General features: G+C 69.8%; 103 protein-coding genes (2 of these 103 running past the window's edge). 54 read left to right on the forward strand and 49 right to left on the reverse strand.

Going from position 1 to position 111985, the window contains the following annotated elements; all coding sequences use genetic code 11:
* A protein-coding gene (locus AAHG09_RS11130) for a dimethylmenaquinone methyltransferase (protein ID WP_342107178.1) crosses the window boundary here: on the reverse strand, positions 1-174 show its start. The gene continues 978 nt to the left of window position 1, outside the view; the window shows 174 of its 1152 coding nt (coding positions 1-174); its start codon is at positions 172-174; its stop codon lies off the left edge, out of view.
* A gap of 179 nt (positions 175-353) precedes the next feature.
* Between AAHG09_RS11130 and AAHG09_RS11135 the strand changes: the two genes are divergently transcribed.
* The gene (locus AAHG09_RS11135) at positions 354-1667 is read left to right on the forward strand and encodes an MFS transporter (RefSeq protein ID WP_342107179.1); all 1314 of its coding nucleotides are present in this window, start codon (positions 354-356) and stop codon (positions 1665-1667) included.
* An 80-nt stretch (positions 1668-1747) separates the two neighbouring features.
* Here AAHG09_RS11135 and AAHG09_RS11140 read toward each other — a convergent pair whose 3' ends face one another.
* Together AAHG09_RS11140 and AAHG09_RS11145 are read right to left on the reverse strand one after the other, a co-directional pair.
* Entirely contained in the window at positions 1748-2476 is a 729-nt protein-coding gene (locus tag AAHG09_RS11140; RefSeq protein WP_342107180.1) for an HWE histidine kinase domain-containing protein, read from the reverse strand.
* Between the two features lie 278 nt (positions 2477-2754).
* Positions 2755-3402, reverse strand: a complete 648-nt coding sequence (locus tag AAHG09_RS11145) for a TetR/AcrR family transcriptional regulator (RefSeq protein WP_342107182.1) — start codon at positions 3400-3402, stop codon at positions 2755-2757.
* A 126-nt stretch (positions 3403-3528) separates the two neighbouring features.
* Here AAHG09_RS11145 and AAHG09_RS11150 point away from each other — a divergent pair, with 126 nt between their 5' ends.
* The 7 genes from AAHG09_RS11150 (at position 3529) to AAHG09_RS11180 (ending at position 11733) form a co-directional block, all read left to right on the forward strand.
* Entirely contained in the window at positions 3529-4992 is a 1464-nt protein-coding gene (locus AAHG09_RS11150; protein ID WP_342107184.1) for an efflux RND transporter periplasmic adaptor subunit, read from the forward strand.
* Positions 4989-6563: a DHA2 family efflux MFS transporter permease subunit gene (locus AAHG09_RS11155; RefSeq protein ID WP_342107185.1), complete on the forward strand. Its 1575-nt coding sequence runs from the start codon at positions 4989-4991 to the stop codon at positions 6561-6563. The genes AAHG09_RS11150 and AAHG09_RS11155 overlap by 4 nt, the downstream gene beginning before the upstream one ends.
* A gap of 1 nt (position 6564) precedes the next feature.
* On the forward strand, positions 6565-8175 hold the full coding sequence (locus tag AAHG09_RS11160; RefSeq protein ID WP_342107186.1) for an efflux transporter outer membrane subunit: 1611 nt from the start codon (positions 6565-6567) through the stop codon (positions 8173-8175).
* Between the two features lie 635 nt (positions 8176-8810).
* On the forward strand, positions 8811-9914 hold the full coding sequence (locus AAHG09_RS11165; protein WP_342107187.1) for a helix-turn-helix transcriptional regulator: 1104 nt from the start codon (positions 8811-8813) through the stop codon (positions 9912-9914).
* Positions 9915-10019: 105 nt separating this feature from the next.
* Complete coding sequence (locus tag AAHG09_RS11170; protein WP_342107188.1) at positions 10020-10220, forward strand: hypothetical protein; 201 nt, start codon at positions 10020-10022, stop codon at positions 10218-10220.
* 171 nt (positions 10221-10391) lie between these two features.
* Positions 10392-10928, forward strand: coding sequence for a GNAT family N-acetyltransferase (locus AAHG09_RS11175; protein ID WP_342107189.1), 537 nt, complete (start codon positions 10392-10394; stop codon positions 10926-10928).
* Between the two features lie 193 nt (positions 10929-11121).
* Complete coding sequence (locus AAHG09_RS11180) at positions 11122-11733, forward strand: DUF2147 domain-containing protein (RefSeq protein WP_342107190.1); 612 nt, start codon at positions 11122-11124, stop codon at positions 11731-11733.
* Positions 11734-11740: 7 nt separating this feature from the next.
* Here the strand turns inward: AAHG09_RS11180 and AAHG09_RS11185 are convergent, their stop codons facing one another.
* Complete coding sequence (locus AAHG09_RS11185) at positions 11741-12964, reverse strand: serine hydrolase domain-containing protein (protein WP_342107191.1); 1224 nt, start codon at positions 12962-12964, stop codon at positions 11741-11743.
* A gap of 52 nt (positions 12965-13016) precedes the next feature.
* Positions 13017-13526, reverse strand: coding sequence for a DUF427 domain-containing protein (locus AAHG09_RS11190; protein WP_342107192.1), 510 nt, complete (start codon positions 13524-13526; stop codon positions 13017-13019).
* 115 nt (positions 13527-13641) lie between these two features.
* Between AAHG09_RS11190 and otsB the strand changes: the two genes are divergently transcribed.
* From otsB to AAHG09_RS11205, 3 genes are all read left to right on the forward strand, one after another.
* Positions 13642-14385 (forward strand): trehalose-phosphatase, encoded by a 744-nt coding sequence (gene otsB, locus AAHG09_RS11195; RefSeq protein WP_342107193.1) that lies wholly within the window; start codon positions 13642-13644, stop codon positions 14383-14385.
* Positions 14386-14401: 16 nt separating this feature from the next.
* The gene (locus AAHG09_RS11200) at positions 14402-14806 is read left to right on the forward strand and encodes a DUF4260 domain-containing protein (protein WP_342107194.1); all 405 of its coding nucleotides are present in this window, start codon (positions 14402-14404) and stop codon (positions 14804-14806) included.
* Between the two features lie 89 nt (positions 14807-14895).
* Positions 14896-15900, forward strand: a complete 1005-nt coding sequence (locus AAHG09_RS11205; RefSeq protein ID WP_342107195.1) for a glucokinase — start codon at positions 14896-14898, stop codon at positions 15898-15900.
* 58 nt (positions 15901-15958) lie between these two features.
* On the opposite strand, the gene AAHG09_RS11210 is transcribed toward AAHG09_RS11205, so the two are convergent.
* Entirely contained in the window at positions 15959-17431 is a 1473-nt protein-coding gene (locus tag AAHG09_RS11210; protein WP_342107196.1) for an MFS transporter, read from the reverse strand.
* Positions 17432-17589: 158 nt separating this feature from the next.
* On the opposite strand from AAHG09_RS11210, the gene AAHG09_RS11215 reads away from it, so the two are divergent.
* The 4 genes from AAHG09_RS11215 (at position 17590) to AAHG09_RS11230 (ending at position 21840) form a co-directional block, all read left to right on the forward strand.
* Complete coding sequence (locus AAHG09_RS11215) at positions 17590-17877, forward strand: hypothetical protein (RefSeq protein ID WP_342107197.1); 288 nt, start codon at positions 17590-17592, stop codon at positions 17875-17877.
* A gap of 93 nt (positions 17878-17970) precedes the next feature.
* Positions 17971-18912 (forward strand): 2-hydroxyacid dehydrogenase, encoded by a 942-nt coding sequence (locus AAHG09_RS11220; RefSeq protein WP_342107198.1) that lies wholly within the window; start codon positions 17971-17973, stop codon positions 18910-18912.
* A gap of 105 nt (positions 18913-19017) precedes the next feature.
* On the forward strand, positions 19018-20979 hold the full coding sequence (locus tag AAHG09_RS11225) for a cytochrome C oxidase Cbb3 (protein WP_342107199.1): 1962 nt from the start codon (positions 19018-19020) through the stop codon (positions 20977-20979).
* A gap of 12 nt (positions 20980-20991) precedes the next feature.
* On the forward strand, positions 20992-21840 hold the full coding sequence (locus tag AAHG09_RS11230) for an oxidoreductase (protein ID WP_342107200.1): 849 nt from the start codon (positions 20992-20994) through the stop codon (positions 21838-21840).
* 3 nt (positions 21841-21843) lie between these two features.
* Here AAHG09_RS11230 and AAHG09_RS11235 read toward each other — a convergent pair whose 3' ends face one another.
* Entirely contained in the window at positions 21844-22413 is a 570-nt protein-coding gene (locus tag AAHG09_RS11235) for a peptidase S14 (RefSeq protein WP_342107203.1), read from the reverse strand.
* A 255-nt stretch (positions 22414-22668) separates the two neighbouring features.
* Between AAHG09_RS11235 and AAHG09_RS11240 the strand changes: the two genes are divergently transcribed.
* The gene (locus AAHG09_RS11240) at positions 22669-22872 is read left to right on the forward strand and encodes a hypothetical protein (RefSeq protein ID WP_412760018.1); all 204 of its coding nucleotides are present in this window, start codon (positions 22669-22671) and stop codon (positions 22870-22872) included.
* A 30-nt stretch (positions 22873-22902) separates the two neighbouring features.
* Positions 22903-23292 carry a DUF6894 family protein gene (locus AAHG09_RS11245; protein ID WP_342107205.1) on the forward strand — a complete coding sequence of 130 codons (390 nt, stop codon included), beginning with the start codon at positions 22903-22905 and terminating at the stop codon, positions 23290-23292.
* Between the two features lie 358 nt (positions 23293-23650).
* Here AAHG09_RS11245 and AAHG09_RS11250 read toward each other — a convergent pair whose 3' ends face one another.
* On the reverse strand, positions 23651-24088 hold the full coding sequence (locus AAHG09_RS11250) for a DUF488 domain-containing protein (protein WP_342107405.1): 438 nt from the start codon (positions 24086-24088) through the stop codon (positions 23651-23653).
* Positions 24089-24399: 311 nt separating this feature from the next.
* Here AAHG09_RS11250 and AAHG09_RS11255 point away from each other — a divergent pair, with 311 nt between their 5' ends.
* On the forward strand, positions 24400-25176 hold the full coding sequence (locus AAHG09_RS11255; protein ID WP_342107406.1) for a glycoside hydrolase family 25 protein: 777 nt from the start codon (positions 24400-24402) through the stop codon (positions 25174-25176).
* 133 nt (positions 25177-25309) lie between these two features.
* Positions 25310-26089 (forward strand): Crp/Fnr family transcriptional regulator, encoded by a 780-nt coding sequence (locus tag AAHG09_RS11260; RefSeq protein WP_342107207.1) that lies wholly within the window; start codon positions 25310-25312, stop codon positions 26087-26089.
* Between the two features lie 8 nt (positions 26090-26097).
* On the opposite strand, the gene AAHG09_RS11265 is transcribed toward AAHG09_RS11260, so the two are convergent.
* From AAHG09_RS11265 to AAHG09_RS11280, 4 genes are read right to left on the reverse strand one after another with little or no spacing between them, the layout of a single operon-like run.
* Positions 26098-26871, reverse strand: coding sequence for an ABC transporter ATP-binding protein (locus AAHG09_RS11265; RefSeq protein ID WP_342107208.1), 774 nt, complete (start codon positions 26869-26871; stop codon positions 26098-26100).
* A complete protein-coding gene (locus AAHG09_RS11270; RefSeq protein WP_342107209.1) occupies positions 26868-27923 on the reverse strand; it encodes a FecCD family ABC transporter permease in 1056 nt (351 codons plus the stop codon). Before AAHG09_RS11270 ends, AAHG09_RS11265 begins: the two co-directional genes overlap by 4 nt.
* The gene (locus tag AAHG09_RS11275; RefSeq protein ID WP_342107210.1) at positions 27920-28972 is read right to left on the reverse strand and encodes an iron ABC transporter substrate-binding protein; all 1053 of its coding nucleotides are present in this window, start codon (positions 28970-28972) and stop codon (positions 27920-27922) included. The genes AAHG09_RS11270 and AAHG09_RS11275 overlap by 4 nt, the downstream gene beginning before the upstream one ends.
* Complete coding sequence (locus AAHG09_RS11280) at positions 28972-29355, reverse strand: VOC family protein (protein ID WP_342107212.1); 384 nt, start codon at positions 29353-29355, stop codon at positions 28972-28974. Before AAHG09_RS11280 ends, AAHG09_RS11275 begins: the two co-directional genes overlap by 1 nt.
* Before the next feature lie 216 nt (positions 29356-29571).
* On the opposite strand from AAHG09_RS11280, the gene AAHG09_RS11285 reads away from it, so the two are divergent.
* Positions 29572-30501 carry a DnaJ C-terminal domain-containing protein gene (locus tag AAHG09_RS11285; protein ID WP_342107213.1) on the forward strand — a complete coding sequence of 310 codons (930 nt, stop codon included), beginning with the start codon at positions 29572-29574 and terminating at the stop codon, positions 30499-30501.
* 94 nt (positions 30502-30595) lie between these two features.
* Entirely contained in the window at positions 30596-31420 is an 825-nt protein-coding gene (fabI, locus tag AAHG09_RS11290; protein WP_342107214.1) for an enoyl-ACP reductase FabI, read from the forward strand.
* Positions 31421-31744: 324 nt separating this feature from the next.
* Here fabI and AAHG09_RS11295 read toward each other — a convergent pair whose 3' ends face one another.
* Together AAHG09_RS11295 and AAHG09_RS11300 are read right to left on the reverse strand one after the other, a co-directional pair.
* Positions 31745-32896 (reverse strand): AAA family ATPase, encoded by a 1152-nt coding sequence (locus AAHG09_RS11295; protein ID WP_342107216.1) that lies wholly within the window; start codon positions 32894-32896, stop codon positions 31745-31747.
* A 15-nt stretch (positions 32897-32911) separates the two neighbouring features.
* The gene (locus tag AAHG09_RS11300; protein WP_342107219.1) at positions 32912-33886 is read right to left on the reverse strand and encodes a polyphosphate kinase 2 family protein; all 975 of its coding nucleotides are present in this window, start codon (positions 33884-33886) and stop codon (positions 32912-32914) included.
* Positions 33887-33982: 96 nt separating this feature from the next.
* Here AAHG09_RS11300 and AAHG09_RS11305 point away from each other — a divergent pair, with 96 nt between their 5' ends.
* From AAHG09_RS11305 to AAHG09_RS11315, 3 genes are all read left to right on the forward strand, one after another.
* The gene (locus AAHG09_RS11305; RefSeq protein ID WP_342107222.1) at positions 33983-34570 is read left to right on the forward strand and encodes a histidine phosphatase family protein; all 588 of its coding nucleotides are present in this window, start codon (positions 33983-33985) and stop codon (positions 34568-34570) included.
* A 110-nt stretch (positions 34571-34680) separates the two neighbouring features.
* Positions 34681-38751: a Pls/PosA family non-ribosomal peptide synthetase gene (locus AAHG09_RS11310; RefSeq protein ID WP_342107224.1), complete on the forward strand. Its 4071-nt coding sequence runs from the start codon at positions 34681-34683 to the stop codon at positions 38749-38751.
* A gap of 359 nt (positions 38752-39110) precedes the next feature.
* Positions 39111-40265 carry a GGDEF domain-containing protein gene (locus AAHG09_RS11315; protein WP_342107226.1) on the forward strand — a complete coding sequence of 385 codons (1155 nt, stop codon included), beginning with the start codon at positions 39111-39113 and terminating at the stop codon, positions 40263-40265.
* A 23-nt stretch (positions 40266-40288) separates the two neighbouring features.
* On the opposite strand, the gene AAHG09_RS11320 is transcribed toward AAHG09_RS11315, so the two are convergent.
* On the reverse strand, positions 40289-41764 hold the full coding sequence (locus tag AAHG09_RS11320; protein WP_342107227.1) for a methyl-accepting chemotaxis protein: 1476 nt from the start codon (positions 41762-41764) through the stop codon (positions 40289-40291).
* Between the two features lie 496 nt (positions 41765-42260).
* Here AAHG09_RS11320 and AAHG09_RS11325 point away from each other — a divergent pair, with 496 nt between their 5' ends.
* Positions 42261-42467 (forward strand): SlyX family protein, encoded by a 207-nt coding sequence (locus AAHG09_RS11325; RefSeq protein WP_342107228.1) that lies wholly within the window; start codon positions 42261-42263, stop codon positions 42465-42467.
* 8 nt (positions 42468-42475) lie between these two features.
* Here AAHG09_RS11325 and AAHG09_RS11330 read toward each other — a convergent pair whose 3' ends face one another.
* Both AAHG09_RS11330 and AAHG09_RS11335 read right to left on the reverse strand, forming a co-directional pair.
* Positions 42476-43909 (reverse strand): NAD-dependent succinate-semialdehyde dehydrogenase, encoded by a 1434-nt coding sequence (locus AAHG09_RS11330; RefSeq protein WP_342107229.1) that lies wholly within the window; start codon positions 43907-43909, stop codon positions 42476-42478.
* A 101-nt stretch (positions 43910-44010) separates the two neighbouring features.
* Positions 44011-44796, reverse strand: coding sequence for a class II glutamine amidotransferase (locus tag AAHG09_RS11335; protein ID WP_342107231.1), 786 nt, complete (start codon positions 44794-44796; stop codon positions 44011-44013).
* A gap of 324 nt (positions 44797-45120) precedes the next feature.
* On the opposite strand from AAHG09_RS11335, the gene AAHG09_RS11340 reads away from it, so the two are divergent.
* Positions 45121-45513: a response regulator gene (locus tag AAHG09_RS11340; protein WP_342107232.1), complete on the forward strand. Its 393-nt coding sequence runs from the start codon at positions 45121-45123 to the stop codon at positions 45511-45513.
* Between the two features lie 277 nt (positions 45514-45790).
* Here AAHG09_RS11340 and rpsU read toward each other — a convergent pair whose 3' ends face one another.
* Positions 45791-46126 (reverse strand): 30S ribosomal protein S21, encoded by a 336-nt coding sequence (gene rpsU / locus AAHG09_RS11345; protein ID WP_342107234.1) that lies wholly within the window; start codon positions 46124-46126, stop codon positions 45791-45793.
* Between the two features lie 221 nt (positions 46127-46347).
* Between rpsU and AAHG09_RS11350 the strand changes: the two genes are divergently transcribed.
* Positions 46348-47394: a threonine aldolase family protein gene (locus AAHG09_RS11350; RefSeq protein ID WP_342107236.1), complete on the forward strand. Its 1047-nt coding sequence runs from the start codon at positions 46348-46350 to the stop codon at positions 47392-47394.
* Positions 47395-47404: 10 nt separating this feature from the next.
* Here AAHG09_RS11350 and AAHG09_RS11355 read toward each other — a convergent pair whose 3' ends face one another.
* The gene (locus AAHG09_RS11355; protein WP_342107237.1) at positions 47405-48592 is read right to left on the reverse strand and encodes a DUF1501 domain-containing protein; all 1188 of its coding nucleotides are present in this window, start codon (positions 48590-48592) and stop codon (positions 47405-47407) included.
* On the reverse strand, positions 48589-50133 hold the full coding sequence (locus tag AAHG09_RS11360; protein ID WP_342107238.1) for a DUF1800 domain-containing protein: 1545 nt from the start codon (positions 50131-50133) through the stop codon (positions 48589-48591). The genes AAHG09_RS11355 and AAHG09_RS11360 overlap by 4 nt, the downstream gene beginning before the upstream one ends.
* A gap of 179 nt (positions 50134-50312) precedes the next feature.
* On the opposite strand from AAHG09_RS11360, the gene AAHG09_RS11365 reads away from it, so the two are divergent.
* Entirely contained in the window at positions 50313-51926 is a 1614-nt protein-coding gene (locus AAHG09_RS11365) for a peptide chain release factor 3 (protein WP_342107239.1), read from the forward strand.
* A gap of 179 nt (positions 51927-52105) precedes the next feature.
* On the opposite strand, the gene AAHG09_RS11370 is transcribed toward AAHG09_RS11365, so the two are convergent.
* Together AAHG09_RS11370 and AAHG09_RS11375 are read right to left on the reverse strand one after the other, a co-directional pair.
* Positions 52106-52564 carry a response regulator gene (locus AAHG09_RS11370; RefSeq protein WP_342107241.1) on the reverse strand — a complete coding sequence of 153 codons (459 nt, stop codon included), beginning with the start codon at positions 52562-52564 and terminating at the stop codon, positions 52106-52108.
* 8 nt (positions 52565-52572) lie between these two features.
* The gene (locus AAHG09_RS11375; RefSeq protein ID WP_342107242.1) at positions 52573-53040 is read right to left on the reverse strand and encodes a BLUF domain-containing protein; all 468 of its coding nucleotides are present in this window, start codon (positions 53038-53040) and stop codon (positions 52573-52575) included.
* Between the two features lie 302 nt (positions 53041-53342).
* On the opposite strand from AAHG09_RS11375, the gene AAHG09_RS11380 reads away from it, so the two are divergent.
* From AAHG09_RS11380 to AAHG09_RS11400, 5 genes are all read left to right on the forward strand, one after another.
* The gene (locus tag AAHG09_RS11380; protein WP_342107243.1) at positions 53343-54683 is read left to right on the forward strand and encodes a flagellar hook protein FlgE; all 1341 of its coding nucleotides are present in this window, start codon (positions 53343-53345) and stop codon (positions 54681-54683) included.
* 32 nt (positions 54684-54715) lie between these two features.
* Complete coding sequence (gene flgK / locus AAHG09_RS11385; protein ID WP_342107244.1) at positions 54716-56548, forward strand: flagellar hook-associated protein FlgK; 1833 nt, start codon at positions 54716-54718, stop codon at positions 56546-56548.
* Positions 56549-56550: 2 nt separating this feature from the next.
* A complete protein-coding gene (locus tag AAHG09_RS11390) occupies positions 56551-58119 on the forward strand; it encodes a flagellin (RefSeq protein WP_342107245.1) in 1569 nt (522 codons plus the stop codon).
* 160 nt (positions 58120-58279) lie between these two features.
* A complete protein-coding gene (locus AAHG09_RS11395; RefSeq protein WP_342107247.1) occupies positions 58280-58540 on the forward strand; it encodes a hypothetical protein in 261 nt (86 codons plus the stop codon).
* Between the two features lies 1 nt (position 58541).
* The gene (locus AAHG09_RS11400; RefSeq protein ID WP_342107248.1) at positions 58542-58862 is read left to right on the forward strand and encodes a porin family protein; all 321 of its coding nucleotides are present in this window, start codon (positions 58542-58544) and stop codon (positions 58860-58862) included.
* Positions 58863-59112: 250 nt separating this feature from the next.
* Here AAHG09_RS11400 and AAHG09_RS11405 read toward each other — a convergent pair whose 3' ends face one another.
* From AAHG09_RS11405 to AAHG09_RS11415, 3 genes are read right to left on the reverse strand one after another with little or no spacing between them, the layout of a single operon-like run.
* Positions 59113-59586, reverse strand: coding sequence for a hypothetical protein (locus AAHG09_RS11405; protein WP_342107250.1), 474 nt, complete (start codon positions 59584-59586; stop codon positions 59113-59115).
* Positions 59573-59932: a rod-binding protein gene (locus tag AAHG09_RS11410; protein ID WP_342107251.1), complete on the reverse strand. Its 360-nt coding sequence runs from the start codon at positions 59930-59932 to the stop codon at positions 59573-59575. Before AAHG09_RS11410 ends, AAHG09_RS11405 begins: the two co-directional genes overlap by 14 nt.
* 26 nt (positions 59933-59958) lie before the next feature.
* Positions 59959-61095, reverse strand: coding sequence for a flagellar basal body P-ring protein FlgI (locus AAHG09_RS11415; protein WP_342107253.1), 1137 nt, complete (start codon positions 61093-61095; stop codon positions 59959-59961).
* Between the two features lie 243 nt (positions 61096-61338).
* On the opposite strand from AAHG09_RS11415, the gene AAHG09_RS11420 reads away from it, so the two are divergent.
* A complete protein-coding gene (locus AAHG09_RS11420) occupies positions 61339-61767 on the forward strand; it encodes a flagellar assembly protein FliX (RefSeq protein ID WP_342107254.1) in 429 nt (142 codons plus the stop codon).
* Here AAHG09_RS11420 and AAHG09_RS11425 read toward each other — a convergent pair whose 3' ends face one another.
* Entirely contained in the window at positions 61768-63264 is a 1497-nt protein-coding gene (locus tag AAHG09_RS11425; protein WP_342107255.1) for an ATP-binding protein, read from the reverse strand. It abuts the gene before it with no gap.
* 156 nt (positions 63265-63420) lie between these two features.
* On the opposite strand from AAHG09_RS11425, the gene AAHG09_RS11430 reads away from it, so the two are divergent.
* The 4 genes from AAHG09_RS11430 to dksA all read left to right on the forward strand — a co-directional run bounded on the left by AAHG09_RS11430 (position 63421) and on the right by dksA (position 67751).
* Positions 63421-64668: an Hsp70 family protein gene (locus AAHG09_RS11430; RefSeq protein ID WP_342107257.1), complete on the forward strand. Its 1248-nt coding sequence runs from the start codon at positions 63421-63423 to the stop codon at positions 64666-64668.
* A 97-nt stretch (positions 64669-64765) separates the two neighbouring features.
* Positions 64766-66139 (forward strand): MBOAT family O-acyltransferase, encoded by a 1374-nt coding sequence (locus tag AAHG09_RS11435; RefSeq protein WP_342107259.1) that lies wholly within the window; start codon positions 64766-64768, stop codon positions 66137-66139.
* A gap of 2 nt (positions 66140-66141) precedes the next feature.
* Positions 66142-67158: a hypothetical protein gene (locus AAHG09_RS11440; RefSeq protein ID WP_342107260.1), complete on the forward strand. Its 1017-nt coding sequence runs from the start codon at positions 66142-66144 to the stop codon at positions 67156-67158.
* Between the two features lie 173 nt (positions 67159-67331).
* Positions 67332-67751 carry an RNA polymerase-binding protein DksA gene (gene dksA / locus AAHG09_RS11445; RefSeq protein WP_010683819.1) on the forward strand — a complete coding sequence of 140 codons (420 nt, stop codon included), beginning with the start codon at positions 67332-67334 and terminating at the stop codon, positions 67749-67751.
* Positions 67752-67799: 48 nt separating this feature from the next.
* Here the strand turns inward: dksA and AAHG09_RS11450 are convergent, their stop codons facing one another.
* Genes AAHG09_RS11450 through AAHG09_RS11460 form a run of 3 tightly spaced genes read right to left on the reverse strand, consistent with a single transcriptional unit; the run spans position 67800 to position 70790 of the window.
* Positions 67800-69533, reverse strand: a complete 1734-nt coding sequence (locus tag AAHG09_RS11450; RefSeq protein WP_342107262.1) for a TadE/TadG family type IV pilus assembly protein — start codon at positions 69531-69533, stop codon at positions 67800-67802.
* Entirely contained in the window at positions 69517-70164 is a 648-nt protein-coding gene (locus AAHG09_RS11455; RefSeq protein ID WP_342107264.1) for a TadE/TadG family type IV pilus assembly protein, read from the reverse strand. The genes AAHG09_RS11450 and AAHG09_RS11455 overlap by 17 nt, the downstream gene beginning before the upstream one ends.
* Positions 70158-70790, reverse strand: a complete 633-nt coding sequence (locus AAHG09_RS11460; protein ID WP_342107265.1) for a TadE/TadG family type IV pilus assembly protein — start codon at positions 70788-70790, stop codon at positions 70158-70160. Before AAHG09_RS11460 ends, AAHG09_RS11455 begins: the two co-directional genes overlap by 7 nt.
* Before the next feature lie 201 nt (positions 70791-70991).
* On the opposite strand from AAHG09_RS11460, the gene AAHG09_RS11465 reads away from it, so the two are divergent.
* Positions 70992-71405, forward strand: a complete 414-nt coding sequence (locus AAHG09_RS11465) for a hypothetical protein (protein WP_342107267.1) — start codon at positions 70992-70994, stop codon at positions 71403-71405.
* Positions 71405-71875, forward strand: a complete 471-nt coding sequence (locus AAHG09_RS11470) for a hypothetical protein (protein WP_342107269.1) — start codon at positions 71405-71407, stop codon at positions 71873-71875. Before AAHG09_RS11465 ends, AAHG09_RS11470 begins: the two co-directional genes overlap by 1 nt.
* Before the next feature lie 3 nt (positions 71876-71878).
* Here AAHG09_RS11470 and AAHG09_RS11475 read toward each other — a convergent pair whose 3' ends face one another.
* Entirely contained in the window at positions 71879-73156 is a 1278-nt protein-coding gene (locus AAHG09_RS11475) for an NAD(P)/FAD-dependent oxidoreductase (RefSeq protein WP_342107270.1), read from the reverse strand.
* Between the two features lie 149 nt (positions 73157-73305).
* Between AAHG09_RS11475 and gltX the strand changes: the two genes are divergently transcribed.
* Positions 73306-74646, forward strand: coding sequence for a glutamate--tRNA ligase (gene gltX, locus AAHG09_RS11480; protein ID WP_342107271.1), 1341 nt, complete (start codon positions 73306-73308; stop codon positions 74644-74646).
* Complete coding sequence (locus AAHG09_RS11485) at positions 74646-74852, forward strand: hypothetical protein (protein ID WP_342107272.1); 207 nt, start codon at positions 74646-74648, stop codon at positions 74850-74852. The genes gltX and AAHG09_RS11485 overlap by 1 nt, the downstream gene beginning before the upstream one ends.
* On the opposite strand, the gene AAHG09_RS11490 is transcribed toward AAHG09_RS11485, so the two are convergent.
* From AAHG09_RS11490 to AAHG09_RS11525, 7 genes are all read right to left on the reverse strand, one after another.
* Positions 74849-76135, reverse strand: a complete 1287-nt coding sequence (locus AAHG09_RS11490; RefSeq protein WP_342107407.1) for a hemolysin family protein — start codon at positions 76133-76135, stop codon at positions 74849-74851. The two genes, AAHG09_RS11485 and AAHG09_RS11490, sit on opposite strands and share 4 nt — an antisense overlap.
* Before the next feature lie 106 nt (positions 76136-76241).
* Entirely contained in the window at positions 76242-77009 is a 768-nt protein-coding gene (locus AAHG09_RS11495) for a class I SAM-dependent methyltransferase (protein ID WP_342107273.1), read from the reverse strand.
* A gap of 111 nt (positions 77010-77120) precedes the next feature.
* Positions 77121-77411: a type II toxin-antitoxin system RelE/ParE family toxin gene (locus AAHG09_RS11500; protein ID WP_342107274.1), complete on the reverse strand. Its 291-nt coding sequence runs from the start codon at positions 77409-77411 to the stop codon at positions 77121-77123.
* Positions 77408-77659, reverse strand: a complete 252-nt coding sequence (locus AAHG09_RS11505; RefSeq protein ID WP_342107275.1) for a type II toxin-antitoxin system ParD family antitoxin — start codon at positions 77657-77659, stop codon at positions 77408-77410. The genes AAHG09_RS11500 and AAHG09_RS11505 overlap by 4 nt, the downstream gene beginning before the upstream one ends.
* Positions 77660-77739: 80 nt before the next feature.
* Positions 77740-78948, reverse strand: coding sequence for an MFS transporter (locus AAHG09_RS11510; RefSeq protein ID WP_342107277.1), 1209 nt, complete (start codon positions 78946-78948; stop codon positions 77740-77742).
* A gap of 91 nt (positions 78949-79039) precedes the next feature.
* A complete protein-coding gene (locus AAHG09_RS31930) occupies positions 79040-81172 on the reverse strand; it encodes an OmpA family protein (RefSeq protein WP_412760019.1) in 2133 nt (710 codons plus the stop codon).
* A gap of 68 nt (positions 81173-81240) precedes the next feature.
* A complete protein-coding gene (locus AAHG09_RS11525; protein ID WP_412760020.1) occupies positions 81241-82320 on the reverse strand; it encodes a DUF2865 domain-containing protein in 1080 nt (359 codons plus the stop codon).
* A gap of 149 nt (positions 82321-82469) precedes the next feature.
* On the opposite strand from AAHG09_RS11525, the gene AAHG09_RS11530 reads away from it, so the two are divergent.
* On the forward strand, positions 82470-82982 hold the full coding sequence (locus AAHG09_RS11530; RefSeq protein ID WP_342107283.1) for a CreA family protein: 513 nt from the start codon (positions 82470-82472) through the stop codon (positions 82980-82982).
* Between the two features lie 15 nt (positions 82983-82997).
* On the opposite strand, the gene AAHG09_RS11535 is transcribed toward AAHG09_RS11530, so the two are convergent.
* Positions 82998-83345 (reverse strand): hypothetical protein, encoded by a 348-nt coding sequence (locus AAHG09_RS11535; protein WP_342107285.1) that lies wholly within the window; start codon positions 83343-83345, stop codon positions 82998-83000.
* Positions 83346-83631: 286 nt separating this feature from the next.
* Here AAHG09_RS11535 and cysS point away from each other — a divergent pair, with 286 nt between their 5' ends.
* Together cysS and AAHG09_RS11545 are read left to right on the forward strand one after the other, a co-directional pair.
* Positions 83632-85026, forward strand: a complete 1395-nt coding sequence (gene cysS, locus AAHG09_RS11540) for a cysteine--tRNA ligase (protein WP_342107286.1) — start codon at positions 83632-83634, stop codon at positions 85024-85026.
* 89 nt (positions 85027-85115) lie between these two features.
* Positions 85116-85877 (forward strand): trypsin-like serine protease, encoded by a 762-nt coding sequence (locus AAHG09_RS11545; RefSeq protein ID WP_342107287.1) that lies wholly within the window; start codon positions 85116-85118, stop codon positions 85875-85877.
* A 345-nt stretch (positions 85878-86222) separates the two neighbouring features.
* Here AAHG09_RS11545 and ctrA read toward each other — a convergent pair whose 3' ends face one another.
* The gene (ctrA, locus tag AAHG09_RS11550; protein ID WP_161393306.1) at positions 86223-86924 is read right to left on the reverse strand and encodes a response regulator transcription factor CtrA; all 702 of its coding nucleotides are present in this window, start codon (positions 86922-86924) and stop codon (positions 86223-86225) included.
* A gap of 417 nt (positions 86925-87341) precedes the next feature.
* On the opposite strand from ctrA, the gene fliI reads away from it, so the two are divergent.
* The 3 genes from fliI to AAHG09_RS11565 all read left to right on the forward strand — a co-directional run bounded on the left by fliI (position 87342) and on the right by AAHG09_RS11565 (position 90374).
* Positions 87342-88694 carry a flagellar protein export ATPase FliI gene (gene fliI / locus AAHG09_RS11555; protein WP_342107292.1) on the forward strand — a complete coding sequence of 451 codons (1353 nt, stop codon included), beginning with the start codon at positions 87342-87344 and terminating at the stop codon, positions 88692-88694.
* A gap of 60 nt (positions 88695-88754) precedes the next feature.
* On the forward strand, positions 88755-89162 hold the full coding sequence (gene fliJ / locus AAHG09_RS11560) for a flagellar export protein FliJ (protein WP_161393308.1): 408 nt from the start codon (positions 88755-88757) through the stop codon (positions 89160-89162).
* A 144-nt stretch (positions 89163-89306) separates the two neighbouring features.
* Positions 89307-90374, forward strand: coding sequence for a lysylphosphatidylglycerol synthase domain-containing protein (locus AAHG09_RS11565; RefSeq protein WP_342107296.1), 1068 nt, complete (start codon positions 89307-89309; stop codon positions 90372-90374).
* A gap of 338 nt (positions 90375-90712) precedes the next feature.
* On the opposite strand, the gene flhA is transcribed toward AAHG09_RS11565, so the two are convergent.
* Positions 90713-92821 (reverse strand): flagellar biosynthesis protein FlhA, encoded by a 2109-nt coding sequence (gene flhA, locus AAHG09_RS11570; RefSeq protein ID WP_412760026.1) that lies wholly within the window; start codon positions 92819-92821, stop codon positions 90713-90715.
* A 264-nt stretch (positions 92822-93085) separates the two neighbouring features.
* Between flhA and AAHG09_RS11575 the strand changes: the two genes are divergently transcribed.
* Complete coding sequence (locus AAHG09_RS11575) at positions 93086-93688, forward strand: hypothetical protein (RefSeq protein WP_342107300.1); 603 nt, start codon at positions 93086-93088, stop codon at positions 93686-93688.
* A gap of 28 nt (positions 93689-93716) precedes the next feature.
* Here the strand turns inward: AAHG09_RS11575 and AAHG09_RS11580 are convergent, their stop codons facing one another.
* Together AAHG09_RS11580 and AAHG09_RS11585 are read right to left on the reverse strand one after the other, a co-directional pair.
* A complete protein-coding gene (locus AAHG09_RS11580; protein WP_342107302.1) occupies positions 93717-94958 on the reverse strand; it encodes a capsule biosynthesis protein in 1242 nt (413 codons plus the stop codon).
* A 136-nt stretch (positions 94959-95094) separates the two neighbouring features.
* On the reverse strand, positions 95095-95748 hold the full coding sequence (locus tag AAHG09_RS11585) for an ABC transporter ATP-binding protein (protein WP_342107304.1): 654 nt from the start codon (positions 95746-95748) through the stop codon (positions 95095-95097).
* Between the two features lie 299 nt (positions 95749-96047).
* Here AAHG09_RS11585 and AAHG09_RS11590 point away from each other — a divergent pair, with 299 nt between their 5' ends.
* The 3 genes from AAHG09_RS11590 to AAHG09_RS11600 all read left to right on the forward strand — a co-directional run bounded on the left by AAHG09_RS11590 (position 96048) and on the right by AAHG09_RS11600 (position 99089).
* Entirely contained in the window at positions 96048-96518 is a 471-nt protein-coding gene (locus AAHG09_RS11590) for a PAS domain-containing protein (protein ID WP_342107305.1), read from the forward strand.
* Between the two features lie 58 nt (positions 96519-96576).
* Complete coding sequence (frc, locus tag AAHG09_RS11595; protein ID WP_342107307.1) at positions 96577-97827, forward strand: formyl-CoA transferase; 1251 nt, start codon at positions 96577-96579, stop codon at positions 97825-97827.
* A gap of 83 nt (positions 97828-97910) precedes the next feature.
* Complete coding sequence (locus tag AAHG09_RS11600) at positions 97911-99089, forward strand: HPP family protein (RefSeq protein ID WP_342107308.1); 1179 nt, start codon at positions 97911-97913, stop codon at positions 99087-99089.
* Here the strand turns inward: AAHG09_RS11600 and AAHG09_RS11605 are convergent.
* The 7 genes from AAHG09_RS11605 to AAHG09_RS11635 form a co-directional block, all read right to left on the reverse strand.
* Complete coding sequence (locus tag AAHG09_RS11605) at positions 99071-99778, reverse strand: alpha/beta hydrolase (RefSeq protein WP_342107310.1); 708 nt, start codon at positions 99776-99778, stop codon at positions 99071-99073. The two genes, AAHG09_RS11600 and AAHG09_RS11605, sit on opposite strands and share 19 nt — an antisense overlap.
* A 339-nt stretch (positions 99779-100117) precedes the next feature.
* Positions 100118-101863, reverse strand: coding sequence for an oxalyl-CoA decarboxylase (oxc, locus tag AAHG09_RS11610; protein ID WP_342107312.1), 1746 nt, complete (start codon positions 101861-101863; stop codon positions 100118-100120).
* A 238-nt stretch (positions 101864-102101) separates the two neighbouring features.
* A complete protein-coding gene (oxlT, locus tag AAHG09_RS11615) occupies positions 102102-103388 on the reverse strand; it encodes an oxalate/formate MFS antiporter (RefSeq protein ID WP_342107313.1) in 1287 nt (428 codons plus the stop codon).
* A 128-nt stretch (positions 103389-103516) separates the two neighbouring features.
* Entirely contained in the window at positions 103517-105325 is a 1809-nt protein-coding gene (locus tag AAHG09_RS11620; protein WP_342107316.1) for a DEAD/DEAH box helicase family protein, read from the reverse strand.
* Positions 105326-105601: 276 nt separating this feature from the next.
* Complete coding sequence (locus AAHG09_RS11625; RefSeq protein ID WP_412760027.1) at positions 105602-106621, reverse strand: branched-chain amino acid aminotransferase; 1020 nt, start codon at positions 106619-106621, stop codon at positions 105602-105604.
* 160 nt (positions 106622-106781) lie between these two features.
* Entirely contained in the window at positions 106782-108542 is a 1761-nt protein-coding gene (locus tag AAHG09_RS11630) for an ABC transporter ATP-binding protein (RefSeq protein WP_342107318.1), read from the reverse strand.
* 93 nt (positions 108543-108635) lie between these two features.
* Positions 108636-109172, reverse strand: a complete 537-nt coding sequence (locus AAHG09_RS11635) for a Spy/CpxP family protein refolding chaperone (RefSeq protein ID WP_342107320.1) — start codon at positions 109170-109172, stop codon at positions 108636-108638.
* 163 nt (positions 109173-109335) lie between these two features.
* On the opposite strand from AAHG09_RS11635, the gene AAHG09_RS11640 reads away from it, so the two are divergent.
* A complete protein-coding gene (locus tag AAHG09_RS11640) occupies positions 109336-110277 on the forward strand; it encodes a metal ABC transporter solute-binding protein, Zn/Mn family (protein WP_342107321.1) in 942 nt (313 codons plus the stop codon).
* A gap of 149 nt (positions 110278-110426) precedes the next feature.
* Positions 110427-111985: the 5' portion of a heparinase II/III family protein gene (locus AAHG09_RS11645; protein ID WP_342107322.1), read on the forward strand. The gene runs 190 nt beyond the window's last position; only the first 1559 of its 1749 coding nucleotides appear in the window; its start codon is at positions 110427-110429; its stop codon lies beyond the right edge, outside the window.

The following is a 111985-nucleotide window of genomic DNA, read 5'->3' on the forward strand; positions in this document are numbered from 1 at the left end:
CAGGATCTCACCCTCGCTTGCCCTGCCGAGGCGCTTGATCTCGTCCTCGAGGACCGGACCGACATCGCTGTAGCGCGGCACGTGGACGACGCGCTCGACCGACGCGCAGGCAGCCGCCACCGTGGAGGCGCCGTAGCCGTCGAGGTCGTGATGGGTGATCTGGATCAGGCGCACGCGGAGCTGTCTCGAAGGGTGACGGAGGAGGGCGGTCTACGACGGCGAGGCCTCAGAGGCGAGGGGTGGCTCTTCCGTCCGGCGGGGTTCGGTGCAGAATGCCCGCGGGCCGCCATTGAGTCGCAAACGACCGGGTGGCCCCGGAGCCCCGAATGGGCCCGTCATCCCGGAGGAACGCCATGGCCCTGGCCGCTTCACCGCGCGTCAAGCGCATCCAGTCCGTCTCGCTCGCGCTGCTGGTGACGGCCGGGGTCGTCAACTACGTCGACCGTGCGACGCTGGCGGTGGCCAATCCGCTGATCCGGGAGGATCTCGGCCTCTCGATCCCCGATATGGGCCTGCTGCTCTCGGCCTTCCTGTGGGCCTACGCCTTCGCACAGCTGCCGGCCGGCGCCCTGGCGGACCGACTGGGCCCGCGCCTGACGCTCACCCTCGGCCTGACCTGCTGGTCCTTCGGACAGATGCTCGGCGGCGCCGTGAGCTCGTTCTGGCAGTTCATCAGCGCGCGCATCGTGCTCGGCATCGGCGAGGCGCCGCATTTCCCGACCTGCGCCCGCGTCTCCCGCGACTGGTTCAACATCCGCCAGCGCGGCACCGCCACCGGGATCTGGAACTGCGCCTCCTCGCTGGGCACCTTCATCGCCCTGCCGCTGCTGACCTTCCTGATGGTGAGCTTCGGCTGGCGGGCCATGTTCGTCATCATGGGGGCGGCGGGGCTGGTGCTCGCCGCGATCGTCTACGCGGTGTTCCGCAATCCCCGCGAGTCGAACCTGACGCCGGCCGAGCGTGCCTTCCTGGAGGAGGGCGATGCCCCGAACGCGAGCCGGCCGGTCACTTGGAGCGCGTGGCGGCGGCTGTTCGGCTTCCGCACCAGCTGGGGGATGATCGTCGGCTATTTCGGCTGCATCTACATGACATGGCTCTACACCGCGTGGCTGCCGAGCTACCTGGAGATCGAGCGGCATTTCACCCTGCAGAAGACCGGGCTCGTCGGCTCGATCCCCTTCGCGTTCGGCGTGATGGGCGGCATCCTGGGCGGCCGGGTGGTCGACATGCTCGTGCGCCGCGGGGTCGATCCGATCCGCAGCCGCAAGATCCCCATGGCGGCCTCCCTGGTGGCGACCGCCGCCTGCACGGTGGTGGCGGCGCTCACCCCGAGCGACACGCTGGCCATCGCCTGCATCTCGGCCTCGCTCTTCCTCGTCTACATGAGCTCCTCGGCCGCCTGGGCGATGGCCTCGGTGGCGGCGCCGGCGAGCTGCACCGCCTCGCTCGGCGCGATGCAGAATTTCGGCGGCTACATCGGCGGAGCGCTGGCGCCGATGGTGACGGGGTACATCGTCGGCGGGACGGGTCACTTCTCGATGGCGTTCATCACCGGCGCGGTGATCGCCCTGGTGGCCGCCCTCGGCTATTGGACCCTGATCCAGGACCCGATCGCCGACGAGGATCCGGTTGAGGGGTTTACGGGTAACCTGCGCCCCGTCGCGTAGGTTCGGATCGCACGCCGACCGGGCGCGTAGCCTGTGCCCCGACGCGCTGGCCGAGGATCCCGTAGAGCCGGTGAACGCCGTCAGGCCTCGGCGATCTCGGCAACGGGTGCGACGTCTGCCGCATCGTCGGCGACGACGCAGCCGATCGTTTGCACCAGCGGCAGGCGCATCCGGAAGTGCAATCCGTCGGCCTCGAAATCGAGCGCGGTCCGGGCCTCGAACTCATAGGGCAAGGTTTCGGACAGCACCTCCGTGCCGAATCCGCGCCGGCTCGGATCGCCCAGTGCGACGCCACCCCGCTCCTTCCACTGCAGCTGGAGCATCGTCCCGGCCTCACCCGACGATTGGACCGCCCATCGGACGTCGACACGACCCTGCGGCAGGGCGAGCGAGCCGTGCTCGACCGCGTTGCTCGTCAATTCGTGGAGCGCCAGCGCCAGGACCAGCGCCGCGTTCGGCCGGAGCCGCACCCGCGGGCCGGCGATCGTGGCCTGCTCGCCCTCCCGTACGAGGTGGAACATCAGCTCGTCCGAGATCAGGCTGTGCAGGTCCGCCTCGCCCACGACGCCCGTGGCGGCCTGCACGCGCATCACGGCGCCGAAGCGACCATCGAGATGCGCCACATAGTCCTCGACATCGCGGGCTTTCTCGGCGGAGCGGTGCATGATCGTGCGCATCATCGCCATGGTGTTGCGCAGGCCGTGACGCAGGCTGTCGGGCGCCCCCGCCGCATCCAGCAGCCGGCGCAGGCGCGCGTTGTCGGCTTCCAGGGCAGCGAGCCGATCCTCCAGATCACCTGGATCGGTCATGGCGGCACTCCGCAGATGTCCGTGTCTGCCCACTCTTACGGGTCGAGGAGTATCGTTCAAGTCTTCGGCACGGCCACGCCATCGGAACCGGCCGGTCAGGGCATCGAAGATGCGTTGTGAGCGATCGAGTGACACCAGCCCGCCATCTCGTAAGCGGTGACCGCGTCAGCGGGCTTCAGCGGGAGCGCATCGGCCACCGCCCGGGAGGGCCGTTTTCCGCGCCCGTTCGAATCCGACATCTCCGAGGTATGGGATGCGCTCGCCCTGCCGGTTTCGGATCAGATCGCGTAGCTCGCGGTGAAGACCCGGACAACCTCATCGACATGACCCTCGATCTGGCCCGCGTCGATGGCGAAGCGGTTCGGGGTAAACAGCATCACCGGTATGAATTTGCCCACGATGCTGCCCGTGAAGATTTCCGCCGCCCGGGCCGGATCGTCGCCCGTGAAGGTGCCGCGCGTCCGGGCCTCCGTCAGGTAGGCGGTGAGCTTCTGGAGCGTCCGGCCCGGCGCCATCGCGTAGAACGCCTCGCCGAGGGCCGGATGCCTGTGAGTCTCGTTCACGATCATGCGAGCGAGGGCGGCCACGGTCGGGCTGCACATGATTTCCAGCAACGCAATACCGACCGATCGTAGGACGTCCGGAAGACGTCCGTCGCTTTCAAGACTCGCGTCGAGGGCCTGTCGAACGTGGTTGTTGCGGTTGTTCACCACCTCGATGAACAGCTCTTCCTTGCTGCCGAAGTGGCGATAGAGCGTCTCTTTGGAACACTCGGCCGCCCAGGCAACGCTCTGCATCGTCGTCTCGGCGAAGCCATGCTGAAGGAATACCTGCTCGGCGGCCTGCGCGATCTCGGCGCGCCGCCGTGCCCCGCGTGGAATCGGTCCGCGCGCAGCCTTCCGGTCCATCCCCGCGGCGCTTGACATCGACCCTTCACCCCCGCACATCCGAACCGCCGGGTTCGGTTATGTCGATCGTCCATACGGCAAGCGGACCGCGCGATCGAGTGTTCCCACCGGCTGCGCGCCCGGCAGGGTGTGCGAATTCGAGTCATGACCGACGACGATGCGGGCGGCCGCCCGCGCTCCTCCGGACGGCCGCGCGACCGCCGCGACTACATCGAACTTGGATCCGACACCGACGAGCAGGGGCGTCGCGCGGCGCGCGCATCCGATGGCGCGGAACGCCGCCGCTCCGGCGATATCGGGGGGGCGTTCGACGACGAGCCCGAACGCGACCGGCGGGAGAGCCGCGAAGACGGTCGTCAGGACACGCGACAACGGAACCGCCGGGAGGCCGGTCGCGACGACGGGGGTCACCCGGAAGAGGACGGGCAGCGCAGGTCCCGACAGGACGAGGAGCCCCACCGGAAGGAGGGGTCGGGCAAGCCGAACGGCGACGGGGCTTCGGACAAGGAACAGGGAACCGGCAAGGATCAGGGCAAGGATCAGGGCAAGGATCAGGACGCCGAACGCCGCCGCAAGCGCCGGCCCATCGTGTACGGCATCGCCGCCGTCGTCGTCGTGCTGATGATCGGCGGTGGTCTGTACTTCTGGCTGACGACCCGTGGCAAAGCCTCGACCGACGACGCCTATACCGACGGCAACATCGTCAGCATCGCGCCGCAGGTGGCCGGGCAGGTCGTCACCCTCGACGTCACCGACAACCAGTTCGTCCACAGGGGCGATCCGCTGTTCCACATCGATCCCCGGCAGTACCTCTACCGGCAGGAGCAGGCGCAGGGTCAGCTCGATTCGAACAAGGCCCAGATCGCCAACCAGACGCTCGGCGTCCAGATCGCCCGGAAGAACTTTCCGGCCGCCCTGTCGCTCGCGCAGGCGAACCTCGCCTCCGCCAAGGCGAACCTCGCCCTGCAGCAGGCGAATTACGACCGCCAGAAGAGCCTGCCGAAGCTCGCCACCACCCAGCAGGATGTCGACACGACGGCGGCGAACTACCAGCAGGCGAAAGCGCAGGTCGAGCAGGCCGAGGCCCGGGTCATCCAGGCGACGCCGGTCCAGCAGAATATCGGCCAGTCCGAGCAGCAGCTCGACCAGCTCGAGGGGCAGGCCGAGCAGGCCAAGGGCCAGCTCGACCAGGCGGTTCTGAACGTCGAATGGAGCGTGGTGCGCGCGCCCCAGGACGGCTGGGTGACCAAGCGCAACGTCAATGCCGGCGACTACCTCACGGCGGGCCAGCAGGTGATGTCGCTGGTCACCACCGATGTCTGGGTCACCGCCAACTTCAAGGAGACCGAGCTCGACGGGATGCGACCCGGCCAGCAGGTCACCATGACGGTGGATGCCTACCCCAACCTCGACCTGCACGGGCACGTCGACTCGATCCAGCGCGGATCGGGCTCGAAATTCTCCGCCTTCCCGGCCGAGAACGCCACCGGCAACTTCATCAAGATCGTCCAGCGCGTGCCGGTGAAGATCGTGATCGATTCCGGGCTGCGGAAGGACGAGCCGCTGCCCCTCGGCATCAGTGTCGAGCCGACGGTGATGCTCAAATGAGCGGCGACCCGAACCAGGGCTGGAAACCGGCCTACAACCCGTGGCTGATCGCCATCACGGTGACGCTCGCCGCCTTCATGGAGATCCTCGACACCACGATCGTCAACGTGGCGCTGCCCTACATCGCCGGGTCGCTCGCGGCCTCCGGCGACGAGGCGACCTACACGCTCACCGCCTACCTCGTCGCCAACGCCATCGTGCTCACCATCGCGGGTTGGCTCTCCGACACGATCGGGCGCAAGCGCTACTTCCTGGTCTGCATCGCGATGTTCACGGTGTCGTCGTTCCTGTGCGGCATCTCGCAGAGCCTCGGGCAGATCATCGTGTTCCGCCTGATGCAGGGCTTCTTCGGCGGCGGCCTGCAGCCGAGCCAGCAGGCGATCATCCTCGACACCTTCCCGCCCGCCAAGCGCGGGGCGGCCTTCGGGGTGACCGCGGTCGCCACCATCGTGGCGCCCGTGCTCGGGCCGACGCTCGGCGGCTACCTGATCGAGCACCTCGATTGGCGCTGGATCTTCTTCGTCAACGTGCCGGTGGGCATCGTGGCGGTGATCGCCAACGCGTTCCTGGTGCAGGATCCGCCCTCCGAGCAGGAGAAGCGCAAGACCGGGCGCGGCATCGACTATATCGGGCTGGCGCTGATCGTGATCGGCATCGGCTGCCTGCAGATCGTGTTCGACCGCGGCGAGGACGATGCGTGGCTCGCCTCGCCGTTCATCCGGACCATGTCGGTCATCGGTTTCCTCGGCGTGTTCGGGGCGATCTGCTGGCTGCTGACGGCGAAGAAGCCGATCATCAACCTCGACGTATTCAAGGATAAGAACTTCGCCATGGGCTGCGTGCTCATCGGCGCCATGGGCTTCGCGCTCTACGCGAGCGCCGTGGTCATCCCGCAATTCGCGCAGAATGTGCTGGGCTACACGGCCCTGAAATCCGGCCTGATCCTGTCGCCGGGCGGGATCGTGGTGATCATCCTGATCCCGATCGTCGGCCAGCTCATGAAGGTCGTGCAGACGCGCTTCATCGTCATGTTCGGCTTCGCCCTGATGGCCGGGGCCCTGTTCTACTCGAGCCGGCTCGCCCCCGACATCGACTACAAGACGCTCGTGCTGATGCGCTCGCTCCAGACCGCCGCGCTCGGCTTCCTGTTCGTGCCGATCTCGACCATCGCCTACCTGACCCTGCCGCAGAAATACCGCAGCGACGGCGCCGCCCTGTTCTCGATGTTCCGCAACGTCTTCGGCTCGCTGGGGATCTCGCTCTCGACCGCGGCCATCACCGAGCGCACCCAGGCCGATCAGGCGCATCTGTCGGGGTTCATGACGCCGCTGCGCTATGGCTACAACACGCTCATCCAACAGAGCGAACACACACTCCGGTCGCTGGGCCGTGCGGCCTCCACGGTGCACCAGCAGGCCGTGGCGCACACCTATCAGACCTACATGAAGCAGGCGCAGGTCCTCGCCTACAGCAACGTCTTCCAATACACCGCCATCATCGCCCTGATGGTCGTGCCGCTGTGCTTGCTGATCTCGGCCAAGACCGCGCAGGGCGGCGGGGGTGGACACTGACATGACCTCCCGCAGCACCCCGTCGTTGCGCGGCGGCATGGTCCGCGCGCTGTCCTGCCTCGCCCTGTCGGCTGCGTCGGCCTGCACGGTGGGCCCGAACTTCCTGCCGCCGGCCGCGCCGCTCACGGAGTCGAGCGACTACCTCGACACCGGCCTGCCGGCCCGGACCCCGCTGCGGCTCCTCGCCCGCACCAGCCCGGAGGAGCCGGCGGTGGCGTGGTGGCTCGCCTTCCGCGATCCGGTCCTGGCATCCCTGGAGGAGCGCGTCGCCGCACAGAACCTCGACGTGCAGACCGCGACGGCCCGCCTGTTCCAGAGTCGCGCCCAGCTCGGCACCGCGGCGGCGGCCGGGCTGCCGACCCTCAACGGCCAGGGCAGCGCCTACCGAGAGCAGTTCAGCAAGAACGGGACGATCGGCCTCCTGTCCAACTCGCTCGGCGGCCTCACGGGGGGAGGCGATCCGACGGCGCCGCTCACCAACGGCTTCGAGAGCTACACGCTCGGCTTCGATGCCTCGTGGGAACTCGACCTCTGGGGCAAGGTCCGCCGCTCCGTCGAAGCCGCCCAGGCGCAGGCCGACGCCGCCGCGGAGCAGCGGCGTGACGCGCTGGTGTCGAGTCAGGCCGAGCTGGCGCGCGACTATGTGCAGTTGCGCGGCACGCAGGAGCAGATCCGGATCGACCTCGCCAACATCAAGGTGAACGAGCAGATCCTCGATGTGGTGCGGATCCGCCAGCAGCGGGGGCTCGTCACCGGCCTCGACACGTCGAACGCCGCCCAGCAGGTCGAGGCGATCAAGGCGCAGTTGCCGCAACTGCAGCAGCAGGCGGTCCAGCAGATCAACGCCATCGCGCTGCTCCTGGGCGAGCCGCCGCTTGCCCTCTCGCAGGATCTGGTGACCGGCCGGGCGATCCCGCCGGTGCCGCCCCGGATCCCGGTAGGCGTGCCGTCGAGCCTCGTGCTGCGCCGCCCGGACATTCGGCGCGCCGACGCCAACCTGCACGCTGCGGTCGCCGAGATCGGGGTTGCCGAGGCGCAGTTCTTCCCGAGTGTGACGCTGACGGCGAGCCCGGTCGTCAACGCCATCGATCCGGCCAAGATCTTCCGGGGCTCGTCCCTGCAATACATGAATATCGGGCCGTCGATCTCCATCCCGCTGTTCGAGGGCGGCCGGTTGAAGTCGAATCTGGTGCTCCAGCGCGCCCGTCAGCAGGAGGCGGCGATCGCCTACCAGAAGGCGGTGCTCCAGGGCTGGCACGACGTCGTCAATGCGCTGGCCGCCCTGAAGGGCGACGAGGGCCGACGGGCGCGGCTGGCGCGGCAGGTGGCGGATGCCCGGCAGGCGCTGGCGCTGTCCCGGGCGCGTTACACGCAGGGCGTCGAGATCTTCACGACGGTCCTCCAAGCCTCGCAGACCGTGCTGCAGGCCGAGACCAATCTCGTCCAGGCGACGGCCGCGATGTCGACCGACTTCGTGGCCCTGTCGAAGGCCCTCGGCGGCGGCTGGCAGGCGACCTTTCCGGCCGGCCGCACGCCGCCGCTCGACCTGTCGCGGGTTTCGATCCCGCCGTCCGATCTCACGCAGGCCGGGGGCGGCGCGCCGACCCCTTGAGCGCCGCTCCGGTCTGTCAGGGGCGGCGGCCCGGCCGACAAAGCCAACCGGACGCGAAGTCCGCGCACCCATGTCCCGCCCTTAGGCGCGGAGGCTGGACTTAGAGGCACGTGTCCTCGCCGACGTTGCTCTGTAGGGTGACGCTGGCGCTCCGACCCGTTCACCCTGCGATTGCCGACGTCGTGGAGCCCCGGGCGTGAGCCGCCGTGGCCCCCACAGGGCCCCGCGTTCGTCTGGTGTGACGCTCTACAGAACGTCGGAATGCCGAGACGCTACGGCGAGGACGCTCGCGCGTGGCGCCAACTGCATAAATTCTGGTGCCGCGCTTCGGCGCCAAATCTGCGCTGCCGAGCGGTCGACGTCGCGCAGCAGAACCAAAGCGTTCCGTTTTGATGTTTTGGCCCGTCGCGAAGGGGTGGGCGGTCAGCCCGATATGCGAAGCAATGGTCGGGTGTGATCACAGCTATCGCACCTTGCGCCCTCGAGCGAAACCAATTTCGAGTTGAATAGGATGTAAATATTATTACGTATATCCGTATACAAATAGAAATTTGAGTATATTTTGGTTTCAAAACATGCACATATGAGCCTCGGGCGATGTGCTCGGAGCAGAGGAATTTTTGGAGACCGGTCTGATGCCCGGCCTGAAACACGATGACGTCGCTGGCCTGCGCGACGATCTGGAGGCGGCATTTCAGGAGGATCTCGAGGACGCCGTGATCGACGCGGCGCGATGGCCCGACCTGATCGAGCGTGTATCGCGCAGCTCCGGCAGCGTCGGGGCCCTTCTCCTACGTACGGATCGGACCGGGCTCGATGCGCTGTGCACCGAGTCCCTGGCCGAACCCGCGCGCCGCTACTTCGACGAGGGCTGGTGCCGGGAGGATCATCGTCTGCGCGGACTCCCAACGCTGCGGGCGCGCGGCGTCACGGTCGATCTGGATTTCACCTCGCCCGACGAGATCGCCCGGCTGCCCTACTATCGGGACCTGCTCGGATCCTGCGGCCTGCGCTGGTTCGCCGGCGTCGGATTCGAGGTGAAGGGCCGGCTCTGGTGCCTCTCGCTGCAGCGAACGGTGGCGCAGGGGCCGTACGAGGCCGAGGAGCAGCGGCGGCTGGCGACCCTGTCGCCGCTGCTCCGACGGGCGGGCCTCCTCACCCTGATGATCGAGAAGGCACGGCTCGCCGGACTGACCCAGGCGTTCGACACGATCGAGCGCGCGGCGCTGATCCTCGACTCCGAGGGGAAGGCTCTGCGCTGGAACACGGCGTTCACGGAACTCCTCGGGCCTGATCTGAAGCTTGTGGGCGGACGCTTAGTCGCCGAGGATCCGGAAGCGGCGCGCCAGCTGGAAGCCCTGGTGCGCCCGTGCGGCCGCGCACCGCTCTCGGCCGTCGTGGTGGCGCGGCGGGACGCGGAGCCGGTCGTGATCCACGTCGTGCCCCTGGTCGGGCCGAGCCGGAGCCTGTTCGCCGGCGGTCGGACGCTGCTCCTGTGCCGGGTGCCGGGGGCGACACCGGTCCCGGCCGCGGCGATCCTGCAGGCCGCCTACCGGCTGACGCCCGCGGAAGCGCGGCTCGCCCAGGCCCTGTCCGGCGGCGAGGCCCTCGCGGAGGCCGCGTCGCGCTTCGCCATCACGGCGGCGACCGCTCGCTCGCAGCTGAAGGCGATCTTCGCCAAGACCGGTGCAACCCGTCAGGCGGACCTCGTCCGCTTGGTGGCCGGGCTCGCGCGCTGATCGCCTCTGCGGCGCAGCGCGCCGGGCCGCGCGGTCGGGGACGGAACGGCTTGGCCCGCGCAGCCGTTTGCATCCCGATTGATCGCTGATCTTCAGGAGAAACCTATGACCCATCGGATCGCACTGATCTCCGCCCTGACCGTTGGCGCGTTCCTGGTGGGCGCGCCGGCCGAGGCGAAGGGCTGCCTCAAGGGCGCGGTGGTCGGCGGCGTGGCCGGGCACATGGCCGGCCACGGCAAGATGGGCGCCGCCGCGGGCTGCGCTATCGGCCACCACAACGCCAACAAGAAGGCCAAGCAGGGCTGAAGCCCTGCCCTGAGGGGCGGGCGTCGCTGAGGCGCCTTCCCGACATCGCGAAGCCGGGTCCCCAGGCCGGGGATCCGGCTTCGCCGCGTTTGGCGACCCTTGACGGAGGCGTCGTCTGCCGTGAACGCAGGGGACCGCTCCGCCGGTGTTCCCGGCTCAGGCTCGATCCGCATGTCCGACGCGATACGCCCCGCCACCGAAGCCGATCTGCCGAGCATCACGGCGATCTACGGCGACGCCGTCCAGACCAGCACGGTGAGCTTCGAGACGGATCCGCCGAGCCTCGACGAGATGACCCGGCGCTTCCGCATCCTGCGCGACGGCGGCTTCCCCTATCTGGTGGCAGTCCGTGACGGCGCGGTGATCGGCTATGCCTATGCCGGTCCCTATCACCAGCGTGCGGCCTATCGCTCGACCGTCGAGGACTCGATCTACGTGGCGCGGGACGCCCGGGGCGGCGGGATCGGCGGCGCCCTGCTCGCGGCCCTGATCGCCGCCTGCGAGCGGATCGACTTCCGGGCGATGGTCGCGATCATCGCCGAGAGCGGCTCGCCCGCCTCCACGGCGCTGCACGCGCGGCTGGGATTCACGCCGGTCGGCACCCTGGCGGGCGTCGGCTACAAGCACGGGCGCTGGCTCGACGTCACCCTGATGCAGCGTCCCCTCGGCCCCGCCCGTGGAACACCGCCGACGCGCCTGGGCGGTTAGCATCGGGGCGGCAGCTTTCAGCCCTGGGCTGTCCTGTCATGATGCGGACAACTTCGCGCGGGACAGGGCGGGGCAGAGGCGCGTGCCACCCGGTGCTTTCGACCCGGTGCGGACGCGATGACGTGTGGGAGAGGCCTTCCCGCACGTGAGCGGTCCGGTCCCCCCAGGCCCGCGAGGCATAGGAGTTTCGGGTATGCGGTTTTCTTCGATCGGTCGCCGGATTGCGCCGCTCGCGATCCTGGCGCTCACGGCGCTGGCGGGCGCGGCGCATGCCGCGACCCCGGCCGATCCGAGCGGTACGTATCTCACCGAGGATGGGCGCGCCCGCGTTCGTCTCGAGAAGTGCGGCACCGCGGCCGACCGCCTGTGCGGTTACGTGGTCTGGCTGAAGGTCCCGCTCAACGACAAGGGCGAGCCGCGGATCGACTTCAAGAACCCCGATCCGAAGAAGCAGATGCGCCCGTCGCTCGGCCACCAGCTGATCATGGGCCTGAAGCCCAATGCCGACGCGCATTACGAGGGCAAGATCTACAACTCGGAGGACGGCAAGTCCTACGACGTCACGATCTGGACGGATGCGCCGGGCGAGCTGACGGTCCGCGGCTGCCTCATCGCGTTCCTGTGCAAGTCGCAGACCTGGACCAAGGTGACCGACCTCGCCCCCGGTCAGCTCCCCGGTCCGACCAACGGCCCGAACGGTCCGCACAGCGATCCGGAATACGCGACCGCCGGCGCAAAGCCGGCCGCCAAGGCCGCCGCGAAGCCCGCCCCGAAGCCCGCCACGGCGGCGCCCGCTCAGGAGTGAGCGGCGCTCACGCCGCCAGGGCGGCGTAGGCCAGGACGCGCAGCTCCCGCCGGATCGGCAGCGCCGAGGACGGCACGAGCTGCGTCATCAGCACGACCGAGAGATCCTCGGCGGGGTCGATCCAGAACGCCGTCGAGGCGAGGCCGCCCCAGGCGACTTCGCCGGGGGAGCCGAGGATCTGGGCGCGGGCCGGATCGAGCATCACCGAGAAGCCGAGCCCGAAGCCGATCCCGGTATAGGAGGTCTCGGCGAAGCGCGGCGTCCCCATCGCGGCGAGGTCGCCGGGCAGGTGGTTCGCCAGCATCAGATCGACGCTCTTGCGGCCGAGCAGCCGATGACCGTCGAGGGTGCCCCGATTGAGGATCATCCGGCAGAAGCGCTGGTAATCGGCGGCCGTCGAGACGAGGCCGCCCCCGCCCGACGCGATGGCGGGCGGCTGCGCGAAGGCCGTCTCGACGGAATCGTCGAACTGGCGAAGCCGGCGCTCGCGGTCATACGCGTAGGTGGCGCAGAAGCGCGGCATCCGCGCGGGCGGCACGTGGAAGTCGGTATCGACCATGCCGAGCGGCGCGATCACGTTCTCGCGAAGATAATCGGCGAAGGGCCGGCCGCTGACCGTCGCCACGTACTGGCCGAGCACGTCGGTGGCGACGCTGTAGTTCCAGGCGCTGCCCGGCTGGGCGAGGAGCGGCAACCGCGCCACCCGGGCGGTCATCTCGGCGAGCGTGCCCTCGCGCGCCAGGAAGTCGATCCCGTGCTCGCGATACTGTGCGTCGACGAGCGTCGCCTCCATGAAGCCGTAGGTCAGGCCGGCCGTGTGGGTGAGGAGATCCCGGACGGTGATCGGTCGGCGCGCCGGCTCGGTCTCGATCTTCGCCCGGTTGCCGCCGACCGCGACGCGCATCTCGGCGAAGTCCGGCAGCACGCGCGCGATCGGATCGTCGAGCTGGAACAGGCCCTGCTCGTAGAGCTGCATGACCGCCACCGAGGTGAGCGGCTTGGTCATGGAGTAGATCCGCGTCACCGTGTCGAGGGTGAAGGGCGTCCCCCGGGCGAGGTCGGCCTGGCCGCAGGCCCGCGCGAAGGCGATCTGCCCCCGCCGCGCCACCGTCACCGACAGGCCGGCGAGCCGCCCCTCCGCCACGAGGCGGTCCATCCAGGGTTCGATGCGGGCGAGCGCCGCCGGATCGAAGCCGGCGGCCTTGGGATCGGTGTCGGTCAGCGCGCTCATGCGGTCTCCACGTCGATACGATCCGAAAGCGTAAGGGGGCGGATCATGAAAATCACCAGCCCATCGTGCCCGGCGCGCCCTTGAACGGGCCGACGATGCCGGGCGTGATCCAGCCTCCGTAGAAGTTGCCGGGCTGCGGCGCGACCCGGTCCGGGCCGACGAAGCAGGCCTCCATCGGCCCCGCGTAGAAGGCCACGTAGCCGGCGATCCCGCGGAAATCTGGCGTCGGGTCCGGGTAGGTCCAGGCCGCGCCGGGAACGGTTCCGTCGCCGCCCTGGACGTCGAACAGGCGCGCCTGGCCCTTCCACTCGCAGATGCCGCCGCGCCGTGGGTTGACGAGCGTGCCCGGAGCGATGTCGCCGGGCGGCAGGTAGTAAGTCGGCGGGTGGGAGGTCTCCAGCACCCGGAAGCCGGCCTCCGTCTCGGCGATCACGGCGCCGCCCAGCACCACGCGCAGCCGCTGCCTCACGGGCTCGAGCCGTGGCGGACGCGGATAGTCCCAGACGCTCTCCTCGCCCGGCTTGACCGGATCCGGTGTGGGGCGTGTCGGCGGCCAGATCATGCGGGATCCCCGTTCAAAGCTTGTGTGACGCGATATAGGGCGCCCCCGACGCCGTTTGTCGGGAGCACTGCCCGTGCTAGCCCGGGGCCGAGACACGAGCCCGGGATCGTTCGCGATGGACATCGCCCTCTTCCTCGACTTCGACGGCACCCTCGCCGAGATCGCACCCCGGCCGGATGCGGTGGTGGTCGAGCCCGGCCTCGTGGAGACGCTGGAGCGGCTGCGCGAACGCCTCGGCGGTGCGCTGGCGATCGTGACCGGACGCCCGGTCTCGGTGATCGACGGCTTCCTCGCCCCCGCGCGCCTCGACGCCGCCGGGCTGCACGGCGTCGAGCGCCGGCTCGGCGGAACCCTCAGCGGGGGGCGGGCGGAGGACCATCCCGACCTGCGCCGGCAGGCCGCGCGGCTGGAAGCGGAGAGCGCCGCGCTGCCGAACGTCCTGATCGAGGACAAGGGCGCTTCCGTCGCGGTGCATTGGCGGCTCGCCAGCGCCGACGATGCGGCCCGCGCCGAGGCGCTGGTGAAGGCTGCCGCCGACGCGCTCGGCGCGGATTACCGCCTGCAGCTCGGCAAGGCGGTCGGTGAGATCGTGCCGGCGCAGGCCACCAAGGCGCACGCGATCCGCGCCTTCATGGAGGAGAGCCCGTATCGCGGGCGGGTCCCGGTCTTCCTCGGGGACGACCGGACGGATGAGATCGCCTTCGCGTCGGTGAAGGCGGACGGCGGCATCGCCGTGCGGGTCGGTGACGGCGAGACCGTCGCGACGCATCGCCTGCCCGACCCGGCCGCCGTCCGCGCCCTGCTGCGGGATTGGGCCGCCGGGGGCGCGATCGATCCGGCCTCCCTGCCGGCGGCTTGATCGAAGCGACGTCGCGATGTCGGACGGCTTCGTGGGCGGCGGCCCCCGGATCATCCTGCGGATCGAGGGGGCCTGCCTGCTCGCCTGCGCGATCGCGGCCTATGCCTGGCTCGGGCAGTCCTGGTGGACCTTCGCCGCCCTGCTGTTCGCCCCGGATCTCAGCATGGTGGGCTACGCGGCCGGCCCCCGCCCGGGCGCCATCGCGTACAACACGGTCCATACGGTGACGCTGCCGCTGATCGGCCTGTGCGCCGCGGCGGCCCTCGGTCAATCCCACCTCGTCGGGCTAACGCTGATCTGGCTTGCCCATATCGGGCTTGATCGGATGCTCGGATACGGACTGAAATACGCCAGCGGCTTCGGCGATACGCATCTCGGTGCGATCGGCCGGGCACGCGCAACGGCGAACACGCCGCGATAAGGCGTTTTGAGATCCGGCGGGGCTTGCCCCACCGGGGACACACGGCGAAGGACCCTCATCGGCGGTCCAGTGCGCGGAGGCACCCTGCGATGTTCGAGTTTCCGGTCCTGGTCGGCGACATCGGCGGCACGAATGCCCGCTTCGGTCTGATCGAGGCCCAGGGCGGGCAGCCCCGGCTGCTCTCGCACGAGGCGACGGCGGATCATCCCGATCCGTCGAGCGCCATCAAGGCGTCCCTCGCCAAGGGCGGTGACCTGCCGCCGCCGCGCTCGGCGATCCTGGCGATCGCCGGCCGGGTCGACGGGCCCGAGATCCAGCTCACCAACGCGCATTGGAAGATCGCCGGTCAGCGCATCGCCGAAGACTTCGGACTGTCCTCCGCGGTGGTGGTGAACGATTACGTGCCGGTGGCGGCCGGCGCCGCCGGCATCGAGCCGCACGATCTCACGCCGATCGGGCCGTGCCCGCTGGTCTCCGGCGGTGCGCGCGTCGTGCTGGGCCCGGGCACGGGGTTCGGCGCCGCGGCGCTGGTGCCGTACACCACGCATCTCGCCATCGTCTCCACCGAGGCCGGCCACACCGATTTCGGCCCGGCCGACGCCTTCGAGGAGAAGGTCTGGCACGCGCTGGAGCGCGTCGAGGACCGGATCACCGTGGAGGCCGTCCTGTCCGGCCCCGGGCTAGCGCGGCTGCACGCGGCGGTGGCGCATGTCCGCACGGGGCAGCCCCACGAGAAGATCGACCCCGCGGCGGTGACCGAGACCGGGCTCGATGCCTCAGACCCCCACGCGGCCGAGACCTTGGAGCTGTTCGGCCGGCTGCTCGGCCGCGTCTGCGGCGACCTCGCGCTGACCTTCCTCGCCACCAGCGGGGTCTATATCGGCGGCGGCATCGCGCCCCGGATCGTCAAGGTGCTGCAGGAGAGCGGTTTTCGGGACGCCTTCGAGCGGAAGGCGCCCTTCGTCGACATGATGCGCAAGATCCCGACCAGCGTCATCACCGTTCAGGACCCCGCCTTCCAGGGCCTCGCCGCTCTCGCCAACGAGGGCCGGACCTTCGTCTATCACGGGCAGGTGTGGCGGAAGGGGGCGTGACCGACACGCCGCCACTGCCTTCGCGCTACGTGCAGAGATCGGTGCCGCCGACCCGGGCTCAAGCCGCAGCCAGCGGCTTCGACACATCCTCCAGCGACTTGCCCTCGGCCGCCGTGCCCCAGATCCCGCCGACCACCGCGGCGACCAGCATCAGGACCGCGCCGAGCCCGTAGCCGAACAGCACCCAGTCCCGCGAACCGGTCTCGACCAGCGTGCCGAACAGCAGCGGGCCCGAGACACCGCCGATGCCGGTGCCCACCGCGTAGAAGGCCGCGATGGCGAGCGCCCGGATCTCCAGCGGGAAGGTCTCCGAGACGGTGAGGTAGGCCGAGCTCGCCGCCGCCGAGGCGAAGAAGAACACCACCATCCAGGCGCCGGTCTGGCCGACCGGCCCGAGCACGTCGAGGCGGAACAGCAGGCCGACGGCGGCGAGCAGCAGCGCCGAGATCCCGTAGGTGAACGCGATCATCTTGCGCCGGCCGATCGTGTCGAACAGCCGCCCCAGCAGCAGCGGGCCGAGGAACGAGCCCAGCGCAAAGGGCAGCAGGTACCAGCCGACATGGTTGCCCGGCACATTGTAGAACCGCTCCAGCACCAGTGCGTAGGTGAAGAACAGCGCGTTGTAGAAGAAGGCCTGCGCGATCATCAGCGCGAGGCCCACCATCGTCTCCTTGCGGCTCGTGACGAACAGCGCCCTGAACACCTCTGAGAGCGGGGTGTGGTCGCGGGTGCGGACCTTCATGCGCTTGCTCTCGTCCACCGGCGGCAGGGTTACGCCCTCGTCGGTGAAGCGCTTCTCGATACCGGTGACGACCCGGTCGGCTTCCGCCGCATAGCCGTGGGTCGCGAGCCAGCGCGGGCTCTCGGGGATCCAGGTGCGCAGGAGCAGGATCACGAGGCCGATGGCGCCGCCCGTGAAGAAGGCGACCCGCCAGCCCCAGGCCGGGTCGATCACCTCGGGCTTCAAGAGCACGATCGACATGAACGAGCCGAGCGCTGCGCCGATCCAGAACGAGCCGTTGATGACGAGGTTCGTCCAGCCGCGCACGCGGGCCGGGACCAGCTCCTGGATGGTCGAGTTGATTGCCGTGTACTCGCCGCCGATCCCGGCGCCGGTGAAGAAGCGGAAGAGGCAGAAGCTCCAGACGTTCCACGACAGGCCGGTCGCCGCCGTGGCGACGAGGTAGAGGGCCAGCGTGATGAAGAATAGCTTCTTGCGGCCGATCCGGTCGGTGAGCCAGCCGAAGCCGAGCGCGCCCGTCACCGCGCCCACGAGGTAGCAGGAGGCGGCGAGCCCGACGTCGAACTCGGAGAAGGACATCGGCGGCTGCCGCAGGGCGCCCACCAGCGAGCCGGCCAGCGTCACTTCGAGACCGTCGAGCACCCAGGTGATGCCGAGCGCCACGATGACGAGCACGTGGAACCGGCCCCAGGGCAATCGGTCGAGGCGCGCCGAGATGTCGGTATCGATCACGCGGCCGATCTCGGCCCGTTCCGGCGTTCCGGCGCTTCCCTCGACCTTGCTCGTCATCTGCGCATATCCTCCCGCACGGGCCGTTTACTGTGCCTGCACAGCCCGCGTTTACCGAAACCCCAGGCAGATGTTGGGAACGGGTTGGGAAACGATTCGGTTCGCGCACATCTTCATTTGCTGCGGGCAGACCGGAGCGGTCCACGCGGTGCCTCGCCATGCCCTCCCGATCTGCCTCCCCCCGTCGCCGCCTCGCCCGCGTCGCGATGCTCGGACTGATGACGCTCGCAGGCCTCGCGACCGTCCCCTCGCAGAGCGCCGACGGTCGTCTTGAGCGGCCCAAGCCCCGCATCGAGATGCCGGCTGCCGACCGCTGGCGCCTGCGGCCGACCGAACCGGCGATGCCGAGCACGACCGGCAGCATCCGGAGCCGCACGGACCACCCGGTCCCCGAGGAGAAACGCCGTGTCCGCCTGGTCTATCCGGCCCTGATCGAGGCACGCTGAGCCCGCGGCCGATTGGCGATCCGCCGCGCATCGGGCACAGCGCCTGCTTGGCGCGGTGCGGCCCGCGCGGCCGGGGTCGGTACGGAGTCGGGAATGGCAGAGGCGATCGTCCTCATCGGGTGCAAGGGGCAGACGCAGGAGGCGGAATACCTGGATGTCCTTGCGACCGCGATGCCCGAGGAGCGGATCGTCCCGTTCCGGCTGATGGAGCAGGCCGAGCGGGATGCCACCCAGGTCGCCATCGTGGCCAACCCGGATCCCGCCGAGGTCGCGGCGCTGCCGAACCTCGTCTGGGTGCAGAGCCTCTGGGCCGGCGTCGAGCGGCTGGTCAGCGCCTTCGACCGGCCCCTGCCGATCGTGCGGCTGGTGGACCGCGAGATGGCCCGCACCATGGCCGAGGCGGTTCTGGCCTGGACCTACTACCTCCAGCGCGACATGCCGGCCTATGCGCGTCAGCAGCGCGCCGGCCTCTGGCGGCCTCATCCTTACCGGAAGCCCGCCGACACGACAGTCGGCCTGCTCGGCCTCGGCGCCCTCGGGATCGCGGCGGCGGAACGCCTCCTTGGGGCGGGCTTTCGCGTCACCGGGTGGAGCCGCAGCCCGAAATCCGTTCCCGGCATCGAGGCGCTCCATGGCATGGAGGCGCTGCCGACCATGCTCGGCCGCTGCGACATCCTCGTCTGTCTCGTGCCGCTGACGCCGGACACGCGCGGCCTCGTCAACGCCGAGCGTCTGGCGGCGCTGAAACCCGGCGCTTCGCTGATCAATTTCGCCCGCGGCCCGATCGTGGCGACGGCGGACCTGATCGCCGCGCTGGACAGCGGCCACCTCGCGCACGCGGTGCTGGACGTGTTCGAAGTCGAGCCGCTGCCGGCCGAGTCCCCCCTCTGGTCCCATCCGGGCGTGACCGTCCTGCCGCACATCTCGGGGCCGACCGACATGCCCTCGGCCGCCGGCACGGTAGCGGACAACCTTCGGGTGTACCGGCGGACCGGGCAGCCACCGCAGGGCATCGACACCGCCCGGGGCTACTGACGCGACACCCCGTCCTGCCGGCGGGCGTGAACCCAGGCCGTATCGGCGTGTTTATGCCCGACCGCCGCGCTTGCGCCGGCGGATCCGGAAGGATTCTGACGCACCATGGGCTGGCCACGCCGCATTCTGATCGTCGCCGGTGTCGCCGCCGTCGCGGTCGGCGCCACCGCGACCCTCGGGCGCTTCAGCTATGCGCCGATGCCCGACCGGGCGGATCTGCTCAACGGCGACCGGTATCCGATCCAGACCGCCTTCGACATCCTCGGGCGCCGGGTCTCCCGGGCCGAGGCGGATCGCCTGAACGCGACGGAGAGCGGCCGAAAGGAACTGGCGCCGGGCGGGACCGCCGTAGCGATCGATCCGGCCATTGTCGAGCGCGGACGCCAAGCCTTCTACCAGGAGACGTTCGGCAACGAGGTCTTCCTCTCCGACGTGATGGGCATGCTCGATGGCGGCCTGACACCGACCGAAGTCGCCCTGGCGGTTGCCAAGCTCGGCGGGCAGGGGACCACCAACCTGCAGGTCGCCATGGCGCGCGACATGCGCGTGGGCGAGCGCGTCTACAAGAAGGGCGAGCTGGTCCCCACCGGGCTCGATGTGCCGAAGGGCGGCGCCTTCATCATCGGCATCAAGACCTTTTACGATCGCGGCCACCTGCGCATGGGCATCACCTGCGCGCTCTGCCACGCCGCGGTCGATCCCGGCACCGGCAAGGTCGTGGAGGGCGCGCCCAACATCGATCTGAACGCCGGGCTGCTGATGGCGCTCGCCAAGAATTCCTCGGCCTACTTCATGCACGCCAGCGTGCCGGAGGCCGATGCGCGGCCGAGTGCCGACCCGCAGCACACCGGCTCGACCACGACGGGTCCGGCGCTGCCGGATGCGGCGGCCGTGGAGGCGGCCACCAAGGTGCAGGTGGCGAGCTGGCCGCCCGGCAGCTTCGACTCCTCGGCCGACCGGGTCACCAACCCGACCTCGATCCCGTCGAGCTTCTCGGCCTACGGCGAGCCCTACAGCTGGAGCGGACGCGAGGCGATCGGCCCCTTCGCGGGCCTGTCGTCGCTCAACAACAACGTCCACGCGGCCAATTCCGATACCACCCAGTTGGCTGCGGCCGCCCCCTGGCTGTTCGGCATGGATGCGGAGACATATCTCGGTATCGTCCTGCGCGGCTCGGCCAACGACGCGTTCCGCTACAAGCCGGACGGCAGCCGCAGCCCGTCCGAGGTGCTCAAAAGCGTCGATCCGACGCCGGCCTCGCCGGGGCTGAACAGCTACGCGGTGCTGCCGACCTATCCGGCCACCAACTACGTCACCGACAACGGCCTGTTCGCCTCGGTTCCGGGCGAGCCCGCCAACCACGCCAACAACGCGATGTCGGCGTTCCAGAACCTGCTGCATCCGCCGGCCTCCGGCCAGGACGCCGAGACGGTGCGCGCCGGCCGCGCGGTGTTCGAGAAGGCCGGCTGCGGCGCCTGCCATTCCGGGCCGGCGCTCACCAACCACCGGGTCATTCCGGAGGCCGAGATCGGCACGGAGCCGACCCGCGCCCGGGCCGGCGCCAAGATGGAAGCCCGCCTGTCGCCGCCCGCGATGTTCGCGATCGGCACGCCGTTCCCGCTGCCCGAGAAGCCCACGGTCGTCCCGGTGCCGCTCGCGGGCGATCAGCAGGCCCAGGTCCAGCTCGCCTGGGGGCAGGGCGGGACGGAGGGCGGCTACAAGGTGCCGAACCTCGTCGGCCTCGCCTGGACGGCGCCCTACCTGCACGATGCCGGCGTGGCGGTCGGCCGCGACGCCGACACCCAGCTCGGCGTCCCCGGCACCCTCTACAAGGGGATCGCCCCGGATCCCGCCAACAGCCTGCGGGCCCTTGTCGACCGCGATCTGCGCGCCAAGGTGGTGGCCGCGAACGCGGCCTCGGATACCGCGCGGACCGCCCGCGTTACCGGGAAGGGGCACGCCTTCTGGGCGGATTCCGGCGCGGGCGTGTCGCCCGACGAGCAGACGGCGCTGATCGCCTACCTGCTCTCGGTCGATCGCCTGACGGAGCCGGCCGCAACGCCCTGAGCAGGATACGCCATGACGCAGAACACCGACCCGGTCTGGTTCATCACGGGGTGCTCGACCGGCTTCGGCCGGGAACTCGCCAAGCTCGTCATCGGGCGCGGCTGGCGCGCGGTGGTCACGGCCCGCGACAGCGCCACGGTCGCCGACCTCGCGGACGGGGCAGGGGACCGCGTCCTCGCGCTGTCCCTCGACGTCACAGAGGCCGGCCAGATCGCGGCCTCGGTCGCCGCCGCCCAGGACAGGTTCGGGCGGATCGACGTGCTCGTGAACAATGCGGGCTACGGCTACCAATCCTCGATCGAGGAGGGCGAGGAGGACAAGATCCGCGCCCAGTTCGACGCCAACGTGTTCGGCCTGTTCGCGCTCACCCGCGCCGTGCTTCCGGTGATGCGGGCGCAGAGATCCGGCCACATCCTCAACATCACCTCGGTGGCGGGCTTCGTGGGGTTCCCGGCCTCGGGCTACTACGCCGCCACCAAGCACGCCGTGGAGGGGTTTTCCGATTCCCTCGCCGCCGAGGTCTCGCCCCTCGGCATCCGCGTGACCTGCATCGAGCCGGGCCCGTTCCGCACGGACTGGGCCGGACGGTCCCTGATCCAGACGCCGAACGCGCTCGCCGACTATGCCGAGACGGCCGGCGCGCGCCTCAAGGCCACGGCGGAGAAGAGCGGCACCCAGTCCGGCGATCCGGTGCGGGCCGGCGAGGCGATGATCCGGGTGACCGAGATGGATGCCCCGCCGCGCCATCTCGTGCTCGGCGCCTGGGGCTATGACGCCGTCACGACCCGGTTGAAGCAGGCCCTGGCCGAGATCGAGGCATGGCGGGAGACGAGCCTCGGGGCCGATTACCCGAAGGCGTGAGCGTCAGATCACGCCCGCGATCAGGCCCCGCCGCTTGGCCTCCTCGGCCTCCAGATACCAGTTGGCCGGCGCCTTCTCGAGCACCTCATCCAGGCTCACGTCCGAGCCCTGGACGAGGTTCGCGAACCCCTCGTTCTGGATCTCGATCGAGCACAGGATCTCATTGAGCGTCGCCTTCACGGAGGCGATGCAGGTCGTGAGCGGCCCCTGGACGTGGAGCTGCTTGTCCATCTTGCGCTCGTGGATCATCAGCCGCGTGCCGCAGGCGAGATAGCGGTTCGGCGTCGCGAAGAAGCTCATGAAGGTCGTGCCGGCCGAGTAGATCGCGGCCTTGCCGAGGAAGACGAACCTTCGGTTCGGATCCATGGCGCTGTTGAAGCGGATATCCGCGCCCATCATCCGGGCGACCTCGGGATCGCCGCCGAGCGTCGTCAGCTCGATCACCACGATCTCCCGGTCCGCCGCCGCGTCGAGCTGACGGCGAAAATCCCGGTACATGTCGTAGTCGACCTGTCCTGAGAGCAGCACGGCGGGAGCCCGGAACGCTGTCGGGTCGAGGGGCGTCGTATCCATGACTGTCCTTGAAGCAGGTTCGGCCGCTGCCGCCGAACAGGATGCGTCGGTCGGGCGCCTGCGCGTCGGGCGCGCCGACGGATCATCGCCCGCAGGGCGTCACGGGTTCCCCGATCCACGCGGTGTGCCATCGCCAGGCCTGCGTTGCCGGCGCGATCCCCACCTTGTCCACAGGCGGCGTCGCCCAGGGAAACGCCTTGGTAAGCGCCGGTGCGCAACGGTCCCCGCTCAGATCGACCAGCCGAGCCGGATGCGATGATGACCTGCCAGCAACTCGCCGAGGAACTGAAGCGGATCGCCACCACGCAGGTCAGCGACATCACCCGCGCGGTGAAGGAAGGTCAGAAGTCGATCGCGCTGAACGAGGTGCGCGACATGGCCCGGCGCCTCGAACTCCTGGCCGACGCCTTCGATCCGAAGCCGGCGGCCGAGACCGTCGACGGCGTGCAGGCTGCCTGACGCGCCACATCGGCCCTTCCGGGGAGCCCCATGATCCACGCCCACTTCACCATCCGTTTCGGCGAAGCGTCCCTGCCGGCCTCGGCCGCCCAATGGGTCGCCGATGCCGAGGCTGCCCGAGCGGCCGCGCGCACCATCGTCCAGGGCCTGATGCGCCAGCACGGCGGCGATCCGCGGTTGCTCGCGGCCGCCATGGTGATCACCGACGAACACGGCGCGACGCTTCTGGAGATCCCGTTCTTCGACGCGCTCTACATGCCGGTCGAGCCGGTGGCCGAACCGGACCGGCGGACGCGGCGCATCGCCCCGCCGTCGCGTCTCGGCGCCGTCGTGGGCCCGTTGCGGAAGCTCGCCGGCACGCTCGGCGCACGGCTGCACCCCCTGCCGGGATCGGCGCGGGATCCGCGCTTCCCGGCCTGAGAGCGGGTACGATCGAAACGTGGCCGGTTCACCGCTTTGCGGGCTGAAGCGCCTGCACTTCAAAGAGAAAGTCCGCGACGCGACCCCTCTGCCCGCCCCTGGGCCTACGATACAGACAGTTCTCCGGTGAACACCGGCGTCGGTGGCGAAGCGCGACAGGCCCCCTCTCCCGCACGGGAGAGGGGACCAGCGCTCGGCTCTGATCCGATGTGGCCAGGACCCTAGGTGTGAATTTTTGAGACCCACGTGAGAGGGGTTTTCTGCAACGACAGTCAGCGCAGCTGGTGACGTGTGACACCGCGAGCCTCACGGCGCAGGGCGCGCGCAACTTGGAGCGCTATCTCCTCGAAAAGCCGCCTCACAGGTCCCTGACGGCAAAGCCCCACTCGGCCAGACGCTCCGCCAGGATGCGGCGATGGCAGACCGCGGGATCGCGCTCGAAGCAGAGCAGGCAGAGGGGCGCGGCCTCGGCCATGGCGGCGAGCGCGTCGAGCGCCGTCTGGCCGTCGGCGGTGTCGAGCACCTCCTCGCAGTAGATCCGCCGCAGCAGCGCCGCGTCCCCCGCCCGGGCCGCCTGCCGGCCGGATTTGGGCGTCCCGAGGCTGCGCAGATGGGTGTAGCCGAGCCCGGCCTCCTGAAGCGACGTGCTGAGCGCGCCCTTCGAGAAGCCGCGCTTGCGCGAATTCGCCACCGCCCGGACATCCGCCAGCACGTGGACGTTGGCCTCGCGCAGGAGGCCGCCGAGCTGCTCCGAATCCAGGCCTTCGTACCCTATGGTAAAGATTTGCTTGCCCACGGCGCGGCCACCGAACTCGCACGTCACGGCCGGCACTTAAGCCGAATCGCGCCCTGTGCAACACCGTTGGATCCCCTGCGTATGTCGCGGTGATGCAACGCATCTCGGAATTCCGCCGCAATGATCGCAAAGGTCCGTTAACCGCGCAGGGGCCATCGAATACGCCTGTCTGTGGCGCTTCTTCGGTGGCGGGCTAAACACTGATGTCGCGGATCGATCAGTCTTCGCGTTCTTCCTCCCTCGGCTTGTCCGGAGGTGTGGGCCATCGCATCAAGGCCGCCCGCCGGCTCGCCGGCCGGTTCGCCGCCGTCATGATGCTCGCCGGCTTGGCGGCCTGCGCCTCGAACACCACGTTCTACCCCACCAAGGGCGATGCCAAGCCGCATCCCGGCGTGGCCAAGGCCAAGCTTCACCCGATCCAGGGCATCGACATCTCGAAGTGGCAGGGCAACGTCGACTGGGCCTCGGTCCGGGCCGCCGGCACGCAGTTCGCCTTCATCAAGGCCACCGAGGGCGGCGACCACGTGGACGAGCGCTTCCGGACCAACTGGGACGGCGCGGCCAAGGCCGGCGTTCCCCGGGGCGCCTACCACTTCGTGTTCTGGTGCCGCTCCGCCAAGGAGCAGATGGACTGGTTCCGGAAGAACGTCCCGAACGACCCCACCGCCCTCCCGCCGGTGCTCGACGTCGAGTGGAACGGCCACTCGCAGACCTGCCCAAAGAAGCTGCCCAAGGCGCAGGCCCTGGCGATGGTGACCGAGATGCTGGAGGAGATGGAGCGCTACACCGGCAAGCGCCCGATCATCTACACCGACATCACCTTCCACAAGGACGTGCTGGAGGGCGAGCTACCCGATTACCCGCACTGGCTGCGGTCGACCGCGGCGGAGCCGGAGCAGCGGTTCGTCAACCGCAAGTGGATGCTGTGGCAGTTCACCTCCACGGGCCGCGTCCCGGGGGTGCAGGGGGACGTCGATCGCAATGCCTTCTACGGCACCCCCTCCGATTGGGCGTCGTTCCTGACGACCGATTGTGACCCGCGCGAGCACAAGCGGCTGTCGGAGCAGGGACTCTGCACCGATAAGTAGCCCCCTTCATTGAAAGCAAACCTAAGTTAGTACAGTATACTGCGGCGAGGCGTATGCATGGGAACTTGGCTTCGGCTGAATGCGCCCTGGGGATCCTCTGGGTAGCTGATTTTCCTGCATCGTACTGGGCCTGATGGCAATCGACAGCGCCGGCCCGACGGGCAACCTTCTCCTCGATGCGCTGTCGGACCACGATCGGGCGCTGATCGCACCGGATCTGGAGGCGGTGTCCTACGCTCGGGGGCAGACCGCCTTCGAGGCCAGCGATGCGGTCACGCACGTGACCTTCCCCTGCGACTATACCGTGCTGGCCTTGGTAATCACCACCCGGGATGGGCGGACCGCCGAGACGGCCACGATCGGCCACGATGGGGTCGCCGGCGGGCTGGTCGGCCAGGGCCGCGTGCCGGCCTTCGCCAAGGGCCTGGTGCAGATCGGCGGTCCGATGCTGCGTCTCGATGCCGACCGGCTTGAGGAAGCCGCCAGCCGATCCGCCTCGCTGCGCGCCCTGTTCACGCGCTACGCCGAATGCCTCGTGGCGCAGCTGCTGCAGACCGCCGCCTGCAACGCCCTGCACCCGATCGAGCAGCGCTGCCTGCGCTGGCTCCTGACGTTCCAGGACCGGATCGACGGCGATACCCTCGCGGTCACCCACGAGCTGATGGCCGCGATGCTCGGTGTCCAGCGCACCTATCTGACGCGCATCCTGCGGGTCCTGCAGGATCAGGGGCTGATCCGCGTCGCGCGCGGGCGCATCACCGTCGTCGACCGCGCAGCCGTCTCGGCGGCCGCCTGCGAGTGCCATGCGCGCGTGCGGATCCACTGCGCGGCTGTGCTGGGGCCGGTCTACGGCACCGGGCGCTACGCTCACGATCCGATCGTCAAGGCGACGGCCGGTCAGCGCCCCCATTAAGATACGGCTCAGCGGAGGATCGGTGCGCAGACCGGCGTCGCGATGCCGGGCACCGGGGCCATCACCACGTCGATCCCATAGAGCAGGCGCAGAAGCGCCGGCGTCACCGTCCCGGCGGCCGGCCCGTCGGCCGCCAGCCGCCCCGCGTTCAGGGCGATCACCCGGTCGGCGCACAGCAGGGCGTGGCCGGGATCGTGGGTGGAGAACAGCACCGCGATGCCGGCTCTCGACAGATGGCGAATCTGGCCGAGGACGCGGGCCTGATTGCCGAAATCGAGGCTGGCCGTGGGCTCGTCCATCACGAGGAGCTGCGGCTCCCCGCTGAGCGCCCGGGCGATCAGGGCGAGCTGCCGCTCGCCGCCGCTGATCTCGGTATAGACCGCCCCGGCCAGATGCCCGATCCCGAGGGTGGCGAGCGCCCGTTCGGCCGCCGCATGGTCGGATGCCCCGGGGGCTGCGAACGGCCCGAGACGGCTCGCCCGCCCCATCAGCACCATCTCGCGGACCGTGAACGGAAAATAGGCCGCGTGCGCCTGCGGCACGGCGGCCACGGTTTGAGCGATCCGGGTCCGCGACAGCCGGGAGAGATCCGAACCGTCGAGCCGGATGTTTCCGGCCCGGGCCGGGAGCAGGCCGAGCAGCGTCTTGAGCAGGGTCGTCTTGCCGCCGCCATTGGGCCCGAGCAGGCACAGCACCTCGCCGGCCGCGAGCCCGAACGAGATGCCCGATCCCACGATGCGCTGGCCGTACCCGAAGGCCAGATCCTGGACCTCCAGCATCATCCGATCCGGCCCCGCCCGGCCGCCAGAAGCCACAGGAAGAACGGGGCGCCGACCAGCGCCGTGAGGATGCCGAGCGGCACCTCGATCGTTCCGGCATTCCGCGCGATCAGATCGACAATCAGGAGGTAGCCGGCCCCGAGCGTCAGCGAGGCCGGGAGCAGCCTGCGATAGTCGGGCCCCACCAGCAGGCGGGCGATATGGGGCACGATCAGACCGATCCAGCCGATCACCCCGGTCATCGACACCGCGGCTGCCGTCACCAGGGTCGCGCCGGCGATCAGGACGGGCCGCAGGATCCGCGTCTCGACGCCGAGCGCCCGGGCCTCCTCGTCGCCGAGGCTCATCAGGTTCATGCGCCAGCGCAGCAGGATCAGGGGCGCGAGGCCGATGAGCATCATCGGCAGGATCGCGCCGACATCGCCGAGCGTGACGGAGGACAGGCTGCCGAGCAGCCAGAAGGTGATGGCCGGCAATTGGTTGTAGGGATCGGCGAGCACCTTCAGGAGCGAGATGCCGGCGCCCAGCACCGCGCCCACCGCGACGCCCGCCAGGACCAGGGTCAGGACCGGATCGTGGCGCCGCACCGCGAGCCCGACGCCGTAGACCGCCGCCACTGCGCCGAGGCCACCCAGGAAGGCGAGCGCCTGGATCGGCGCCACCGGCAGGCCGAGATAGATCCCCAGAACCGCACCGAGCCCAGCGCCCGCGGAGACGCCGAGGATATCGGGCGACACCAGGGGGTTGCGGAACAGGCCCTGATAGGTCGCCCCCGCCGCAGAGAGGGCGCCGCCGACCACCAGGGCGGCCACGACCCGGGGCAGGCGCACCTGCATCACCACCGTCTCGACCGTGGCGGTCGTCCGTGCGGGCAGGCCGAGCAGCCGGTGGCCGAGCACGTTCGCCAGATCCGCGAGGCTGACCGGATATTTCCCCACCGCGAGCGCCAGCACGGCCAGCATCAGGAGCGCGGGGGCGGCGAGCAGCGCCACCGGGACCCGGGCCAGTCGCTGGACCCGCGCCGTCCCGGCGGCGATGGCCGGCTCGCGGCTCATCGCGGTGCGCTCGGCAGCGGGCCCGCGAGCAGCGCGGCCGCCTGCGCGGCGTCGAGGTCGACGTGATAGAACCGGTGGTAGAAGTCCCGCACGATCTCCGACATCGGCTGCGGGAACAGATCCGGATGGAGCAGCCCGGCCAGCCAGCGCAGGCCGATCAGCCGGTTGACCCCCGGCGGCGCATCGAACCACGGGAAGGGCTGGAGCGGCGCCACGTAGATCCGGCCCGCCTGCACGGCCTTTACGTCCCGCCAGAGCGGATCCGTCCGCACGGCGGTCGCGAAGGCCGGATCGAGGGTGACGATCACCTCCGGGTTCCAGGCCAGGACCTGTTCCAGGGAGACCGCGCCGAGGCGCCCATCGCCACCCTGCGCGACGTTGCGGCCGCCGGCCGCCTCCAGCACCTCGGTGTTGATCGAGCCGGCAAAACCCGTCTCCAGCCCGCGCGGGCCCCGCGCGTAGTAGACGCGGGGCCGCTGGTTTTCCGGGATGGAGTCGACGGCCTTCGCCACCGTTCCCATCAGGTCGTCCGCATAGGCCGCGAGGGCATCGGCCTCCGCCTGCCGGCCGAGCGCCGCCCCGAGCTGCCGATAGGTCTCGGGCATCCGGGCGAAGCTGCCGTCGAGCAGGATATAGGGGATGCCGGTCTGCGCCTGAACCCGGTCGGCGAGGGACGCGTAGGTCGGCCCGAGGCTGCCCGCATCGACGATCAGGTCGGGCTTTGCGGCCAGCACGGCCTCGACATTGGCGGTGCCGCCCCGCCCGGTCAGGCGGCCATAGGCCGGCAGCGCCCGTGTGCGCGGGTCGAGGAACGGCAGCGCCTCCGGCCGTGTCGCGCTGACCCAACCTGCCATCCGGTCGGGCGCCAGGGTGTAGAGCAGCACAGCGGCCGGCGGGCCGGCGGCCAGCACCCGCTCGATCCGGTCCGGAAGCTCGACGGTTCGGCCGGCGGCGTCGGTGAAGGGCCGCGCCGCAGCACCCTGGGCCAGCCCGATCGACAGGACCAGGGCACCAGCGAGCGACCGGCCGGATCCGAACAGGCGCCCCATCAGGCCGCCTTGCGTTCCAGGATCTCGATCAGCGCCCCGTCCGGTCCCTCCACGAAGGCGATCCGCAGGCCCGGCCCGCGCTCCGTGATTCCGGTCCGGACCGGGACGCCCCGCGCTTCGAGATCGGCCATCGCCGCTTCGAGATCGTCGACGCGCAGCCCGATGTGCTCGAGGCCGAGGCAGGGCGTCGGCCCGGCCGGCGCGGTCTCGGCCGGGGCCTGCTCGATGAACACCGTGAGCCCGCCGAGGTCGAGGACGACCCGCTGGACCGGATCGGCGCCGACGCGCTTCACCTCCCGGGCGCCGAACGTCGCGACATAGAACGCCGCGGCCCGCACCGCGTCGCGGCTGCGCAGGTGAACGTGATCGCAGGCGTAGTGCATCGGATTCCGGTTCCTTGATTCGGCCTCAGTCCAGGCGGGCTCAGGACGCGCAACCCGGTGCCGCGGCGAAGTTATGCCCCTTGCGCCCTCAGCGCGAGGGGCACCGCTTGACGTCCCGCGCGAACCCGCAGACTTTCGCGCTCAGGACCGTTGCAGGTATGCAACAGCCTTCCCACATCCGGGTGGCAATCCCACACCGCACAGCCATAGAGTTCCATGCGCAATCCCTACGACGTGCTGGGCGTGGCCAAGGGGGCGAGCGAGGCCGACATCAAGAAGGCCTATCGCAAGCTCGCCAAGGACTTCCACCCCGACCGCAACAAGAACGACGTGAAGGCCAAGGACCGATTCGCCGAGGCGAATTCGGCCTACGAGATCCTGGGCGACGCCGAGAAGCGCAAGCAGTTCGACCGCGGCGAGATCGACGCGGAGGGCAAGCCGCGCGCCACCGGGTTCGAGGGATTCGGTGGCGGCGGCTTCGGCGGCGGGCGCGGCGGCAATTTCGATTTCGAGGGCATGGCCCGCGCCCGGCAGGGCGGCATGGGCGGCGGGATGGGCGAGGACATCTTCTCGCACATCTTCGGCGAGGCCTTTCGCGCGGGCGGCGCCGGGCCCGGCGGCCAGCGCGGCACGCCCAAGGGCGAGGACGTCGCCGCCGAGCTGTCCGTGACGCTGGAGCAGGTCGCCAGCGAGGAGAAGCTGCGCCTCTACCTCCCCACGGGCCGCGAGGTCGACGTGGTCATCCCCCGCGGCGTGGTCGACGGGCAGACCATCCGGCTGCGCGGCCTCGGCCAGAGCGCGGGTCCCCGCGGCGAGCCGGGCGACGCGCTGCTGACGATCCGGATCCGGCCGCATCCGCGCTTCACGGTCGACGGCTCCGACCTGCGCACCACCGTCGACGTGCCGCTGGAGGACGCCGTGCTCGGCGGCACGATCCGCGTGCCGACGCTGACCGGCGCCGTCGAGATGAAGATCCCGTCGATGACGAGTTCGGGCCGGACCTTCCGCCTGCGCGGCAAGGGCTTGCCGCGCAAGGACGGGAATGCCGGCGACCTGTTCGCCACGACGGCCATCGTCCTGCCGGAGGGCGAGGACGCGGCGCTGATGGAATTCGCCCGGGCGCGGCGCGGCGCGAAGGCCGCGTGAGGCACAACAGGCGGGCCGGACTTCCGTCGCCGGTCCGCCTCCGCTAAGGAGGCCCCCCGGCCCCGAGAGGGGCCGCGCGGCTTCGGGATCGATCATGGCGGAACACGGGCAGGGCCTTCTGGCGGGCAAGCGGGGCATCGTCCTGGGTGTTGCCAACAACCGCTCGATCGCCTGGGGCATCGCCCGCAGCGCCCGCGCCCACGGGGCGGAACTCGCCTTCACCTATCAGGGCGACGCCCTGCGCAAGCGCGTCGAGCCCCTGGCCAAGGAACTCGACGCCCACGTCATCGGCCATTGCGACGTCACCGAATCGTCGACGATCGACGCCGTGTTCGAGGAAGCCGCCCGAGTCTTCCCCGACGGCATCGATTTCGTGGTCCACTGCATCGCCTTCTCCGACAAGGACGAGCTGACCGGCCGCTACATCGAGACTTCGGAGGAGAACTTCACCAAGTCGCTCCTCGTCTCGTGCTACTCGTTCACGGCGGTCGCCCAGCGGGCGGAAAAGATCATGCGGCCGGGCGGCTCGCTCGTGACGCTGACCTATTACGGCGCCGAGAAGTGGATGCCGCACTACAACGTGATGGGCGTCGCCAAAGCCGCGCTGGAGGCCTCGGTGCGCTACCTCGCGGCCGATCTCGGCCCGAAGAACATCCGCGTCAACGCGATCTCGGCCGGCCCGATCAAGACGCTGGCCGCCTCCGGGATCGGCGATTTCCGCTACATCCTGAAGTGGAACGAGTACAACGCGCCCCTGCGCCGGACCGTGACCATCGGGGAGGTCGGCGAGACGGCGGCCTATCTGGTCTCCGACATGGCGGCCGGCATGACCGGCGAGATCCTGCACGTGGATGCGGGCTACCACGTGGTGGGCATGAAGAATCCCGACGCGCCGGATCTGACGCTCGACAAGGATTGAGGGGCGGCGCGTCTCCCTCTTCCATTTGCGGGCGACACAAGTTTCCGGTCTCGGTGAACTGACCCGTCACCTCGGAAGGGCGCGGGTCCCCTCTCCCGTGCGAAAGAGGGACAGGGTGAGGGATGAGAACTCTCCGGACGAGTCTCCGCCCGCACGCGCGTTAACGGCGCGATTGATCCTGTTGGTTCTCGTTCCTCACCCCAACCCTTCCCGTGCGGGGGAGGGGGCCTGTCGCGCTCCGTCACCTGCCGCGCGCGCCTAACCTGCGTCGCGCTTTACTCGTCTGCGGGGGAGGGCATCCGCAGCAGACCACGACCGCCCGATTCATTCCTCGTCCTCTTCGAACGCCCCCGACAGCTTCAACCCCGCGATCCACGTCTCGCCGTCGCGCTTGATGACGGTGCGCGGCTGCGCGCGCCCATGCTCGGCGATTCCTGCGGCCAGACGCTCGGAATGCGTCACCAGCCACACCTGCGTGCGCTCCGCTGCCCGGGCGATCAGCCGGGCCAGCGGGTCCATGAGGTCCGGATGCAGGCTGGTCTCCGGCTCGTTCAGCGCGATGAACGGCGGGAGGCGGTAGCCGAGGAGGGCGCCGGCGAGGGCGAGATAGCGCAGGGTCCCGTCCGACAGTTCCGGCGCGGCGAAGACCCGGCCGGCAAAGTCCGGGGCCATCAGACCGAAGCTCGCCTCCCGCCCCGGCTCCGGCACGACGAGCCGGGCTCCGGGGAAGGCGCCGTCGACGGCGGCGTCGAGGTCGGTCGTGTCCTGCCGGATATGGGCGAGGGTGGCGAAGACCGCTGCGAGATCCGATCCGTCGGAGGCCAGCGTCGGCGTCGTCACGGCGAGGCAGGGGCGTCGAAGCGGCGACTCAGAATCGGTGCGGAAGCCGTGGTGGAAACGCCACGCCGTCATCGCCTGGCGTGCAAGCGCGATCTCCGGCTGGCCGTTCGCGTCGAGCAGGCTGCCGAGCGCCGTTTCGGTGGCGAGCAGGTCCGTCCCGAGGGATTGCTTGCGCCCGTCGGCGTCGCGGACGAAGCCGGTGAGGCCGTCGCGGTCGAGGATCACGGCCGTGCGGCCGCCGGTCCGGACCGTCAGGCGCTCGGCCTTCACTTGCGGCTCCCGGCGGAAGGCCGCGCCGTAGATCTCGGCGCCGACCTGCGGCACGAGGCCGATCTCCACCGCGTAGGTGAAGTCCTGCCCGGTGGTCTCATGGCGCAGCGTCGCCGAGAGGCGGATCCGCGCGGCTTCCCCCTGCCGTCGGCGGCCGGCCCAGAGCGCCGAATCCAGGCCGCCCTCGGCGGCGAGGTCGCGGGTCAGGGTCCCGCTGGCGGCCGACTGGAGCAGCTCGAGGGCCCGGTAGAGATTGGTCTTGCCCGTGCCGTTACCGCCGACGAAGACCGTCAGATCGTCGACCGGGAAGCTGATGCGCCGGAGCGACCGGTAACCCGACACCGCAACGTCGCGCACCACCAGCATACCGGCGCCTCCCTGTCAGTCCGGGACCGTCAGCTCGCCGATGCCCTTCGGAGCCTCCGGAAATCGCGGGTCCATCGCCTCCAGCGTATCCGCGACGGTACGCGCGATCACGTAGTTGCGGAACCATTTGTGATCGGCCGGCACCACCAGCCAAGGGGCATCGGGTGTCGAGCAGCGGGTGAGGGCGTCCGCGAAGGCCTGCTGGTAGGCGTCCCAGGATTTGCGCTCGACGAGATCGGCCGGATCGAACTTCCAGTGCTTCTCCGGGTCGGCGATCCGCGCCTCCAGGCGCTTCTTCTGCTCCGCCTTTGAGATGTGCAGGAAGAACTTGAGGATGGTCGTGCCTGATTCGGTGAGCAGGCGCTCGAAATCGTTGATCCGGCCGTAGCGGCTCTGCCAGACCACGTCCGGCACGAGGCCCTTCACGCGCACGACCAGCACGTCCTCATAGTGGCTGCGGTTGAACACCCCGATCAGGCCTCGCCCCGGCGTCTGGGCGTGGTAGCGCCAGAGGAAGTCGTGATCGAGTTCGTCGCTCGACGGCACCTTGAACGAGGTGACGGTGCAACCCTGCGGGTTCACGCCCTTGAGCACCGACCGGATCGTCCCGTCCTTGCCGCCGGTGTCGATCGCCTGAAAAACCAGCAGCAGACTGCGTGTCCGCTCGGCATAGAGGCGTTCCTGGAGGGCGACGATCCGCTCGCGTTCCTGGGCCAGAGCGTCCTTCGCCCAGCCCTTGTCGAGGCCGCCATCGGCGTCGGTCTCCACGGCGCCGAGGTCGAAGCGGGCGCCGGGCTCGACCATCACGATGCCGGGGGCCGCGCGGATGGGGACCTGCGGATGGGCGCCGAGCACCTCCGGTGCGGTCTCCGCGACGCCGCCGGCCCAGCTCGCGGTCGACGGTCGGCCCGATCCGTGCAGGTCGGCACTCTCTGTCACGCCGTCAGCCTGTTTCTGGCCGCGATGATGCTTGCCGTGCTTCTTCGACATGGGGCAGGACCTGTTCCCGGGTGTTGCCGGCCGTCGGCGAGAACGGGTGGCGCTCCGAGCCGTTCCGAGCGCCGGTGCAGGACGGGATTGAGTCGGTTGGTCAGCATCTACTTCATTCGCCACGGCCAGACCGACTGGAACGCCGAGGGCCGCCTCCAGGGCGGCCGCGACACCGATCTGAACGCGCAAGGGGAGCGCCAGGCCGCCGCCGTCGCGGATCGCCTCGCCGCAGCGGCCGGCCCGAAGCTGGCGGATGCGGATTTTGTCGCGAGCCCGCTCAAGCGGACCCGGCGCACCATGGAAATCCTGCGCACGAGTCTCGGCCTGCCGCCGGAGGGATACCGGACCGATCCCCGGCTGCGGGAGATCGGCTTCGGCAGCTGGGAGGGCTCCACCTGGGCGGAGATCCGCCGTCGCGACCCGGCCGGCGCCGCGGGGCGCGACCGGGATCGCTGGCATCACCGTCCGCCGGGAAGCGGGGCTGAGAGCTACGCCGCCCTGGTCGAGCGGGTCGGCCCCCTGCTCGCCGGCCTGGAGCGGGACACGGTGATCGTCGCCCATGGCGGCGTCGCGCGGGCGGCCCTCGTGGCGCTCGGCCATCTCGACATCTACGCCGCCCCCCGGATCGGCATCCGCCAGGGCGAGGTGCTGATTCTGGAGCCCGCTGGCTGGCGCTGGGCTTGATCCCGTGCGCGGGCGCAGTGCAAAGCCGCCTCGATAACGGCATGATCGGTGGGCTATAGGGCGGCTGCCACGGAGGCGTCGGCCTGGGCGGCCGGCCAGCGGAGCAGCGGATGAGTGACGTCGCCGAGAAGACCCGGCCCGGACCGGCTGCCGGGGCCAGCGGACGTCACGATGCCGGGGCGGCCATCCTGCGGGGCGCCCACCGGCCCGACCTGATCCGCGACGAGGTGCTGGCCGAGATTTTTCTGGAGTCGGCCCGGACCCGGCCCGACCATCCCTGCCTCGTCGATGGCGCGAACGTTGGGGCGGGCGGCGTCCATCCGCACCTGACCTATGCCGAGGTCGCGTCCCGTGCCGGCCGGATCGCCGCCGGGCTTAGCCTTCGCGGCATCGGGCCGGGCGACGTGGTCGGGCTGTGGATGGCCCGGGGGCCCGAACTCCTCGTGGCGCAGATCGGCATCACGATGTCGGGCGCCGCGTGGCTGCCCTTCGACGCGGAGGCGCCGGCCGATCGGGTGGGCGTGTGCCTGACCGATGCCGCCGCCAAGGCGCTCCTTGTCTCGACGGCGCTCAAGCCGTCGGCACCCGACGCCGCGCCGGCCCTGACCCCGGCGGATCTCGACGCTGCCACCCCGGGCGACGCCCCCGTGCCGGATCTCCGGACGCTGGGCCTGACGCCCGATCACCCCGCCTACCTGATCTACACATCGGGCTCGACCGGCGTGCCGAAGGGCATCGTCATCAGCCACGCCAACATCTGCCACTTCCTGCGCTCGGGGAACGCCCTCTACGGGATGCGCGCCGACGATGTGGTGTTCCAGGGGGCCTCGGTCGCCTTCGATCTCTCCATGGAGGAGATCTGGGTCCCGTATCTCGTCGGCGCGACCCTGTTCGTGGCGAGCCCGGCCATGATGGGCGACGTGGAATCGCTCCCCGGCATCCTGGAGGCCGAGCGGATCACGGTGCTCGACACCGTGCCGACCCTGCTGGCGATGATCTCCGGCGACCTGCCGACCGTGCGCCTCGTGCTGCTCGGCGGCGAGGCGCTGCCGGAGCCGCTGGTCGCCCGCTGGGCCACGGGCTCGCGCCAGCTGTTCAACACCTACGGGCCGACCGAGGCGACTGTGGTCGCCACCGCCGCCGAGATGCGGCCCGGCGAGCCGGTGACCATCGGCGGGCCGATCCCGAACTATTCGGTCTACGTGGCGGGCGAGGATTTGAGCCTGCTCGGACGCGACCAGCAGGGCGAACTGCTGATCGGCGGCCCGGGTGTCGCCCGGGGCTACCTCGCGCGCCCCGAGCTGACGGCCGAAAAGTTCATCGCCAACCCGTTCGGCTCGGACGGGACCGACCCCGTGCTCTACCGCTCGGGCGACGCGGTCTCCCTCGATGCCGCCGGGCGGATCGTGTTCCACGGCCGCATCGACGATCAGGTCAAGATCCGCGGCTTCCGGGTCGAGCTCGGGGAGATCGAGGCGCGCATCCGCAGCGTGCCCGAGATCAACCAGGCGGCCGTGGTGCTGCGGCAGGACGACGGCGTCGATCGGCTCGTCGCCTTCCTGATCCCCGAGCGCGGCCGCACGATCGACACCGCCGCCCTGCGCAAGACGCTCGCCGGGCAGATGCCGCCCTACATGGTGCCGGGCCATTTCGAGGTGGCCGAGACGCTGCCGCGCCTCACCTCCGGCAAGGTCGACCGCAAGGCCCTCAAGATCGCGCCGCTCACCGTAGTGGCGGCCGACGGCGAGCAGGAGCCGCCGGCCAACGAGACCGAGGCCGCCCTCGTGGCGGCCGCCAAGCAGATCTTCGGCAACCAGCCGATCGCCCTCGAGGGCGACTTCTTCGCCGATCTCGGCGGCCACTCGCTGCTCGCCGCCCGTTTCGTCTCGGCGGTGCGCGAGAATCCGCCCCTCGCCGGCATCACCCTGCCGGACGTCTATGCGCTGCGCACCATGCGGGCGATGGCCGACGCGCTGATCGCCCGCACCGGCGGCATGGGCGCGGCGGCCGCGATCCGCGACCTCAGCTTCGCGCCGCCGCCCCTGCTGCGCCGGGCGCTCTGCGGCCTCGCCCAGCTCGTGGCTCTGCCCATCGTGATCGCGCTCGCCACCGCTCAGTGGCTCGGCATGTTCGTGACCTACCTGCTGCTCACCGGCGGGGGTCTGGGCTTCTTCGCCGAGCTCGGGGTGCTGCTCCTCGTCTACGTAGCCATCAACGGCGTGACGGCGGTCATCGCCGTGGCCGGCAAGTGGCTGATCCTGGGCCGGACCAAGCCCGGCCGCTATCCGCTCTGGGGGGCCTACTACTACCGCTGGTGGCTGGCACAGCGGCTTGCGCCCCTCGTGCACGTGAAGTGGCTCCAGGGCTCGCCGGCCATCGCGATCTACCTGCGCCTGATGGGCGCGAAGATCGGCCGTGACACGCTCATCTCGGACATCGAGGTCGGCGCCCCCGATCTCCTGACCATCGGCGACGGCGCATCCCTCGGCGGGCGCCTCGTGATCGCCAACGCCGAAATCAACGGCAACGAGCTGGTCATCGGCCGCGTGGCGATCGGCGCCGATGCGGCGGTCGGCACCTCCTGCGTGATCAGCCACGACACCGTGATCGGCCCGCAGGCCGAGATCGGCGACCTCACCACGATCCCGGCCGGCTCGCGGGTCGGGACCGCCGAGCGGTGGGACGGCTCGCCCGGCCGCAAGGTCGGGATGGCGGATCCGGCCGCATTGCCCGCGCCGGCCGAAGCCTCGTGGGAGCGCCGGGCGGCCTTCATGGTCGTCTACACGCTGCTCCTCGCCGTGATCCCGGCGGTCGGTCTGCTGCCGATCTTCCCGGCCTTCTTCATCTTCGACCAGATTTCGGACTCGCTCTCCGACATCACGGACGTCGACTACCACTGGTATCTGCCGATCCTCACATGGCCCACCGCCATGCTGATGACCGCGGGCACGGTGCTGCTGATCGCCGGCATCCGCTGGGTCGTGCTGCCCCGGACGCGCACCGGCACCTACTCGGTCCACTCGCTGTTCTACCTGCGGAAGTGGTCGCTGGCGCTCGCCGTCGAGGTGACGCTGGAGACGCTCTCGTCGCTGTTCGCCACCGTCTACATGCGGGCGTGGTACCGGCTGATGGGCGCCAATATGGGCCACGGCGCCGAGATCTCGACGAATCTCGGCGGCCGCTACGACCTCGCTGATATCGGCGCGAAGAACTTCGTCGCCGACGAGGTGGTGTACGGTGAGGAGGAGATCCGGCGCGGCTGGATGCATCTGGAGCCGACCCGGACCGGCGCGCGAGTCTTCGTCGGCAACGACGCCGTGGTGCCGCCGGGCGCCGTCATCCCCGACGACGTGCTGATCGGCATCAAGTCGAAGCCGCCCGCGAACGAGGCCATGAGCCCGGGCGAGACATGGTTCGGCTCGCCGCCGATCCGGCTGCCCGCCCGCCAGAAGGTCGATCTGGGATCCAACGCCCAGACCTACGAGCCCGGGATGTGGCCGAAGATCCGGCGCGGCGTGTTCGAGGCCTTCGCGACCTCGTTCTCGCCGATGCTCTACATCACCCTCGCGATCACCGTGATCGATTGGTACTTCTACCCCGCGATCCTAGAGAAGGATTGGACCGGGCTGGCGATCAGTTTCGTGACGGCGAGCGTCGCGATCGCGCTGATCCAGTCCACGGCGGTCATCGCGATGAAGTGGCTGCTGATGGGCGTCTACAAGCCCGGCATGCAGCCAATGTGGTCGTGGTGGGCCATGCGCACCGAGGCCATCGCGGTGGCCTATTGGGGGCTCGCCGGCAAGGTTCTGCTGGAGCACCTCCAGGGTACGCCGTTCCTGCCCTGGGTCCTGCGCCTGTTCGGCGTGAAGGTCGGGCAGGGCGTCTGCATGCTCACCACCGACATCACCGAGTTCGACTGCGTGACGATCGGCGACTACGCCACGATCAACCGCGTCTCGGCGCTCCAGACCCACCTCTACGAGGACCGGATCATGAAGATCGGCCGGGTGGTCGTGGGCAAGGGCGTGTCGGTCGGCGCCTTCTCGACGGTGCTGTACGACACCAAGGTCGGCGACTTCGCGCGGCTGCGCCCGCTCACCATCGTGATGAAGGGCGAGTCGATCCCCGGCAACACCGAATGGGAGGGGGCGCCCGCAGTGCCGGTGATCCACGCCGCCTGACTTCGGCACGCCGAAACCAATCCCATCCGGTTCCGGGCGACCCGCGTCGGCGGGCCTCGCGGCGGTCGCCCGGATGGCAGACGGATGGCACGGTGGCCGTGCCTCGGCAGGCTCACGGGCGCGAAACGGGTATCCGTTCACGGGCTCTCCGCTGCGGCTGGCCTATCGGCACCGGAGACCTGCGTTTCGAGCCGATCAATCAGACGTATATCGCGTCAGCGCACCGATTTTGCGGTTATAGATAGTTTTGAAATCGGTATATCTCTATCGGTAGGTGCGCGTCCTGATTCGCCGACGGCGTTTCCGGCGGCGAACTGAGGTGTGAGTCGTGCAAACGGGCAGTAGATCGACGGTCGACCGTGCACCTTGATCCCGCAACCCTGCTGGTCGTCAATTCCACGGTCACTCTGCTGGTCGGTGTGCTGTTCCTCGTCTCGTGGCGGCAGGCGCCGGAGGAGCGCATGCTCGCCTTCTGGGGGGCCGCCCATCTCGTCGGCGCCGTCGGGACCGCCGGGCTCGCGCTCAGGGGCCAGATCCCCGATCTGCTCTCGGTGGGCTTGGCCAACGCCGTCGTCCTCAGCGCGTATGGGCTGATCTGGAGCGGCGTCCGCGCGTTCGAGCGCCGCCGCGCCCATGTCGGATTGGCATTGGTCGGCGCGCTCGTCTGGTGCGTCCTGTGCCTCGTCCCGGCCTTTTACGGATCGGTGACGCTGCGCGTCATCTATGCCTCCGCGGTGGCCACGATCTACTGTGGCGGCGCGACGGTGGAAATCTGGCGTGGCCGTGCCGAGCGGCTGGCGTCTCGCGTCACCGCCGCCGCCGTGCTGTGGCTGCACGGGGCGTTCTACTTCGTGCGCATCCCCGCGACGCTGCTGGCGCCACCGGTCCTCAACCCGAACCCGTTGATCTCGCCCTGGGTGGCGATCCTGTGTTTCGTGACCATCCTGTTCTCGATCGCGGCGGCCTTCACCCTGATGGCGCTGGTGAAGGAGCGGGCCGAGCGGCAGCAGCGCATCGCCGCCTCCACGGATGCGCTCACCGGCGTGTGCAACCGCCGCGCCTTCAGCGAAGCCGCCCGGACCGCGCTCGGCACCCATGCGGTCGGGGCCCTGCTGCTGTTCGATCTCGACCGGTTCAAGGCCGTCAACGACCGGCATGGCCATGCGGTCGGTGACGCGGTGCTGGTGGGCTTCTGCACCATGGCGACGTCCCTGCTGCCGTCCGACGCGCTGGTGGGGCGCCTCGGCGGAGAGGAATTCGTCTGCTACCTGCCCGGTGCCTCCCCCGCGGAGGCCCTGGCCCGGGCCGAGGAGCTGCGCCGGACGTTTGCGCAGCTCCGGGTGCCCGAACTCCCGGAGCTACGGGTCAGCGTGAGCGTCGGCATCGCCCAGGCCGGGGCGGGAAGCGGCTTCGACGCCCTGATGCGGCGCGCGGATGCCGCGCTCTACGATGCCAAGAACGGCGGCCGCGACCGGGTGGCCGTGGCCGAGAGCGCGGCTGCGCGGGCTGCCTGAGGCTGCCCGGTGGCTTCGTCCGCTCAGGCCAGCGCGCGCGCCGCCTCCGAGACCTTGCGCACCGACTCGTCCACCCGGGCCGCCGAGGCCGCGATGTCCGCCATCGCGGCGCGCGCCGTGTCGACGCTGTAGGCGGCCGATTGCATGTTCTCCGTCAGGTCGCGGGTCACCGCCGCCTGCTCGGTCACGGCGGACGAGACGCTCAGCGTGATCGCGCTCAGCTGCTCGATGGTCGTGCCGATCCCGTCGATCGCGGAGACGGCCTTGGCGGTCTCGGCCTGGACGGCCGCGATCTGGCTGCCGATCTCGCCGGTCGCCCGGGCGGTCTGCTCGGCGAGCGCCTTCACTTCGGCGGCCACGACCGCGAACCCCTTGCCGGCAGCGCCCGCGCGCGCGGCCTCGATCGTGGCGTTGAGCGCCAGCAGGTTCGTCTGATCGGCGATCGAGCGGATCAGGTTCACGGCGGCGCCGATCCGATCGGCCGCGCCGGTCAATCCGACGACGATCGCGCCGGCCTCCTCGGCCCGGATCACCACTTGGTCCACCGAGGTCTTCGCCCCCAGGGCGTGGCGGCTCAACTCCTCGATGGAGGCGGAGAATTCCTCCGAGCCGGCCGCGACCGCCTGGACGTTGCGGGCCGTCTGATTCGAGGCTTCCGCGGTCTCGTCGGCCTGCTGGACGACGCGGCTCATCGCATCCCGGATCGCCGCGATGTCCCCGTCGATGGCGCGCTGGCCCTCGGCCCGTCGCTGCCGATCCTCGACCTGGCGGGTCACGTCGGTGGCGAACTTGACGACCGCGCAGGGCTTGCCCTCCGCATCCAGGATCGGGTTGTAGGCGCCGAAGATCCAGACGGTCCGACCGTCCTTGCCGACCCGGCGGAACTCGCCCGCCTGATACTGCCCCGCCTTGAGGTCTGCCCAGAATGCGGCGTATTCCGCGCCCGCCGCGTCGGCGGGCGACATGAACATGCGGTGATGACGCCCACGGACCTCCTCCAGGGTGTAGCCCAGGGTGGAGAGGAAGTTGGCGTTGGCGTCCGTGATGGTCCCGTCGAGGTCGAAGCAGATCACCGCCTGCGAGCGGTTGAGGGCGGCGATCTGGCCCGCGTACAGCGCGTTGCGCGCCCGCTCCTCGGTGACGTCGGTGGCGATCTTCACGACCTTGGTGGCTTTGCCGTTGCGGTCGAGGATCGGGTTGTAGGAGCCCTTGATCCAGACGATCCGGCCGTCCTTGGTCTGGCGCGCGAACTCGCGCACCTCGGGCTGCCCGGCGCGCAGCCGGTCCCAGAACGCGCCGTATTCGGGGCTCGCGCGCTCGGCCTCCGGCACGAACAGGCTGTGATGGCGCCCGCGCACCTCCGCGAGGGAGTAGCCGAGAAGGTCGAGGAAGATGGCGTTGGCGTCAGTGACCTGGCCCGCCAGATCGAATTCAGCCCGCCCCATGGTCCGGTCAAGCGCCGTCACTGGCACGTCCGAACCGAAACCAAACAGTGCCATCACCAGCCCCGACCCTGTTGAAATGTCAGCGCTTATCCTTTGTGGCAGGATGGTTTAAAATTTTATAATTGGGCCGGGCATAATGGCGAGCTCTCAATATTTATTTGCGTCTCCGTGCTGCAAGTCCAGATGATCCGGCACGAAGCAGATTGTGTCCGATAACGGGACTTGCTTGAATGCAGTAAAGACAACTGCTGATATTCGCTGAGCGATGCAGCAAACGGTGTGGTTGTGAGCGTTCGATGATCCGATCATCCGCGTCATCGGCGTTCTCGGATGGACGCGAACCAACGTGGTCCGGCAGGCATGCGCCCCGGGGAGGACGGTCCGCCCTCGGGCGCTGCGCGCTCCGAGATTCCGGTTAAAGGACGTTCCTCGAACTGATCCGCGCTTCAGACCGCGCCGCCTTCGGACGGGGCGCACGGGCGCGGAACCGCATGCTGCACGACGATCCGCAGACGCGGTCGGCGTGATGCCGAGCCAAGGGAGATGAGGAATGGACGACCCGAGCCGGATGGACCTCCTCGAGATGCGCATCACCGAGCAGGAGGCGACGATCGAGGATCTGAACCGCGCCGTCACCGAGCAATGGCGGGTGATCGACCGGCTGTCCCGCCAGGTCGAGGGGCTGCGCGAGCAGGTCGAGGAGGCGGCAGCCCGGGCTGCCCCGCGAGGCACCGAGCCGCCACCCCCGCATTACTGACCGGCCGGTCAGAAATTCGCCTGGGTGACGAACTTGGTGACGAGGTAGGCGTCGAGCGCCTCCGGCCCGCCCTCGCTGCCGTAGCCGGAATCCTTGACGCCGCCGAACGGCGTCTCCGGCAGGGCCAGCCCATGGTGGTTGATCGAGATCATGCCGCTTTCGACGCCGTTCGACACCCGCGCCGCCCGCTCGGCCGAGCGGGTATAGGCGTAGGCCGCGAGCCCGTAGGGCAGGCGGTTCGCCTCGGTGAGCGCTTCCTCATCCTCGGAGAACCGGTTGATGATCGCGAGGGGGCCGAACGGCTCCTCGTTCATGATCCGCGTGGAGAGCGGTACTTCGGTCAGGACCGTCGGCTCGAAGAAGTTGCCCCGGTTGCCGATCCGCTTGCCGCCGGTGCGAAGCGTCGCGCCGCCCGATTCGGCATCCGCCGTCAGTGCCTCGACCGCTTCGAGGCGCCGGCTGTGGATCAGCGGGCCCATCTTGGTGTCGGGATCGAGCCCGTCGCCGACCTTGAGGGTCTTGGCGAAATTCGAGAAGCCCTCCACGAACCGGTCGAACACGGAATCGTGCACCAGGAAGCGGGTCGGCGAGACGCAGACCTGCCCGGCATTCCGGAACTTGGACGGAGCGAGCACCGAGACCGCCTTCTCGACGTCGGCGTCGCCGAAGACGATCGCCGGGGCGTGGCCGCCGAGTTCCATGGTGGCCCGCTTCATGTGCTCGCCCGCCAGCGCCGCGAGCTTCTTGCCCACCACCGTGGAGCCGGTGAACGAGATCTTCCGGATCACGGGATGGGCGATCAGGTAGGACGAGATCGTGGCCGGATCGCCGTAGACCAGCGCGAGCGCATCCCCCGGGATGCCGGCATCCAGGAAGGCGCGGACTAGGGCGGCGCAACTCGCCGGCGTGTCCTCGGGGCCCTTGAGGATCACCGTGCAGCCGGTGCAGAGGGCCGCCGAGATCTTGCGGACCGCCTGGTTGATCGGGAAATTCCACGGCGTGAAGCAGGCGACCGGGCCGACCGGCTCGCGGATCACGGCCTGGAGCACCCCGTCGGCCCGGCCCGGGATGACGCGGCCGTAGGCGCGCTTCCCCTCCTCGGCGAACCAATCGATGATGTCGGCCGCCGCGAGTGTCTCGATCCGGGCTTCGGCCAGGGGCTTGCCCTGCTCCTGGGTCATGATCCGGGCGATGTCGTCGGCACGCTCCCGCATCAGATCGGCGGCCTTGCGCATCACCTTGGCGCGCTCGAACGGCGCCACCTTCCGCCAGGCCGGGAAGGCCCGGGCCGCCGCCTCAAGGGCCTCGTCGAGATCCGCCGTGCCGGCCACGGCGCATTGGCCGATGGTCTCGCCGGTGGCGGGGTTCAGGACCGGGAGCGTCCCCTTCTCGGCACCCCCGCGCCAGCGTCCGGCGATGTGAAGCTCGGTATCCGGATACATCGATCGATTCCCGCTCGGCCGCACCATCGGCCGCGGGTCGAATGTGACCATTCGGCCAGGACGGGCAATCCCCGTGGCGGCATGGCTGAGGCGGTTGTCACTCAGGCGGCGGCGCGGGTGCGCTCCGGAAGCTCCACCAGGGTCGCGGCCCCGTGGCGGGCCCGGAGGGTCGCGCCCTTCGGCACGACCTGCCAGCCCTCGCGGCAACCGTCGATCGGCTCGGACACGACGACGATGCCGCCCGGTCCCTCGCGGAAATACAGGCTCGGCGGGCGGCCGTCGCAGGCCCAGCGGTAGGCGGTCAGCGTCTCGCCGTCGGTGAGCAAAGCCGTGAAGCGGACGGGTTCGCAGATCGCGGCCTCGTCCATGAGCCCGCGGACCGTCTTCAGCGTGCGCGCCATCGCGCCCACGGGATCCTCGTCGAGCCCGTTGGCCAGCGCCAGAAGGAAGATCGCCTCGGAATCGGTGCTGCCGCGGCGGTGATCGTAGAGCGCGTCCGGAATCATCGCCTCGAGCCGGCGCTTGATCCGGTGATAGCCGCCGATCTGGCCGTTGTGCATGAACAGGTGCCGGCCGTGGACGAACGGATGGCAATTGGCCCGCGCGGTCGCGGTGCCGGTCGAGGCGCGGACATGGGCGAAGAAGGTCCGCGCCCGCACCTGCCCACAGAGATTGACGAGGTTCTCGTCCGACCAGGCCGGCGAGATGTCGCGGTACACGCCCGGCTCGGGCCGCTCCGCGTACCAGCCGATCCCAAACCCATCGCCGTTGGTTTCGGTTTTCCCCTCATCGGCGTGCAGCGACTGGTGCACCAGCGAATGGGTCGGCGCGCAGACGAGGTCGGAGAGGAAGACCGGCTCACCGCTATAGGCGAGGAAACGGCACATGGCGGACAGCGATCCTTCAGCTCTGACGCGACATGCACGAGCCCGATGGGGCTCCGCCGCGGTGTGGAGACGTTCCGTCGCAGGATGTTAACAGTCGGTCCACACGGGTGAACAGTTTCTTAACCACAGGACGGATGCGCCAAATTCGGGCTCATCGCACGAATTAGGCGCGGCCTGATTGCAACGCGGGCATGCTGTCCCGGATGGTGCCGACTCTTGTGAGCCGGCTGTTGACAGGTCAGCATGGCCGAATCGGGGAATCAGAAGCCCGTTTTGAAGGCCGTGACCCGACGTGGGGCGTCGTACCCAGCTCAGGAGACATCAATGGATCGCGCACAGCCCGAGTGTTCCAACCCGGTGGCCCTCGTCGTCGAGGACGACGCGGCGGTCCGTGACCTCGCCACTGCGGTTCTGGAAGAGACGGATCTCGGCGTGATCGCTTGCGAGAGCGCCGAGGCTGCGCTCTCGGTGCTGGAGCGCGCGGACGTCACCGTGGCGCTGCTGTTCGCCGATGTGCGCCTGCCGGGCGCCATGGACGGCGTCTCCCTGGCGCAGGCGGTGGGCCGCCGCTGGCCGGACGTCCGGGTGGTCGTGACCTCCGGGGCGAGCCGCGACGCGCGTCTGCCCGACCAGGCGGTCTACATGCAGAAGCCTTGGCGGGCGCTCGACGTGCTGGTCCAGGCCGAGCGTGCCACGTTGGCCGCCAAGGCGGCCTGAACCGGGCGGTCCTGCTCCCCCCCTGCGGGCTACGATATCCCCACATCTCCGGTGACGGCCGACGCCGATGCGGGAACGCAACGAGTTCCCTCTTCCGCACGGGAGAGGGGGACCTGCGGCTCAGCGTGCCGGCCAAGATGTGTGAATCTGCAAGCCTCTGCGGGGGGAGGGGAGGCGCGCCAGATTTGAGCCGCAAAAGCGAAGGTTCGAGCTGCGCCAAACGAAAAAGCCCGGCCGCTCGCGCGGGCCGGGCCTTTTTGATCGTGGTGTCCGTCGCTCAGGCGGCGGGGGCGGGGCTCACCGGCACCTGACCCGAGGCGTTGCCGCCCTGACCCTGAGCGGCCGTCGGCGACGGGAAGCCGGGGCGGCGGCTGCCGGCGGGGAAACGGGGCTTCGGCTTCGGCGCGGCGATCAGACCCTCGCGGATCGCGGTCTTCCGGGCCTGCTTGCGGGCGCGGCGGACGGCCTCGGCCTTCTCGCGGGCCTTGCGCACGGACGGCTTCTCATAAGCCTTGCGCTGCTTCATCTCGCGGAAGATGCCCTCGCGCTGCATCTTCTTCTTGAGGACGCGGAGCGCCTGATCGACGTTGTTGTCGCGAACGAGTACCTGCAACGGACTTGATCCCTGGACCTGTGTGTTGGGGCTCGCGCAGCTCGCCGCCGATCTGGAAACCGGCAACGTCCCTCGCCCGGGATGAACCCGGGAGGGACGGGAACGTCGGTTTCCGAATCGGCGTGGAGCCCACGCCTTGACGGAGCTATTACACCAAGCGCGCACCAGTTCCAACCTGTTCGCGCGGTCGATCTTCGGCGCCGGCGTGATAGGTTGCCGACATGAGACACGACGACTCACAGCAATTCGCCAGCGACAACTACTCCGGCATCTGTCCGGAGGCCTGGGCCGCCATGGAGGCGGCCAATCACGGTCACGCCCCGGCCTACGGCGAGGATGCATGGACGAAGCGCGCGGCGGACGCGTTCCGGACCCTGTTCGAGACCGATTGCGAAGTCTTCTTCGCGTTCAACGGCACCGCGGCCAACGCGCTCGCGCTCGCTGCCCTGTGCCAATCCTACCACAGCGTGATCTGCGCCGACTCGGCCCATGTCGAGACCGACGAGTGCGGCGCACCGGAGTTCTTCTCCAACGGCTCGAAGCTGCTGACCGTGCGCACCGAGGGTGGCAAGCTCACGCCGGACATGATCCGCGGGCTCGCGACGAACCGCAGCGACATCCACTTTCCGCGTCCCCGGGTGGTCACCATCACCCAGCCGACCGAGACGGGGCAGGTCTACACGATCGCAGAACTCCAGGCGCTGTCGGCGACCTGCTGGGAACTGGGGCTCGCCCTGCATATGGACGGTTCCCGCTTCGCCAATGCCTGCGCGAGCCTCGGCTGCAGCCCGGCCGACATGACGTGGCGCGCGGGCGTCGATGTCCTGTGCTTCGGCGGCACCAAGAACGGCATGCATGCCGGCGAGGCGGTGGTGTTCTTCGACCGCAAGCTCGCCGAGGATTTCGGCTACCGGTGCAAGCAGGCCGGCCAGCTGGCCTCCAAGATGCGCTTCCTCGCGGCACCCTGGGTCGGCATGCTGGAGAGCGGGGCGTGGCTGCGCAACGCGGCCCACGGCAATGCCTGCGCCCGGATGTTCGCCGATTCCGTCTCCGGGCTGCCGGGCGTGCGGACCCTGTTCCCCGTCGAGGCCAATGCCGTCTTCCTGACGATGCCGGCCGCCACCATGGACGGCCTGCGCACCCGGGGCTGGCGGTTCTACACGTTCATCGGCGGCGGCGCGCGCTTCATGTTCGCCTGGGACGCGAAGCTCGACCGGGTCAATCAGCTGATCGACGACCTGCGCGCGCTGTCGGCTGCGGCGGCCTGAGGTCGGGCCGCTACAGCAGCGCCAGATCGGCCGGGTCCGCGCTCGGAAAGATCCGGCGCAGGCTCGCCTGATCGAGGCCGTAGAGGCGCCGGAACAGGCCGCCGAGCAGGCCTCGATAATTGGTGAGGACCGTATAGTCCCGGTTCTGGAACAGGTTGGCCTCGTCGGCCCGTACCTGCGGCCCGGCGATCCGCCCACCCCGGACGCCGCCGCCGAGGATCCAGTAGACGCTGCCGTGGCCGTGGTCGGTGCCGCGGTTGCCGTTCTCGCGGAAGGTGCGGCCGAACTCCGACAGCACCACCACGACGGTGTCGGACCAGCCGGGACCGATCTCCTCCGCGAAGCCCGACAGGCCGCGCCCGAGCTCGCCCAGCCGATCGGCGAGGTAGCCGGCGCCCGCGCCCTGATTCACGTGCGTGTCCCAGCCGCCGACATCCACGAAGCCGAGATTGAACGAGTCGCGCATCAGGCGGCCGATCCGCCGGGCCGACAGCTCGAACCCCTTCGGCGAGACCGCGCCGCGATCGGCCTGCGCCGCGTGGTCGGAGATCGAGCGGTAGACCTCGTCGCGCACGCGGAAGCCCTCGGTCACGGACCCGGCGAGCTTGGTGCCGCTCCACATGGCGGCGATGAGCTTCGCCTGCCGGTCGTCGATCCCGGGCTTGCCGACGCCGTTGATGGCGATGTTGGGCACCGTCTCGCCGCCCCGGAAGATCAGCGGCATCTGGTCGGTGAAGGCGATCGGCCGGACCCGGGTCAGCTCTGCGGCGAGCCGCGCCATGAAGCCGGAATTGTAGTCGCGCACGGCCCCGATCGTCTGGCCCATCTCGATCGTGTCCTGGGTCTCGAAATGGCTGCGCGTCAGGTCGTCGGTGCCCGCGAAGGGCACGAAGGCCGCCTGCCCCCTGGCGTAGAGGGGCAGGATCGTCTCGCGCAGAGCCGGATGCAGGCTCCAGTCGGCGTCGAGCGCCAGGGCAGCCTTCGGGTCGGCAGCGTCGGGCTTGGCGACCGCGAGGTTCGGCCGCGACCGATAGTAAAAGTCGCTTCCGGTGGGGATCACCACGTTGGCGGCGTCGTAGGCGCCGCGCAGGAACACCACGAGGAGGCGCGCATCGGCCTTCGGGGCGGCCCAGACGCGACCCGCCACCGTGGACAGGCCGAGCGCCGCCGCGGCGCGGATCAGGTCGCGACGGTTCATCGCATGAACTCCGGCGAGGCGAGGTAGAGGGTGTTCCAGTCCTGGGGCGAGACCGCCTGGGCGAGTGCGGCCCGCGTCGCGGCCGAGAGCGTGCCCGACACGGCCGTGTAGTAGAGGCCGTTGGCCAGCACCGGGAAGGCCGGCTGCTCGGGCTGGTCGGGGGCCGGCGGCTTGAACAGGCCGGCCGAGAACAGGCCGGCCGAGCCGGAGCCGATCTGGCGGGCGATCTCGAACCGGGTCGCGAGCTGCCCCGGCCCGCTCCAGGCTGCGGACGCGAGCGGGTAGCCGTCCGGCGTCGAGCGGTTGAACAGGCCCTCGCCGAGCCGGTTCAGCCAGCCGAGCACCGGGCCGGGATTGAGGATCACGCGCTGGTCGTAGGCCATGCGCACGGCCGAGAAGACGTAGCGCACCGGATCCTTGAAGCCGCCGCCGCGTTCGGCCGCGAAGGCCGGCTCGCGCACCAGCGCCTCCACCACGGCCGCGATGTCACCGTCCGTGCGGGTGAAGACCGTGGCGAGCCGGGCCACCAGCGGGTCGTCCGGTGGCTGCCCGAGGATGTAGGTGGCAAGCGCCCGAGAGACGTTCGTGGCGGTGGCGGGATGGTGGACGATGAGGTCGACCGCCTCCTCGACCTCCGGCCAGCCGCGGCCCTGGATCGCTGTGCCGAGGAAGACCTTGTCGCCGTAATCGTGCCGGTTCGGGTTGAACTCGAATAGCCCGTCGCGGCGGAAGTCGGCGGCGTGCTCCGGCCGGAGTTTGGGATCCTCGGGCTTCAGGTCGATGCCGACCCCGGTCAGGATCCGCGCCAGCGCTTCCACGTCCGCCTGGCTGTAGCCGGAGCCGACACCCATCGTGTGCAGCTCCATGATCTCGCGGGCGTAGTTCTCGTTGATGCGGCCGGCGGCGTTGTCGGCGTTGTCGAGATAGCGCAGCATCGCCGGGTGGCGCAGGCTGGCCATCAGCAGGTCGCGGAAGCGCCCGAGGGCGTGCGGGCGGATCGCCGTGTCGACATAGTCGCCCACCGCGGCCCGGAGCGTCGCCTTGCCCTGATGCACGTTGAACCGGTTGAACCAGAACCACGTCAGCCGCTCGCGCAGCTGGTCCGGGCTGTAGAGGGCGCGCAGCACCCAGGCGGAGGCGGCGTTCCGCGCCGCCGTATTGAGCGCCATCTGGAAGGCGTGCTGACCGGCCTTCTTGGCCTCGGGGTCCTGGATGTCCTTGAAGGCCTTCGCCTGCGCGTCGAGCGCCTGGGCCCGGTCGAACAGGCTGCCCGGCGGGGTCAGGGCATCGATCGCGGCCTGCGCGTCCGGGGGCAGGCGCGCCCCGGCGGGCGGGTGGAGCTGCCCGTGCAGCCAGCGGGCACGCCCCTCGGTCTCGAGCTGCGCGAAGGCGGAGGGCGTGGCGCCCCAGGTCAGGGCGTCGAGGAAGGCGACATCGGCCGCCGGGGAGGATGCCGGCGAGCCGGCCGCCCGTGGCCCGGGTCCCGCCGAGGACACCAGCAGGGCGGCGATCAGGAGACAGCGTGGTGCGGCGCGCGACATGGCAGCCTCGCGGAGCGTGAATCGGCCGATGGAGCCTGTTGCCGGGCCCCTGTACGGTCCCTGAAGGGACGCCCCGATGAGCCCGGCGTCTTTGCCAATATCGGGGCATCCCGCTACACGATCCCGAGACCGCGCCCGACGCGCACCCTCACGTTCCGCCGATCCAGAGCGTTCGCTCCATGCTGATGCAGACCAAGACCGAGGCGAGGCCGGCCGATCCGGTGTCGCGGCGGCGTACCTTCGCGATCATCTCCCACCCGGATGCCGGCAAGACCACGCTGACCGAGAAGCTGCTGCTGTTCGGGGGCGCGATCCAGCTCGCGGGCGAGGTGAAGGCCAAGCGCAACCGGGTCTCGACCCGCTCCGACTGGATGGGGATCGAGAAGGAGCGCGGCATCTCGGTGGTCACCTCGGTGATGACCTTCGAGTACGGCGACTGCGTCTTCAACCTGCTCGACACGCCCGGCCACGAGGACTTCTCGGAAGATACCTACCGGACGCTGACCGCGGTCGATTCGGCCGTGATGGTGATCGACGCCGCCAAGGGCATCGAGGCGCGCACGCGCAAGCTGTTCGAGGTCTGCCGCCTGCGCGACATCCCGATCGTCACCTTCGTCAACAAGCTCGACCGCGAGGCCCGCGACCCGTTCGAGCTGCTCGACGAGATCGAGAAGACGCTGGCGCTGGACGTCGCCCCGGTGACGTGGCCGATCGGCACCGGCCGCAACTTCTCCGGGACCTACGAGCTCGGCGGCAAGCGCGTGCGCCGGCTCGACGCCGCCGAGGACGCCGGGATGGTCACGGTGTCGGGTCCCGACGATCCGCTGTTCGACGAACTCCTCACCGAGAACGGCGCGGCCGATGCGTGGCGCGAGGAAGTCGAACTCGCCGAGGGCGGCCTGAAGCCGTTCGACCTCGACGCGTTCCGCGAGGGTCACCTGACGCCGGTGTTCTTCGGCTCGGCCCTGCGCAACTTCGGCGTGCGCGACCTGATCGACGGCCTCGCCCAGGTGGCGCCGCCGCCCCGGGGCCAGGATGCCGACAAGCGCCTCGTGGAGCCGACCGAGCCGCGCATGACCGGCTTCGTGTTCAAGATCCAGGCGAACATGGACCCGAACCACCGGGACCGGATCGCGTTCATGCGGGTCTGCTCGGGCAAGCTCAACCGCGGGATGAAGGCGCGCCTCGTGCGCACCGGCAAGCCGATCTCGCTCTCGGCGCCGCAATTCTTCTTCGCCCAGGATCGCGCCATCGCGGACGAGGCCTATGCCGGCGACGTGGTCGGCATCCCGAACCACGGGACGCTCCGGATCGGCGACACGCTCACCGAGGGCGAGGACATCGTGTTCCGCGGGGTGCCGAGCTTCGCCCCCGAGATCCTGCGCCGGATCAAGCTCACCGACGCCATGAAGGCCAAGAAGCTGCGCGAGGCGCTCCAGCAGATGGGCGAGGAGGGCGTCGTGCAGGTGTTCGTGCCGCAGGATGGCAGCCAGGCGATCGTCGGCGTGGTCGGTGCGCTCCAGCTCGACGTGCTGAAGGAGCGGCTCCAGGCCGAGTACGGCCTGCCGGTGGATTACGAGACCTCGCGCTTCTCGGTCTGCCGCTGGGTGTCGTCGGATTCGGAGGTCGAGCTCGACAAGTTCATCGACTCGCACGGCTCGGCCATGGCCAAGGACCTCGACGGGGCGCCGGTTTTCATGGCGACGACGGCGTTCTCGCTCCGCTATGAGGAGGAGCGCTACCCGGCCGTACGCTTCACCGATGTGAAGGATTATCAGAAGCGGGCGGGGTGAGCGGTCCAAGACCACTGATCCAGTCCACGCCCTCATCCTGAGGTGACCGCGTCAGCGGGCCTCGAAGGAGGGTTCCAGCCAGCCGCGCGATCCCTGGAGGGCTCCTTCGAGGCCTCCGCTCCGCTGCGGCACCTCAGGATGAGGGTGGTGGGTGGGAGGTCTTGCCGTTCAGCCGCCCCTCAGAACTTCCCGAGCATCGGGAACTCCACGCTCAAGCTCGACTCCGCCGCCATCGGCGCCTCGCGCTTGCGCGGCTTGCGGTTGAGCACCTGCTTGAGCTTGGCCTTCAGCACCGCCATGTCGAACGGCTTGAGGATGAACGCATCCGCGCCCGCCTGGTGGGCGAGGTTGATGTCCTCGAAGTCGAAGGACGACTCCGTCAGCATGAAGGGCGTGTTCATCAGCGCGTCGTCGGCGCGGATCTCGCGGAGCAGGCTGAGCCCGTCCATCGGCTCCATGTCGAGGTCGGAGATCACCAGGGCGTAGCGGCGCTGCCGCATGCGCTCCAGGGCCTCGGTCGCGCTGGTGACGCCCTCGACATCCGGAAAGCCGATGCGCGTCATCAGCATCACGATCAGCCGGAGAAGCTTCTCCTGATCGTCGACGATGAGGATCGGATTCGATTCACTCTCGGACATCGCGCGACTCAGACGAAGAGGTGGTCGATGCCCTGGCGGGACATCGCGTCGGATTGCAAGGAGAGACACAGCCCGTGGATCGCCGAGGCCTTCGGCGTGCCGCGCTGGAGCATCGGCAGCAAGTTCGCCTTGGCGAACAGCGTCTCGTTTCCGGGCGTGCGCTGGGCGCTCTTGAAGGAATGCACGAACTCGCGCTTGGCGATCTCCCGCCACTCGCTGATCTGCACGTCCCGGTGGCGGCTGTCGGCGCCCACCCGGTCGAAGGTCTCGTGAACCGACGAGCGCTCGCCCTCGATCACCTGGCAGGCGAAGTTGCCCTCGATGACGAGGAAGCTCGTGATGACCGCGAACTCGTTCTTCTTCTGGGCGATGCGGCCGATCTCGGCGATCTGCTCGGACCGCTTCGCCGGGTCCGACGATAGGTTCAGGCGCGAGAAGTAGATGATGTGGACGAGGCTCGTCCGTTTCGCCCGCATGACCCCGAGACCTGAAATCCCCACCGGTGCGGCGCGTCCGGGCCGGATGCGTCGCTCCCAAGTTCAGCCCAGCCGGGATCCTCGCATGAGTCGGGATAACGCGTCGTAAACGCCCGCCGGCCGGGGGCCCCGGCCCGACGCCGCCCGACCCGGCAGGTTTTGCCGAGCCCGGCCGCCTGGGCTGCCAAGGCTGCCGGGTCGGGTCGCGGCGCGCTCAGCGTTTTCAAGGACTTGGCGGTGGCACAGCGGTTGCGGTCGGTCGGGACTGCGGGCCGTGCCGGCGCGCATCGGGATCGCTCGCCATGGATCTTTTCTCAGCCCTGCAGACGTCGGTCTCCGGATTGCAGGCGCAATCCTACGCCATCAGCAACATCTCCGGGAACATCGCCAACTCGCAGACGACCGGCTTCAAGCGCGTCGACACCAGCTTCGTCGACCTGATGAACGAATCGACGCCGAAGCGCGAGACCTCCGGCTCGGTCCTCGCCCAGTCGCAATTGACCAACACGCTGGCCGGCAACGTCGTCGCGACCAGCGTGCCGACCAACATGGCGATCAGCGGCACCGGCTTCTTTACGGTCGTGCAGAAGACCGGAGACGCCAACGGGGCTTCGACGCTCGGCGGCACGGCGATGTACACCCGCCGGGGCGACTTCACGCAGGACAAGGACGGCTATCTGGTCAACGGAGCCGGCGGATACCTGACCGGCACGAATCTCGATCCGAAAACCGGCCAGGTGAAGAATACAGGCCCAATCCAGCTCAACGACGTGTCGCTTCCGGCCCAGGTCACGACGACGATCAACTACGGGGCCAATCTCCCCGCGACACCCGCCACCGCCAATTACACGGCCACGAAGGACGACACCTTCGGCGGGGCGGTGGGGGCATCGGTTGCCTCGGCCGACGCTCCGGACTTCGTCAGCAAGAGCATCGCCGGTCCGTCGGTCACCGTCTACACGTCGACCGGCGCGCCGCTGACGTTGAGCACGCGATGGGCGAAGATGAACGACGCGACGTCGACGACGCCGGCGACGTGGAACCTCTTCTACGCGTCCGATCCGACGGTTTCGGCCACCGCGACCGATTGGACGAATGTCGGGACGGACTTCACGTTCGACTCGACGGGCAAGATGACGGCACCCGCCACGAGTCCGACCACGATCAGCAACGTCAAGATCGGCGACTACACGTTTCCGAGCATCAACCTGAACATCGGGGCCGGTGACCTGACCCAGTATTCCGACTCCACGGGGGCCGTCACCACGAACAAGCTGACCCAGGATGGCAACACGGCGGGATCCCTGACGAGCGTCTCCGTCGGCAGCGACGGTAAGATCAACGGCACGTTCTCCAACGGGTCGGTTGCGGCGATCGCCACGGTCGGCATCGCCCAGTTCGCCAATCCGGACGGCCTGAAGGGCGATACGAGCGGCAACTACGTCCAGACGGTCGATTCCGGCCCCCCGCTCACCGGGCTCAACGGCAGCACGCTTTCGGGCGCCAGCATCGAGCAATCCAACACCGACATTGCGACCGAATTCTCTAAGATGATCGTAACCCAGCAGGCCTATTCTGCGAACACGCGCGTCATGTCGACGGCTCAGACGATGATGTCTGATCTGCTCAACGTGATCCGCTAACGTGTCGGGCGCCGGACCGCGGAGGGCGTGAGATGTCGCTGAATGCGCTTTCGACCGCCACCGCGGGACTGGCCGCCACACAGGCGGCGATCAACGTCGTCTCGCAGAACGTCGCCAACGCGGGAACCGCGGGCTACGTCAAGCGGACGCTCTCGACCATCTCGACCGGCCCCAACAATTCCGGGGTCGCGGCGGGGCAGATCACCCGCAGCTTCGATGCGGCGGCGCTCAACCAGCTGCGGCTGGAGACCTCCGGCGCCGCCTACACCAGCACAAAGGCCGGGATCACGACGCAGCTCGATGCCCTCTACGGCACGCCGGGCACCGCGACGGCGCTCGACGGCACGCTCAACACCTTCACCGAATCGCTGCAGGAACTGGCCGCGAACCCCACCTCGGCGCCCGCCCGCACGACGGTCCTCGGCAACGCCTCGGCGCTGGCCACCCAGATCAACGGCGCCGCCGCCACGGTGCAGACCCTGCGCAGCGGGATCGAGTCTCAGCTCGGCACCGACACGACCGCCGCGGGCGCGCTCCTGAAGAGCATCGCGACCCTGAACACCAAGATCCAGAACACCACCGACGACGCCTCGCTCGCCGATCTGCAGGACCAGCGTGACCAAGCGGTCACCAGCCTGTCGAGCTACATGGACATCAAGACGACGCAGCAGCGCGACGGGACGATCTCGGTCCTGACCCAGTCAGGCGTGACGCTGGTCGACCGCGGCTCCGCGGCGTCGCTGAGCTTCGACGGGCGCGGCACCCTGAACGCCAACTCGACCTATTCGACCGATCCGACACAGCGCTCGGTCGGCACCATCACCGCGACGCTGCCGGGCGGCGGCATCATCGATCTCGGCGCACCGAACGTCCTGCGCTCCGGCAGCCTCGCCGCGGAATTCGAGCTGCGCGACCAGACGCTGCCGCAGGCGCAGCGCCAGCTCGACGACCTCGCCGCCGGGCTCGCCACCGCGCTGACCAACAAGCAGGTCACCGCGACGCAAGGGGCGGGCAATTCCGCCACCATCGACCTGACCGGCCTCCAGGCCGGCAACACCCTGACGATCCCCGCCAGCGCGAACGGCACCGGCCGGAACATCATCCTGGTCGCGTCCGCCGACGGATCATCGATCAGCGCGAGCCAGACCGCGGACTCCAACGCCCTCGTGGCGAAGATCCAGCTCCCGGTCAGTGCGGCGCAGATCAACGCGGCCCTCAGCGCCCTCGATCCGACCCTGTCGGCGGCGGCTGGGTCTGGCGGGAACATCGCGATCACGAGCACGGCCGCCTCACCGCAGGTCGCCGCGACGGCGAGCATCACCGTGCCGACCTCGACGGATCCGGCATCGGGCTATCCGCAGATCGCGCTGTTCGTCGACGGCACCGGCAACACCCTGTTCACGGGCTCCCTCGACGGCGGCTCGAAGCTCGCGGGCCTCGCCCAGCGCCTGACCATCAACAGCAACGTCTCCGCCAACACGGCCTTCCTGACGGCGACGAGCGCCACCGACACCACCGCGACCGGCAAGCGCGCGCAGCTCCTGTTCGCGGCCCTGACCGCCACGCCGATGACCTTCTCGTCGGCGAGCGGGATCGGCGGCGTCTCGGCGCCCTATACCGCCACCGTGGCGGGGTTCGCGCAGGACGTCATCGCGACGCAGGGCGCGGCGTCCGCGAACGCGAACGCGATCGACGCGACGCAGCAGACCGCGCTCTCCACCGCGCAGGCCCGGTTTTCCTCGGCGGCCGGGGTCAACATCGACCAGGAGATGTCGAACCTGATCGCCCTGCAGACCGCCTACGGCGCCAATGCCCGCGTGCTCTCCGCGGCGCGCGACATGCTCAACCAGCTGCTGCAGATCTGATCATGACGACGATCACGCCCTTCGCGGCCGGCTCCTACCTCACGGCCCGCAACGCCTCGAACCTCTCGGCGCTGAAGAACCAGCTGAACGACCTGTCCAACCAGGTCTCCAGCGGGAAGGTGGCGACGACCTATGGCGGTCTCGGATCGGGACGCTCGACGGCACTCGCCGCCCAGGCGACGCTGAGCGCACTCACCGGCTACGCGGCCGGCATCGGCGTCGCCCAGACCCGGACCAATCTCGCGGTCACCAGCCTGACGCAGGTCGCGACGATCGGGACGAGCGCCCGGGACACCCTCAACAACGGCCTCCAGAGCGCCGCGGCCAGCACCGTCGCGGGCCGCGCCACCGCCCTGGCGGACCTGCAGACGGCCCTCGACACGCTCAACCAGTCGGCGGCGGGCAATTACCTGTTCGGCGGCGGCGACGCGACCACCCAGCCGGTGGCCGACATCAGCACGATCCTGAACGGGACGACCAACAGCGACGGGAGCAAGCAGCTCGGCCTCCAGGGCTACATCGCCGACCAAGTGACGGCGGATCTCGGATCGGGGATGGGCCGCCTCGCGGTCTCCGCCACCGGCAGCAACCCCGTGACCGTGTCGGAGCCGAACGATGCGAGCCGCGGGACGTTCGGCTTCACGCTGGGGGGCGCCACGTCGTCGGTCCCCTCCGTGCCCGCGGCGATCACCGCGACAACCGTCGCCGGCACGACCAGCACGCCGGGCACGGTGAGCTTCGACGTGACCGGTCAGCCGGCCGTCGGCGACAGTGTCACGGTGACCCTGAAGATGCACGACGGCACCTCGACGACGCTGACGCTCACCGCGATCTCCGGCTCGTCCGACCCCTCCGCGACGGGCACGGGGGCGACCTTCCTAATCGGCGCGAACACGGCCGCGACCGCCGACAACCTCAACACGGCGCTGCAGGGGGCCCTGAAGGCAGCTGCCGGCACCACGCTGTCGGCCAGCTCGACGGCGACCGCCGCGAAGAACTTCTTCACGGGCTCGGCGAGCGCGCCAATCTATCCCCCGCACATCAACAACCCGAGTGGCACACCCACCTACGTCGCCGGAACGAAGGACAACACCGTCCTCTGGTACCAGGGCGAGGATTCCGGCACGGCGGCGATCGACACCCAATCGGTCCAGATCAGCGCGAGTGCCAGCATCGGCACCGGCGCGCGCGCCAACGATCCGTCGGTCCGGAACGTCCTCGCCGGCCTCGCCACGATGGCCTACGCCCTGCCGGCGACGACGAGCGGCGACGTCAACACCGGCTATCAGGCGGTGGTCGACCGGGCGGGCCAGTTCCTCAACTCCGCCACGACGAGCCCGAGCATCCAGGACAACGTCACCCAGCTTTCCCTGGCGGCCGCGCGCCTCACCAACGCCGCCAGCACGAACGCCGCCACCCAGAACACCGTGCAGAACACCCTCGACGGGATCGAGCAGGCCCCCACCGAGGAAGTGGTGGCCAAGCTTCTCGACGTTCAGAACCGGCTTCAGGCGAGCTACCAGATCACGGCGTCGCTCTCGAAGCTCTCGCTGGTCAATTACATAAGCTGACGAAAACTTGTCTGACGCCGGGGACGCCAAATGCCGGCGCGCATGGTCGATGAACCGGTTCCCGATCGAGGGGCGCGATCATAGTCCTGCCGCTTTCCCGCAGTGAACTGTGGGTTGCGGATGGGCCGTCGTGTCGCCGTCGATGTGAGAAGAGGTTCGCATGTCGCTGTCCGAACCTGTCGAGCTGGTCCGTCGTCTCGGCACCGCGCCGCCGGTCGGCGCCATCGTGCTCGCCGAGCAGGCGGTCGATCTCTACAGCGCGGGCTATACACGCCTGGATGATCGCAGCATCGCCCTCGACATCCTGCTGCGCGACCTCGCGCGGCTGCGCGTCCTTCAGCCGGATCTCGATGGCTTCATCGCGGACGTCGAGGGCTACATCGACCTGCTGCACCGGCAGTTGACGCGTCAGGCCGCCTGAGATGCCGGGTCGGACGCTGCCGGCCGTGCTCCTGGCAGCCCTTTTCCTGACGAGCCCCTCTCGCGCCGCCGAATGGCAGAAGGCGCCGGTGGCGCCTGGGCCGGTGCCGTGCCCGTCGAAGGGGCAGGGCTTCGTGCGCCTGCCCGGCAGTGAGAGCTGCGTGCGCGTGTCCGGACGCGTCACCGCGGGGATGGACCTGCGCGCGGGGCACGCCCCGGTGGCGACGCCGCTCGTGGCGGGCAGCCTCGCGATCGACAACCGCGCCGATACCGATCTCGGCGAGGTGCGGACCTATGTGCGGATCGGCAACGGACGCCGCTGAAATCCGCACCTCAGGCCTTCACGGATAGCCCTCGAGAGGCGTTGCGCTGGACCCGCAGCATCTGTCGAGCCGGTCCGCCCGACCCTTTACCCGGGCGCATGCGGCGTCCGCGGAATGCGATCCGGGACCGAGCGCAGCAGCTCGCGAGGCGTCGATCTCATCTAACCCGTGCCGCTGAAGCGGCGCTTTCCGTGCCCGATTCCGAATCAGGTTCCGCTTCGCTCCCCCCTGTCCGGGAAAGGGGCTGGCGCTACAGATTTTTAGACAGCACCAGCGGTCCGCTGCGGACGCCGCGTCCGTAGGGGGAGGGGGCCGGCGCCTGTCGGCCATAGGTCGCGGGCAGTTGCGCACGGCCGATCTCCTCGGCGAGGGACTTGATCAGGCCCTCCGACACCGTCCTGGCGCTGTCGAGCACGGTCTGGTTCGCCTCCACGGCTGCGGTGAAGCGCTTGTGCGCCGTCCGCAAACGCTCGACGCCCTCGGGATGGAAGCGCTTCAGCGCCACCGCATTGGCCTTCGCGACCTCCAGCCCCTGCATGTAGGCGGCCGCCAGTGCCGCCTTCTGCTCGGAGGCCGCGATGCCCTCCCGCAGTCGCCCAGCGCGGATATGGGCCGCCTCGTCGGCCAGCACGGCCTCCAGCGCGGCCATGTTGCCGAGCACGCCTGCGACCAACGCCTCGGCGGTCACGCGGTCCGCGACGCGCAGCGGTTCAGCCCTTTGCATGGGTCGCTCCATCGCTCGATGCTCCCTGCAGCTTCATGATCTCACGGAAGATCGAATCGGCAATGCCGACCCCGCCGCTCTTCACGATCTGCCCCGCGTATTCCTTAGTCAGCATCGAGCGGTAGACGCCGCCGCCCGTGCCGTTCTCGCCGAGCGGGCCGTCGGTGCCCTCGGACTGGGTGAGGCGATCGAGGCTCGATTCGAGGAACATCGACTCGAAGTCCGTGGCGGTCTTCCAGGCCTTGGCCTTGCCGGCGGTCTTGATGATCCCGTCGACCGCGCTCCCGGCGACCGTGGTCCCGACGCTGGCGGCGGCATTGGCCGCGAGACTGGCGAGTGGCAGCATGGTTTGACCCTCCTCTGACGGATCCGTCACATCAGCTCGATTTCGGCCTGCAGGGCGCCGGCCGCCTTGATGGCCTGCAGGATCGAGATCAGATCGCGGGGGCCGACGCCGAGGGCGTTGAGGCCGTCCACGAGTTCGCGCAGGCTCACGCCCTCCTTGACGAGGGCCAGCTTGTTGCCCTCGCCGGTATCGACCTTCACGCCGGTGCGCGGCACCACGACGGTCCGGCCGTTGGAGAGCGGGGCCGGTTGGCTCACCTGCGGCTGCTCGGTGATCGTGATGGTCAGGTTGCCCTGGGCGATCGCCACCGTGGAGACGTGGACGTCGCGGCCCATCACGATGATGCCGGAGCGCTCGTCGACGATCACCCGGGCGGTCTGGTCGGGCTCGACCTTGAGCTGCTCCACCTCGGTGATCAGCCGGATCATGTTGCCGTTGTAGCGGGCCGGGATCTGGATCGTGACGGTGGCCGGGTCGGTGGGCTCGGCCGTGTCGGCGCCCATGAAGTCGTTGATCGCCGCCGCGATCCGCTTCGAGGTGGTGAAGTCCGGGTTGCGCAGGGACAGGCGCAGGGACTTGGCGTCGTTCAGCTTGAACGCGATCTCGCGCTCGATGTTGGCGCCGTTGGAGATGCGTCCGTTGGTCGGCACGCCCCGGGTGATCTTGGCGGCGGCGCCCTCGGCGGCGAAGCCCGCGATCGCCACCGAGCCCTGCGCCAGGGCGTAGACCTCCCCGTCGGCGCCCAGCAGCGGCGTCACCAGTAGGGTCCCGCCCTGGAGCGACTTCGCGTCGCCGAGGGAGGAGACCGTCACGTCGATTCGGGTGCCCTGCGCCGCAAACGGCGGAAGGCTCGCCGTCACCATCACGGCGGCGAGGTTCTGCGTGCGCATCGTCGCGCCGCGGGTGTTCACGCCGAGCCGTTCCAGCATCGCCTGCAGGGACTGCTTGGTGAACGGGATGTTGTTCAGGGTGTCGCCGGTGCCGTTGAGGCCGACCACGATGCCGTAGCCGACGAGCTGATTCTGGCGCACCCCCTCGATGGAGGCGAGATCCTTGACCCGCGACAGGGCAAGCGCCGGGCCGGAGAGGGCCGCGAGCAGCAGCGCGCCGGCGCAGAGGCCGAAAAGGACTTGCAGCAGACTGTACGCGGGGCGCGAGCGCATGCGGAGGGTTTCACGGGTGAACGGACCTGCCGATACCCTGCCAGGGCCGTGCCATCCGGCTGCGGCCGCCAAGCGCCTCGGATCATTGCTGTTTCGCGCGTTCGGGCGAACCGGATGGCGGCGCGGCGCCGGCACCGGAGCTGCCTACCCGGCAGCTTCTGCCGCCCTGTTTACTGACGCTTAACCCCGTCGGCCGACGTTCCGGTGTGGCGCAGGGGCGCCTGGAGCAACGCGAACCGGATCATGCGCGTCGAGAACCGCCAGCCGATCCAGAGCGCGGGCGGCGTCGCCGCCCCCCGGCGGCCCGAAGGCGGGCCTGGCTTCAGCCTCGATGCGGCTGCGACCCCGGCATCCGGCGCCAACGCGCCCGCGGCGGCTGCGTCGCTCGCCGGGCTCGACGCGGTGCTGCTCCTTCAGGCCGAGACCGAGACCCCGCAGGAGCGGCGTCGCCGCTCGGCCAAGCGCGGCCAGGATCTCCTTGACGGCCTCGATCGGTTGAAGGCCGCTCTGCTCGGCGGCCGGGTGGCACCGCAGGAGTTGCGTGCCATCGCGGGCCGGTTGGCTGAGCGTTCCGGCCCGTCGGGCGATCCGCGGCTCGACGGCTTGATGGCCGAGATCGAGCTGCGGGCTGCGGTGGAACTTGCCAAGCTGGAAACGCGCCGGCGCGCCTGACTACCCGGCCCGCCGCTTCGGCCCGGTGGGCAGCATCTGCGGCTCGCCCGGCCCGGTCTCGACGCCGAGATCCGGCACTGCGATGATCGGCGCGCCCCGGAGGTCCTTGCGGGTCACGATCGCGCCGCGCTCCTCCAGATAGGCCAGCATCCGGCGCGCCCGGCCGCCCGAACTGGTGCCGTAGGCCTCGGCCAGCATCGTGTCGGTGGGGCAGGGCGCCCCTTCGATCGCCGCCCGGGCTACCACGAGGAACAGCCCTGCGAGGTCGTCCGGCAGGCCGGCCGCGATCTCCTGCGCCCGCGTCCAGCCCGAATCGTCGGCGACCGCGCCGCCGGCCTCGGCCCGGGCGACGGCCAGCCGCCGCTTGAATTCGGGCAGGCCCATCGTGTCGCCGCGCAGCCGTCGGATCCGGCACCGGACGGTGAAATCTTGGTAGAGCGTCGCAGGCGTGCAGGCGGCGGCATCGGCATCCGCCAGGACCGAGGCCAGGACTTCGGACAGCGCCGCCTCCCGCGCCTCCGGGTCCATCGGCTCCTCGTCGGGCTCCTCCGCGGGCGCGGGCGGCCGGTAGTTCGCGAGCTGGACGAGCACGTCCGGGGCCGGGGTGGGACGCGGCTTCGGGCGGGGCGCGAGCGGCACGGCGATCTCCTCCGGGCTCGCCGTGAGGATCAGCGAACGGGCATCCTCCGTCGCCTCCGGCAGGGGGACGAGCACCGGCGAGGAACTCCGGCTCACCGTGACGGTCGGCCCGACCGCGATCGTCAGCGGACGCCGCGACAGAGCCGGCCCCAGGGCCACGAAATGTCCCCGCGGCAGATCGCGAAACGTCTCGGCCTGGCGGCGTTCGAGGCCGAGGAGATCGGCGGCGCGGGCCATGTCGATGTCGAGGAAGGTCCGGCCCATCAGGAAGTTCGAGGCTTCCGCCGCGACGTTCTTGGCGAGCTTGGCCAGCCGCTGCGTGGCGATGATGCCGGCGAGCCCGCGCTTGCGCCCTCGGCACATCAGGTTGGTCATGGCGCCGAGCGACAGGCGCCGCGCTTCGTCCGAGACCTCGCCGGCCGCCGCGGGCGCGAACAGCTGCGCCTCGTCGACTGCGACCAGCATCGGGTACCAATGGTCGCGGTCGGCGTCGAACAGCCCGCCGAGGAACGCGGCTGCGGCGCGCATCTGCCCGTCCGCGTCGAGATTCTCCAGCGACAGCACCACCGAGACCCGGTGGGTGCGCACCCGGGCGGCGATCCGCTGCAGGGCGACGTCGTCGCCGTCCGCCCCCACCACTACGTGGCCGTAGGTTTCGCTGAGGCTCGCGAAATCGCCCTCCGGGTCGATGATCGCCTGCTGTACGAGGCCGGCGCTCTGTTCCAGCAACCGACGCAGCAGGTGCGACTTGCCCGAGCCCGAATTGCCCTGGACCAGGAGCCGCGTGGCGAGCAGTTCGGTGAGGTCGAGGAGCGCGGGGCGCTCGCCGGTCAGGCCGAGATCGATGTCGGAACGCATGGTTCCCCATAGCACGCCGATGGCGGCTGCGGACGGTCCGCCGGGGCGCTGTCCACGCTTCCCGCGATACCAGCCCCGCTGTTTCCGGCCTGGACCGCGGCGCTCCGGCCCTGTACGGCCACGCCCCTCCCGGACAGAACCTGGATCTGCGACACGATGGCGGCCTGCGGCCTCGATTTCGGTACGTCGAACACCACCCTGGGGCATCTCGGTCCCGAGGGACCGACCCTGTTGCCGCTGGAGGGATCGCACCGGACGATTCCGAGCGCGATCTTCTTCGAACTCGGCCAGGATCCGGTGATCGGCCGGGCGGCGACGGCGGCCTATGTCGAGGGTCGATCCGGGCGGCTGATGCGCGGCCTGAAATCCGTGCTCGGCACGCCGCTGATGGACGAGGCGACGCCGGTCGGCCGCCAGCGCCTGCGCCTGCGCGACATCATCGCCCGCTATCTCGCGGAGGTGAAGGCGCGGGCCGAGGCGGCCAGCGGCCAAGCCCTCGACAGCGTGGTCCACGGCCGGCCGGTCCATTTCGTCGACGGTGACGCGCAGGCCGACCGCCGCGCCGAGGATACGCTGCGCGAGATCGCCCGCGATGTCGGCTTCCGCGAGGTGTCGTTCCAATACGAGCCGATCGCCGCTGCGCTCGACTACGAGCGTCAGGTCCGGTCGGAAGAGATCGCCCTGGTGGCCGATATCGGCGGCGGCACATCGGACTTCTCGATCGTGCGCCTGTCGCCGGAGCGGCGGGGGAGGCCCGACCGGGCCGGCGACATCCTGGCCAATGACGGCGTGCGCATCGGCGGCACCGATTTCGACCGGCAGCTCAGCCTCGGCACGGTGATGCCGCTGCTGGGCCTCGGCAGCCCGATGCGCCGGGGCGACCTCGCGGTGCCGAACGCCTATTTCCACGACCTCGCCACGTGGTCGGCGATCAACCGCCTCTACAACCCGAAAACCCTGCGCGAGATCGACGAGGTGATCCGCGACTGCGCCCGGCCCGAACTGGTCCAGCGGCTCCACGCGGCCGTGGAGGGCGAGCGCGGTCACGCCCTGGCGGGGGCCGTGGAGGGCGCCAAGATCGCCGCCTCCGAGCGGGGCGACACGGAGCTCGATCTCGGTCTGATCGAGCGCGGGCTCGCCGCCCGGCTCGATCGCGGGACGCTGGCCGGCCAGACGGGCGATCTCGCCCGGGCGGTGGCGGCCCGGATCGGACGCTGCCTCGCCCAGGCCGAGCTTGCGGCGGAGCGGATCGACGCCCTGTTCCTGACCGGTGGCTCCACCGGCCTGCCGCATCTGCGCGCTGCGCTGACCGCGGCGCTGCCGTCCGCCCGGGTGGTGGAGGGCGACATCTTCGGCTCGGTCGGGCTGGGGCTGACGATCGAGGCGGCACGGCGGGGGCTTTGAATTGCCGCGTCATTGACGGGCCGCCCCCGATCCCCGACAAGGCGGCCCGTTACCGATCGGAAACATTGGCGGCCAATCCGGTTCGCCGCCTCGCCCGATGCTGTTCAACTCCTTCGTCTTCCTCCTCGTCTTCCTGCCGGCCGCCCTGATCCTGCACGCCCTGGTGGCGCGGGCCGCGCCGGGCTGGCGGCTGCCGCTCCTCGTCGGCCTGTCCTTCGTGTTCTACGGCTGGTGGGACATCCGCTTCGTGCCCCTGCTCGCCGGCTCGATCCTGGCGAACTGGTGCGTCGCGCGCCTCTATCGCCGCTGGCCCGGCCGCTGGCTGATCCCGGCGGCCATCGCCGCCAACCTCGTGCTCCTCGGGGTGTTCAAGTACCTCGATTTCGCGGCCGACCTCGCCAACCTGATCCCAGGCCTGGAAGCGCCGCGGCTCGGGCTCGCCTTGCCGCTCGGCATCTCGTTCTTCACCTTCCACCACATCATGTATCTGGCCGACCTGCGGGCCGGCCGGGCGCCGGGCTTCGGGCTCGTGAAATACGCCCTCTACATCGCGTTCTTCCCGCAGGTTCTCGCCGGCCCGCTCGTGCGCTGGAGCGAGATCATGCACCAGTTCGACGCGGAGCCCTACGCGCGCCCCGACGCCGCGGAGCGCTTCAGCCGCGGCCTGATGCTGCTGGCGGTCGGCCTCGCCAAGAAGGTCTTCCTGGGCGATCCGCTCGCCGCCTACGTCAACCCGGTGTTCCAGGCGGCCGCCGCCGGCAAGGCCGTCACCGTGGTCGAGGCGTGGCAGGCGACGCTCGGCTTCACCTTCCAGATCTATTTCGACTTCTCCGGCTACACCGACATGGCGCTCGGCATCGCGCTGCTGTTCGGCCTCGTGCTGCCGCAGAACTTCGACGCGCCCTACCGCGCCACTTCGCTGCGCGACTTCTGGCGGCGCTGGCACATGACCCTGTCGCGCTTCCTGCGCGACTACCTCTACATCCCGATGGGCGGGAACCGGCACGGGCTGCCCCGGCAGGTCGGGGCGCTCGCCGCCACGATGACGCTGGGCGGCCTCTGGCACGGGGCGGGCCTGACCTTCCTGGCCTGGGGGGCCCTGCACGGTGTCGGCCTCGGGGCCGGCGTGCTGGCGCGCCGGGCGCGGGTCGCGATCCCGGCGCCGATCGGCTGGCTGTTGACCAGCCTGTTCGTGGTGCTGACCTGGGTGCTGTTCCGCGCGACGAGCTTCGAGGCCGCGCTCATCGTGTTCAAGGGCCTGTTCGGGTTCGCCCCGAAGGGCTCGGGCTTCAAGTGGCGCACCATCGCGATCGCCGCCCTCGTGGCCACGATCGGGCCGACCGCCTGGGAGGCGGTCCATCGGCTGCCGCCGCGGCGCTGGCTCGCCTTCGGCTTCGCGCTCCTGTTCGTCCTCGTCCTGCTGAAGATCGGCGACGATGCGAACTACGAGTTCATCTACTTCCAGTTTTAAGGATGGCAGCGACTCCAACCAGCACAAACCCGGACTGGCGCGGCTTCGCCCGCGTCCTGCTGCTGTCCGTGGTGGGCATCTTCGCGGCCTATCTGGCGCTCGCGGTGCTGGTCGATCCCTACGACACCGGCCGCTCGATGGTGCTGTCGCGTGGGGCCGTCCGGCCGCAGGGCCCGCGCACCGCCTCGGCCGTGCGCGGGCGCGACCCGGCCTACACGGGGGCGGTGATCGGCAATTCGCACATCCAGCTCATCGAGCCGGCGGCGCTGAGCCGGCTCACCGGCATCCCGTTCGTCCAGCTCTCGGTGCCGGCGACCGGCCCGATGGAGCAATTCGCGGTGCTCGATTGGTATCTCCAGCACCACGCCCGGCCCGCCGCCCTCGTGCTGTCGGCCGATGCCTTCTGGTGCGCGGACGATCCCGCCTTCCCGAGCGAGCACGGCTTTCCCTACTGGCTGCTCGGAGACTGGCCCGACTATCTCAAGGGCCTCATCCGCTACCCGGCCGCGCAGGAGACGATCAACCGCCTCGGCTGGCTGCTGAACCCGCGCCACAAGGTGGCCGCGCCCGACGGCTGGTGGGATTACGAGCGCAACTATCTGAGCCAGGGCTTCGGCATCGACCCCGCCAAGAAGGCGGCTCTGGAGAAACCGGTCGGCCCGGCGCCGGAACCGCACCATGGCGGCCCGTTCCCGATCGCCGAGCGGTTGCGGGCCGAGTTGGCCCGCATCCCCGGGCAGACACCTGTGGTGGTCGTGTTTCCTCCGGTCTACGCGCGGGCCGAGCCGCCGGCCGGCAGCCCCCGGGCGAATGCCGAAGCGGCCTGCCGATCGCAGGTCCGCACCGTGCTGACGACACACCCGCTGAGCACGGTGGTGGACTGGCGCGACGGGCGCCCGCAAGCCTCGGATCCCGACCAGTTCTTCGACCAGACCCATTACAGGCTGCCGCTCGCCCGGATTCTGACATCGGAGATCGCCGATGCGGTCATTCGCCTGCGAACACAGATGACAGAATAAAAGGTCTGTACCGTGACCCGATTGCCGCACGCGACGGTATAGGGACGGCCCTTGAAAGCCGTTGGTCCAGTCCGCGTTGTGGCGATAGAGCACCTCGACTATACGGCACCTCACGTTATCGCCGCACACCGGCCATCCCCTGGTGGGCGGCTCGATTCCAGCGAGGGTGACGCATGGCGAAGGTGACGCTGGAGGACGGCTACGTCCCGTCCGACGACGAGCCTTTCATGAACGACCGGCAGCGCGAATATTTCCGGCGCAAGCTGCTGAGCTGGAAGAACGACATCCTGCGCGAGGCGCAGGATACCCTGGTCGCGCTCCAGAGCGAGAACGAGAACCATCCCGATCTCGCCGATCGCGCCTCGTCGGAGACCGACCGGGCGATCGAGCTGCGGGCGCGGGACCGGCAGCGCAAGCTCACCGGCAAGATCGACGCTGCGCTCGCCCGGCTGGAGGATGGCTCCTACGGCTTCTGCGAGGAGACCGGCGAGCCGATCTCCCTGCGCCGCCTCGATGCAAGGCCGATCGCCACCCTGTCGCTGGAAGCGCAGGAGCGGCACGAACGGCGGGAGCGGGTCTACCGGGACGATTGACCGGGCGCTCGTCGGCGCCGCACCCAGCTGCCGCGAGGCCCGGCGGCCTTACTGCGTCAGCCGCAGCGCGCCGATGCTCGACTGGATCTTCTGGAAAGCCGCGATCAGATCGTCCGAGGTGTTGGCGATAAAGAACTGGCTTGCCGAGGAGGCGCACTTCTTCAGGAGCGCCTGGCCGGTTGAATCGATCGGGTCGGACGGGATGCTGAACCCGATCGTGTAGATCGAGATGTTGACCGCCTTGGCGTTGTCGCAGGCCGTCGCGGTGAGGGCGTCGAGGGCGTTCCGGGCGCTGTTGGTGTCAGAGACGTTCTGGTACTGCCCCGGCGGCATCCGGGGATTGGCGCTCGAGGTGTCGGCGTTCTGGAAGAATCCGGCGGCGAAATACAGCGACCCGGTCGGCGCGTTCGGGTTGGCGGTCCAGCTGTTCGTCCCGTCGGTCATCAGAATGATGATCTTGTTGATCGCCGAGGCGTTCGACGAGCTGGACGTCGTCGTATAGGCGGCCGGCGCGCTCGTGGCCGGGTTCGCAGAGGAGTAGGCGGTCGAGAACACGCTCTTCGGCGAGAGCGTCCGCCACCCCCACATCAGGCCCTCGAAGATGTTGGTCGAGCCCAGCGGCGCCATCTTGCCGATCAGCGTCTTGAGCGCGGTTTGGTCGGTGGTGAGCGGCAGGAGCGGTTGCGTCGTGCAGCCGAAGTTCGGGCCGTTCGGGATGCCGACGTAAGTGCTGGTCGTGGTATTCCGTGGGATCACGTACTTGCACGCCCGGCCCAAGGAGGCGTTGTAGGTGAGGTTCTTATTGATCGAGCAGCTGCCGTAGGTGAGGCTGCTGTCGTCGTCGATGTAGCTGTTATACGAATAGTATGTGCCACTGGAGTCGCTGAAGTAGCGGCCCGTGCTGCTGGCGTCGCCGGGATCATCCGGCGCGAAGAGCGGGACGAAGTAAGAATCCTTGTTGCCCGACGTCGGGGCGCTGTCCTGAGTGTTCAGCGGGTAGGGCAGCATCTCCAGGCACCCACCCCAGCCCCAGCTGCTCTGGCCGCTGTAAGCCTGAAGCTTCGCGAAGATGTCGAACCGGCTCGTGAAATTCGATCCGCCGGGCGAGAGGACGTTGCTCCAGTGCAGGCTCGATTGCCCGTACTGGTCGATCCAGCTGGCGGTCCGGTAGGTCGCGGGATTCACCGCCACGGCCCCGGCGAAGGGCACGATCGCGATGCGGGTCGCGCTGCTGAAGGACGTGTTGGTGTAGACGTAATTCACGAAGTTCGTGGCGGCCTGCTGCACCGCCTGCAACTTCGATTGGCCGCCGCTCGACGCCGCCATCGAGCCGGTATTGTCGAGCACCAGGGCGATCTCGAAGGTCTTGGGGATTGGCGTGGCGCATTGCGAAGTCGCGCCCGGGTTGATCCGCGAGGTGCCGGTCAGCTTGCTGAAGAAGGTGGTCGACAGCTTGTGCGCCGTGAGGGTGATCTGGCGCGGATCGTTGGTGACGATCAGCGGATCGACCACGAGATTGGCCGTGCCCATGGCGCCGGTCATCGTCGTCTTGGCCAGGGCGTTCAGGTCCGCGGTGCTCGTCGTCATGGGGGTCTGGCAGAGGAGCAGCGCGGTGGCGTCCGTTGCGGCTTGGAGCTTCGTCTCAAGGCGGGTCGCGAAGCCGTAGTCGATGGCCGCACCGCCCATCATCAGCATCGGTATGCTGAGAAAGGCGAACAGCAGCGCCACGTTGCCGCGACGGTCCCGCGCGAGGCGGCTGATAGGCTTACGGAGTCGAGCCATCACACGCCGCCGCGTTCGAGCCGGGCAACACCACCTCGGTGTAGATGTTGTTGCCGTAGGTCTTCCCGCCCCGCGTCGGCCACGGGACGACGCTGGAGAAAGTGATGGTGCTGCTGACGCCGTTGGCGAGCTTCACCAGGGCGCCGCCGATCATCGGCGCATAGGTGATGCTGACCTCGGCCAGGATGTAGCGCATGCCCGGCGTCTGATAGCCGGCCGGTACGGTGAGGTTGCTCGCCAGACCGGTCGCGCGGGCCGTGGCGTTGCCGCTGGCATAGCTGGAGCAGACGGTCGGGGTCAGGGTCGCGCTCGTCAGGCCGACGCCCATCGCGCTGACCACGATCTTGGCATTCGCGGTGTTGAATGGGCGTATGACCGCGGTCGAGGAGGCGAGGATGTCGCTCATCAGCGTCGTGCTGATCGGGTTCTTCGTATCCCCCTGGGCGGTCAGGTCGGCTACGGTGCGAGCGAACAGGGTCAGCTTGCGCCACTCGTCGATGGCGTGCGCCAGCTCCGTCATGCCGGCCCAGATCGCCAGCAGGACCGGCAGGACGACGGCGAACTCGACGGCCGCCGCCGCACGGCGGTCGCGCCGCAGCCGTCCGACGGTGCGGACAAAGCGCCTCAACACGGGCTCGTCCCGTTCGTCTGGTACGGCTCCGTGCGGAAGACCGCGGTCGAGACCAGCAGGCTCGACCCGGCGCCGCTCCCGGTCGTGAACTGGCGGGTGTTGAGGCCCATCAGGTTAAAGAAGGTCGGGAACTGCACGGCGGCGGTGACGATCACGATCGTGCCGGGCGCCGCGCAGGCATAGTTCGTCCCGAAGCTGGTGTTCCAGGTGCCGGTCGCGGCATTGACCGGCGTCGAGGGCGACGCGCCCGAAAAGGTGCTGGCCGTCGCGACGTCGATCTTGACGGCCTGGCAGTTGAAGATGTTGACCACGGTGGCGTTGGCCGGGCCGCACATCGTCGTCTTCAAGGCGGCCAGGAGCTTGGTGGCGTCGGTCTGCCCGGCATTCGCCTGCTGAAACTGTCCGGTGAAGATCGTGCGCACGGCATTCTGCAGGGTGCGATCGAAGTTCTGCGTCGCCCAGATCTGGAACGCGACCTGGAAGATCGCGCCGCACAGCGCGAGGAAGGGCAGGCTCACGAGGGCGAACTCTACCGCCGCGGCCCCACCGGCATCGCCTTTGAGGCGCGCCAGTTGCCAACCGAACGTTCTGACTCTGCCGAGAAACGTTGGTTCTTGGTCTGCCATGCGCCGGGATTTACGACAGGAAAGCCCCGTTGTTTTAGTAGGATCTAGCTTTTACCAAAGACTTAATCCGAATCCGGAACTGATCCGTCTGGCACCCATCCTGACGTTGCCTCGTTCATCGCAGGTCTTGGCACCACGCCGCGCGATTGACGCTCCGGAGGTTCGCTCCACTTTTAAGCGAAGGCTTGGCCGGAGATCCCGATGAAACGCCCACTGACCGCGATCTTGGCCATCACGATCGTGGCGCTCGCGCTGGCGGGTTGCGACAGGGCGAAACCGGGTCCCGCCGGCCCGCCTGGGCCGAAGGGCGAACAGGGCCCGGCCGGGCCGCAGGGGCCGGCCGGGCTCAACGGGGCGACGGGCGAACGCGGTTCCACCGGTGAACGGGGGCCCGCCGGGCCCGCGGGGCCGCCCGGTCCGGCCGTCAGCAGCCAGATCCGGCTGGACGTGGCCTGCCGCCGTGACGAAGAATTGATTGGCGCCTATTGCCGGGGCATGGCGGTGCTGCCGTCCGTGACCATCACGGACGGGGTCGCCACGGTCGGCTGCCTCGACATGACCGCCAAGGCCGCCAAGGATGCCGAGCCCGTCGCCGTCTGCATGAAGAAGCCGTGATGCGAGCCCTTATCCCCGCGCTTTTCAGCGCCCTGGTCTCCACAGTGGCCTGCGCGCAATCGCCCGTGCCGAGCGAGCGCGCCGCCATCGACCTCGTGCGCGACCGCCGCACCGACGGGTTCGCGACCGTGGCCCAGACGCTCGCCTATGCCGAGCGCGTGACCGGCGGCGCCTTCCGGCTGGGTGGGTACCGCGTGGATTATCGCCCGGAGGCCCCCTTCGCCCGGGTGCGGATCTGTTATCGGCTCGGCGTCGATGCGCCGACCTGCGGGCTCGCGTACCGGGTCGCGGTGAACCCGGCCCATGTCGAGCCGTCCGACCGCTATGACGGCCTCACCCGCGACTTGGAGCACGGACCCCGGGCCTTCCTGCGCGCCCTCGCGCGCGATGTGGACCTCCAGCGCCAGCCCGCGATCCTGCGGAAGATCCAGGCGGCGCTCGACCCGTACAATCCCTACGATTGGCGGTAAGCCTCAGATCAGGCGCGGCCAGCGCAGCAGCCGCTCCGGCGCGAACGCCGCCACCGGCACCGCCGGTATCCGGCCGGTGGCGAGGTCGGCCACGATCTCCCCGGTGATCGGACCGGTGGAGAGGCCGATATGGCCGTGACCGAAGGCGAAGAGCAGCCCGCCATGCCGGGGCGCACGGCCGATCACCGGCATGCCGTCCGGCGTCGAGGGGCGGGAGCCGAGCCACGGCACGTTGTCGAGGGGGCCGCCCAGCCGCAGGGTCCCGGCCGCTTCGCGGGACGCCGCCTCGATCTGGGTGTGATCGGGGGCGGCTTCGCGGGCGTTGAGCTCCACGCCCGACAGCACCCGCACCCGGTGCTCGCCCATCGGCGACAGGATCGAGCCGGCGCCCGTGTCGAGCACCGGCCGGGTCAGCGGCGGGCTCTCCGGATGCAGCGCGTAATGCCGGTGGTAGCCACGCTCGGCCGCCACCGCGAACCGGTAGCCGAGCGTCCGCGCGATCGCCCCCGAGGCCGCACCCGCCGCAAGCACCACCTGCCGCGCCCGAACCGCGCCGGCGTCCAGATCGACACGCCAGCCGTCGGATTCCGGCGCGAGCCGCACGACGCTGCCGCGCAGGCGGCGCCCGCCGAGCCCGGAGAACAAGGCCTCACAGGCCTCGATCAGCCGGCCAGGCTCACGCACCGAGCCGGTTTCGGTCAGCAGCATCGCCCGGGCGTAGGGTCGGACCAGGGCCGGCTCCAGGGCGCGCAGGGCGGCTGTGTCGAGGATCTCGAAGGCGACGCCATGCTGGGCCAGGATCTCGCGCTCCAGGGCGGCACCCGCGAAGGCAGCTTCGGTGCGGTAGGCCTTCAGCCAGCCGGTCCGCTGCAGTCGGTCGCCCGTCCCGGCCCGGGCGGCGAGGCGTTCATGGGCGGGATAGGCAGCGCTCGTCAGCGGCAAAAGCGCCTCGGCGGCCCGGCGCCAGCGCGCGGCGCGGGCGCTCGCCAAGAAGTGCGCGGTATAGGGCAGGATCCGCGGCAGGTGCGCGTAGTTCAGGCGCAGGCCCCGGTCGGCGTTGCGCAGATAGGCCGGTAGCTTGCCCCACAGGGCCGGGCTCGACATCGGCAGAATTGAGCCGCGGCTGACCACGCCGGCATTGCCGTAGGAGGTCCGGGCGCGTGCCTCGCCGGGATCGCACAGGACCACGTCGAGGCCGCGATCCCTCAGCGCGATCGCGCTGGCCAAGCCGACCATGCCGCCGCCGATCACTGCGATGTCGGCCGTCTCGTCCGTCGCCATTGCGCCCCGTCCCCCACCAAGCCGTGCCTTCTGACGGGTTTCCGCCACCCTGGGTAGCGCCCCGATCGCAGGCCGCCATGAATCGGGCGTGGGGCCGAGCCCGCGAAGTCCTGCATCATGCGGGCCGAAGATCGGCTATGGAGCGGATCATGACTCTCGTCCGCTTCGCCCCGTCGCCGACCGGCTACCTCCATATCGGCAATGCCCGTCCGGCTCTTCTGAACGCGCTGTTCGCCCGCAGGACCGGTGGACGCTTCCTGCTGCGCCTCGACGATACCGATGCGGAGCGCTCGACCGAGGCGTTCGCCCAGGCGATCCGGGAGGATCTGGCGTGGCTCGGCATCGAGCCCGACCTGTTCGCCCGGCAGAGCGACCGGACGGCGCAGCACGATGCCGCCGCCGATCGCCTGCGCGCCGCCGGCCGGCTCTATCCCTGCTACGAGACGCAAGACGAACTGGAGCGCCGCCGCCGGCGCCAGCTCGGCCGCGGCCAGCCGCCGATCTACGACCGGGCGGCCCTCAAGCTCACCGCCGAGGAGCGCGCCGCCCTGGAGGCCGAGGGCCGCCGGCCGCACTGGCGCTTCCTGCTCGAGGCCCGCACCGTGACCTGGGACGACCTCGTCCGCGGGCCGGCCCATGTCGATTGCGCGTCCCTGTCCGATCCGGTGCTGATCCGCGCCGACGGCAGCTACCTCTACACGCTGCCCTCCGTGGTGGACGATTCCGATCTCGGCATCACCCACGTGATCCGCGGCGAGGACCACGTCACCAACACCGGCGTGCAGGTGCAGATCTTCGAGTCCTTGGGCGCCGCCGTGCCGGTGTTCGGCCACCACAACCTCCTCACGACGGCGGACGGGGAGGGGCTGTCGAAGCGGCTCGGCCACCTGTCGTTGCGCGGCCTGCGCGAGGCCGGCTACGAGCCCGCCGCGGTGCGCTCCCTCGCCGTGCTCACGGGCTCGGCCGAAGCGGTGCGGGCCGTGCCCGATCTCGACACGCTGGCCGGCCTGATCGACCTGGCCGAGATCTCCCGGGCCCCGGCCCGGTTCGATACGGCGGAGCTCGACGGTCTCAACGCGCGCCTCGTCCACGCCATGCCGTATGCCGAGGTGGCCGACCGGCTGGCACAGCTCGGCATCCCGGCGGATCGCGCGGAGGCGTTCTGGCTGGCGGTGCGGGCCAACCTCACCCGGGTCCCGGAGGCGGCCGAATGGTGGCGCGTCGTCGCCGGCCCGGTGGAGCCGGTGCTCACCGAACCGGCCGTGATCGCGGCCGCGCAGGACAGCCTGCCGCCGGAGCCCTTCGGACCCGAGACCTGGAAGGCCTGGACGACCGAGATCCGCGCCCGCACCGGCGCCAAGGGTCGCGGCCTGTTCATGCCGCTCCGGCTCGCCCTCACCGGGCTTGAGCACGGGCCCGACCTCGCCGGTCTGCTGCCGCTGATCGGTCGGGACCGGGCGGCGCGGCGGCTCGCGGGCGAGGCGGCGTGATGGCGAACCATTCCATATCGGTTGCCAAGCTGTCGACCGACGTGCCGGCCAAGGCCGCCAGCCTGTCTGAGCGAACCGACCGGGATAGAAGCGCGATCATCGCGCAGATCGAGGAGGGCCTAGCGGCCTCGCGCGCCGGCCGCGTCGTCGGTCATGATACGGTGATGCGGAAGGCTCGCAACCTCATCGAGGGCGGTCGACTCTAAACCGACTCAGCCTCTTCCAATCGCGTCGCCAACAACTTGTCGACGCGGCGTCCGTCGAGATCCACCACCTCGAATCGCCAGCCGGCGATCTCACACGTCTCGCCGGTTTCCGGCAGGCGCTGGAGCGTGGCGATGACGAGGCCGGCCGCGGTGGCGTAGTCGCGCGACGGCGGGAGCCTCAAACCCAGCTGGTCGGCCAATTCGTCGGCCGGCATCGAGCCCGCGATCAGCCAGGAACCGTCCGGGCGGCGCACCGCATCCGGCTCGGTCTGTTCCGAGGGAAACGCGCCCGCGATGGCGTCGAGGATGTCGGCCGGCGTGACGAGCCCGTCGAAATGGCCGTATTCGTCGTGGACCAGCGCCATCGGCACCGGGGCATTGCGCAGGACGTTCAGAGCATCGAGCGCGTCGAGCGTGTCGGGCAGAACCGGCGCCTTGCGCAGGTGCGCGCGCAGGTCGAGGGGCTCGCCCCGCGACAGCGGGCCGATCAGGTCGCGCACCTGCAGGACGCCGATCATCGCATCGGGGCCGCCATCGGCGACCGGCAGCCGGGCGTGGGGGCTCGCGAGGACCCGCGCCCGAATCGCCGCCGGATCGTCGGCGAGATCGATCCAGGCCACGTCGGTGCGCGGGGTCATGACGCCGCGGACCAGCCGGTCGCCGAGCCGCAGTACGCCGGAGATCATCGCCCGCTCGTCGCCTTCGATCACGCCGGCGGTCTCCGCCTCGGCCACGAGGCTGCGGATCTCCTCCTCGGTGACCGCGCTGGCGCTCTCCGTCTCCTGGCCGATGAGGCGGAACACGGCCCGGGTCGAGGCGTCGAGCAGCCAGACGGCAGGCAGCGCCACCTTCGAGACCACGCGCATGCCGGGGGCCACCGCGCAGGCGATCCGCTCCGGATTGCGCAGGGCGAGGTGCTTGGGAACCAACTCGCCGATGATGACCGACAGGTAGGTGATCACGCCGATCACGAGGCTGTAGCCCAGCGTGTCGGCCCAGCCCCGCGGTAGGCCAAGATCGATCAAGATGATGGCGAGCCGGTCGCCGAGCGCGGCACCCGAGACCACGCCCGATAGGATGCCGATCAGCGTGATGCCGATCTGCACCGTGGACAGGAAGCGCCCCGGCTCTTCGGCAAGAACCAGCGCGGCTTTCGCGCCCGCCCGGCGCTCGTCGGCCAGCGCGCGCAGCCGGCTCTTGCGCGCCGACACGAGGGCCAGCTCCGAGAGGGAGAACACGCCGTTCAGCACGATCAGCAGGACGACGGTGACGAGCTCGATCAGGCCGGGTCATCGAGCCGGTCCCCGCAGGGCGGGGTCGGCTTCCTCTGGTTGCGCGGATACGCAAGATGGGACCGCCGTGCCCCGTGCGCAACGGCCAAGCCTCGGATCAGTACGGGTGCGCCTCGATCAGCATCGAATCGAGCAGGAAACTGCCGTCCGGCTCGATCCCGAAATGCGCCGTGACCTCGGCGGCGGCGGCGGCCTGGAGCGCGCGGATCGCCGCGACATGGGTCGGCGGCGTGCGCATGCGGGCGATCCAGCTCGCGAATTCCATGCGCGGGCGGCTCGCCAGCACGGCGCCGTGCGCGAAGCCCGCCGCCTCCAGCATGGCGCGCCATTCGGAGAGCCGGTAATCGCGCACATGGGAGGGATCGCGCAGCAGTTCGATCGCCTGGAGATGCGTGTCGAGCAGCGGATCCTCGGGGGCCACCGCGTCGCAGGCGACGAGCAGCCCATCGGGCTTCAGCACCCGCCGGGCCTCCGCGAGGGCGACCGGTACGTCACGCCAATGGTGGGCGCTGAACCGGGTCAGCACCGCGTCGAAGCTCGCATCCGCGAAGGGCAGCGACTCGGCTGCGCCCTGGCGGGTCTCGATCCGGTCCAGACCGCGCCGGGCCGCCTCGGCGGTGACGGCTGCCAGCATCTCGGCCGACAGATCGTACGCGGTGACCGCCGCGCCGGCCGCCGCGGCCGCGAAGGCGACATGGCCGCCGCCGCAGCCGAGATCGAGGGTCCGCGGCGCCGGAAGCGCGCGGATCAGGGTGCCGATCCGGTCGAGATCGGCGCCGCCGGCATGGACCGCACTCGAAACGTAGGCGGCGGCCTGCGCGCCGAACTGGTCGACGACGTGGCTGGCGTGGTCGCGCCCGGTCATGGGCTTGTCTCTCGTTTCAGACGGCTTGCCTGGGGAATGTCGCCGGGACGATGCCGCGCGCCAGCGCGTTCCGCAATCGCCAAAGCTCGGCAAACCATGCAGGTCTGATCCTCACGCGAGCACCCGTTCCCAATCCTGCCGCCCATGCAGGACGCGAACGATGAGGATGCCTGCCGCTTGTTCGACATAGACGACGATGTGGGCTCGGTAGGGATGGAGCCGGACCGGTGGGCTGAAGGTATGCCGCTCGCGCGCCATCCGCGGATTGGCGGCCAGCATCCGGAACGTATCGAACAGTTCGTCCTGATACCGCTCGGCCTGAGCCTCCCCGAATCGCAGCGCGCCCGAAGCATAGGCGTCGGCGATGTCCGCATCGGCCTGCGGGGTCGTCCGGAAGATCATTTGGTCCGGAGGGCCGCCAATCGCTCCCGCCCGAGGCGTCGGATGTCCTCTTCCGAGCGGTCGCTGACGCCGCTCGCCAATCCTTCATCAATCAATCGTTGCAGGTCATCGATTCCGGCGTGGCGTTCCTGGTCCCGCCGGATCAGGTCGCGCACGTAATCGCTGGCATTCGCGTAGCGCCCCGTGCCGGCTTGCGCCTCGACCCAGGCCTTCAGGGGACCGGGCAACGAGATGTTCATGGTCGCCATACCGACACCTCCGCGTCGGACGATGCCAGAGATTGGCAAGGTTTGCCAAGGTCGAGGTCAGCCGCCGTCGCTGGGCCGGTTCAAGACGTCAGCGGCGCCAAGCGTGACAGCCGCAGCGCCACGACGAGCGCCAGCCCGTAGAGCCCGCCCACGAACACAACCACGCCGGTCCAGCCGGAATGGGCGAAGAACCAGCCGCCCGCCGTTCCGAGCACCGAGGAGCCCAGATAATACAAGCACAGGTAGATCGAGGAGGCCTGCGCCCGGTCGCGAAGCGCCCGCCGGCCGACCCAGCTGCTCGCCACGGAATGCGCGCCGAAGAAGCCGATCGTCGTGACCACGACCCCGAGGATGATCAGCAGGATCTGTTCCGAGAGCGTCAGCAGAATGCCGGTGAGCGCCAGCCCCGTGGCGAGCCACAGCACCCGCCGCCGGCCGAAGCGGCTGGCGAGCTCGCCGGCGACGGGGCTGCTCACCATCCCGGCGAGATAGACCGAGAAGATCAGGCCGATCACCGTCTGGCTCAGCGAGAAGGGCGGATCGAGCAGGCGGAAACCGATGTAGTTGTAGATGCAGACGAAGCCGCCCATCAGCAGGAACGCCTCGACGAACAGCCACGGCAGCCCGGCATCGCGGAAATGGTGGCTGAAGCTGCCGGGCACCTCGCGCCACGCCATGCGGTGGGCCACGAAGCTCCGGGAGGGCGGCAGCCAGCGCCAGAAGGCGACCGCCGCGGCCAGCGCCAGGACCCCGATGGTGGCGAGCCCGATCCGCCAGCCGACATGATCGGCCATGACGCCGCTGATCAGCCGCCCCGACATGCCGCCCAGCGCGTTGCCGCCGACGAGCAGGCCCATCGACAGGCCGATGGCCTTCGTATCCATCTCCTCCGCGAGATAGGCCATGGCGACGGCGGGCAGCCCGCTCGCCGTCAGGCCGGTGAGCGCGCGGAGAGCCAGGAATCCGTGCCAGCTCGGCACCAGGGCGGCCACGATGGTGAGCAGCGCCGAGGCCAGCAACGAGGCCAGCATCACGGGCTTGCGGCCCCATACCTCCGAAAGGGGGCTGACGACGAGGAGAGCCACGGCCAGCAGGCCGCAGGGCAGCGACAGGGCGAGGCTGCTCTCGGCCGGCGAGACCGCGAAATCATCGGCGTAGATCGGCAGGAGGGGCTGGACCGCGTACAGCACCGCGAAGGTCGAGAACCCGGCGGCTGCCAGCGCCAGCGCCGTGCGGCGGAAGACCGGTGTGCCCGACCGGATCAACCGCCCGTCCGCTTCGCTGTCCATGCCCGTCCCATACCGCTGTTGACGACCGGTGGTGGGACGTCACCGCTCGACCGTCAACTGCCGCGCAGGGTTTGCCTGCGCGGCGGCTGGCTTAGCGCGGCGGCGGCGGCGGCGCTGCCTGGCCGCCCTGCGCCTGCCCCTGCTGCAGCAGCGGCGTGATCCGCTGGACCACGACGCGGCGGTTCTCCCGCGACGGGCCCTGCGTGTTCACCTTCAGGTACTGCTCGCCGTAGCCCTGGGTCGTCAGGTTTTCCGGCGGAACGTGGAACTGCTCGGTCAGCACGGTCGCCACCGCCTGGGCACGTCTGTCCGAGAGGGACAGGTTGTCGATCGCGGAGCCGACCGCATCGGTGAAGCCTTCGATCAGGAAGACCTCGCGCGGGTTGGCCTGGATCGCGCGGTTCATCGCGGCGGCGATCACCGAGAGCTTCGCCGCCTGATCGGGCGTCACGGTGAACGACCCGGTGTCGAAGGTGACCGTGTTGATGTCGACCGCGCGCATCCGGGCGCGCAGATCCGGACTGTAGCGGATCTGGTCGAGGGTATAGCGGCGCTCGACCGGCACCACCGGCGGCGCCGTCAGCGCCTCGTAGACCTCGCCCTCATCGGCCTGCGCGTAATCCACGATGTAGCGGTCCCGCGGGATCCGGATGTCCGGGGGCGGCAGAACCACCACGTCCTCGTAGACCGGGCGGATCGGACCCGCATAGGTGTTGTCGATCAGCACGAGTTCGCGCCCGTCCCGGTAACGGAGGTAGCGGCGCAGCAGCCGTCCGTCATCGGCCGTCACGGTGACGACCTGCTCGCCGCCGGGCCGGTCGAGGTAGCTGTAGAAGTCGGCGCCCTGGCGCTCGAAGCGGTAGCCGCGCGGGTCGAGGTAGCGGAAGCGCTCGTTCTCGTCGTGGCGGATCAGGTACGTGTCGCGGTCGCGCACGATGATGCGCCCGGGCTCGCGATAGTAGGTCCGGCCGTCCTCATTGTACTCGCGCCGGTCGCGCACGACCTGCTCGAAACTCCGGACGTTGTCGTCCTGGCGGAAGCCGCCCGGGACATAGCCGGGCTGACCCGGCGCGTTGAATGCGCCGTTGCCGGGAGCCCCGCCGGGGCCGCCGGCCGGACCGGGCGGCTGGAACGGCCGGCCGGGAATGCCGGGGGCCATATTGGGCGGCACGGGCCGGCCCGGCTCCGAGCCGGGGCCGGCATTCGGCTGCGGCCGGCCGTCGGGCTGGGCGTCCTGGCGCTGGAACGGCCGTCCGGGCACGCCGGGAGCCATGTTCGGCGCAGCCGGACGGTTCTGCTCTGCGCCGGGCGCGCCGTTGGGCGGAGGCCTGTCACCGGGCTGCACATCCTGACGCTGAGGATCCTGGCGCCGCAGATCCTGGCGTTGGGCCGGCTGACCGGGGGCTCCGGGGGCCGCATTGGGCGGCGCGGGACGGCCGGGCTCTGCGCCCGCCGGGCCGGCGCCCGGCTGCGTGCGGTTCTCGCGGGGGGTGTCGCGCTGGCTGTCGGGCCGCGCATCGGGCCGTCCCGGTCCGCCCTGGGGCGGGTTCGGGCGATCCGCATCGGGTGCGCGCCGGTCACGGTCGGGGCCCTGTTGCGGCGATGGCGGTGCCGGTGGCCGCTCGTTGCCCGGCTGGGGCCGAGCGCCGGGGCCGCCGTTCCGATCCGGACCGGGCCGATCCGGCTGACGATCCTCACGGTCGGGCTGACGCTCCTGACGCTCCTGACGGTTCGGCCGGGCGTCCGGCGGGCGCTGCTCCTGGCGCTGTTCCTGCCGCTGCTGCTGGCGTTGCTCCTGTCTCTGTTCTTGTCTCTGCTCTTGTCTCTGCTCTTGGCGATCCGGCCGTGCCTCCGGCCTCTCCTGGGCCGGCGGGCGCGGGGCCTGCGGTTCCGGCCGGCGCTCGGGTGCCCGTTCCCGCTGCGGCGGTTCCGCCTGACGCGGGGCCGGGGGCTCGGGACGCTCGCGCGGCGGCGGGGCGGCCCGCTCCGGCCGCGGCTCCGGCCGCTCGCGTCCGGCCGGTGGGCCGGGGGGCGGGCCGGGGCGTTCCTGCGGCGGGCGTTCCGGGCGCGGGCCGCCATGCGGAGGCTCGCCGCCCCGGGGGCCACGCTCCTCGGGTCCGCCCTGCGCCAGCAAGATCCGGCCCGGCGACGCGTCGGCCGGCTGGAGGAAGGTCAGCGACGGCAGAACGGTGCCGGTCAGGAGGAGCAAACGCAGGAGCCGCATCAAGGCCTCGTGTCGGTTCAAGCCGAGCCGAACACGGGACGCCGCGATTGGTTCCCTGCCTCAGGGCGCTAGGGCGTCAGACGTTGGGGAACCGCGATCACGTTCGGGGCAATGATGCGCACGGCGACGTGATCCGGCTTGGCGGGCTCCGACGCCTTGGCCTCGGGGTCGACCCAGCCCTTGTCGATATCCGCCGCCCCGCCGTCGCCCTTCGCCCCGACGCCGGCGCGTCCGGCGGCATCCGCGGCCAGTTCCGCCGCGGTCCGGTCGGCGCGGCCGACCAGGGTCAGCCGCACCTTCGGGCGCGAGAGCGCTTCGGCCTGCATCGGTGTCACGAAGATGTCGCCCTTGTGCCGGACCAGCATGCTCTCGGCCTTGACCAGCGACTGCGCCCAGGTCTTGCCCTCGGGCTTGCAGGAACAGTTCGGGACGAATTCCTTGCGGAACTTGAACGCGTTCGCGAGGCTCGTGTAGGCGCGGCTGCCCTTTACCGTCGCGGCGTGCTTCAGGGCATCGTCGCCGTAGGGCATGGAATAGGCCTGCGCCTCCGTGCCGGGGCAGAGGGCCTGGCACATCTCGTCGGCGCCGCCGCGGCCCTCGGGCAGGTTGCGCATCGGGAAGAAGCCGCCATCGCAGGTCCGGACACAGACCATCTGCGGGCCGCCGCGGGCATAGGCTTCGCCGCTCGCCGCGTAGGTTTCCCGCGCCGGGCAGGTGGAGGCCACCAAGCTCTGGAGCTCGCGCCGCCGCGTCCCATCGTCGTCGAGCACCGCCCCGCCATACGTGGCCTTCAGGGCGCGGATCCGCTGCTCGACGGCGCCGCATTGTGGCGGGCGGGTATCGAAGAACAGGAATTTCTCGCTGCAGTTGAGGCCGCGATAGTAGGCCTCCAGCCGCCCGATCTCGTCGTCGAGCGCCCGCGTAGTGCTGGCGCCGCTCTGGATCGAGGCGAGCTCGGCCCGATAGCGTCGGCACTGAGGGGAGGGCATCTGCGGCGCGGGCCGCGCCTCGGCGGCGGGCGGGGCCGCCTGGGCCTCCTGCGCGGCAGCCGGCGCCAGGATGGGTCTGGCCAGTCCGAGCACGAGAGCTGCGCTCAGGACGGCGCGGCCGAGCGAACGGACGATCGGACGGTGAAGCAAAGGATGCATCGCGTGGACCGGGTACGCTACGTTCCGAAGAGGCCAGGCGGCGCGCATCCGCGCTTCGGGGCCGAAGCATCCGGATCCTACGCCCCCTCGCCGGACGGCGACACCCCTCCTACATCTCATCGACAAGCTTGAGGGGGAATTGGCCGGCGATGTGGTTTCGGAGTCTCACCTATGTTGGCGTCCTGGCCCTCGGGCTGGCCGCGGCCGGATCCGTGGCGGCTCAGGAGCCGGACCGGATCTTCGACAAGTCCACGGTCTGGCGTCCGCTAACGCCGAACGACAAGCTCGTGGTCTACGGCATCGATGATCCGGCGGTGGCGGGCGTCGCCTGCTGGTACACGCAGCCCGAGAAGGGCGGGATCAAAGGCACGCTGGGTCTCGCCGAGGATGTCTCGGACATCTCGCTGGCCTGCCGCCAGACCGGGCCGGTCGCCTTCAAGGGCAAGCTCAGCCAGGGCGAGGTGGTGTTCAGCGAGCGCCGCTCGCTGATCTTCAAGTCGATGCAGATCGTGCGCGGCTGCGATACGCGGCGCAACACGCTGATCTACATGGTCTATTCCGACAAGGTGATCCAGGGCTCGCCGAAGAACTCGACCTCGGCGGTGCCGCTCGCCCCCTGGGGAACGGAGCCGGCTCCGAAATGTGCCGACGCCATGAAGTAGGGCCGGCGCTGCTGATCAGTCCTGGCAGGTGATGCGGATCGGCCGCTCCACTGGCGCCGGAACCGGCTGGCTGATCGCGCCGGTATACTCGTCGGCGGCGGCGATGCCGTAGGAATTGGCGGCTGCGTAGCCCTGGGCCTCGCACCACGCGTTGGCGACGACCTGTCCGCAGCTGCTACCGGGCGTCGTCAGGCAATCGCCGACGCCGTAGCCGTCGCTCGACGGGATGAGGAAGGTCTTCTCTACGTGGCTCGGCGCCTTCGCGGGCGTTTCGCCGTCGCTGCCGGCCAGGGCGGCATGCGCGAGGCCGGCGGTGGCGAACGCGATGGCAAGGGCGAGGATACCGGCGGACGAGCGTCGCATCGAGGGTCCTTGAGCACAGGAACTGCGGCGTGAGGTTCGTGGCCCGGACGGTCCGACGGCGCGGTTAAGGAAGCCTTACCCGCATCGCCCGAGGGCCTTCTCGAATTCCTCACGCTTTTGCGTTAGCCCCATCGCGCGGGCCGCGCCGTCGCGGCGATGCAACAGGATGCGGGGGCGGCACGCGCCGCCGCGCCACGTTTCGGCCGTTCTTGGCCGCGGGCGCCGCGTAGGCCCTTGAGCACAGGCTCGTTTTGCCGGCGGCGGTGCCGGGAGGAGGGTGGGTTTCATGGCGCCGATGTTGCGGCTCTACAACACGCTGACCGGCGCCAAGGAGACCTTCGCGCCGATCGATCCGGAGCATGTCCGCGTCTACGCCTGCGGCCCGACCGTCTACGACGCCGCCCATATCGGCAACGCCCGGCCGATCATCGTCTTCGACCTGCTGTTCCGGCTGCTGCGCCACCTCTACGGGCCGGCGCACGTCACCTACGCGCGCAACGTCACGGACGTGGACGACAAGATCAACGCCCGCGCCGCCGAGCGCGGCATCACCATTCGCGAACTCACCGACGGCACGCTGGCGCAGTTCCACCGGGACGTGCGCGACCTCGGCGTGCTGATGCCCGACGACGTGAACGTGGCCGGCGAACGGCCTCGCTTCGTCGAGCCCCGCGCGACCGATCACATCGCCGAGATGGTCGCGATGATCGAGGCGCTGGTCCGCTTCGGTCACGCCTACGTGGCGGAGGGCCACGTCCTGTTCGACGTCCCGTCGATGCCGGAATACGGCGGCCTCTCGAAGCGCCCCCTCGACGAGATGGAGGCCGGCGCCCGGGTCGAGGTCGCGCCCTACAAGCGCTCGCCCCTCGACTTCGTGTTGTGGAAGCCCTCGAAGCCCGGCGAGCCCGCCTGGCCGTCGCCCGCGGGGATCGCCGAGCCCGGACGTCCCGGCTGGCACATCGAATGCTCGGCCATGTCGGCCAAGCATCTGGGCCGGACCTTCGACATCCACGCGGGCGGCATCGACCTGATCTTCCCGCACCACGAGAACGAGGTCGCGCAGTCCCGCTGCTGCTTCGACACGCCCGTGATGGCGAACGTCTGGATGCACAACGGCTTCCTCCAGGTAGAGGGGGAGAAGATGTCGAAATCGCTCGGCAACTTCGTCACCATCCGCGATGTCCTGAAGGACTGGCCGGGGGAGGTGGTGCGGCTCACGATGCTGAAGACGCATTATCGGCAGCCGATCGACTGGACGCTGCGCGGCCTCGAGGAGTCGAGCCGCGTGCTCGACCGTTGGTACAATGCCGCCGGGGACGAGCCGGCGGCGCGCGACGTTCCCGCGGCGGTCATCGAAGCCCTGTGCGACGACCTGAACACGCCCGCGGCGATCAACGAGCTGCACAGGCTCGGCGGCGCGGATGCGCAGCCCGCATCCCTCCGGGCCGGCGCGAATCTCCTCGGCCTGCTTACGCGCACCCGCAGCGAACGGGAGGATGCGCAGGTCGCCGCGTCCGGGGTCGATGTCGCGGCGGTGGAGGCGCTGATCGCCGAACGTCGTGCCGCCCGGGCCGCCAAGGATTGGGCCGCCTCCGACCGGGCGCGCGACGCGCTCGCCGCGATGGGCATCGCGGTCAAGGACAACAAGGACGGCACGACGACGTGGACGGTGGCCCGGTGACGTCCCGGCCGCGTCCTCTCGCCCGCTTGCGCGGGAGGGTGCGGGCGGCATCTGTCAGGCAGGACAGGTCGCCGGGAAAGAATCCGCACGTGAGCACCTTCGAAATCTTCGGCGGGTACCTCGCCCGCGCCGGATCGGCGTTCGCCCTCGGGCTTGGCCTCTCCGGCCCAGCCGCGGCGATCCAGGGCGGCGCGCCGGCAGGGCGAGATGCCTTGGCGCAGGCCACCGTCGCCATCGGCACGATCACCCAGCCCGAGGAGGCGCTGAAGCTCACCCGCTGCACCGGCGTCCTCATCGCACCCGACCTCGTGCTCACCGCCGCGCATTGCGTGAACGGCGATCCCCTCGGCGCGCTGGTGGTGTTCTTCCGCGGCTCCGAGCCGGCCCGGCCGGTCTACGGCGCCCGGGTCGCCGCCCGCTACAGTCCCGATCCGGGGGAGATGCTGCCGAACGCGGCGCCCGACGTGAGCCTCACCGATCTCTCCCTCGACCTCGCGGTGCTGCGCCTCACCGAGCCGGTGCGCGACCGGCGGCCGATCGCGCTGGCGGCCGAGGCCGGGCGCGTTCCGAAGAGCCTGCGGATCGCCGGGGCCGGCCTGTCGGGGAACACCGTGGGGCGGCTGCGCACGGCGACGCTGACGCCGCTCGCGGCCAGCAGCACCGGTCTGACCATCGCGCAGGCAAGGGGCGCCCGGGTCTGCTTCGGCGATTCCGGCGGCCCGGTCGTCGCGCAGGACCGGCGCGGTCTCTACGTCTGGGGTGTGGCCAGCGCGGTGATCAGCCGGGTCGCGCCCTGCGGGAACTACGTGGTGATCGCGCCGGCCGCGCAGGTTTTCTCCGGAAAACGCTGAGGCGGCCGCACCGACCGGCTCGAAAGGGCGCGGGTCCCCTCTCCCGTTCGGGAAAGGGATAGGGTGAGGGGCGAGAGTTTTCAGAAAGAGGCGCGCCCTGTTGGTACATCGACTGCGTGCTCATCCTGAGCCGTCTGACCCCTCACCCCAACCCTCTCCCGCACGGGAAAGGGGGCGCGTCGCGACCTTTCACAAGCCGCGTGGAAATCTGAGGCCCTAGCCGGAAGGGGCGGGAGAGTGCAGGGAAGGGCGCGCGGGAGAAGCGCGCGTCGCGACCGCCCATAACGCGAAAACCCCGCGCGGCCGAACCGCACGGGGTTTTTCGGGGATCCGATGCGCGGCGGATCAGACCGCCATGCGCTCCTCGCCGTCCATCGGCTCGCGCAGCACGTAGCCGCGGCCCCAGACGGTCTCGATGTAGTTCTTGCCCTGGCTGGCGTTCGCGAGCTTCTTGCGCAGCTTGCAGATGAACACGTCGATGATCTTCAGCTCCGGCTCGTCCATGCCGCCGTAGAGATGGTTGAGGAACATCTCCTTGGTGAGCGTCGTGCCCTTCCGGAGCGAGAGGAGTTCCAGCATCTGGTACTCCTTGCCGGTCAGATGGACCCGGGCGCCGCCGACCTCGACGGTCTTCTGGTCGAGGTTCACGATCAGGTCGCCGGTGGTGATGACCGACTGGGCGTGGCCCTTCGAGCGCCGCACGATGGCGTGGATGCGCGCCACCAGCTCGTCCTTGTGGAACGGCTTGGTGAGGTAGTCGTCGGCGCCGAAGCCGAGGCCCTTCACCTTGTCCTCGATGCCGGCCATGCCGGACAGGATCAGGATCGGCGTCTTCACCTTCGCCACGCGCAGGTTGCGCAGCACCTCGTAGCCCGACATGTCGGGAAGGTTCAGATCGAGGAGGATGATGTCGTAATCGTACAGCTTGCCGAGATCGATACCCTCTTCACCGAGGTCGGTGGTGTAGGTGTTGAAGTTCTCGGACTTGAGCATCAACTCGATGCTCTGCGCGGTCGCGCTGTCGTCCTCGATCAAAAGTACCCGCATCGTCGGTCCCCAGCCCCGCCGGCCGCATCAGCGCGCAGACACGTCCCATCGTTCGCCCGCCACCGGCCTGTGGACGGGCGCCTCGTCACTCTTGACGTAGGACGCTATGGATTAATCGTTAACAAAACCTGATTCCCAACCGCAAGCGCCTCGTTCGCGGATCTGCGAGCTTGACGGGAGGAAATTGGCTCCTCCGGCCTCGTTCGTGTCCGTGAGTCCGCGCCGCCCGCGGCCAGGGCCTCGGCCCTGGCAGTCTAAGTACTTCCCACGCAACGCTTCGGTCTGGCCTGTGGTCCACCGGACACAGAGCCCGATCTTATCGAGCTTGGCCGTCACCCAACGCCGGACCGGGCCGCTACGTGCCCGTGGATCGCAGTGTTAAGGAGGCCGGTAAACGAAGCGTTGAGAGCGCGGCTCATGACACAGGATTCGGCAAGACCCGTTTCCTCCCTCGCGGCGGCACAGGCGGCTCTGGAACGCATCGAGGTCCTGGAGACCTTCGGCCGGGTGGTGGCGATCCGCGGCCTGCTGGTCGAGGTGGCCGGGCCGGTGGCGGCCATGCGGCTCGGCGGCCGGATCGATGTCGAGGGTGCGAACGGCCACGGGCTGGTCCCCTGCGAGATCATCGGCTTCCAGGGCGACCGGGCTCTCGCGATGCCGTTCGGATCCCTGGAGGGGGTCCGCCGCGGCTGCCCGGCCTTCGTGCGCGACGAGGCCGCGGGGGCGATCCGCCCGACGGGGGCTTGGCTCGGCCGGGTGATCGACGCCCTGGGCCGGCCGGTCGACGGGCTCGGGCCCCTGCAACAGGGACCCGACATCTATAGCCTGCGGGCCGATCCGCCTCCGGCCCATGCCCGGACCCGGGTCGGCGGCCCGCTGGATCTCGGCGTCCGCTGCATCAATACGTTTCTCACCATGTGCGCCGGCCAGCGGATGGGCATCTTCGCCGGCTCGGGCGTCGGCAAGTCGGTGCTGCTCTCGATGCTGGCCCGCTACACCGCGGCCGACGTGGCGGTGATCGGGCTCGTCGGCGAGCGCGGGCGCGAGGTTCAGGAGTTCCTGCAGGACGATCTCGGTGCCGCCGGCCTCGCCCGCTCGGTCGTGGTGGTGGCGACATCGGACGAGCCGGCCCTGATGCGCCGCAACGCCGCCTACGTAACCCTCTCGGTGGCCGAGTACTTTCGCGATCAGGGCGCCAAGGTGCTGTGCATGATCGACTCGATCACGCGCTTCGCCATGGCCCAGCGCGACATCGGCCTCGCCGCCGGCGAGCCGCCCACCGCCAAGGGCTACACGCCGACGGTCTTCTCGGAGTTGCCGCGCCTGCTGGAACGGGCCGGGCCGGGGGTGGGGCAGGGGACGATCTCGGCCCTCTTCACGGTGCTGGTCGAGGGTGACGACCACAACGAGCCGGTGGCCGATGCGGTGCGCGGCATCCTCGACGGGCATATCGTCATGGAGCGCGCCATCGCCGAGCGGGGGCGCTATCCGGCGATCAACGTGCTGCGCTCGGTCTCGCGGACCATGCCGCGCTCCTGCGATCCGGCCTATCTGCCGGTGGTCCGGCGGGCGCGCCGGGTGCTCTCCACCTATGCCGACATGGAGGAGTTGATCCGGCTCGGCGCCTATCGCGCCGGCTCGTCCCAGGAGGTCGACGAGGCCGTGGCGCTCATGCCGCATCTTGAGGCTTTTCTTGGGCAGGGTAAGGAAGAAGCAACGTCCATCGGCGATGGTTACGCACGGCTCGGTCAGATTGTCGGCGGGGCCTAGGGGCGGGGATCCGGCGTCAACCTGGGCCCGCCTTGAGCGTTGCGTGGAGTGAGCGTCCTGATGAAATCGCGAGACACGCTGATCCGCCTGCGCCGCTTCCAGGTCGACGAGAAGCGCCGGCGCGTGACCCAGATCGAGATGATGATGGCCGACTTCCAGCGCATGGCGGTGGAACTCGACCGCGAGGTCGCCGTCGAGGAGGCGCGCGCCGGCATCACCGATGTTGGTCACTTCGCCTACCCGACCTACGCCCGGGCGGCGGCGACCCGCCGGGACAACATGCGCCAGTCCGCCCAGGCGCTCGAGGGCCAGCTCGCGGAGGCCAAGGCCGAGCTCGGCGAGGCCTTCGAGGAACTCAAGAAGGTCGAGATCCTGAACGATCGCGAGCGCACCGCCGAGCGGGCCGCCGAATCGGTCCGCGATCAGGCCGCGATGGACGGGATCGGCCTGAACCGCGCCCGCGGCTAAGGCGTTCGGTGCGGCGTCCGGCTCGGTCGGGCGCGGCACGAAACCGTCATGATCACCTGACAAGGGGGCCCAAGGTGGCGTCACGCCGCTTGCAGGGCGCCGCGTGACGGCGCATCAGGGGCTCTCCCCGGGGCGTCGGTGTTCATGAAGAAGATCAGCGAGTTCATCTGGCCACTCATCGGCCTCGCCGCCGTCGTCGTTTCGGGCTATTTTCTATACCAAGAATTGAAGACGACCTCGCTGTCGGCGATCTGGGCCGCGGTGCTGGCGATCCCGCCGCACCGGATCCTGCTGGCGGCGCTCTCGACCCTGGTCGCCTACGCGGCGCTCGCCTGGTACGACCGAATCGCGCTTCTGCACCTGGGCGTTCGCCACATCTCGTGGCTGTTCGTCTCGCTCTGCTCGTTCACGACCTACGCGCTCTCGCACAATATCGGCGCCTCGGTCTTCTCCGGCGCCCTGGTGCGCTACCGGGCCTACACCGCCAAGGGCCTGACCGCCGCTCAGGTCGCCGTGCTGGTGGCCCTGTGCTCGTTCACATTCTTCCTCGGCACGGTCCTGCTCGGCGGCTTCACGCTGGTGGTCGACCCGAACCTGCTGTCGCGGCTCGAAGGCAAGCTGCCGGGCTTCCTGACCAATCCGAAGACCGCGCTGATCGTCGGCATCGGCATGCTGGGCTTCGTCGGCCTCTACGTGATCGGCTCGATCCTGCACCTGCGCCCGCTGCACATCCGGTCCTTCAAGCTCGAATATCCGCGGCCCGGCATCATGGGCCGCCAGCTCCTGGCGGCACCGCTGGAGCTGCTGGGGGCCGCGGGCATCATCTATTTCGCGCTTCCGGACGCGATGAATCCGGGCTTCATCCCGGTGCTGGCGATCTTCCTGGCGTCCTTCTCGGTGGCTTTGGCCTCGCATGCCCCGGGCGGCCTGGGCGTGTTCGAGATCGTGTTCATCACCGCGATGCACATCACCGACGAGGCCCAGAAGGACGCGATCATCGCGGCGGTGATCATCTTCCGGATCTTCTACTTCTGGATCCCGGCCCTGATCTCGGTGATCGTGGTGATCGCGTTCGAGCGGTCCAGGCTCGCGGCGGCGATCGGCTCGGCGGCGCAGGGCCCGAAGGCGGCCGTCGTGCCGGATCCGCCGGTCGTCGCGCCGGGCCTCGATCCGCATGAGCTGGAGCGGGAGCTCAAGCAGAAGGCGGTGTGAGTCGGAGTGCCGGCGGCTTTCTACCCCCTATAGCGGCTTACGGACCCGCACGGCGTGGGGGGGCTCAGCGGTCGCAAGACGCGGCGCAGGTCCCCTCTCCCGTGCGGGAGGGGGACAGGGTGAGAGTCAAGAACGTTCAGATTAAGGCTCACCCTGACGGTCGTCACTGGCGTGCTCCATCCTGAGAGTTCTCTTCCCTCACCCCAAACCTCTCCCGCCCGGGAGAGGGGGACCGTCGCGCTCGGTCATCGGCGGCGGCGTTCCAGTCGGGTCGGCAATTGCGCAGTCCGCCAGGGGCGGGGGCGGGATGGGCCGAAAACGCCCTGTCGTCGGTCCCCTTAGATCGAGCTCACCGTCCGCAGCCGCGCCCGCGGGTGAATCTCCGCCTGGCTCATCACCGGCGTCTCCCGCCGAAACCGCTCGATGATCGAGCGTACGAACGGCCGGGTCTGCCCTGAGGTCACCAGCACCGGCATTTCGCCCTGCCGCGCCGCCGTCTCGAACCGATCGCGCACTGCGGTGACGAATTCGCTGAGCTTGGACGGCTGCATCGCGAGATAGCGCTCCTCCCGCTCGCCGACGATCGATTCGAGGAAGGCCTGCTCCCAGGCCGGCGACAGGGTGATGATCGGCAGGCTGCCGTTCTGGTCCTGATACTGGGCGCAGATCTGCCGGCCCAGCCGGGCGCGGACGTGCTCGACCACGTCGCGCGGGTTCTTCACGCTGCCCGACACCTCGGCGATCGACTCGACGATCGCGCCCAGATCGCGGATCGAGACGCGCTCGGCCAGCAGGAATTGAAGCACCCGCTGGATCCCGGTGGTGGAGATCTGCGACGGCACGATCTCCTTGAGCAGGTCGGTATGCTCCTTCGAGAGCTCCCGCAGCAGCTTCGAGACCTCGACGTGATTCAGGAGCTCGGAGACATGCGCCTTGATCACCTCGGTGAGGTGCGTCGAGACCACCGTGGCGGCATCCACCACGGTGTAGCCTTTGACCTGGGCTTGGTCGCGCAGCGCCGCGTCGATCCAGGTGGCCGGCAGCCCGAAGGTCGGCTCCAGCATGTGCTGGCCCGGCAGCTGGACCTGCCCGCCCATCGGATCCATCGCCATGAACTGGCCCGGGAAGATCCGGCCGGTGCCGGCCTCGATCTCCTTCACGCGGACCACGTAGGTGTTGGCGTCGAGCTGGACGTTGTCGAGGATCCGCACCGAGGGCATCACGAAGCCCAGATCCGCCGCCAACTGCCGGCGCAGGGCCTTGATCTGATCCGTGAGCCGGTCCTGGCCCTCGCCGTTGACGAGGGCGAGCAGCGCGTAGCCCATTTCCAGCTTCAGGTCGTCGAGCCGGAGCAGATCGGTGACGGTCTCCTCCTTGGCGACTGCGACGCCCTTCGCGTCGACCGGAACGCCCTCGGCATCGAGGGGAGGAGCCTCCTTGGCGGTCTTGTTGATCCGCCACGCGGCGTAGCCCGCACCGCCGCCGAGCAACAGGAACGGCAGCATCGGCATGCCGGGCAGGAGCGCGATCAGCAGCATCACGGCCGCCGACATGCCGAGCGCCTTCGGATAATGCGCGAGCTGCTTGCCGAGCGCCTTGTCGGCGGCGCCCTTCACGCCGGCCTTGGAGACCAGCAGGCCCGCCGCCGTCGAGACGATCAGCGCCGGCACTTGGCTCGCGAGGCCGTCGCCGATGGTGAGCAGCGTGTAGCTCTTGGCGGCGTCGCCGAAGCTCAGGCCCTGCTGCGCCACCCCGATGATGATGCCGCCGACCACGTTGATGAAGGTGATCAGCAGCGCCGCCACCGCGTCGCCGCGGACGAATTTCGAGGCGCCGTCCATGGCGCCGAAGAACGAGGATTCCTCCTCCAGCGCCGAGCGCCGGGCCTTGGCGACCTTCTCGTCGATCAGGCCGGCCGAGAGGTCGGCGTCGATCGCCATCTGCTTGCCCGGCATGGCATCGAGGGTGAAGCGGGCCGCGACTTCGGCGATGCGACCCGAACCCTTGGTGATCACCACGAAGTTCACGATGATCAGGATCGCGAACACGATGATCCCGATCACGAAGTTGCCGCCCATCACGAAGTGGCCGAACGCCTCGATCACGTGGCCGGCCGCCGCGGTGCCCTCGTGGCCGTGCCCGAGGATCAGGCGGGTCGAGGCGAGGTTCAGGGCGAGCCGCAGCATCGTGGCGATGAGCAGCAGCGTGGGGAAGACGGTGAATTCCAGCGGGTTGTCGATCGACAGGCCCGTCATCATGATCAGCACCGAAGTGATGATCGAGACCGCCAGCAGCAGATCGAGCAGCATGGCGGGCAGCGGGAAGATCAGGACCGCGAGGATCCCCAGCACGCCGGTGGCGAACAGGAGATCCGAACGCTTCGAGAAGGCCTCGACGTCGCCGCGGCTGGGCAACGCGAATTGCCCCAGGATCGCCGCCGGGCCCATCCTTGTCGGCGCGCTCGCCGTCTCCGCCATCGATCCCACCCGCCACCGCACGTCCGGGACGCATTCCCAGCGGCGGACCCGGCAAGATCTGCCGGGCGGATGGTTAGCGCCTCGTTAAGAGAGCCGTTGCGGGTGACGGGAACCCGGTGCGGCTCTGCCGCTTGACGGGTCGGTGAACGCACCGCCCGGCAACGGTCCCGCCGTGTCCGGCCGGCGGCGACGCCGCCGATCCGGGCCTTCGGGCCGCCGACCCGGGAGAATCCGATGACCGCACGCGCGCTGACCGCCCTGTACGATGACTACGAGGTCGCCGCCCGGGCGGTGGATCAACTCGAGGCCGCCGGGATTCCCCACGGTGAAATCAGCATCATCTCGAACCGGACCGACCCCGAGGCCGCCGCGCTGCCGCCGATCGACAAGGCGCACGAGCCCGACGAGACGGTCGATTCCGCCGGCACCGGCGCGACGGTCGGCACGGTGCTGGGCGGCGGTGCAGGCCTGCTCGCCGGCCTGGGCCTGCTGGCCATTCCCGGTCTCGGGCCGGTCGTCGCGGCGGGCTGGCTCGTCGCCACCGTGACGGCTGCGGGCGTCGGCGCCGCCGCGGGGGGCTTAATCGGGGGCCTGACCGGGGCGGGACTGAGCGAAGGCGAGGCCGAGACCTACGCCGAGGGCGTCCGCCGTGGCGGGACGCTGGTCACGGTCCGTGCCGACGAGAGCCGGGCCGACCAAGTGCTCGGCATCCTCGCGCAATCGGGCTCGATCGACCTCGACGAACGCGCCGAAGGCTGGCGTGCCCAGGGCTGGACCGGCGGCACCGTCGGACCGGCGGCGAGCCGGTCCGGCCTGCCGAGCGGTCCCGCCCGCTGAGCGCCAGACCCCGGTCTGAGGCCCGGTCTCAGGCCATCATCTTGCGCGCGAACATCGCCGCCGCGAACAGCACGGCCGAACCCGCGGTGATGAGGCTGATCATCAGCAGGCGCCGCGGCTCCGTCGAGGACTCGGCGCGCACTGGCTCTACAATCGGGCTGAAGAACTCGATCTGGCGCGCCGCGATCATGCGGGCGCGCTCGTGGGCCGCCAGCACCGATTCGTAGTACTTCTGGGCGTTCTTGCGGTCGTTCTCCAGCGCCTCGAACCGGGTCAGCGCGTCCGACAAGAGGCGCTTCTGCTCCGGATCCTGGCTGGCGGATTGCCGCTCGATCCGCGCGATGTTCTCGTCGAGATCCTTGATCTGCTGCTTGATGTCGATGATCCGGCGCGACTCGGGGCCGAGATCCCGCGATCCGATGGCGAGCTGAACCGCGAGGTTGATCCGCGAGGCGCGCAGCTCCGCAATCATCTTCAGGTTGACTTCGTTCGACTTCTGCGCGTCGAGCACGCCTTCACGGTTGCGCAGATCCCGCAGCGCGAGGCTGATCTTGGTCATCCGCTCCCCGGCGAGCTTCAACTCGCGGGTGCTCTCGGCCAACGAATCCTCACGCGCCTTCACGCTGAGGTCGTTCACCATCCGCTCGGCCTCCTTCATGACGGCCTTGGCGATCGCCAGGGATTGGTCCGGGTCGAACGCCTCGACGCTGACCGCCATGATCCCGGAGGTGGGCTCGATATCGATGTCGACGCGCCGCTTCCAGTAGCGGAGGAACTTCTCGATCGGCTTGCTCGGGTCGAAGCGCGAGATGTAGTCGATGTTGTCGTTGCCGAACCACTCGCGCAGCGGCAACTGCGCCTCGAGGATCTCCAGCATCGGCCGGCTCACGATGTATTCTTTCGTGATCAGCGTGTCCTGCGCCACCATCTGGGCCGGAACGCCCGCGCTGGTACCGATCGCGTCCGGGGCCGCCTTGTCGGCCGTCCCGATGGCGGGCCGGATCGCGAATCGCGCTTCGGTGACGTAGCGGTCCGAGGCGATCAGCCCGAAGTAGCACGCGCCGGCGAGCGTCGGCAGCACGAAGCAGATCGCGAACAGGATCGGGATCCACGGGTCGTTCTTGACGTGGCTCTGGTAGGACCGGATGCCCTTCTTGCGATCGGCGAAGCGCGACATCCGCGCGATCTGCCGCAGCGACTCGGTGATCGCCTGCTGGCGCTCCGCGGTCGTGACCGGCTGCCCTTCGGCTTTCCGGATCTCCATGTTCATGGCTTGTTTCCCGGCCTCCCGGCCCTGAAGGTCGATCCGTCTGGAAGCACCCGGCCGCGGAGCGGCGCACGCCGACCGGTCGTGTCCCATGCGGACACGGCAAAAGCATGTCCGCCTGCGCGGGAACCCCGTCGCCTCACGCGTTGAGGCGCCGGTAGACCTCGATGGCGTCGTTGACGTCCTCGTAGATGATCGCGCGGCCGTTCAGCAGCACCAGACCTTGCGAGCACCAGTTGCGGATGGTCTCCATGGAGTGGGAGACCATGATGATGTCGGCGTTCTTCCGGCGCTGGGAGAAGACCTCGTCGCAGCGCTTCGAGAAGCGCGCGTCGCCCACCGAGGTGATCTCGTCGATCAGGTAGCAGTCGAACGGAATCGCCATGCTCATGCCGAAGGCGAGGCGCGCGCCCATGCCGGACGAATAGGTGTAGATCGGCACGTCGAGGTAGCTGCCGAGTTCGGAGAAATCCTCGACGAAATCCAGCACCTTGCGCGGGTCCTCGCCGTAAATGCGGGCGACGAAGATCACGTTGTCGCGGCCGGTCATCTTGGGGTGGAAGCCGCCCGCGAAGCCCAGCGGCCACGAGACCCGCAGGCCGCGCGAGATCTTGCCCCGGGTCGCATCTTCCGTCCCGGCGATCAGCCGCATCGTGGTCGACTTGCCGGCGCCGTTGATGCCGAGGATCCCGTAGGAAATGCCCGGCTTCAGGGTGAACGAGGCCTGTTCGAGGATGGTCCGTTTGTGACCGTCCGTACGGTAGACCTTGCTGACTTTGTCGAAGCGGATCACCGGATGAACTCCAGGGCGGGATGCCGAACCGCCGGTCCGAGCTGTCGGCTGCCGCGCTCCTGCGCGCCGAAAGCGGCAAATCTGAGAACACGATAGGCCGCGCGGTCCGGGCCTCCGACGACGTCGGAGGACGCCGTCGGGATACAGATCGGGCCGGAATGAAAGTGCAGCTCTCAGGCCCGGCGTTGACGCCATTCCCCATATGGCATACCAAATACCAACGACGCGGGGCGGTAAAACGCCGATGCCGCGCCGGCGAGCCGGAACTTTAGCTCCAACTCCGGAGAGAAAGGCCGTCCATGACGCATCCCATCACGCATGGGGAGACAGGCGCGAGCGCCGGACCCGGATCCGACCTCGCGCATCTCGTTGGAGCGATCGGGGACGCGGTCGTCGTCGCCGATCCGGAGGGTGCCATCACCGTCTGGAACCCCGCCGCCGAGCGGATCTTCGGCTTCACCGCCGCGGAAGCCCTCGGTCAGACCCTCGACCTGATCACCCCCGAGCGACACCGCCGTCGCCACTGGGACGGCTACGCCAATTCCATGCGGACCGGCACCACCCGCTACGGGGCGCAGACCCTGAGGGTTCCGGCGATCCGCAAGGACGGAAGCCAGCTCTCCATCGCCTTCACGGTGGGGATGGTCCGGGATGCCGCCGACCGGGTGACCGGGGTCGTGGCGGTGATCCGCGACGAGACCGAACGCTGGACGGACGAGAAGCGGCTGCGCCAGCGCGTGGCTGAGCTCGAAGCCGCCGTGCCGGCCTGACAGGCCCGCCGAGCATCGCCTTCACCGAAACGCCAACCATTCCAAGGGAGGACGCCCCATGAGCAAGCCGCTGGAAGGCATCAAGATCATCGATTTCACGCACGTCCAGGCCGGCCCGGCCTGCACGCAGCTGCTGGCGTGGTTCGGCGCCGACGTGATCAAGGTCGAGCGCCCCGGCGCCGGCGACGTGACCCGCACGCAGCTGCGCCACATCGAGGACGCCGACGCGCTCTACTTCACGATGCTGAACTCCAACAAGCGCTCGCTCACGCTGGACACCAAGACCCAGGCCGGCAAGGAAGTCCTCGAGAAGCTAATCCGCGATTCCGACGTGATGGTCGAGAATTTCGGCCCCGGCGCGCTGGACCGGATGGGCTTCTCCTGGGCGCGCATCCAGGAACTGAACCCGGGCATGATCCTCGCTTCGGTGAAGGGCTTCTCGGACGGTCACCACTACGAGGACCTGAAGGTCTACGAGAACGTCGCCCAGTGCGCGGGCGGTGCCGCCTCGACCACGGGCTTCTGGGACGGCCCGCCCACCGTCAGCGCCGCGGCGCTCGGCGACTCCAACACCGGCATGCACCTCGCGATCGGCATCCTCACGGCGCTCCACCAGAAGAACAAGACCGGCAAGGGCCAGAAGGTCGCCGTGTCGATGCAGGACTCGGTGATCAACCTCTGCCGCGTGAAGCTGCGCGACCAGCAGCGCCTCGACGCCCTCGGCTACCTCGAGGAGTACCCGCAGTACCCCCACGGCGAGTTCTCCGACGTGGTGCCGCGCGGCGGCAATGCGGGCGGCGGCGGCCAGCCGGGCTGGGTGCTGAAGTGCAAGGGCTGGGAGACCGACCCGAACGCCTACATCTACTTCACCATCCAGGGCCATGCCTGGGCGCCGATCTGCAAGGCGCTCGGCAGGGAGGAGTGGATCACCGATCCGGGCTACAACACCCCGCGCGCCCGTCAGGACAAGATCTTCGACATCTTCAAGACGATCGAGGAGTGGCTCGCCGACAAGACCAAGTTCGAGGCGGTCGACATCCTGCGGACCTACGACATCCCCTGCGCGCCGGTGCTGTCGATGAAGGAGATCGCCGAGGACAAGTCCCTGCGCGAGAGCGGCACCGTGGTCGAGGTGGCGCACCCGAAGCTCGGCAAGTACCTGACCGTCGGAAGCCCGATCAAGTTCTCCGACATGCAGGTCGAGGTGAAGGCCTCGCCGCTCCTCGGCGAGCACACCGACGAGGTGCTGACGGATCTCGGCTACTCCCAGGAGCAGATCCGGGCCATGCACGAGGCTCGCGCGGTCTGATACGGACCGGACGCCCTCTGCGATCCTGAGACAGGACGGCGTCGCCGCGGCGCCGTCCTTTTCATGTGCGAGCCCCGGACCCGATGCGTGCGTTCCTGAGCCGTTTCCTGCCGGAGCTGACCCCGGTCAGCAAACGCGAGCGCCTGCGCTCCGCCGCGGGTGCCCTGGTGGGGATCCTGGCGACGGGCCTCGTCTGCCGGGCCTCCGTCCCGACCGAGGCGCTGCCGATCCTGATCGCGCCGATGGGCGCCTCGGCGGTGCTACTCTTCGCCGTGCCGGCGAGTCCCCTGGCGCAGCCCTGGTCGATCCTCGGCGGCAATGTCGTCGCCGCTCTGGTCGGCGTCACGGCGGGGGCGTGGATCGCCGACCCGTTCGTGGCGGCCGCCTGCGCCATTGGGGTGGCGATCGCCCTGATGATGCTCCTGCGCTGCCTGCACCCGCCGAGCGGCGCCGTCGCCCTCACGGCGGTTCTGGGCGGCCCGGCGATCCGGGCGCTGGGCTACGGCTTCGTGCTCTGGCCGGTCGCGGCCAACTCGCTGATCCTGCTCGCCACCGCCCTCCTGTTCAACAACCTGACCGGGCGGACTTACCCGCATCACCGCGCGGCCGGACCGCGGACGGCCGACCCACCCTCGGGCGCCCGGGTCGGGTTCCAGTCCGCCGATCTCGATGCGGCGCTCGAGGAGTTCGACCAGCTCCTCGATGTCGATCGCGGCGACCTGGAGCAGATCCTGCGGCGGGTGCAGATGCGCGTCTACGGCCGCAACTCGGGGCCGATCACCTGCGCGGCGATCATGTCCCGCGACGTGATCGCGGTCGCGCCCGACGCGCCGCTCGCCGAGGCCATGCGGCTGCTGCGTCACCACCGGATCAAGGCGCTGCCGGTCACCGACGAGGGCGCCCGGGTGCTCGGGATCGTCACGCAGACCGATCTCCTCGACAAGGCCGCCTGGGATCGGTTCGGACCGCGCCTCGGCCTCGGTCGCCGGCTCCTGCTCACGGCCGAGCGGGGCAGGGCGCCCCATGGCTGCGCCGCCGACATCATGACCGCGGTCGAGCCGGTCGGGCCGGACATGCCCGTGGCGGCGCTCGTGCCGCGTCTGTCGGATGCGGGGCTGCACCATCTGCCGGTGGTCGGTGCCGATGGCCGGCTCATCGGGATCGTCTCGCAGACGGACCTGATCCCGGCGCTCCTGGCCGAAGCCAATGCACCCGAGGCGCCGACCCGCGTTCGCGCAGCGGCTCAGCCAGCCCTGGCCTGATCCGGGGACCGATCGTTCAGGAAGAAGTCCACGGCCTGGGCCACGACGGCCGGCTGGTGGGCATGCGGCCCGTCATACTCGACATAGGTCACCGGATAGCCGGCCTCGCGCAGGGCCGGCACGTGGACCCGGGCGCTCCGGTTGATCGGGATCTGCTCGTCCTGCGTCCCGTGCGACAGAAAGATCTTCGGCGCACCGACCTGAAGATGCACCGACAGGAAGCCCGCCGACGAGACGATCAGGTGGCTCGCCACGTCGCCGTTCGCCAATCCGAGGGAGAGCGTGTAGCTGCCGCCGTCCGAGTGGCCGGCGAAGCAGAGACGCTTCGGATCGAGCAGGAACCGGTCGGCCACGTGCGCCAGTGCCGCCGCGACCCGCTCCCGGTCCGGCCCGTGGCCCGCGATGACGATGTCCCAGGTCGGGAACAGCGATTGCGGCACGAGGAGCAGGAATCTTTCGGCGTGGGCGTGCCGCGCCAGCATCGGCAGGATGCGCTCGGCGCTGCCGCCGCCGCCGTGGAACAGCACGACGAGCGGGGAAGGGCGGCGGGTATCGAGGCCGTCGGGGACCACCAGCACCGCATCCCGCTCGGCGAAGAGGCCGAGGTCGTGCCGGCCCGGGGGGAGGGGGGCCTGAGTGGGCAGGCGATGGCGGAAGTCCAGGCGGCCGGCGAGGGCGGGATCGATCATGGCGGGATCTCGCTGGGTCGTTGAAGTCTCGCGATGCCAGGGCTTGGCGCGAAAGGATCCGCGCCGTCCGTCCCCCCGCTGAGGCTTGCGGATTGACGCGTAGGGTTCGGACGCATCGGTTCAGAATCGAACGCGGGCCCCTCTCCCGCACGGGAGAGGGGGCCGGTCGCGATCCGGCACGGACGTCGATGCTCAACCCCGATGTGTGACTATCGTAGCCCGCGGAGGGGGAGGAGAGGATGCGCGGATTTGATGATCCTCACTGAAGACGGCCGGATCACTGCGCGATCCGGCCGTCCTGACGTCATCGCTGGTGTGGGCTCAAGCTGCCCACCACCTTCACTTCTTCTTCCTGATCCCGCTCTGCGGGTTGAGGCTGCCGATGTTGCCGCTCTCGCTGCCGGCGGCCGGGTCGATGACGGCGTTGACCAAGCACGGACGGCCCGAATTCATCGCCTCGTTGACCGCGCGGGTCAGCTCGTCCGGCGTGGTGACGTGGTAGCCGACGCCGCCGAAGGCCTCCATCATCTTGTCGTAGCGGGAATCCGGCACGAACACCGTCGTGGCCGGATCGCGGCCGGTCGGGTCGGTGTCGGTGCCGCGGTAGATGCCGTTGTTGTTGAACACCACGATGCAGACCGGCAGGCCGTACCGGCAGATCGTCTCCACCTCCATGCCGGAGAAGCCGAAGGCGCTGTCGCCCTCCACGCAGAGCACCGGCTTGCCGGTCTCCACCGCCGCCGCGACGGCGAAGCCCATGCCGATGCCCATGATGCCCCAGGTGCCGACATCCAGGCGCTTGCGCGGCTGGTACATGTCGATGATGCCCCGGGCGAGGTCGAGGGTGTTGGCGCCCTCGTTGACCAGGATCGCGTCGGGCCGCTCCTTGACGATGGTGCGCAGCGCGCCGAGCGCGGCGTGGAAGGTCATGGGCGAGGCGTTGCTCATGAGCTTCGGCGCCATCTTGGCGATGTTCGCCTCGCGCTTGGTCTTGAGCGTCTCGATCCAGTCGGACGGGGGCTGCTGCCAGCCCTTGCCCATGCCGTCGAGCAGCGCTTGGACGCAGGAGGCGATGTCGCCGACGACGGGGGCGACGATCTCGACGTTCGAGTCCATCTCGCGGGGCTCGATGTCGATCTGGATGAACTTGGTCGAGCCCGGCTCGCCCCAGCTCTTGCCCTTGCCGTGCGACAGCAGCCAGTTCAGCCGGGCTCCGATCAGCAGCACCACGTCCGAGTCCTTCAGCGCCGTGGAGCGCGCCGCGCCGGCCGAGAGCGGGTGGGTGTCGGGCAGGAGGCCCTTGGCCATGCTCATCGGCACGTAGGGGATGCCGCTGGTCTCGACCAGCGAACGGATCGCCGCGTCGGCTTGGGCGTAGGCCGCGCCCTTGCCGAGCACGATCAGCGGCCGCTTGGCGGACTTCAGGACCTCGAGCGCCCGGGCGATCGCCTCGGGGGCAGGGCGCTGGGCCGGGGCCGGGTCGATCACCTTGACCAGCGACTTCTGGCCGGCCTCGGCATCCATCACCTGGGCGAACAGCTTGGCGGGCAGGTCGAGGTAGACGCCGCCCGGACGGCCGGAGCAGGCGGCGCGGATCGCGCGGGCCACGCCGATGCCGATATCGGCCGCGTGCAGGACGCGGAAGGCCGCCTTGCACAGGGGCTTGGCGATGGCGAGCTGGTCCATCTCCTCGTAGTCGCCCTGCTGCAGGTCGACGATCTCACGCTCGGAGGAGCCCGAGATCAGGATCATCGGGAAGCAGTTGGTGGTGGCGTTGGCGAGCGCCGTGAGGCCGTTGAGGAAGCCCGGGGCCGAGACGGTGAGGCAGATGCCGGGCTTCTGGGTCAGGAAACCCGCGATCGCCGCAGCGTTGCCGGCATGCTGCTCGTGGCGGAACGAGATCACCCGCATCCCCTCGGCCTGGGCCATGCGGCCGAGGTCGGTGATCGGGATGCCCGGGACGCCGTAGATCGTCTCGATCCCGTTGAGCTTGAGGGCGTCGATGACGAGGTGGAAGCCGTCGGTCAGCTCGGGCTCCGCCTCCACCTCGGGGGTGGTGTGGACGATCTTGGCGAGTGCGGTCATTTCGGTCTCTCCAGAGGATGAATGCTACGGCGTTCTGTGCCGGTATGCCGGAAACATCCCATCCTCCCCCTCATCCTGAGGTGCTGCGCAGCAGCCTCGAGGGAGGGCTCCCGAAGTCTCGGCGATCCCTGGAGACCTCCTTCGAGGCCTCCGCTTCGCTTCGTCAGCTCAGGATGAGGGGGAGGATGGGAGATCCGTCAGCGTTGCGTTTCCTTCGCAGGATTGTCGGTTGGGACGCTCAGGCCGCCCGGATCGGCTGGGCGGCGAGCGCCGCGGGGGCGTCGTCCGTGGCGAGGTAGCGGGCGCGCATCGGGCGAAGCAGGAACATGGCCAAAGCCGCCGCCGTGACGTTGAGCACGATGATCAGCGTGAACACCGCCGACCAGCCGTAGGCTGCCGAAAGCAGGCTCGCGAAGGGCACGAGGAAGGCGGCGGTCCCCTTGGCGGTGTAGAGCAGGCCGGCATTGCTGGCAGCGTACTTCGAGCCGAACGTGTCGCCGCAGGTCGCCGGGAACAGCGAGTAGATTTCGCCGAACACCCCGAAATACACGGCCGTGGCCAGCACGAACACCATCGGGTTGTGGCCGTAAGTCAGGAGCACGATCACCGCCGCCGCCGCCGTCGAGAAGGCGATGAACATCGTGTTCTCGCGGCCGATATGGTCGGAGACGAAGCCGAAGAACGGCCGGCCGAACCCGTCGAAGATCCGGTCGAGGGAGATCGCCAGCGTCAGCGCGGCCATCTGGAGGCCGAACAGGCTCACCGGAACGCCGGCCACCTGGAAGTCGTGGGCGATCGGGGCGATCTGCGCCGCCGCCATCAGGCCCCCGGAGGCGACCATCACGAACATCGCGTACATCACCCAGAAGACCGGGGTGCGCACCGCCTCACGGGGGCTGCGATCGACCTTCGTCTGGGGCAGGCGCAGGCTCTTGCGCTGGACCGGCGTGATCGTCGACGGCTTGCGCAGCAGGAAGGCGAGCACGAAGACCACGATGCCCTGGCCGATCCCGAAATACAGGAACGCGTCTTGATAGCCGCTGTTGGCGATCATCCGGGCGATCGGCACCACCGTGATGGCGGCACCGGCGCCGAAGCCGGCCGCCGTGGCACCGGCCGCGAGGCCGCGGCGATGCGGGAACCATTTGAGCGCGTTGCCCACGCAGGTACCGTAGACCGAGCCGGCGCCGATGCCGGCGATCACCGCCCCGAGATACAGCATGAACAGGCTGTCGGCGTAGGCGTCGATCGTCCAGGCCAGGGCGATCATCACGCCGCCGAAGGCCACGACGATCTTCGGGCCGTAGCGGTCGACGAACCACGCCTCGACCGGGACGAGCCAGGTCTCGGTGGCGACGAATAGCGTAAAGGCGAGCTGGATCGCCGCCCGGCCCCAATGATAACGCTGGTCGATCGGATCGACGAACAATGTCCAGCCGTATTGGAGGTTGGCGATCATGGCCATGCAGATCACGCCGAAGGCGAGCTGCCACCACTTCGCCGAAGGCGAGTCCTGGCGTTCCATCCCTGAGCCTCTCTTGGGCGGCGCGGCCTTCCACGGCGGCGTCTCGTGCGCCTCTGATCATGCACATCCGTTCCAGGCATGCAATATACCAGGGTGAAACGGACCGGCTGAACTGTCAGGCGGCGATATTATGCCGTTTGCGCGGCCCGAGGAACCGGCCCCCAGGCGCCGAGGGTCGGCTCGTTCCCCGGGCTGAGCGTCTCGTCGAGATCAGGGATCCCGGCGGCGTCGTCCGGGATGCCGATCAGCGCGCGGGCGGCCGCCCAGTCCGGCTGATCGTGAAGCGCCGCGACGGCGTCGCGGTCGAGCCCGGTGATCTTCCCGCGGTCGAGGCGCAGGATCGCGCGGCCGGTCTCGGCCTCCACGAAGCGGATCGCCGCCATCCGGCGTAGGCACTCGCGCAGGAAGCCGGTGTTGGCGGCTGACGACAGGTCGGCACCCTTGAACACCGCGTCGGGCGTGCGGGCAAAGATGTCGACCTTGCGGAAGCGGTCGATGTCGATCAGCCCCTTCACATCGAGAATGTTGAGGATCCCATCGGCCCAGAACGCGATGGTGCGCGGGCGCTCGCCGAGCGGTACGCTGTTGTCGAGGAACTCGCAGACCACCTGCTTGTCCCGCGCCAGGGCCCAATTGAAGAACAGGCGCGGCATGCCGGTATAGGCCTCGACGTTGTGGGCCAGCAGATCCTCCACCGCCTTGTAGCGGCCGAACATCTCGCCGCGCTGCCACGCACGCTCTACCGTGTCGGCCGGCGGCGTGACCATGAACTGCATGTAGACCCGGTCGCCGAACCGCGTGAGCAGCTGGCCGCCCCCGTCCGATCCGGCCTCGGCCTGGAAGCTGTCGAACCGGAACCGGTCGATCAGCAGGTTCGAGATCCGCCGCTCGGCCGCCTTGCGGGTGACGTAGCGGTCGAGCTTCATGTCGATGATCTCGACCTCGTACCCCGTCAGCGTCCCGGCATAACGGGCGGCGTCCCCGAGGCTGTCGTAGTCGAGGAGGTACTTGCGCCAGACATCGGGGGTGATCACCGCGAAGTCCGACCACGCCATGCCGAGGCGCCGGGCGAGGCCGAGCTGATAGGGCCGGATCGTGCTCTTGCCGGAGGCCGAGGCGCCCTTGACGTTCATGACGACCGGATAGTCCTGGGCGGCGAGCCGGCGGTAGCCACGGGTCTCGACGACATCGGCGATCCAGGGCTCGATCAGCTCGCCGATGCGGCGGCTGCCGTAGCCGTTGCCGACCAGCGTCCCGGCGAGGCTCCGCAGCAGGGCGGCGTCGCGGATCAGCGTATTCTGCCGAGCGATGAGACCCGACACGACCGTGCGCAGCGCCTCGCAGGCGGCGATCTCAAGACCGTCGCCCGAGTCCGATGCGCGTCGCTGCCAGGATTCGATATGGAGCAAGGCCCGGGTCGCCCGGTCCACGCGCGGCGCTTCGACCGCGGGCGGGCGCCGGCCGAGCAGCCGGTCGAACCAGCCCGGCTCCGACGGGGGCGGGGCCGGCGGATCGTCCAGAATGGCAGCGATCTCGCGGGTGAGCACCGCATCGGCCTCGGCCCGGATACGCGTGAGGGCGGCCTCGACCTCGCCGAGGCGCGGCTCGACGCCCTCGCGTAGGATCGTGGCGACGATCGCCCGGAAGTTGACGCCGAGATCGGCGTAGACCGCGCCCACCGGCACCGACAGGTCCGACATGACCCGGATCAGAACCTCGTGGACGACGAGGCGACTCGCCCGGAAGCGCGTGAGCTGCCGGGCCGGCAGGCCGCACAGGTCGCTGAGATCGAGGGCGTCGCGCAGTGGCGTCTCGACGTGCTCCGGGCGATAGACCGTGACGAGTGGCAGGAAGGCGGCGGGCAGGTCGGAGCGGACGCCCGGATTCCAGGGGCCGATAGGTAGATCTGGTGCGGTGGTGGCTGCCCGATCGATCATCCGCGCGTCTCCCTCCCCCCTCTGCGGGGGAGGGTGGGCCGGCCATCAGGTCGGATCGGGAGAGGAGAGCACGAATTCCGAAAAAAGCGAGACCGGCGTGAAGGGCGGAGCCGGGTCATGCACCGTCGTTCCCGCCTCGCGGGACTTCGTCCCGACCCGACCGCCTTCGGGGGCCACCCTCCGTCGCAAAGGGGGGAGGGTGGGCGCGTGGCAGATGCGGTGAGCTGGCTGGGCAAACCCAACCCGCTCGCCGCTGATGCGGTTGGCTGAAAAGTCTCAAAAAACCTTCTGGAACCAGCCATGGGCATCATTCGTGTTGCCCCGCTGGATATCGACCAGCAGGTTCCGCAGCCGCTGGGCCACCGGTCCCGCCTTGCCGTTCCCGATGGTGAAGCTTTCCTCGCGGCCCTTCACGGTGCCGATCGGCGTGATCACCGCGGCGGTGCCGCAGGCGAAGGCTTCGGTCAGGCGGCCCTCCCGGACGTCGGCGCGCCACGCGTCGATCGCGTAGGGCTCCTCCTTCACGGTGAGGCCGGCCTCCTTGGCCAGGGTGAGCACCGAGTCGCGGGTGATGCCGTGCAGGATGCTGTCCGAGAGCGGCGGCGTCACCAGCGTGCCGTCCTCGAACACGAAGAACACGTTCATGCCGCCGAGTTCCTCGATGTAGCGGCGCTCGACCGCGTCGAGGAAGACCACCTGCTCGCACCCCTGCGCCGCCGCCTCCGACTGCGCCGCGAGGCTCGCCGCGTAGTTGCCGCCGCACTTGGCCGCGCCGGTACCGCCGGGGGCGGCCCGCGTGTAGTGCTCCGACACCCAGACCGTGACGGTGCTGTTCGGATCCTTGAAGTACGAGCCCACCGCCGACGCGATGGTGAGGAACAGGTACTCGGAGGCCGGCTTGACCCCCAGGAACGCCTCGGTGGCGATCATGAACGGGCGCAGATAGAGGCTGCCGTCGGCCGTGTCGGGGATCCAGGCGCGGTCGAGCTTGACGAGTTCGTGCATCGCCTCGACGAAGGCATCCTCCGGGAAGGGCGGGATCGCCAGGCGCTCGGCCGAATGGCGGAAGCGGCGCGCGTTCGCGTCCGGCCGGAACAGGGCGGCGCCGCCGTCGGCGGTCCGGTAGGCCTTCAGCCCCTCGAAGATCTCCTGCGCGTAGTGCAGAACCGCGGCGGCCGGATCGAGGGGAATCGCCTCGCGAGCCTTGATCTGGGCGTCGTGCCAGCCGCGTCCGGCGGAGTAGCGCGCCACCACCATGTGGTCGGTGAACACCTTGCCGAAGCCGGGATTCGCCATCACGGCGGCCCGCTCCTCGGCGCTCCGCGGATGGGGGTGGCTTTTGATCTCGAACGTCAGGTCGCTCACGGTGGGGTCCTCATCGACTGAGGCTCTTATGGCGCGCTCCGGCGCGCGAATCTACGGAGCCGGCGCATGATGGTTCTGCCGAACACGCGAGTCACTCCGCCGCCGCAGGCTCCGAGAGCTGGAGCCGGTGCAGGCGTGCATAGGCGCCGCCGGTCGCGATCAGGTCCTGGTGCCGCCCGATCTCGATGACGCGGCCGGCCTCCATCACGGCGATCTGATCGGCCTCGCGCACGGTCGAGAGGCGGTGGGCGATCACCAGGGTGGTCCGGCCGCGCATCAGCCGGGTCAGCGCGTCCTGGACGAGGCGTTCCGATTCGGAATCGAGGGCCGAGGTCGCCTCGTCGAGGAGCAGGATCGGCGCGTCCTTCAGGAAGGCGCGGGCCAGGGCGATCCGTTGCCGCTCGCCCCCCGACAGCCGGCCGCCGCCCGGGCCGACCCGGAAGTCGTAGCCCTCGGCCAGGGCCGAGACGAACCCGTGCGCCGCCGCGGCCTGGGCCGCCGCCTCGATCTCCGCCTGGGAGGCACCGGGACGGCCGAAGCCGATATTGGCGGCGATCGTGTCGTCGAACAGCACCACCTCCTGCGAGACCACCGCCACCGCGGCGCGCAGCGAAGCGAGCGTGACGGCGCGGACGTCCTGGCCGTCGATGGCCACGCGGCCGGCGTTCACGTCGTAGAGCCGGGGCACGAGGTTGAGCAGGGAGGATTTTCCGGAGCCGGAGCGCCCGACGAGCGCCGTCACCGACCCGGCCGGCACATGGAGATCGATGCCTTCCAGCGCCGGCGCATCCGGCCGGTAGCGGAACTGGACGCCCTCGAAGCGGATCGAACCGGCGGTCACGGTCAGCGGCCGGGCTTCGGGAGCCTCGCGGATGGCGGGGGCCTCGTCCATCACGTCAAAGTAGCGTCGCAGCGCCGCCGCCGCCTCCTGCAGGATCGCGTTGAGATTGCCGAGCGCCCGCGCCGGCTGAGCCGCGAGCAGCAGGGCCGCCACGTAGCCGGTGAAGTCGCCGACCGTCTTCTCCCCCGCCAACACCCGCTGCCCGACCAGCACCAGCACCCCCGCCACCGCGATGCCGCCGCCGATCTCCAGCAGCGGGTCGAGGCGGCCCCGGGCGTTGGCGGCCTTCATCTTGAGGCGGCGCACCTCGTCGAGGGCCTGCGCGGCGCGGCCTTTGAGGTAGGCCTCCATGGCGTAGGTCTTGGCGACGCGGGCGCCCTGCAGGCTCTCGGAGATCAGGCTGGCGGTGGCGCCCATCTGCTCCTGGGTCGAGGTCGAGACCCGCCGCAGCTTCTTGCCGATCCGCCCGATCGGCCCGGCCACGAACGGCACGGCGACGCCGGCCACCAGGGTCAGCACCGGATCCATCCAGAGCAGCGCCGCCACGAGGCCGATCAGCATGGCGATATCGCGCAGCAGCACGGTCGAGATGCGGGTCAGCGCCTCCTTGATGAAGGCGAAGTCGGTGGTGAAGCGCTGCGTCAGCGCCGCCGGGCTCTCGCGGCCGAGCTGGGCGAGGTCGGAGTCGATCAGATGGCCGTAGAGCGCGGCCTGCATGTCGGCCTCGACTCGGGTGACCACGCGGTTGGTCAGCACCGTCTGACCGTAGAGCGCGAAGCCGCGGGTGGCCGTGACCACGATCACCACCAGCGGCCCGTAGGCGATCGCCCCCGCATCCTTCCGGTCGAAGGCGTCGAAGGCCGCCTTGATCAGCGCCGGGTAGAGGCCGGTCGAGGCGCCGACCAGCGCGATCAGCACCAGCACGACCGCGAGGGTGGCGCGGTGCGGGTACAGCCACGTGCGCCAGAGCCGGGCGAGGAGGGGGACCGTGTCGCCGGGAAGGCGCGCCATGAAACCTACCGGTTTGGGACAGCGCCGCCCTCGTCCAGGAGGCACGGCGGCAGCGGGTTTGCCGCCGCAGCCGCCGCGGATCAAGTTGTTGGGTCAGTGGTCGTCGCCGCGCGGCCCGTGATCGTCATCGTCGTGATCGTGACGCCGCCCGCCTCGCATCCCGTGGCCGCCCATTCCGCCCATCGGCCGGGCGAGGATCATGGCGCGCCGCTTCTGGTCCGGGTCCAGGCTGGTGTAGAGCGGCTGCGCGGCATCGGCGAGCTTGCGCAGGGCCTCGCCGCGGGCGGTCGCGGCGTCTGCCATGGCGCGCAGGGCGGCAGGGGCATCGTCGCTGAAGCGCGGCCGGTCACGCATCGCCTCCCGGCGCTGCTGGCGCAGCTTGGCCATGTCGCGGATCGCGGTTTCGACCGGTGGCCACAGCTTCTCCTGGTCCGCGTTGAGCTTCAGGCCGGCATGGAGGGCCGCGATCCTGGCATCGGTGAAGGCCGCCCGATCCTCGGGGCTCAGCGCGCTCCACCGGCCATGGCCGCGGAACCCGTCGCGCCCGTGATCGTGCGCCGCTGCGGCGCCCGCCAGCCCAAGGCCGAGGATACCGGTGACCAGGAGGGCGGCTCTCAATCGTCGGGACATGGAAATCTCCGTCTCACGCTCGGGACGCCGGGGGGACTCGTCGCAACGACGCCCGATCCTCCGACCGAACAACCAGCATGTATCCCGCTTGTATATGTAACATTGTTACATTAGTGGGCGACGGCGGGTGGGCGCGGGAGGTGCTGCGGTGCGTGGAGTGGGGATGTGGAGCGTGGTTCGCGCGATGGTCGGTGTCGCGGTCCTCACCCTGTCGATCGGCGTCACGGGGTCGGCCGGTGCGGCGCCGGACGGCCGGCCGGTGCGGGCCGTCGCGAGCTTCTCGATCCTGGGGGATCTGGTCCGTGAAGTCGGCGGCGCGCGGGTCTCCGTGTCCACCCTGGTCGGCCCGGATTCCGACGCGCACGGCTTCAGCCCGACGCCGGCCGACGCGCGCAAGCTCGCCGAGGCCGATATCGTGTTCGTCAACGGGCTCGGCTTGGAGGGCTGGCTCGACCGGCTGATCCGGGCCTCCGGCACACGGGCGCCGGTGGTTGTCGCCTCTTCCGGGGTGACGCCGATCCCTGCCGCGGACGAGCACGCCCATGGCGGCGGTGGGCACGACCACGGCGACCACGCCCTCGATCCGCATGCGTGGCAGAACATCGCCAACGTCAAGATCTATATCGCCAATATCCGCGACGGGCTCGCGACGGTGGATCCCGCCCACGCCGACGCCTATCGCGACGCGGCGGCGGCCTATATCGCCAAGCTCGATGCCCTGCAGCAGGAGGTCCGCGCCACGATCGACGGCATCCCGCCGGACCGGCGCCGGATCATCACCACCCACGATGCCTTCGGGTATTTCGCGGCGGCCTACGGCCTGCGCTTCGTGGCGCCGCAGGGCGTCTCGACCGACAGCGAGGCGAGCCCGCGCGACGTCGCGGCCATCATCCGGCAGATCCGCCAGGATCGTATCCCGGCCGTGTTCCTCGAGAACATCAGCGACCCGCGTCAGATGGAGCAGATCGCCCGGGAGAGCGGCGCCAAGATCGGCGGAAAGGTCTATTCTGATGCCCTCTCCGGCCCGGCCGGCCCGGCGCCGACCTACCTCGACATGATGCGCTCGAACCTTCGCGCCTTTGCGGCCGCCCTCAGCCCCAGTTGAGGGATCGCCCGCGGAGCGACGGGCATGACATAGCGTAAACCGGCGGTTAAGAGGCCCCCTCTAGCCTTACGTAACGGGTGCCACCCGATCCTCGTCCGCGGGGGCTCAGGGCCTTGGGGCCTTGTCGGAACGCGCAGCCTGGAGATCGCGTGGCTTGGGGGCCTGACCGCTGGCGCTTCTATCGGCTCGTCGCGCGCGAGGCCGCGCGCGCGCTCCGCGCGGCCGGCGCCAGCCTGACCGCCTCGCCCGACATCCTCGCCCGGATGCGGGTGACCGGCCTGGTCATCGCTCCACACGACCTGCGCACGTCGGACGCGACCTTCGCGGACGACATCTACGCGGGGCTGTTCGTCTTTGCCGGACGCTCCCTCGCGGCGAGTGGCGGCTCGCCCTTCGACTACGCCGCGCCCTCGCCGGAATGGGCGGATGAGCTCTACGGCTTCGGCTGGCTGCGCCACCTGCGCGCCGCCGACACGGCCCTCGCCCGGGCCAATGCCCGCGCCTTCGTGGCCGACTTCATCGCCGGGCGGGGGGATCCGGTGCTGGCCCGCCAGACCCCGGTGGCGGCACGGCGGCTCATCTCGTTCCTGTGCCAATCGCCCCTCGTGCTGGAGGGCGCCGACCACGCCTTCTACCAGAGCTTCCTCAAGGCGATCGCCCGCAACGCCCAGCAGCTGGAGCGTGACCTGCGTAGGGGCGTGCCGCCGCAATGGCGCCTGAGCGCCGCCGTGGCGCTCTGCTATGCCGGCCTGTGCTGCGACGGCATCCAGCCGATCCTCCGCCGGGCGACCCGGGTCCTGTCGCGCGAACTCGATCGCCAGATCCTGACCGATGGCGGCCACCGCTCGCGGGATCCGCGCTTCGCCATGGAGCTTCTCCTCGATCTGCTGCCGCTCCGCCAGAGCTATCTCAGCCGCAGCGTCGAGCCGCCGATGGCGCTGCTGCGCGCGATCGACCGGATGCTGCCGCTCCTGCGGCTCCTGCGCCATCCGGACGCCTCGCTCAGTCATTTCAACGGCATGGGCGCCACCGACGCGGATCACCTAGCGACTCTGCTGGTCTATGACGGCGCGCTCGCCCAGCCGCTGATGCACGCGCCGAATTCCGGCTACGAGCGCCTGGAGGGCGGCCGGATCGTGCTCGTGGCCGATGTCGGCGCGAGTCCGCCGCTGCCCTACTCGGTCAATGCCGGGGCGGGCTGCCTCGCCTTCGAGATGTCGAGCGGGCCGCAACGCATCGTGGTCAATTGCGGTCTGCCGGCGAGCGGGCCGGACCTGCGCCTGCTGGCCCGCTCGACGCCCGCGCATTCCACGGCCAGCGTGGCCCACGCGTCCTCGTGCCGGTTCTTGACGCGCACCGGCTGGTGGGGCGAACGCCAGCTCGCCGATTGGCTGATCCGGCGGCGGGGCCCCGTGGTCCTCAGCGGCCCGTCCACGGTTGCGGCCGAGCGGGCCGAGGATGCCGACCGCGTCGTCCTGGCCGCCCGGCACGATGGCTTTGGCCCGGAGTTCGGGATCGTTCACGAGCGGCGCTGGGAGCTGTTCGCTACGGCTGCCCGCGTCGACGGCCGCGATGCCTTCCTGCGCCAGGGCAAGGCCGGGCGAACGGCGCGGCGGCGCGCCCAGGATGTGGCGATCCGCTTCCACCTCCACCCCGGCATCGCCGTGCGCGGCGTGCCGGAGGGGCTCGAACTCGCCTCGGCGCTCGG

The sequence above is a fragment of the Methylobacterium guangdongense genome (genome assembly GCF_038442355.1).
GTDB classification, from domain to species: Bacteria; Pseudomonadota; Alphaproteobacteria; order Rhizobiales; family Beijerinckiaceae; genus Methylobacterium; species Methylobacterium guangdongense.

Excerpts from the sequence above, each read along its gene's own strand:
- AAHG09_RS11380 (WP_342107243.1), top strand. The coding sequence starts at position 53,343 with ATGGATCTTTTCTCAGCCCTGCAGACGTCGGTCTCCGGATTGCAGGCG.
- cysS (WP_342107286.1), top strand. The coding sequence starts at position 83,632 with ATGGCGCCGATGTTGCGGCTCTACAACACGCTGACCGGCGCCAAGGAG.
- AAHG09_RS11410 (WP_342107251.1), bottom strand. The coding sequence starts at position 59,932 with ATGCTGCCACTCGCCAGTCTCGCGGCCAATGCCGCCGCCAGCGTCGGG.
- AAHG09_RS11140 (WP_342107180.1), bottom strand. The coding sequence starts at position 2,476 with ATGACCGATCCAGGTGATCTGGAGGATCGGCTCGCTGCCCTGGAAGCC.
- AAHG09_RS11330 (WP_342107229.1), bottom strand. The coding sequence starts at position 43,909 with ATGTATCCGGATACCGAGCTTCACATCGCCGGACGCTGGCGCGGGGGT.
- AAHG09_RS11395 (WP_342107247.1), top strand. The coding sequence starts at position 58,280 with ATGTCGCTGTCCGAACCTGTCGAGCTGGTCCGTCGTCTCGGCACCGCG.
- flgK (WP_342107244.1), top strand. The coding sequence starts at position 54,716 with ATGTCGCTGAATGCGCTTTCGACCGCCACCGCGGGACTGGCCGCCACA.
- flhA (WP_412760026.1), bottom strand. The coding sequence starts at position 92,821 with ATGGGCCCGGCGGCGATCCTGGGGCAATTCGCGTTGCCCAGCCGCGGC.
- AAHG09_RS11405 (WP_342107250.1), bottom strand. The coding sequence starts at position 59,586 with ATGCAAAGGGCTGAACCGCTGCGCGTCGCGGACCGCGTGACCGCCGAG.
- AAHG09_RS11165 (WP_342107187.1), top strand. The coding sequence starts at position 8,811 with ATGCCCGGCCTGAAACACGATGACGTCGCTGGCCTGCGCGACGATCTG.
- AAHG09_RS11350 (WP_342107236.1), top strand. The coding sequence starts at position 46,348 with ATGAGACACGACGACTCACAGCAATTCGCCAGCGACAACTACTCCGGC.
- AAHG09_RS11285 (WP_342107213.1), top strand. The coding sequence starts at position 29,572 with ATGCGCAATCCCTACGACGTGCTGGGCGTGGCCAAGGGGGCGAGCGAG.
- AAHG09_RS11600 (WP_342107308.1), top strand. The coding sequence starts at position 97,911 with ATGCGTGCGTTCCTGAGCCGTTTCCTGCCGGAGCTGACCCCGGTCAGC.
- AAHG09_RS11300 (WP_342107219.1), bottom strand. The coding sequence starts at position 33,886 with ATGTCGAAGAAGCACGGCAAGCATCATCGCGGCCAGAAACAGGCTGAC.
- AAHG09_RS11355 (WP_342107237.1), bottom strand. The coding sequence starts at position 48,592 with ATGAACCGTCGCGACCTGATCCGCGCCGCGGCGGCGCTCGGCCTGTCC.
- AAHG09_RS11400 (WP_342107248.1), top strand. The coding sequence starts at position 58,542 with ATGCCGGGTCGGACGCTGCCGGCCGTGCTCCTGGCAGCCCTTTTCCTG.
- AAHG09_RS11275 (WP_342107210.1), bottom strand. The coding sequence starts at position 28,972 with ATGGGGCGCCTGTTCGGATCCGGCCGGTCGCTCGCTGGTGCCCTGGTC.
- AAHG09_RS11170 (WP_342107188.1), top strand. The coding sequence starts at position 10,020 with ATGACCCATCGGATCGCACTGATCTCCGCCCTGACCGTTGGCGCGTTC.
- otsB (WP_342107193.1), top strand. The coding sequence starts at position 13,642 with ATGGACATCGCCCTCTTCCTCGACTTCGACGGCACCCTCGCCGAGATC.
- AAHG09_RS11220 (WP_342107198.1), top strand. The coding sequence starts at position 17,971 with ATGGCAGAGGCGATCGTCCTCATCGGGTGCAAGGGGCAGACGCAGGAG.
- AAHG09_RS11485 (WP_342107272.1), top strand. The coding sequence starts at position 74,646 with ATGGCGAACCATTCCATATCGGTTGCCAAGCTGTCGACCGACGTGCCG.
- AAHG09_RS11295 (WP_342107216.1), bottom strand. The coding sequence starts at position 32,896 with ATGCTGGTGGTGCGCGACGTTGCGGTGTCGGGTTACCGGTCGCTCCGG.
- fabI (WP_342107214.1), top strand. The coding sequence starts at position 30,596 with ATGGCGGAACACGGGCAGGGCCTTCTGGCGGGCAAGCGGGGCATCGTC.
- AAHG09_RS11190 (WP_342107192.1), bottom strand. The coding sequence starts at position 13,526 with ATGATCTGGCCGCCGACACGCCCCACACCGGATCCGGTCAAGCCGGGC.
- AAHG09_RS11420 (WP_342107254.1), top strand. The coding sequence starts at position 61,339 with ATGCGCGTCGAGAACCGCCAGCCGATCCAGAGCGCGGGCGGCGTCGCC.
- AAHG09_RS11640 (WP_342107321.1), top strand. The coding sequence starts at position 109,336 with ATGTGGAGCGTGGTTCGCGCGATGGTCGGTGTCGCGGTCCTCACCCTG.
- AAHG09_RS11630 (WP_342107318.1), bottom strand. The coding sequence starts at position 108,542 with ATGGCGCGCCTTCCCGGCGACACGGTCCCCCTCCTCGCCCGGCTCTGG.
- AAHG09_RS11215 (WP_342107197.1), top strand. The coding sequence starts at position 17,590 with ATGCCCTCCCGATCTGCCTCCCCCCGTCGCCGCCTCGCCCGCGTCGCG.
- AAHG09_RS11310 (WP_342107224.1), top strand. The coding sequence starts at position 34,681 with ATGAGTGACGTCGCCGAGAAGACCCGGCCCGGACCGGCTGCCGGGGCC.
- dksA (WP_010683819.1), top strand. The coding sequence starts at position 67,332 with ATGGCGAAGGTGACGCTGGAGGACGGCTACGTCCCGTCCGACGACGAG.
- oxc (WP_342107312.1), bottom strand. The coding sequence starts at position 101,863 with ATGACCGCACTCGCCAAGATCGTCCACACCACCCCCGAGGTGGAGGCG.
- AAHG09_RS11230 (WP_342107200.1), top strand. The coding sequence starts at position 20,992 with ATGACGCAGAACACCGACCCGGTCTGGTTCATCACGGGGTGCTCGACC.
- fliI (WP_342107292.1), top strand. The coding sequence starts at position 87,342 with ATGACACAGGATTCGGCAAGACCCGTTTCCTCCCTCGCGGCGGCACAG.
- AAHG09_RS11260 (WP_342107207.1), top strand. The coding sequence starts at position 25,310 with ATGGCAATCGACAGCGCCGGCCCGACGGGCAACCTTCTCCTCGATGCG.
- AAHG09_RS11175 (WP_342107189.1), top strand. The coding sequence starts at position 10,392 with ATGTCCGACGCGATACGCCCCGCCACCGAAGCCGATCTGCCGAGCATC.
- AAHG09_RS11625 (WP_412760027.1), bottom strand. The coding sequence starts at position 106,621 with ATGGCGAATCCCGGCTTCGGCAAGGTGTTCACCGACCACATGGTGGTG.
- AAHG09_RS11500 (WP_342107274.1), bottom strand. The coding sequence starts at position 77,411 with ATGATCTTCCGGACGACCCCGCAGGCCGATGCGGACATCGCCGACGCC.
- AAHG09_RS11280 (WP_342107212.1), bottom strand. The coding sequence starts at position 29,355 with ATGCACTACGCCTGCGATCACGTTCACCTGCGCAGCCGCGACGCGGTG.
- AAHG09_RS11265 (WP_342107208.1), bottom strand. The coding sequence starts at position 26,871 with ATGATGCTGGAGGTCCAGGATCTGGCCTTCGGGTACGGCCAGCGCATC.
- AAHG09_RS11460 (WP_342107265.1), bottom strand. The coding sequence starts at position 70,790 with ATGGCAGACCAAGAACCAACGTTTCTCGGCAGAGTCAGAACGTTCGGT.
- AAHG09_RS11135 (WP_342107179.1), top strand. The coding sequence starts at position 354 with ATGGCCCTGGCCGCTTCACCGCGCGTCAAGCGCATCCAGTCCGTCTCG.
- AAHG09_RS11415 (WP_342107253.1), bottom strand. The coding sequence starts at position 61,095 with ATGCGCTCGCGCCCCGCGTACAGTCTGCTGCAAGTCCTTTTCGGCCTC.
- AAHG09_RS11320 (WP_342107227.1), bottom strand. The coding sequence starts at position 41,764 with ATGGCACTGTTTGGTTTCGGTTCGGACGTGCCAGTGACGGCGCTTGAC.
- AAHG09_RS11340 (WP_342107232.1), top strand. The coding sequence starts at position 45,121 with ATGGATCGCGCACAGCCCGAGTGTTCCAACCCGGTGGCCCTCGTCGTC.
- AAHG09_RS11235 (WP_342107203.1), bottom strand. The coding sequence starts at position 22,413 with ATGGATACGACGCCCCTCGACCCGACAGCGTTCCGGGCTCCCGCCGTG.
- AAHG09_RS11510 (WP_342107277.1), bottom strand. The coding sequence starts at position 78,948 with ATGGACAGCGAAGCGGACGGGCGGTTGATCCGGTCGGGCACACCGGTC.
- AAHG09_RS11565 (WP_342107296.1), top strand. The coding sequence starts at position 89,307 with ATGAAGAAGATCAGCGAGTTCATCTGGCCACTCATCGGCCTCGCCGCC.
- AAHG09_RS11365 (WP_342107239.1), top strand. The coding sequence starts at position 50,313 with ATGCTGATGCAGACCAAGACCGAGGCGAGGCCGGCCGATCCGGTGTCG.
- AAHG09_RS11245 (WP_342107205.1), top strand. The coding sequence starts at position 22,903 with ATGATCCACGCCCACTTCACCATCCGTTTCGGCGAAGCGTCCCTGCCG.
- ctrA (WP_161393306.1), bottom strand. The coding sequence starts at position 86,924 with ATGCGGGTACTTTTGATCGAGGACGACAGCGCGACCGCGCAGAGCATC.
- AAHG09_RS11325 (WP_342107228.1), top strand. The coding sequence starts at position 42,261 with ATGGACGACCCGAGCCGGATGGACCTCCTCGAGATGCGCATCACCGAG.
- AAHG09_RS11530 (WP_342107283.1), top strand. The coding sequence starts at position 82,470 with ATGTGGTTTCGGAGTCTCACCTATGTTGGCGTCCTGGCCCTCGGGCTG.
- AAHG09_RS11605 (WP_342107310.1), bottom strand. The coding sequence starts at position 99,778 with ATGATCGATCCCGCCCTCGCCGGCCGCCTGGACTTCCGCCATCGCCTG.
- AAHG09_RS11335 (WP_342107231.1), bottom strand. The coding sequence starts at position 44,796 with ATGTGCCGTTTCCTCGCCTATAGCGGTGAGCCGGTCTTCCTCTCCGAC.
- AAHG09_RS11375 (WP_342107242.1), bottom strand. The coding sequence starts at position 53,040 with ATGCGGGCGAAACGGACGAGCCTCGTCCACATCATCTACTTCTCGCGC.
- AAHG09_RS11465 (WP_342107267.1), top strand. The coding sequence starts at position 70,992 with ATGAAACGCCCACTGACCGCGATCTTGGCCATCACGATCGTGGCGCTC.
- fliJ (WP_161393308.1), top strand. The coding sequence starts at position 88,755 with ATGAAATCGCGAGACACGCTGATCCGCCTGCGCCGCTTCCAGGTCGAC.
- AAHG09_RS11200 (WP_342107194.1), top strand. The coding sequence starts at position 14,402 with ATGTCGGACGGCTTCGTGGGCGGCGGCCCCCGGATCATCCTGCGGATC.
- AAHG09_RS11155 (WP_342107185.1), top strand. The coding sequence starts at position 4,989 with ATGAGCGGCGACCCGAACCAGGGCTGGAAACCGGCCTACAACCCGTGG.
- frc (WP_342107307.1), top strand. The coding sequence starts at position 96,577 with ATGAGCAAGCCGCTGGAAGGCATCAAGATCATCGATTTCACGCACGTC.
- AAHG09_RS11180 (WP_342107190.1), top strand. The coding sequence starts at position 11,122 with ATGCGGTTTTCTTCGATCGGTCGCCGGATTGCGCCGCTCGCGATCCTG.
- AAHG09_RS11205 (WP_342107195.1), top strand. The coding sequence starts at position 14,896 with ATGTTCGAGTTTCCGGTCCTGGTCGGCGACATCGGCGGCACGAATGCC.
- AAHG09_RS11470 (WP_342107269.1), top strand. The coding sequence starts at position 71,405 with ATGCGAGCCCTTATCCCCGCGCTTTTCAGCGCCCTGGTCTCCACAGTG.
- AAHG09_RS11425 (WP_342107255.1), bottom strand. The coding sequence starts at position 63,264 with ATGCGTTCCGACATCGATCTCGGCCTGACCGGCGAGCGCCCCGCGCTC.
- AAHG09_RS11620 (WP_342107316.1), bottom strand. The coding sequence starts at position 105,325 with ATGATCGATCGGGCAGCCACCACCGCACCAGATCTACCTATCGGCCCC.
- AAHG09_RS11505 (WP_342107275.1), bottom strand. The coding sequence starts at position 77,659 with ATGGCGACCATGAACATCTCGTTGCCCGGTCCCCTGAAGGCCTGGGTC.
- AAHG09_RS11150 (WP_342107184.1), top strand. The coding sequence starts at position 3,529 with ATGACCGACGACGATGCGGGCGGCCGCCCGCGCTCCTCCGGACGGCCG.
- AAHG09_RS11590 (WP_342107305.1), top strand. The coding sequence starts at position 96,048 with ATGACGCATCCCATCACGCATGGGGAGACAGGCGCGAGCGCCGGACCC.
- AAHG09_RS11255 (WP_342107406.1), top strand. The coding sequence starts at position 24,400 with ATGATGCTCGCCGGCTTGGCGGCCTGCGCCTCGAACACCACGTTCTAC.
- AAHG09_RS11390 (WP_342107245.1), top strand. The coding sequence starts at position 56,551 with ATGACGACGATCACGCCCTTCGCGGCCGGCTCCTACCTCACGGCCCGC.
- AAHG09_RS11160 (WP_342107186.1), top strand. The coding sequence starts at position 6,565 with ATGACCTCCCGCAGCACCCCGTCGTTGCGCGGCGGCATGGTCCGCGCG.
- AAHG09_RS11430 (WP_342107257.1), top strand. The coding sequence starts at position 63,421 with ATGGCGGCCTGCGGCCTCGATTTCGGTACGTCGAACACCACCCTGGGG.
- AAHG09_RS31930 (WP_412760019.1), bottom strand. The coding sequence starts at position 81,172 with ATGCGGCTCCTGCGTTTGCTCCTCCTGACCGGCACCGTTCTGCCGTCG.
- AAHG09_RS11580 (WP_342107302.1), bottom strand. The coding sequence starts at position 94,958 with ATGAACATGGAGATCCGGAAAGCCGAAGGGCAGCCGGTCACGACCGCG.
- AAHG09_RS11210 (WP_342107196.1), bottom strand. The coding sequence starts at position 17,431 with ATGACGAGCAAGGTCGAGGGAAGCGCCGGAACGCCGGAACGGGCCGAG.
- AAHG09_RS11535 (WP_342107285.1), bottom strand. The coding sequence starts at position 83,345 with ATGCGACGCTCGTCCGCCGGTATCCTCGCCCTTGCCATCGCGTTCGCC.
- AAHG09_RS11360 (WP_342107238.1), bottom strand. The coding sequence starts at position 50,133 with ATGTCGCGCGCCGCACCACGCTGTCTCCTGATCGCCGCCCTGCTGGTG.
- AAHG09_RS11145 (WP_342107182.1), bottom strand. The coding sequence starts at position 3,402 with ATGTCAAGCGCCGCGGGGATGGACCGGAAGGCTGCGCGCGGACCGATT.
- AAHG09_RS11450 (WP_342107262.1), bottom strand. The coding sequence starts at position 69,533 with ATGGCTCGACTCCGTAAGCCTATCAGCCGCCTCGCGCGGGACCGTCGC.
- AAHG09_RS11440 (WP_342107260.1), top strand. The coding sequence starts at position 66,142 with ATGGCAGCGACTCCAACCAGCACAAACCCGGACTGGCGCGGCTTCGCC.
- AAHG09_RS11525 (WP_412760020.1), bottom strand. The coding sequence starts at position 82,320 with ATGCATCCTTTGCTTCACCGTCCGATCGTCCGTTCGCTCGGCCGCGCC.
- AAHG09_RS11185 (WP_342107191.1), bottom strand. The coding sequence starts at position 12,964 with ATGAGCGCGCTGACCGACACCGATCCCAAGGCCGCCGGCTTCGATCCG.
- AAHG09_RS11435 (WP_342107259.1), top strand. The coding sequence starts at position 64,766 with ATGCTGTTCAACTCCTTCGTCTTCCTCCTCGTCTTCCTGCCGGCCGCC.
- AAHG09_RS11240 (WP_412760018.1), top strand. The coding sequence starts at position 22,669 with ATGATGACCTGCCAGCAACTCGCCGAGGAACTGAAGCGGATCGCCACC.
- oxlT (WP_342107313.1), bottom strand. The coding sequence starts at position 103,388 with ATGGAACGCCAGGACTCGCCTTCGGCGAAGTGGTGGCAGCTCGCCTTC.
- gltX (WP_342107271.1), top strand. The coding sequence starts at position 73,306 with ATGACTCTCGTCCGCTTCGCCCCGTCGCCGACCGGCTACCTCCATATC.
- AAHG09_RS11635 (WP_342107320.1), bottom strand. The coding sequence starts at position 109,172 with ATGTCCCGACGATTGAGAGCCGCCCTCCTGGTCACCGGTATCCTCGGC.
- AAHG09_RS11575 (WP_342107300.1), top strand. The coding sequence starts at position 93,086 with ATGACCGCACGCGCGCTGACCGCCCTGTACGATGACTACGAGGTCGCC.
- AAHG09_RS11270 (WP_342107209.1), bottom strand. The coding sequence starts at position 27,923 with ATGAGCCGCGAGCCGGCCATCGCCGCCGGGACGGCGCGGGTCCAGCGA.
- AAHG09_RS11225 (WP_342107199.1), top strand. The coding sequence starts at position 19,018 with ATGGGCTGGCCACGCCGCATTCTGATCGTCGCCGGTGTCGCCGCCGTC.
- AAHG09_RS11475 (WP_342107270.1), bottom strand. The coding sequence starts at position 73,156 with ATGGCGACGGACGAGACGGCCGACATCGCAGTGATCGGCGGCGGCATG.
- AAHG09_RS11495 (WP_342107273.1), bottom strand. The coding sequence starts at position 77,009 with ATGACCGGGCGCGACCACGCCAGCCACGTCGTCGACCAGTTCGGCGCG.
- AAHG09_RS11370 (WP_342107241.1), bottom strand. The coding sequence starts at position 52,564 with ATGTCCGAGAGTGAATCGAATCCGATCCTCATCGTCGACGATCAGGAG.